96 protein-coding genes, 2 tRNA genes, 1 pseudogene, 1 riboswitch and 1 other annotated feature (1 of these 101 running past the window's edge) are annotated in these 115,343 nt (G+C 53.6%); of the genes and pseudogenes, 61 read left to right on the top strand and 38 right to left on the bottom strand.

Annotated elements, in window-relative coordinates:
* Positions 1-496: the 5' portion of an HTH-type transcriptional regulator MlrA gene (gene mlrA / locus AC0TN7_RS03690; RefSeq protein WP_024908146.1), read on the bottom strand. It extends 245 nt beyond the left edge of the window; 496 of the gene's 741 nt are visible here — the first part of the coding sequence; its start codon is at positions 494-496; its stop codon lies beyond the left edge, outside the window.
* A gap of 217 nt (positions 497-713) precedes the next feature.
* Between mlrA and AC0TN7_RS03685 the strand changes: the two genes are divergently transcribed.
* From AC0TN7_RS03685 to AC0TN7_RS03675, 3 genes are read left to right on the top strand one after another with little or no spacing between them, the layout of a single operon-like run.
* Complete coding sequence (locus tag AC0TN7_RS03685) at positions 714-2,399, top strand: sensor histidine kinase (RefSeq protein WP_048992500.1); 1,686 nt, start codon at positions 714-716, stop codon at positions 2,397-2,399.
* Positions 2,393-3,112, top strand: a complete 720-nt coding sequence (gene btsR / locus AC0TN7_RS03680; RefSeq protein WP_024908144.1) for a two-component system response regulator BtsR — start codon at positions 2,393-2,395, stop codon at positions 3,110-3,112. Before AC0TN7_RS03685 ends, btsR begins: the two co-directional genes overlap by 7 nt.
* A gap of 46 nt (positions 3,113-3,158) precedes the next feature.
* Positions 3,159-3,629 carry a YehS family protein gene (locus AC0TN7_RS03675; RefSeq protein WP_008500891.1) on the top strand — a complete coding sequence of 157 codons (471 nt, stop codon included), beginning with the start codon at positions 3,159-3,161 and terminating at the stop codon, positions 3,627-3,629.
* Positions 3,630-3,736: 107 nt separating this feature from the next.
* On the opposite strand, the gene metG is transcribed toward AC0TN7_RS03675, so the two are convergent.
* The gene (metG, locus tag AC0TN7_RS03670; protein WP_032663202.1) at positions 3,737-5,770 is read right to left on the bottom strand and encodes a methionine--tRNA ligase; all 2,034 of its coding nucleotides are present in this window, start codon (positions 5,768-5,770) and stop codon (positions 3,737-3,739) included.
* 137 nt (positions 5,771-5,907) lie between these two features.
* On the opposite strand from metG, the gene apbC reads away from it, so the two are divergent.
* Entirely contained in the window at positions 5,908-7,017 is a 1,110-nt protein-coding gene (apbC, locus tag AC0TN7_RS03665; protein WP_045908656.1) for an iron-sulfur cluster carrier protein ApbC, read from the top strand.
* Between the two features lie 92 nt (positions 7,018-7,109).
* On the opposite strand, the gene AC0TN7_RS03660 is transcribed toward apbC, so the two are convergent.
* Both AC0TN7_RS03660 and AC0TN7_RS03655 read right to left on the bottom strand, forming a co-directional pair.
* Positions 7,110-7,589 (bottom strand): GNAT family N-acetyltransferase, encoded by a 480-nt coding sequence (locus AC0TN7_RS03660; protein ID WP_473701840.1) that lies wholly within the window; start codon positions 7,587-7,589, stop codon positions 7,110-7,112.
* Positions 7,540-7,863 carry an RcnB family protein gene (locus tag AC0TN7_RS03655; protein WP_048992494.1) on the bottom strand — a complete coding sequence of 108 codons (324 nt, stop codon included), beginning with the start codon at positions 7,861-7,863 and terminating at the stop codon, positions 7,540-7,542. Before AC0TN7_RS03655 ends, AC0TN7_RS03660 begins: the two co-directional genes overlap by 50 nt.
* A gap of 251 nt (positions 7,864-8,114) precedes the next feature.
* Here AC0TN7_RS03655 and AC0TN7_RS03650 point away from each other — a divergent pair, with 251 nt between their 5' ends.
* Positions 8,115-8,630 (top strand): protein disulfide oxidoreductase, encoded by a 516-nt coding sequence (locus tag AC0TN7_RS03650; protein WP_048992491.1) that lies wholly within the window; start codon positions 8,115-8,117, stop codon positions 8,628-8,630.
* Between the two features lie 36 nt (positions 8,631-8,666).
* On the opposite strand, the gene AC0TN7_RS03645 is transcribed toward AC0TN7_RS03650, so the two are convergent.
* The 3 genes from AC0TN7_RS03645 to AC0TN7_RS03635 form a co-directional block, all read right to left on the bottom strand.
* Positions 8,667-10,133, bottom strand: a complete 1,467-nt coding sequence (locus AC0TN7_RS03645; protein ID WP_024908138.1) for a pyridoxal phosphate-dependent decarboxylase family protein — start codon at positions 10,131-10,133, stop codon at positions 8,667-8,669.
* Between the two features lie 18 nt (positions 10,134-10,151).
* Positions 10,152-11,528 carry a diaminobutyrate--2-oxoglutarate transaminase gene (locus tag AC0TN7_RS03640; protein ID WP_024908137.1) on the bottom strand — a complete coding sequence of 459 codons (1,377 nt, stop codon included), beginning with the start codon at positions 11,526-11,528 and terminating at the stop codon, positions 10,152-10,154.
* A 333-nt stretch (positions 11,529-11,861) separates the two neighbouring features.
* Positions 11,862-12,869 carry a LacI family DNA-binding transcriptional regulator gene (locus tag AC0TN7_RS03635; protein WP_024908136.1) on the bottom strand — a complete coding sequence of 336 codons (1,008 nt, stop codon included), beginning with the start codon at positions 12,867-12,869 and terminating at the stop codon, positions 11,862-11,864.
* A gap of 238 nt (positions 12,870-13,107) precedes the next feature.
* Between AC0TN7_RS03635 and AC0TN7_RS03630 the strand changes: the two genes are divergently transcribed.
* Both AC0TN7_RS03630 and AC0TN7_RS03625 read left to right on the top strand, forming a co-directional pair.
* The gene (locus AC0TN7_RS03630; protein ID WP_290095170.1) at positions 13,108-14,349 is read left to right on the top strand and encodes an MFS transporter; all 1,242 of its coding nucleotides are present in this window, start codon (positions 13,108-13,110) and stop codon (positions 14,347-14,349) included.
* Positions 14,350-14,364: 15 nt separating this feature from the next.
* Complete coding sequence (locus AC0TN7_RS03625; protein ID WP_473701839.1) at positions 14,365-15,798, top strand: glycoside hydrolase family 32 protein; 1,434 nt, start codon at positions 14,365-14,367, stop codon at positions 15,796-15,798.
* A gap of 551 nt (positions 15,799-16,349) precedes the next feature.
* Here AC0TN7_RS03625 and AC0TN7_RS03620 read toward each other — a convergent pair.
* Positions 16,350-16,508, bottom strand: a pseudogene (locus AC0TN7_RS03620) (hypothetical protein); the annotation flags it as partial.
* Between the two features lie 635 nt (positions 16,509-17,143).
* Positions 17,144-18,172 carry a YadA C-terminal domain-containing protein gene (locus tag AC0TN7_RS03615; RefSeq protein WP_230581857.1) on the bottom strand — a complete coding sequence of 343 codons (1,029 nt, stop codon included), beginning with the start codon at positions 18,170-18,172 and terminating at the stop codon, positions 17,144-17,146.
* Between the two features lie 698 nt (positions 18,173-18,870).
* Positions 18,871-18,967: riboswitch (TPP riboswitch) on the top strand.
* A gap of 35 nt (positions 18,968-19,002) precedes the next feature.
* On the opposite strand from AC0TN7_RS03615, the gene thiM reads away from it, so the two are divergent.
* Genes thiM through AC0TN7_RS03600 form a run of 3 tightly spaced genes read left to right on the top strand, consistent with a single transcriptional unit; the run spans position 19,003 to position 21,359 of the window.
* Positions 19,003-19,773: a hydroxyethylthiazole kinase gene (thiM, locus tag AC0TN7_RS03610; RefSeq protein WP_024908131.1), complete on the top strand. Its 771-nt coding sequence runs from the start codon at positions 19,003-19,005 to the stop codon at positions 19,771-19,773.
* On the top strand, positions 19,770-20,570 hold the full coding sequence (gene thiD / locus AC0TN7_RS03605) for a bifunctional hydroxymethylpyrimidine kinase/phosphomethylpyrimidine kinase (RefSeq protein ID WP_024908130.1): 801 nt from the start codon (positions 19,770-19,772) through the stop codon (positions 20,568-20,570). Before thiM ends, thiD begins: the two co-directional genes overlap by 4 nt.
* Positions 20,571-20,612: 42 nt before the next feature.
* Entirely contained in the window at positions 20,613-21,359 is a 747-nt protein-coding gene (locus tag AC0TN7_RS03600) for a GntR family transcriptional regulator (RefSeq protein WP_024908129.1), read from the top strand.
* Here the strand turns inward: AC0TN7_RS03600 and AC0TN7_RS03595 are convergent.
* The 3 genes from AC0TN7_RS03595 to AC0TN7_RS03585 are packed head-to-tail and all read right to left on the bottom strand — an operon-like array spanning position 21,333 to position 24,561.
* Positions 21,333-22,286, bottom strand: coding sequence for a PfkB family carbohydrate kinase (locus AC0TN7_RS03595; RefSeq protein ID WP_024908128.1), 954 nt, complete (start codon positions 22,284-22,286; stop codon positions 21,333-21,335). The genes AC0TN7_RS03600 and AC0TN7_RS03595 overlap by 27 nt on opposite strands.
* Positions 22,283-23,287 carry an ADP-ribosylglycohydrolase family protein gene (locus AC0TN7_RS03590; protein ID WP_473701838.1) on the bottom strand — a complete coding sequence of 335 codons (1,005 nt, stop codon included), beginning with the start codon at positions 23,285-23,287 and terminating at the stop codon, positions 22,283-22,285. The genes AC0TN7_RS03595 and AC0TN7_RS03590 overlap by 4 nt, the downstream gene beginning before the upstream one ends.
* On the bottom strand, positions 23,284-24,561 hold the full coding sequence (locus AC0TN7_RS03585) for a nucleoside permease (RefSeq protein WP_024908126.1): 1,278 nt from the start codon (positions 24,559-24,561) through the stop codon (positions 23,284-23,286). Before AC0TN7_RS03585 ends, AC0TN7_RS03590 begins: the two co-directional genes overlap by 4 nt.
* A gap of 250 nt (positions 24,562-24,811) precedes the next feature.
* On the opposite strand from AC0TN7_RS03585, the gene fbaB reads away from it, so the two are divergent.
* A complete protein-coding gene (gene fbaB / locus AC0TN7_RS03580) occupies positions 24,812-25,864 on the top strand; it encodes a class I fructose-bisphosphate aldolase (protein WP_023312424.1) in 1,053 nt (350 codons plus the stop codon).
* Positions 25,865-25,934: 70 nt separating this feature from the next.
* On the opposite strand, the gene yegS is transcribed toward fbaB, so the two are convergent.
* The 11 genes from yegS to yegD all read right to left on the bottom strand — a co-directional run bounded on the left by yegS (position 25,935) and on the right by yegD (position 43,026).
* Complete coding sequence (gene yegS, locus AC0TN7_RS03575; RefSeq protein WP_473701837.1) at positions 25,935-26,834, bottom strand: lipid kinase YegS; 900 nt, start codon at positions 26,832-26,834, stop codon at positions 25,935-25,937.
* A 162-nt stretch (positions 26,835-26,996) separates the two neighbouring features.
* Positions 26,997-27,602 (bottom strand): hypothetical protein, encoded by a 606-nt coding sequence (locus AC0TN7_RS03570; protein ID WP_267216970.1) that lies wholly within the window; start codon positions 27,600-27,602, stop codon positions 26,997-26,999.
* A gap of 7 nt (positions 27,603-27,609) precedes the next feature.
* Complete coding sequence (locus AC0TN7_RS03565; protein ID WP_024908122.1) at positions 27,610-28,575, bottom strand: hypothetical protein; 966 nt, start codon at positions 28,573-28,575, stop codon at positions 27,610-27,612.
* Between the two features lie 419 nt (positions 28,576-28,994).
* Positions 28,995-30,356, bottom strand: a complete 1,362-nt coding sequence (gene trhP, locus AC0TN7_RS03560) for a prephenate-dependent tRNA uridine(34) hydroxylase TrhP (RefSeq protein ID WP_024908121.1) — start codon at positions 30,354-30,356, stop codon at positions 28,995-28,997.
* A gap of 167 nt (positions 30,357-30,523) precedes the next feature.
* Positions 30,524-31,246, bottom strand: a complete 723-nt coding sequence (gene baeR, locus AC0TN7_RS03555) for an envelope stress response regulator BaeR (RefSeq protein WP_024908120.1) — start codon at positions 31,244-31,246, stop codon at positions 30,524-30,526.
* Positions 31,243-32,646: an envelope stress sensor histidine kinase BaeS gene (baeS, locus tag AC0TN7_RS03550; RefSeq protein WP_048991164.1), complete on the bottom strand. Its 1,404-nt coding sequence runs from the start codon at positions 32,644-32,646 to the stop codon at positions 31,243-31,245. The genes baeR and baeS overlap by 4 nt, the downstream gene beginning before the upstream one ends.
* Complete coding sequence (mdtD, locus tag AC0TN7_RS03545; protein ID WP_024908118.1) at positions 32,643-34,058, bottom strand: MFS transporter; 1,416 nt, start codon at positions 34,056-34,058, stop codon at positions 32,643-32,645. Before mdtD ends, baeS begins: the two co-directional genes overlap by 4 nt.
* Positions 34,059-37,136, bottom strand: coding sequence for a multidrug efflux RND transporter permease subunit MdtC (gene mdtC / locus AC0TN7_RS03540; RefSeq protein ID WP_473701836.1), 3,078 nt, complete (start codon positions 37,134-37,136; stop codon positions 34,059-34,061).
* Positions 37,137-40,259, bottom strand: coding sequence for an MdtB/MuxB family multidrug efflux RND transporter permease subunit (locus tag AC0TN7_RS03535; protein ID WP_090419602.1), 3,123 nt, complete (start codon positions 40,257-40,259; stop codon positions 37,137-37,139).
* Positions 40,259-41,461, bottom strand: a complete 1,203-nt coding sequence (locus AC0TN7_RS03530; protein ID WP_473701835.1) for an MdtA/MuxA family multidrug efflux RND transporter periplasmic adaptor subunit — start codon at positions 41,459-41,461, stop codon at positions 40,259-40,261. Before AC0TN7_RS03530 ends, AC0TN7_RS03535 begins: the two co-directional genes overlap by 1 nt.
* Positions 41,462-41,673: 212 nt before the next feature.
* Positions 41,674-43,026, bottom strand: a complete 1,353-nt coding sequence (yegD, locus tag AC0TN7_RS03525) for a molecular chaperone (protein ID WP_061714789.1) — start codon at positions 43,024-43,026, stop codon at positions 41,674-41,676.
* Between the two features lie 130 nt (positions 43,027-43,156).
* Here yegD and alkA point away from each other — a divergent pair, with 130 nt between their 5' ends.
* Positions 43,157-44,029 (top strand): DNA-3-methyladenine glycosylase 2, encoded by an 873-nt coding sequence (gene alkA / locus AC0TN7_RS03520; RefSeq protein WP_473701834.1) that lies wholly within the window; start codon positions 43,157-43,159, stop codon positions 44,027-44,029.
* Here alkA and AC0TN7_RS03515 read toward each other — a convergent pair.
* A complete protein-coding gene (locus AC0TN7_RS03515; RefSeq protein ID WP_061714791.1) occupies positions 43,994-47,323 on the bottom strand; it encodes a diguanylate cyclase in 3,330 nt (1,109 codons plus the stop codon). The two genes, alkA and AC0TN7_RS03515, sit on opposite strands and share 36 nt — an antisense overlap.
* 343 nt (positions 47,324-47,666) lie before the next feature.
* On the opposite strand from AC0TN7_RS03515, the gene udk reads away from it, so the two are divergent.
* The 3 genes from udk (at position 47,667) to asmA (ending at position 50,854) form a co-directional block, all read left to right on the top strand.
* A complete protein-coding gene (gene udk / locus AC0TN7_RS03510) occupies positions 47,667-48,308 on the top strand; it encodes a uridine kinase (RefSeq protein ID WP_008500855.1) in 642 nt (213 codons plus the stop codon).
* A 91-nt stretch (positions 48,309-48,399) separates the two neighbouring features.
* Positions 48,400-48,981: a dCTP deaminase gene (dcd, locus tag AC0TN7_RS03505; protein WP_023312408.1), complete on the top strand. Its 582-nt coding sequence runs from the start codon at positions 48,400-48,402 to the stop codon at positions 48,979-48,981.
* A 22-nt stretch (positions 48,982-49,003) separates the two neighbouring features.
* A complete protein-coding gene (gene asmA, locus AC0TN7_RS03500; RefSeq protein WP_267215058.1) occupies positions 49,004-50,854 on the top strand; it encodes an outer membrane assembly protein AsmA in 1,851 nt (616 codons plus the stop codon).
* 90 nt (positions 50,855-50,944) lie between these two features.
* Here asmA and AC0TN7_RS03495 read toward each other — a convergent pair whose 3' ends face one another.
* A complete protein-coding gene (locus AC0TN7_RS03495) occupies positions 50,945-52,528 on the bottom strand; it encodes a TerC family protein (RefSeq protein WP_061714793.1) in 1,584 nt (527 codons plus the stop codon).
* A 692-nt stretch (positions 52,529-53,220) separates the two neighbouring features.
* Between AC0TN7_RS03495 and AC0TN7_RS03490 the strand changes: the two genes are divergently transcribed.
* From AC0TN7_RS03490 to ugd, 35 genes are all read left to right on the top strand, one after another.
* On the top strand, positions 53,221-54,360 hold the full coding sequence (locus AC0TN7_RS03490; RefSeq protein WP_014170829.1) for a polysaccharide export protein: 1,140 nt from the start codon (positions 53,221-53,223) through the stop codon (positions 54,358-54,360).
* Positions 54,361-54,366: 6 nt separating this feature from the next.
* Entirely contained in the window at positions 54,367-54,810 is a 444-nt protein-coding gene (wzb, locus tag AC0TN7_RS03485) for a low molecular weight protein-tyrosine-phosphatase Wzb (protein ID WP_024908109.1), read from the top strand.
* A 2-nt stretch (positions 54,811-54,812) separates the two neighbouring features.
* Positions 54,813-56,975, top strand: a complete 2,163-nt coding sequence (gene wzc, locus AC0TN7_RS03480; RefSeq protein WP_024908108.1) for a tyrosine-protein kinase Wzc — start codon at positions 54,813-54,815, stop codon at positions 56,973-56,975.
* A 151-nt stretch (positions 56,976-57,126) separates the two neighbouring features.
* Positions 57,127-57,969, top strand: coding sequence for a colanic acid biosynthesis glycosyltransferase WcaA (gene wcaA / locus AC0TN7_RS03475; protein WP_023312403.1), 843 nt, complete (start codon positions 57,127-57,129; stop codon positions 57,967-57,969).
* Positions 57,969-58,460 (top strand): colanic acid biosynthesis acetyltransferase WcaB, encoded by a 492-nt coding sequence (wcaB, locus tag AC0TN7_RS03470; protein ID WP_032642828.1) that lies wholly within the window; start codon positions 57,969-57,971, stop codon positions 58,458-58,460. The genes wcaA and wcaB overlap by 1 nt, the downstream gene beginning before the upstream one ends.
* On the top strand, positions 58,457-59,674 hold the full coding sequence (gene wcaC / locus AC0TN7_RS03465; RefSeq protein ID WP_048992951.1) for a colanic acid biosynthesis glycosyltransferase WcaC: 1,218 nt from the start codon (positions 58,457-58,459) through the stop codon (positions 59,672-59,674). The genes wcaB and wcaC overlap by 4 nt, the downstream gene beginning before the upstream one ends.
* On the top strand, positions 59,649-60,869 hold the full coding sequence (wcaD, locus tag AC0TN7_RS03460; protein ID WP_048992950.1) for a colanic acid polymerase WcaD: 1,221 nt from the start codon (positions 59,649-59,651) through the stop codon (positions 60,867-60,869). The genes wcaC and wcaD overlap by 26 nt, the downstream gene beginning before the upstream one ends.
* Before the next feature lie 16 nt (positions 60,870-60,885).
* Positions 60,886-61,632: a colanic acid biosynthesis glycosyltransferase WcaE gene (gene wcaE / locus AC0TN7_RS03455; protein WP_024908104.1), complete on the top strand. Its 747-nt coding sequence runs from the start codon at positions 60,886-60,888 to the stop codon at positions 61,630-61,632.
* Between the two features lie 15 nt (positions 61,633-61,647).
* The gene (wcaF, locus tag AC0TN7_RS03450) at positions 61,648-62,196 is read left to right on the top strand and encodes a colanic acid biosynthesis acetyltransferase WcaF (RefSeq protein ID WP_048224018.1); all 549 of its coding nucleotides are present in this window, start codon (positions 61,648-61,650) and stop codon (positions 62,194-62,196) included.
* A gap of 24 nt (positions 62,197-62,220) precedes the next feature.
* Positions 62,221-63,342, top strand: coding sequence for a GDP-mannose 4,6-dehydratase (gmd, locus tag AC0TN7_RS03445; protein WP_014884502.1), 1,122 nt, complete (start codon positions 62,221-62,223; stop codon positions 63,340-63,342).
* Between the two features lie 2 nt (positions 63,343-63,344).
* The gene (fcl, locus tag AC0TN7_RS03440; RefSeq protein ID WP_473701833.1) at positions 63,345-64,310 is read left to right on the top strand and encodes a GDP-L-fucose synthase; all 966 of its coding nucleotides are present in this window, start codon (positions 63,345-63,347) and stop codon (positions 64,308-64,310) included.
* Positions 64,311-64,312: 2 nt separating this feature from the next.
* Positions 64,313-64,792 (top strand): GDP-mannose mannosyl hydrolase, encoded by a 480-nt coding sequence (locus tag AC0TN7_RS03435; protein WP_473701832.1) that lies wholly within the window; start codon positions 64,313-64,315, stop codon positions 64,790-64,792.
* On the top strand, positions 64,789-66,012 hold the full coding sequence (wcaI, locus tag AC0TN7_RS03430) for a colanic acid biosynthesis fucosyltransferase WcaI (protein ID WP_024908100.1): 1,224 nt from the start codon (positions 64,789-64,791) through the stop codon (positions 66,010-66,012). Before AC0TN7_RS03435 ends, wcaI begins: the two co-directional genes overlap by 4 nt.
* A gap of 3 nt (positions 66,013-66,015) precedes the next feature.
* Positions 66,016-67,452 (top strand): mannose-1-phosphate guanyltransferase, encoded by a 1,437-nt coding sequence (gene cpsB / locus AC0TN7_RS03425; RefSeq protein WP_024908099.1) that lies wholly within the window; start codon positions 66,016-66,018, stop codon positions 67,450-67,452.
* Positions 67,453-67,563: 111 nt separating this feature from the next.
* A complete protein-coding gene (cpsG, locus tag AC0TN7_RS03420; protein ID WP_370883470.1) occupies positions 67,564-68,934 on the top strand; it encodes a colanic acid biosynthesis phosphomannomutase CpsG in 1,371 nt (456 codons plus the stop codon).
* 46 nt (positions 68,935-68,980) lie between these two features.
* A complete protein-coding gene (wcaJ, locus tag AC0TN7_RS03415; protein ID WP_463727145.1) occupies positions 68,981-70,375 on the top strand; it encodes an undecaprenyl-phosphate glucose phosphotransferase in 1,395 nt (464 codons plus the stop codon).
* A gap of 1 nt (position 70,376) precedes the next feature.
* Positions 70,377-71,855, top strand: coding sequence for a colanic acid undecaprenyl disphosphate flippase WzxC (wzxC, locus tag AC0TN7_RS03410; protein WP_024908096.1), 1,479 nt, complete (start codon positions 70,377-70,379; stop codon positions 71,853-71,855).
* Positions 71,856-71,872: 17 nt separating this feature from the next.
* On the top strand, positions 71,873-73,153 hold the full coding sequence (wcaK, locus tag AC0TN7_RS03405; RefSeq protein ID WP_473701831.1) for a colanic acid biosynthesis pyruvyl transferase WcaK: 1,281 nt from the start codon (positions 71,873-71,875) through the stop codon (positions 73,151-73,153).
* Entirely contained in the window at positions 73,150-74,370 is a 1,221-nt protein-coding gene (gene wcaL, locus AC0TN7_RS03400) for a colanic acid biosynthesis glycosyltransferase WcaL (protein ID WP_463727146.1), read from the top strand. Before wcaK ends, wcaL begins: the two co-directional genes overlap by 4 nt.
* A gap of 12 nt (positions 74,371-74,382) precedes the next feature.
* Positions 74,383-75,777 carry a colanic acid biosynthesis protein WcaM gene (gene wcaM, locus AC0TN7_RS03395; protein WP_048992943.1) on the top strand — a complete coding sequence of 465 codons (1,395 nt, stop codon included), beginning with the start codon at positions 74,383-74,385 and terminating at the stop codon, positions 75,775-75,777.
* Positions 75,778-75,950: 173 nt separating this feature from the next.
* Positions 75,951-76,847, top strand: coding sequence for a GalU regulator GalF (gene galF, locus AC0TN7_RS03390; RefSeq protein ID WP_032646468.1), 897 nt, complete (start codon positions 75,951-75,953; stop codon positions 76,845-76,847).
* 379 nt (positions 76,848-77,226) lie between these two features.
* Positions 77,227-78,180: an NAD-dependent epimerase/dehydratase family protein gene (locus AC0TN7_RS03385; RefSeq protein ID WP_248165180.1), complete on the top strand. Its 954-nt coding sequence runs from the start codon at positions 77,227-77,229 to the stop codon at positions 78,178-78,180.
* Positions 78,177-79,220: an MraY family glycosyltransferase gene (locus tag AC0TN7_RS03380; RefSeq protein ID WP_248165178.1), complete on the top strand. Its 1,044-nt coding sequence runs from the start codon at positions 78,177-78,179 to the stop codon at positions 79,218-79,220. Before AC0TN7_RS03385 ends, AC0TN7_RS03380 begins: the two co-directional genes overlap by 4 nt.
* Entirely contained in the window at positions 79,213-79,773 is a 561-nt protein-coding gene (locus tag AC0TN7_RS03375; protein ID WP_282439323.1) for a PglD-related sugar-binding protein, read from the top strand. The genes AC0TN7_RS03380 and AC0TN7_RS03375 overlap by 8 nt, the downstream gene beginning before the upstream one ends.
* A gap of 155 nt (positions 79,774-79,928) precedes the next feature.
* Positions 79,929-81,698, top strand: coding sequence for a polysaccharide biosynthesis protein (locus tag AC0TN7_RS03370; RefSeq protein WP_463727147.1), 1,770 nt, complete (start codon positions 79,929-79,931; stop codon positions 81,696-81,698).
* A gap of 104 nt (positions 81,699-81,802) precedes the next feature.
* Positions 81,803-82,888: a dTDP-glucose 4,6-dehydratase gene (gene rfbB / locus AC0TN7_RS03365; protein WP_248165172.1), complete on the top strand. Its 1,086-nt coding sequence runs from the start codon at positions 81,803-81,805 to the stop codon at positions 82,886-82,888.
* Positions 82,888-83,754 (top strand): glucose-1-phosphate thymidylyltransferase RfbA, encoded by an 867-nt coding sequence (gene rfbA, locus AC0TN7_RS03360; protein WP_267216985.1) that lies wholly within the window; start codon positions 82,888-82,890, stop codon positions 83,752-83,754. Before rfbB ends, rfbA begins: the two co-directional genes overlap by 1 nt.
* Before the next feature lie 79 nt (positions 83,755-83,833).
* Positions 83,834-84,994, top strand: a complete 1,161-nt coding sequence (locus tag AC0TN7_RS03355; RefSeq protein WP_473701830.1) for a glycosyltransferase — start codon at positions 83,834-83,836, stop codon at positions 84,992-84,994.
* Positions 84,991-86,010 carry a glycosyltransferase gene (locus AC0TN7_RS03350; protein ID WP_075201573.1) on the top strand — a complete coding sequence of 340 codons (1,020 nt, stop codon included), beginning with the start codon at positions 84,991-84,993 and terminating at the stop codon, positions 86,008-86,010. Before AC0TN7_RS03355 ends, AC0TN7_RS03350 begins: the two co-directional genes overlap by 4 nt.
* Positions 85,992-87,428 carry a mannose-1-phosphate guanyltransferase gene (cpsB, locus tag AC0TN7_RS03345; RefSeq protein ID WP_248165168.1) on the top strand — a complete coding sequence of 479 codons (1,437 nt, stop codon included), beginning with the start codon at positions 85,992-85,994 and terminating at the stop codon, positions 87,426-87,428. The genes AC0TN7_RS03350 and cpsB (AC0TN7_RS03345) overlap by 19 nt, the downstream gene beginning before the upstream one ends.
* Positions 87,429-87,497: 69 nt before the next feature.
* On the top strand, positions 87,498-88,868 hold the full coding sequence (cpsG, locus tag AC0TN7_RS03340) for a phosphomannomutase CpsG (RefSeq protein WP_048992936.1): 1,371 nt from the start codon (positions 87,498-87,500) through the stop codon (positions 88,866-88,868).
* A gap of 118 nt (positions 88,869-88,986) precedes the next feature.
* Positions 88,987-90,315 carry an oligosaccharide repeat unit polymerase gene (locus tag AC0TN7_RS03335; protein WP_248165166.1) on the top strand — a complete coding sequence of 443 codons (1,329 nt, stop codon included), beginning with the start codon at positions 88,987-88,989 and terminating at the stop codon, positions 90,313-90,315.
* Between the two features lie 2 nt (positions 90,316-90,317).
* Positions 90,318-91,535, top strand: coding sequence for a lipopolysaccharide biosynthesis protein (locus AC0TN7_RS03330; protein WP_248165164.1), 1,218 nt, complete (start codon positions 90,318-90,320; stop codon positions 91,533-91,535).
* A 413-nt stretch (positions 91,536-91,948) separates the two neighbouring features.
* Positions 91,949-93,355 (top strand): NADP-dependent phosphogluconate dehydrogenase, encoded by a 1,407-nt coding sequence (gndA, locus tag AC0TN7_RS03325; protein WP_024908082.1) that lies wholly within the window; start codon positions 91,949-91,951, stop codon positions 93,353-93,355.
* A gap of 226 nt (positions 93,356-93,581) precedes the next feature.
* Positions 93,582-94,748 carry a UDP-glucose 6-dehydrogenase gene (ugd, locus tag AC0TN7_RS03320; RefSeq protein WP_104950569.1) on the top strand — a complete coding sequence of 389 codons (1,167 nt, stop codon included), beginning with the start codon at positions 93,582-93,584 and terminating at the stop codon, positions 94,746-94,748.
* Between the two features lie 52 nt (positions 94,749-94,800).
* On the opposite strand, the gene AC0TN7_RS03315 is transcribed toward ugd, so the two are convergent.
* Positions 94,801-95,805 carry an NAD-dependent epimerase gene (locus tag AC0TN7_RS03315; protein ID WP_267216989.1) on the bottom strand — a complete coding sequence of 335 codons (1,005 nt, stop codon included), beginning with the start codon at positions 95,803-95,805 and terminating at the stop codon, positions 94,801-94,803.
* Between the two features lie 193 nt (positions 95,806-95,998).
* Here AC0TN7_RS03315 and wzzB point away from each other — a divergent pair, with 193 nt between their 5' ends.
* Complete coding sequence (gene wzzB / locus AC0TN7_RS03310) at positions 95,999-96,979, top strand: LPS O-antigen chain length determinant protein WzzB (RefSeq protein WP_463727148.1); 981 nt, start codon at positions 95,999-96,001, stop codon at positions 96,977-96,979.
* A gap of 40 nt (positions 96,980-97,019) precedes the next feature.
* Here the strand turns inward: wzzB and hisIE are convergent, their stop codons facing one another.
* The 9 genes from hisIE to hisL form a co-directional block, all read right to left on the bottom strand.
* Entirely contained in the window at positions 97,020-97,631 is a 612-nt protein-coding gene (hisIE, locus tag AC0TN7_RS03305; RefSeq protein WP_032646448.1) for a bifunctional phosphoribosyl-AMP cyclohydrolase/phosphoribosyl-ATP diphosphatase HisIE, read from the bottom strand.
* Positions 97,625-98,401 carry an imidazole glycerol phosphate synthase subunit HisF gene (gene hisF / locus AC0TN7_RS03300; RefSeq protein WP_023330862.1) on the bottom strand — a complete coding sequence of 259 codons (777 nt, stop codon included), beginning with the start codon at positions 98,399-98,401 and terminating at the stop codon, positions 97,625-97,627. Before hisF ends, hisIE begins: the two co-directional genes overlap by 7 nt.
* Positions 98,383-99,120 (bottom strand): 1-(5-phosphoribosyl)-5-[(5-phosphoribosylamino)methylideneamino]imidazole-4-carboxamide isomerase, encoded by a 738-nt coding sequence (hisA, locus tag AC0TN7_RS03295; protein ID WP_024908077.1) that lies wholly within the window; start codon positions 99,118-99,120, stop codon positions 98,383-98,385. Before hisA ends, hisF begins: the two co-directional genes overlap by 19 nt.
* Entirely contained in the window at positions 99,120-99,710 is a 591-nt protein-coding gene (gene hisH / locus AC0TN7_RS03290; protein ID WP_024908076.1) for an imidazole glycerol phosphate synthase subunit HisH, read from the bottom strand. The genes hisA and hisH overlap by 1 nt, the downstream gene beginning before the upstream one ends.
* On the bottom strand, positions 99,710-100,777 hold the full coding sequence (gene hisB / locus AC0TN7_RS03285) for a bifunctional histidinol-phosphatase/imidazoleglycerol-phosphate dehydratase HisB (RefSeq protein WP_024908075.1): 1,068 nt from the start codon (positions 100,775-100,777) through the stop codon (positions 99,710-99,712). The genes hisH and hisB overlap by 1 nt, the downstream gene beginning before the upstream one ends.
* Positions 100,774-101,835, bottom strand: coding sequence for a histidinol-phosphate transaminase (gene hisC / locus AC0TN7_RS03280; RefSeq protein ID WP_024908074.1), 1,062 nt, complete (start codon positions 101,833-101,835; stop codon positions 100,774-100,776). Before hisC ends, hisB begins: the two co-directional genes overlap by 4 nt.
* Positions 101,832-103,136, bottom strand: coding sequence for a histidinol dehydrogenase (hisD, locus tag AC0TN7_RS03275; RefSeq protein WP_473701829.1), 1,305 nt, complete (start codon positions 103,134-103,136; stop codon positions 101,832-101,834). Before hisD ends, hisC begins: the two co-directional genes overlap by 4 nt.
* A gap of 5 nt (positions 103,137-103,141) precedes the next feature.
* A complete protein-coding gene (hisG, locus tag AC0TN7_RS03270; RefSeq protein ID WP_028018500.1) occupies positions 103,142-104,041 on the bottom strand; it encodes an ATP phosphoribosyltransferase in 900 nt (299 codons plus the stop codon).
* Positions 104,042-104,086: 45 nt separating this feature from the next.
* Positions 104,087-104,210, bottom strand: a sequence feature (His leader region).
* Positions 104,186-104,236 (bottom strand): his operon leader peptide, encoded by a 51-nt coding sequence (hisL, locus tag AC0TN7_RS03265; protein ID WP_001364200.1) that lies wholly within the window; start codon positions 104,234-104,236, stop codon positions 104,186-104,188. (Overlaps the previous feature by 25 nt.)
* Before the next feature lie 175 nt (positions 104,237-104,411).
* Between hisL and AC0TN7_RS03260 the strand changes: the two genes are divergently transcribed.
* The 4 genes from AC0TN7_RS03260 (at position 104,412) to plaP (ending at position 107,837) form a co-directional block, all read left to right on the top strand.
* Positions 104,412-105,236: an SDR family oxidoreductase gene (locus AC0TN7_RS03260; RefSeq protein WP_024908072.1), complete on the top strand. Its 825-nt coding sequence runs from the start codon at positions 104,412-104,414 to the stop codon at positions 105,234-105,236.
* Positions 105,237-105,277: 41 nt separating this feature from the next.
* On the top strand, positions 105,278-106,207 hold the full coding sequence (locus tag AC0TN7_RS03255) for a LysR substrate-binding domain-containing protein (RefSeq protein ID WP_370883483.1): 930 nt from the start codon (positions 105,278-105,280) through the stop codon (positions 106,205-106,207).
* A gap of 219 nt (positions 106,208-106,426) precedes the next feature.
* A complete protein-coding gene (gene yoeI, locus AC0TN7_RS03250; protein ID WP_100245854.1) occupies positions 106,427-106,489 on the top strand; it encodes a membrane protein YoeI in 63 nt (20 codons plus the stop codon).
* Entirely contained in the window at positions 106,479-107,837 is a 1,359-nt protein-coding gene (gene plaP, locus AC0TN7_RS03245) for a putrescine/proton symporter PlaP (protein WP_008499462.1), read from the top strand. Before yoeI ends, plaP begins: the two co-directional genes overlap by 11 nt.
* Positions 107,838-107,959: 122 nt before the next feature.
* On the opposite strand, the gene sbcB is transcribed toward plaP, so the two are convergent.
* Positions 107,960-109,396 (bottom strand): exodeoxyribonuclease I, encoded by a 1,437-nt coding sequence (gene sbcB, locus AC0TN7_RS03240; RefSeq protein ID WP_473701844.1) that lies wholly within the window; start codon positions 109,394-109,396, stop codon positions 107,960-107,962.
* 198 nt (positions 109,397-109,594) lie between these two features.
* On the opposite strand from sbcB, the gene dacD reads away from it, so the two are divergent.
* From dacD to AC0TN7_RS03220, 4 genes are all read left to right on the top strand, one after another.
* Entirely contained in the window at positions 109,595-110,761 is a 1,167-nt protein-coding gene (dacD, locus tag AC0TN7_RS03235) for a serine-type D-Ala-D-Ala carboxypeptidase DacD (RefSeq protein ID WP_024908069.1), read from the top strand.
* A gap of 119 nt (positions 110,762-110,880) precedes the next feature.
* Positions 110,881-111,354 (top strand): DNA gyrase inhibitor SbmC, encoded by a 474-nt coding sequence (sbmC, locus tag AC0TN7_RS03230; protein ID WP_458727855.1) that lies wholly within the window; start codon positions 110,881-110,883, stop codon positions 111,352-111,354.
* A gap of 92 nt (positions 111,355-111,446) precedes the next feature.
* The gene (locus AC0TN7_RS03225) at positions 111,447-112,505 is read left to right on the top strand and encodes an FUSC family protein (protein ID WP_024908067.1); all 1,059 of its coding nucleotides are present in this window, start codon (positions 111,447-111,449) and stop codon (positions 112,503-112,505) included.
* 158 nt (positions 112,506-112,663) lie between these two features.
* A complete protein-coding gene (locus AC0TN7_RS03220; protein WP_008499467.1) occupies positions 112,664-112,999 on the top strand; it encodes a DUF496 family protein in 336 nt (111 codons plus the stop codon).
* 47 nt (positions 113,000-113,046) lie between these two features.
* Here the strand turns inward: AC0TN7_RS03220 and AC0TN7_RS03215 are convergent, their stop codons facing one another.
* On the bottom strand, positions 113,047-113,382 hold the full coding sequence (locus AC0TN7_RS03215) for a gamma-glutamylcyclotransferase family protein (RefSeq protein ID WP_024908066.1): 336 nt from the start codon (positions 113,380-113,382) through the stop codon (positions 113,047-113,049).
* 53 nt (positions 113,383-113,435) lie between these two features.
* A tRNA-Asn gene (locus AC0TN7_RS03210) sits at positions 113,436-113,511 on the bottom strand.
* A 161-nt stretch (positions 113,512-113,672) separates the two neighbouring features.
* On the opposite strand from AC0TN7_RS03210, the gene emmdR reads away from it, so the two are divergent.
* Positions 113,673-115,127 (top strand): multidrug efflux MATE transporter EmmdR, encoded by a 1,455-nt coding sequence (gene emmdR, locus AC0TN7_RS03205; RefSeq protein WP_139210916.1) that lies wholly within the window; start codon positions 113,673-113,675, stop codon positions 115,125-115,127.
* A 103-nt stretch (positions 115,128-115,230) separates the two neighbouring features.
* Positions 115,231-115,306, top strand: a tRNA-Asn gene (locus AC0TN7_RS03200).
* The last annotated feature ends 37 nt before the right edge of the window (positions 115,307-115,343 follow it).

Below are 115,343 nucleotides of genomic sequence, written 5' to 3'. Positions count from 1 at the left end.
GCGCATCTTTTCCGGCTTTGTTCTTCGCCGAGGCAAGGCAGACGGCGATGTAGTTGATCAGCACCCCGTCGAGCATGCTGAGCAGCGCCTGCAGGGTGGACTGCTGACACTGCAGGCGTCGACGGAGCGGAATGAAAAGATGGTTGATCAGCGTCTGTGCCGGATAATCGCGGCCTTGCTCTTTTATCCATGCGCGCAGGCGCTGCAGGTTGCCCGCCTGCAGGAGTCGCAGCAGGGTTTCCTGCTGTTCGCGCCAGAGGTGCTGCGTGTCCGGGTCGTCGTGGCTCAGCAGGGACTTCACCTTGCCGACCTGCACCCCGTTGTCGATCCAGCTTTTAATTTCGCGAATGCGGTCGATATCGGCTTCATTGAAAAGGCGATGCCCACCGTCGGTCCTCTGCGGTTTGAGTAATCCATACCGTCGCTGCCACGCCCGTAGGGTAACGGGATTGATATCACAAAGGAGTGCCACTTCACCTATTGTGTAAAGCGCCATATTCGCCCCCTGGCTTACGCGTCCCCAGCTTAACTGTAGACTCACTTTGGCGAACCAGGAAAGATTGATTGATTTTTGAACAAACAATGCGAAGCATGCGCGATATTCAGAAAAAGGTGTGATAACGGACACGATTTTGCGCTTTTTTGGGATGCTTCAAAGAAAGTAAACCCGCATCAGTGTATGTTACGCGTTTTTAGCGTGTGCGGTTTTGAGTATGTACGAGTTTAATCTGGTGCTGCTGTTGCTTCAGCAGATGTGCGTGTTTCTTGTCATTGCCTGGCTGATGAGCAAAACGCGCCTGTTTATCCCGCTGATGCAGGTCACCGTACGTCTGCCGCATAAGCTGCTCTGCTACGTCACCTTCTCTATTTTCTGCATCATGGGGACTTATTTTGGTCTCCATATCGAAGACTCTATTGCCAATACGCGCGCGATCGGCGCGGTGATGGGCGGGCTGCTGGGCGGTCCCGTCGTCGGTGGCCTTGTCGGTTTAACCGGGGGGCTGCATCGCTATTCCATGGGCGGGATGACGGCGCTCAGCTGCATGATCTCCACGATCGTGGAAGGTCTGCTCGGCGGGCTGGTGCATAGTTACATGATCAAACGCGGCCGCCCGGATAAAGTCTTCAGCCCGCTCACCGCCGGTGCCATTACCTTTGTAGCCGAAATGGCGCAGATGGCGATCATTCTGCTCATTGCCCGTCCGTTTGAGGATGCGCTGCACCTGGTCGGCAGCATTGCCGCTCCGATGATGGTAACCAACACCGTGGGTGCGGCGCTGTTTATGCGCATTCTACTCGACAAGCGCGCCATGTTTGAGAAGTACACCTCGGCCTTTTCCGCGACGGCGCTGAAGGTCGCCGCCTCGACCGAAGGGATCCTGCGCCAGGGGTTCAACGAAGAGAACAGCATGAAGGTCGCGCAGGTGCTCTACAAGGAGCTGGATATCGGCGCGGTGGCTATCACCGACCGCGAGCGGCTGCTGGCCTTTACCGGCACCGGGGACGATCACCATCTGCCGGGTAAACCCATCTCCTCAGCCTACACGCTGCGCGCCATTGAAACCGGTGAGGTGGTGTACGCCGACGGTAACGAGGTGCCTTATCGCTGTTCGCTGCATCCGCAGTGCAAGCTGGGCTCCACGCTGGTGATTCCGCTGCGCGGCGAGAATCAGCGGGTGATGGGCACCATCAAGCTGTATGAGGCGAAAAACCGTCTGTTCAGCTCGATCAACCGCACGCTGGGGGAGGGGATCGCCCAGCTGCTGTCCGCGCAAATTCTGGCCGGGCAGTATGAACGGCAGAAAGCGCTGCTGACGCAGTCCGAAATTAAGCTGCTGCATGCCCAGGTCAATCCGCATTTCCTGTTCAACGCCCTCAACACGCTCAAAGCGGTGATCCGCCGCGACAGCGATCAGGCCGCGCAGCTGGTGCAGTTTCTGTCGACCTTCTTTCGCAAAAACCTGAAGCGACCGTCTGAGATCGTCACCCTCGCCGATGAGATTGAGCACGTGAATGCCTATCTGCAGATTGAGCAGGCGCGTTTCCAGTCGCGCCTGCAGGTGTCGCTCTCCGTGCCGGATGAGCTGGCGTATCAGCATCTTCCGGCCTTTACCCTGCAGCCGATTGTGGAAAACGCCATTAAGCACGGCACGTCGCAGCTGCTGGGAACGGGGGAGATAACCATTGCCGCCAGCCGTTTTAATCACCATCTGGTGCTGGATATTGAAGACAATGCCGGGCTTTACCAGCCTTCCGCCTCCGGCGGTCTGGGGATGAGCCTGGTGGATAAACGCCTGCGCGCCCATTTTGGCGACGACTGTGGCATTACCGTCGCCTGTGAGCCAGACCGATTTACCCGTATTACCGTACGACTGCCGCTGGAGGAAAACGCATGTTAAGAGTGCTGATTGTGGATGACGAGCCGCTGGCACGGGAAAACCTGCGCGTTCTGCTGCAGGAGCAACCGGATATTGAGATTGTGGGAGAGTGCGCGAACGCCATTGAGGCCATCGGCGCGGTGCACAAACTGCGCCCGGACGTGCTGTTCCTCGATATTCAGATGCCCCGCATCAGCGGACTGGAGATGGTCGGCATGCTCGACCCGGAACATCGTCCCTACATCGTGTTTCTGACGGCGTTTGATGAATATGCCGTTAAGGCCTTTGAGGAGCACGCGTTTGACTACTTACTCAAGCCGATTGAGGAGAAGCGGCTGGAAAAAACGCTCACCCGTTTACGTCAGGAGCGCACCGTACAGGACGTCACGCTGCTGCCGGAAAACCAGCAGCCGCTGAAGTTTATCCCCTGCACCGGGCACAGCCGGATCTATCTTCTTCAGATGGATGATGTGGCCTTTGTCAGCAGCCGCCTGAGCGGGGTGTTTGTCACCAGCGCGGAAGGGAATGAAGGGTTTACCGAGCTGACCCTGCGCACGCTGGAGAGCCGCACGCCGCTGATTCGCTGCCACCGCCAGTATCTGGTGAACATGGCGCACCTTAAGGAGATCCGCCTGGAAGATAACGGCCAGGCCGAGCTGGTGCTGCGTGCCGGGCAAACGGTGCCCGTCAGCCGTCGCTACCTGAAGAGTTTGAAAGAGGCGATTGGGCTGTAAAGCTGGTACACTGCGCGCCATTGCATCATCGACATTCGAAGGCTCTATGCTAAGTAACGATATTCTTCGTAGCCTGCGCTACACCCTGAAAGCGAACAATAACGACATGGTGCGCATTCTTGCGCTGTCCGACATGGAATCCACGTCTGCGAGTTTTGACACGTGGATGACCAAAGAAGACGAAGAGGGATTTGTCCGCTGTCCTGACATCATTCTGTCGGGTTTCCTGAACGGCCTGATTTACGATAAGCGTGGCAAAGATCCGGCCGCGCCAGAGCTGGCGCTGGAGCGTCGGGTGAACAACAACACGGTGCTGAAAAAGCTGCGCATCGCCTTCTCGCTGAAAACGGACGATATCGTGGCGATCATGACTGAGCAAAAATTCCGCGTATCCGTGCCGGAAGTGACCGCCATGATGCGCGCGCCGGATCATAAAAACTACCGCGAGTGCGGCGACCAGTTTCTGCGTAATTTCCTGCGCGGGTTAACTCACCGGGTGCATCACCCGAAGGCGTGATTGCAGAATGGGTGTGGCCTGATGCCCTCACCCCGACCCTCTCCCACAGGGAGAGGGAGAAAACAAAATGCCATAAAAAAAGCCGGAGATAATCTCCGGCTTTTTTGTTATTTCACCTGCTGACCCGGCTTCGCGCCTTCGTCTGGGCTTAACAGGAAGATATCTTTCCCGCCAGGGCCTGCGGCCATCACCATCCCCTCAGAGATGCCGAAGCGCATTTTGCGCGGCGCCAGGTTCGCCACCATCACGGTCTGACGACCGATCAGCACCTGCGGGTCCGGATAGGCAGAACGGATGCCGGAGAAGACGTTGCGCTTCTCGCCGCCGAGATCCAGCGTCAGGCGCAGCAGCTTGTCAGAGCCGTCCACGAATTCCGCGTTCTCGATCAGCGCCACGCGCAGGTCGACTTTGGCGAAATCATCAAAGGTAATGGTTTCCTGAATCGGATCGTCCGCCAGCGGGCCGGTAACCGGTGCCGCAGCCGCCTTCACCTCTTCTTTAGACGCTTCTACCAGGGCTTCAACCTGCTTCATCTCGATGCGGTTGTACAGCGCCTTGAAGGTGTTGACCTTGTGGCCGAGCAGCGGCTGCTGGATTGCATCCCAGGTCAGTTCGGTGTTCAGGAACGCTTCAGCACGGGCTGCCAGCTGTGGCAGAACCGGCTTCAGCCAGGTCATCAGCACGCGGAACATGTTCAGACCCATGGTGCAGATCGCCTGCAGGTCAGCGTCGCGGCCTTCCTGTTTCGCGACCACCCACGGGGCCTGCTCGTCCACATATCGGTTGGCAACATCGGCCAGCGCCATGATTTCACGAATCGCTTTACCGAATTCACGGCTTTCCCAGGCTTCACCAACCGCAGCGGCGGCATCGGTGAAGGTTTTATACAGCTCAGGATCGGCCAGTTCAGCAGAAAGCACGCCGTCAAAACGCTTCGCGATAAAGCCCGCGTTACGGGACGCCAGGTTGACGACCTTGTTGACGATGTCCGCGTTCACGCGCTGCACGAAATCTTCCAGGTTCAGGTCGATATCGTCGATGCGGGAAGAGAGCTTCGCGGTGTAGTAGTAGCGCAGGCTGTCCGCGTCGAAGTGGTTCAGCCAGGTGCTGGCCTTGATGAACGTCCCGCGGGACTTGGACATCTTGGCGCCGTTCACCGTTACGTAGCCGTGTACGAACAGGTTGGTTGGCTTGCGGAAGTTGCTGCCTTCCAGCATCGCCGGCCAGAACAGGCTGTGGAAGTAAACGATGTCTTTACCGATGAAGTGGTACAGCTCGGCAGTGGAATCTTTCTTCCAGTATTCGTCGAAGCTGACGGTATCGCCACGCTTGTCGCACAGGTTCTTGAAGGAGCCCATGTAGCCGATTGGCGCGTCCAGCCAGACGTAGAAGTATTTGCCCGGCGCGTTCGGGATTTCAAAGCCGAAGTACGGCGCATCGCGGGAGATATCCCACTGCTGCAGGCCGGATTCGAACCACTCCTGCATTTTATTCGCCACCTGTTCCTGCAGCGCGCCGCTGCGGGTCCACGCCTGCAGCATTTCGCTGAAGGACGGCAGGTCGAAGAAGAAGTGCTCGGAGTCACGCATCACCGGCGTGGCGCCGGATACCACGGATTTCGGTTCGATAAGCTCGGTCGGGCTGTAGGTCGCGCCGCACACTTCGCAGTTATCGCCGTACTGGTCCGGGGATTTACATTTCGGACAGGTGCCTTTGACGAAACGGTCCGGCAGGAACATGCCTTTTTCCGGATCGTACAGCTGAGAGATGGTGCGGTTTTTGATAAAACCGTTCTCTTTCAGACGGGTGTAGATCAGCTCCGACAGCTCGCGGTTTTCGTCGCTGTGCGTAGAGTGATAGTTGTCATAGCTGATGTCAAAGCCAGCAAAATCGGTCTGATGCTCCTGACTCATTTCGGCAATCATCTGCTCCGGGGAAATCCCCAGCTGCTGCGCTTTCAGCATGATCGGCGTGCCGTGGGCATCGTCCGCACAGATGAAGTTAACCTCGTGGCCGCGCATTCGCTGGTAACGGACCCAGACATCAGCCTGGATATGCTCCAGCATGTGGCCGAGGTGGATTGAGCCGTTGGCGTACGGCAGTGCGCACGTTACCAGAATTTTCTTCGCGACTTGAGTCATAGTAGGCATTACTTCTTTTAACTGTGAAAAGGGTTTTTGATATTACCAAAAGGGGCATTATTAAGTAAGCACAAACCACGGCCTTTCAGGTAAACTTGTTCATCTAAGGTCTTATTCACAAGAACAAAGGAGTCGGGATGAGTTCTCAATCCCAGGCCAAATCACCGGAAGCCTTACGAGCAATGGTCGCCGGGACGCTGGCTAACTTTCAGCATCCAACCCTGAAGCACAATCTCACTACGCTGAAAGCGTTACACCACGTCGCCTGGCTGGACGACACGCTGCACATTGAGCTGCAGATGCCGTTCGTCTGGACCAGCGCCTTTGATGCGCTGAAAGAGCAGACCAGCTCTGAGCTGCTGCGCATGACCGGCGCGAAGGCGATCGACTGGAAGCTGAGCCACAGCATCGCCACGCTGAAGCGCGTGAAAAACCAGCCTGGCGTGAACGGCGTGAAAAACATCATTGCCGTCAGCTCGGGCAAGGGCGGGGTGGGGAAATCCTCTACCGCCGTTAACCTGGCGCTCGCGCTGGCAGCGGAAGGGGCAAAGGTCGGTATTCTGGACGCCGACATCTACGGTCCGTCTATTCCGAACATGCTGGGCGCGGAAAACCAGCGCCCAACCTCGCCGGACGGCACCCACATGGCGCCAATCATGGCCCACGGTCTGGCGACCAACTCCATCGGTTACCTGGTGACTGACGATAACGCCATGGTCTGGCGCGGCCCGATGGCCAGCAAGGCGCTGCTGCAGATGCTGCAGGAGACGATGTGGCCGGATCTGGATTATCTGGTGCTGGACATGCCGCCGGGTACCGGTGACATCCAGCTGACGCTGGCGCAGAACATTCCGGTGACGGGAGCCGTTGTGGTGACCACGCCGCAGGATATTGCGCTGATCGACGCCAAAAAAGGCATCGTGATGTTCGAGAAGGTGGAAGTGCCGGTGCTCGGTATCGTCGAGAACATGAGCATGCACATCTGCAGCAACTGCGGCCACCACGAACCTATCTTCGGCACGGGTGGCGCAGAAAAACTGGCCGCGAAGTATCACACCCAACTGCTGGGACAGATGCCGCTTCACATTACCCTGCGCGAAGATCTGGATAGCGGCAAGCCGACGGTGGTCAGCCGTCCGGACAGCGAATTTGCAGAAATGTATCGCCAGCTGGCGGGACGCGTTGCGGCGCAGCTTTACTGGCAGGGCGAAGTCATCCCAGGGGAAATCGCGTTCCGCGCGGTGTAATTCCTCTTCGCTTAGTGCCGGGTGGCGGCTTCGCCTTACCCGGCCTACGAAATACGGTTTTGTAGGTCAGGTAAGCGAAGCGCCACCTGACTTTACCCAAGCCGATAATGCATCAGATAGTATTCTCCCTCCGGAGAATCCCCCGTCGCCTCAATGTGCCAGCCGTGCCGCTGGTAAAACGCGACAGCCCGCGCATTCTTCACCAGACACTTAAGCGAACCCGTACTGGTAAACGTCTTCTGAACCTGTTCCAGGAGCATACGCCCGACCCCATGGCTTTGATACTGCGGGTCGACAAACAGGTTGTGCAGGAAATTATCGTTCGTCCAGACGGAGGCAAAACCCAGGCGATGGCCGTTCTGCGTGGCAACCCAAATCATTTCGTCACGGGTGGCCGCGTCAAAGTCTTCAAGCTGCCAGTCTGAACTGTCCAGCCATGGCCAGGCCTCACGCCGGGCGTGGAGGAAGAGCGTGCGCAGGAAAGGGCGATCGCTTTCCTGCCAGGGGCGGATCAGGATGGTATTAGCGGTGATAGAAAATATCTCCGTTATAGGCTTTGTAGATTTTGCCATCCGCATCGCCAATCAGCACGTAGTTCTCGCCCATGTAGGTCCAGTGGGTTCCGGCATCCGGAGCCGGCAGGTTACGCAACTGGTACTGTTTGATGGTGTACTCCGGCGTTTGATACTGCGCCGGCGCCGTGTCGCCAATCTTGAATTTCGTGAAGTCAGCGATGAACTCTTGTTCTTCATAGGCCTTGATGCCGGATGCCGCTTGTGGTGCTGCATTCGCCGCGCTTGCCAGAGACATCACGACCCCGAGAAGCAGCCATTTACACTTAGCCATTTTTTCTCCAGTTGAACGGTTTTTAAGTTTGATTTTGCCTGCCAACAATACGGCAACCTGCCTATTTTAAATATCAGACTATGGCTTGTTCGAAAAAAAATGTAACAAAAATGAACCTACCTGATAATCGTTTTCCTTTTGGTATACCTCATCGATGACGCGATCTTTACCAGCTTACAGGCCCGACACTTCTTTACAGCGTGATGGCGTATTGCCCGTTAAGATGACCTTCGTTAAAACATGAGGTCACAATGGATAACCGCAAAATCAGTCGACTGCGCCGCTGGGCGCGGGAAGGGATCATACTCGTTCTGCTGACGCTGGCCGTAGTATGGGGTGTTGATCAGTACCGAAAACCGACGCTCCCCGCCAGTTTTAGTGCAACGCCGATGCAGAGCATCGACGGCAACATCCACGATATTGCGGCGCTCAGCCAGGATCGTCCGCTGCTGATCTACGTCTGGGCGACCTGGTGCAGCATTTGCCGCTACACGACGCCTGCGGTTAATCAACTGGCAGAAGAGGGCGGGAACGTGGTGAGTATCGCCATGCGTTCTGGTGACAACGCAAAGCTTGAGCGCTGGGTTGATAAGAAACAGCTGAAAATGCCGGTGATTAACGATGCAAACGGTGCTTTGTCGCAGCAGTGGCAGGTGAGCGTCACGCCAACTCTGGTGGTCGTGTCGAAGGGGAACGTGGTCAGTACCACAACGGGCTGGACGAGCTATTGGGGATTAAAATTAAGGATGTGGTGGGCAGGCGTATAAAAATAACCCCTCTCCCGGCGGAAGAGGGGTGTTGTATTACTTAGCCAGAACTTCCTGCGCGGTGCGCTCAACCAGAGACAGCAGGATTTTAATATCTTCCAGCGTCACGGTTGGGTTCAGCAGCGTCAGCTTCAGGCAGGTCACGCCGTTATGCTCGGTCACACCGACGTTCGCACGGCCGGATTCCAGCAGCGCGTCACCAATTTTCTGGTTCAGCAGGGCGATACCCGCTTCATCCGTCTGCACCTGTCCGCGGAAACGGAACAGAACGCTTGCCAGCTGCGGCTGCATAACCAGCTCCAGCGCAGGCTGCGCTTTCACATAGGCCGCAACCTGCTGTGCCAGGGTCACGCCGTGATCGATGATCGCCGCGTATTGCTCCTGACCCAGCGCTTCCAGGCTCATCCACAGCTTCAGCGCGTCAAAACGACGGGTGGTCTGCAGAGATTTGGAAACCAGGTTAGGCACGCCGGCCTCTTCGTCGAACTCAGAGTTCAGGTAAGCCGCCTGATAGCGCATCAGCTCATAGTGGCGCGCTTCTTTCAGCAGGAACGCGCCGCAGCTGATGGTCTGGAAGAACTGCTTGTGGAAGTCCAGGGTGACGGAATCCACCAGCTCGATGCCGTCCAGGTAGTGACGATACTGCTCAGACATCAGCAGCGCGCCGCCCCAGGCCGCATCAACGTGTACCCAGATGTTCTGCTTCGCCGCCAGCTCTGCAATCGCACGCAGCGGGTCGATAGCACCGGCATCGGTGGTACCTGCCGTCGCGACGATGGCCAGAATCTGCTCGCCGTTCGCATTGCACTGTTCGATTTTCGCCGCCAGATCGGTCAGATCCATGCGGGAGAATTCGTCCGTTTTCACCTGCACCACGGACTGGTAGCCCAGGCCCATCAGCGCCATGTTTTTCTGCACGGAGAAGTGCGCGTTTTCGGAGCACAGCACGCGAATTTTGCGCAGATCGCCAACCAGACCGTCCTGCTGAACGGAATGACCCTGACGCGCGAAGAACGCATCGCGCGCCAGCATCAGGCCCATCAGGTTGCTCTGAGTCCCGCCGCTGGTGAAAACACCTGCGTCGCCGGCCTGATAACCCACGCGGGTACGCAGCCACTCGATCAGTTTGATCTCAATGATGGTTGCGGACGGGCTTTGATCCCAGGAGTCCATACTCTGGTTAGTGGCGTTGATCAGCACTTCCGCCGCCTGGCTTACGACCAGGCTTGGGCAGTGCAGGTGCGCCACACACTGCGGGTGATGAACGGACAGGCTGTCTTTCAGGAAGAACTCGACGGCGCGTTCAATCGCCGCTTCGTTGCCCAGCCCTTTCGGGTTGAAATCCAGCTTAATACGGTCGCGCAGTTCTGCGACCGTTTTGCCCTGGTACATCTCAGGCTGTTTCAGCCACTGCATCACAGCCTGAGTGCTTTGTTCAATCGCCTGCTGGTAAGCTTCAATGCTCTGCGCAGAGGAGAACAAAATTGGGTTTGAATCAGACATCGTAATCAACAACTCCGGTTACGCCGGGCGAACGCCCGCAGCAAGCAGTGCCTGCTCAAATTTATCCAGGAAGATCTTCAGCTCTTCATCGCTGATCAGCAGAGAAGGCAGCAGACGCAGAACGATACCGTTACGACCACCGCGCTCCAGAATCAGACCGGCTTCGAAGCACTTCTTCTGAATCAGTGCAGACAGCTCGCCGTCGCCCGGGAAGCAGCCCATGTGGTCAGCGGCTTCGTTAGGCTTAACGATCTCAATACCGATCATCATACCCAGACCGCGAACGTGGCCGATGACCGGATAGCGTTTCGCCATCTCTTTCAGCTGGCCTTTCAGCCATTCGCCCTGTGCAGCCACTTTGCCTGCGATGTTCTGGTCTTTCAGGATTTTCAGCGTCGTCAGACCGGTTGCCATCGCCAGCTGGTTGCCGCGGAAGGTACCGGTGTGGTGACCTGGTGCCCATGCATCGAACTGCTTTTTGATACCGAGCACGGCCAGCGGCAGACCGCCACCGACGGCTTTAGACATCACGATGATGTCTGGCTCAATGCCAGCGTGTTCGAAGGCGAAGAATTTACCGGTACGGGCAAAGCCAGCCTGAACTTCGTCGAGGATCAGCAGAATGCCGTGTTCCTGAGTCACTTTACGGATGCGCTGCAGCCACTCAGCCGGAGCCGGGTTCACGCCGCCTTCGCCCTGAACCGCTTCCAGGATCACCGCAGCAGGCTTACGCACGCCGCTTTCAACGTCGTTGATCAGGTTATCGAAGTAGTACGTCAGCGCTTTCACGCCCGCTTCACCACCGATACCCAGCGGGCAACGGTATTCGTGCGGGTAAGGCATGAACTGGACTTCTGGCATCATACCGTCAACCGCTTCTTTCGGAGACAGGTTGCCGGTCACGGACAGCGCGCCGTGGGTCATACCGTGGTAACCACCAGAGAAGCTGATGATACCGCTACGACCGGTCACTTTTTTCGCCAGCTTCAGCGCCGCTTCAACGGCGTCAGCACCGGATGGACCGGTGAACTGCAGGCAGTACTCTTTGCCCTGACCAGGCAGCAGAGAGAGCAGGTATTCAGAAAACGCGTCTTTCAGAGGCGTCGTCAGATCCAGAGTATGTAACGGCAAGCCGCTGGTAATGACATTTTGGATGCTTTTCAGCACATCAGGATGGTTATGGCCAAGCGCAAGGGTCCCTGCGCCTGCTAAACAGTCAAGGTATTCTTTATTATCTGCATCGGTGATCCACACGCCTTCTGCTTTAGTGATGGCTAAAGGCAGTTTGCGCGGATAACTCCTGACGTTAGATTCAAACTCGGCCTGACGGGCCAGATAGGTTTCGTTGCTTTTGTGGGCATCTACGGTGTCAATACGGACTTTATCCGTCATCATATCACTCCTACAACCGCCGCTTCGTTATGAGCCACGATTGAATAAAAAGTTAAAAAACAGATGGGGGCCTGAAAAAAACGCCGCCAATATAGAGCCTTTTGCCACGGGGCTCAATGGTTAATTTGTTTACTGTTTTGTGACACGGGGCTGTGGGGAGAAAATATCCCCATTTTTAAAATGAAAATTGCATTTTATGCCAAATAAAAACAGCCTGTTACAGGCTGTTTGTCTGGCGTGTACAGTCGCAGAAAAGAGTGTGACAAAACGTGCCATCGAATGGCAAAAAAGGAGGCTGGCTGTCTCTATTCCTGCGTCATGTGCAAAAAGCGGTGCTCATGATGCATGCACAACGGAATCACGCATCAAAAAAGGACTTTCAACGCGCGTGATGTTCTGATGCTCTTCACCGTTAATAATATGCAAGGCGCTCAGGCGACCAATTTCATAGTGTGGCAGTTGAACCGTCGTGAGAGGAGGCAGAAACAGCTCCCCAATACCCACCATATTGTCATAGCCGATTACCGCGACATCTTCCGGTATGCGAAGTCCTTGCGCCAGCAGCGTCTGATAGACCATAAACGCGATACGGTCGTTGCCGCAGATAACGGAGTCGAACCGGGGAATGCCATTCTGCATGTGCGCCAGCAATACTGACGGAATGTCACGATAGTGCTCATCGCCGAGCGCCATATAGCTGTGCGCCAGGCTGTGCGGGTCGAGTCCCGCTTCACGGCATGCACGTTCCAGCCCCTGACGACGTCGGGTTGTGGCCAGATGCCCCTCAGGCAAATGCAGGCAGAGAGGGCGTCGATAACCCTCCGCGAGTAACGCCCGTACGGCGGTATACTGCCCCTGTTCATCATCAGGAATATAGCTGGCGACCTTTTCGCCGTCACTTTCGCAGTTGGCCAGCACGCAGGGAAGGGTGAGGAGTTTGGCCGGGAGAGGAACCTGACGTAACCCCATGGTGGTGTAGATAATTCCGTCAGGCCGATGAGAGAGGAGAAGGTCGACAATGGCGTCCGGGTTGTCATCGGTAAACATATTCATCACGAAGCTGTTCCAGCCGTGCATTCTGGCCGTCTCTTCAATCGACAGCGTGATTTCCACCGAGAAAGGCGTCGTCACCGTATCGAGCGCCAGTACGCCTATGGTTTTCGGCGAGGCATGCGCGCCGCGAATTTTCTTGGCGGACAGGTCTGGCACGTAGCTGGTCTGCTCGATAGCCAGCTGAACGCGCGCCAGCGTTTCCGGCTTAAGGCGTTCCGGGGTGTTCAGCGCACGTGAGACCGTCATCAGCGATACGTTAGCCAGCTTTGCGACGTCCTTCAGGGAAGCCATTTTCTTACTCCGTTAATGCTCTGTGTGAAAGGGTATACAACTAAGTCGCTGATGTAAAAGGAAGGCTGATGCACATGCCAGGTCAGGCTTACCTCCGTGATGAATGTTTGATCGCGATCTCATTCTCTAAATGTTAACGTTAACTTTCGTGATTAACATCTTAAATCTTCACCAAACAGCATGAGAAAGAAATTATGTTAACGTTACCATTGCGTCATTACTCCAACATGAGAATGTCATGATGAAAACGCATCACTCTCACAGCTACCCTTTATTAAGCGCACTACTCTTTTTCTTTTTTGTCACCTGGTCATCTTCCGGCTCGCTACTCTCCATCTGGCTTCATCAGGAAGTGGGCCTAAAAGCGGGGGATACCGGCGTTATCTATGCCGTGCTTTCCGTCTCCGCGCTTTTTGCTCAAATCTGCTATGGATTCATTCAGGACAAGCTCGGTCTGCGCAAAAACCTGCTCTGGTTTCTGACCAGCCTGCTCATTCTTTCCGGTCCGGCCTTCCTGCTGTTTGGTTATCTGCTGCAAATTAACGTATTACTCGGCAGTATTTTCGGCGGGGTTTATATCGGGCTGACGTTTAACGGCGGAATAGGGGTTCTGGAGTCCTACACCGAGCGCGTGGCCCGCCAGAGCCAGTTCGAGTTCGGCAAGGCGAGGATGTGGGGATCGCTGGGCTGGGCGGCGGCAACCTTTTTTGCAGGGCTCCTGTTCAACATTAATCCGAAGCTGAACTTCGCGGTGGCGAGCTGCGCCGGGCTGGCGTTTTTTGTGTTGCTGGCGCGCCTCAGGGTCTCTTCCGCTCCGCACGCCATGCAGGAGGCGGTGTCCGGCGGTAAGGTTACGCTGGAGGATGCCTTGCGCCTGCTGACGCTGCCGCGCTTCTGGGCGCTGGTGTTTTTCGTTATCGGCACCTGTATTTATGGCGTTTATGACCAGCAGTTCCCTGTCTATTTCTCCTCACAGTTTCCGACGTTACAGGAAGGGAACGCCATGTACGGCTATCTCAACTCCTTCCAGGTTTTCCTGGAGGCGGCGGGCATGTTTTGCGCCCCGTGGCTGGTGAATCGCCTCGGTGCGAAAAACGGCCTGATTTTCGCCGGAATGGTGATGGCGATGCGTATGGTGGCATCGGGTCTGGTTGAGGGGCCGGTATTGATCTCCATTACCAAGCTATTGCACGCGGTTGAACTGCCCGTTTTGCTGGTCTCCATCTTTAAATACAACAGCCTGCATTTTGATAAGCGGCTCTCTTCCACCCTCTATCTGGTGGGCTTTGCCTGTACAAGCTCGGTGATTGCCTCGGTGCTGTCGCCGCTGGCCGGCTACAGCTACGAGAAATACGGCTTTGCCCAGTCCTATCTCATCATGGGGTTATTAGTTTTCAGCACCACGTTTATCTCCATCTTCCTGTTGCGCTCGGGTAAGTCCTCTTCTGACCCACTCATGCCGCAACCTTCCACCATCTGATCAAAGAGTAGAGAAATGACGTATTCCATTACGAAAGCAGAACAGGAAATTCAGTCCAGACGCGAAGGGCTCAACCTGCGCTGGTATCCCCGTTACCACCTCGCCGCGCGTGCCGGCTGGATGAACGACCCGAATGGCCTGGTCTGGTTTGACGGCTGGTATCACGCCTTTTATCAACATCATCCGTATTCGACCCAGTGGGGGCCGATGCACTGGGGCCATGCGCGCAGCAAAGATTTAGTTCACTGGGAACACCTCCCGGTTGCGCTGGCACCGGAAGGACCAGACGACAAGGACGGCTGTTTTTCTGGCTCAGCGGTGGTGGATGGTGACACGCTGGCGCTGATCTACACCGGCCACAAATTCCACGGCGATCCCGGCGATGAGGCTAATCTCTACCAGGTTCAGTGCCTGGCAACCAGCCGTGACGGCATCCACTTTGTGCGGCACGGGACCGTCATTGACACACCGCCTGGACTGCATCACTTCCGCGATCCGAAAGTATGGCGTGAAGGGGAGTGGTGGTACATGGTCGTTGGCGCGCGAGAGGGTGATACGGGCCAGGTGCGTGCGTACCGTTCTGCCGATCTGCGAGAGTGGCAGGACAGGGGCGTGCTCGCGGTGGCTGAAAAAGAGATGGGCTACATGTGGGAATGTCCGGACTTTTTCACCCTTAATGGTAAACGCGTGCTGATGTTCTCTCCTCAGGGGCTGGCGGCGGACGGATTCAAAAACCGTAATCTTTTCCAGAGCGGGTATCTGGTAGGTGAATGGCAGCCCGGCCAGCCCTTTGTGCGTGAAGGTGAATTTGTAGAGATGGATTACGGGCATGATTTCTATGCGCCGCAAAGTTTCCTGACGCCCGACGGCCGCCGCATTGTTATCGGCTGGCTGGACATGTGGGAATCACCTCTGCCGGAACAGGAGGATGGCTGGGCAGGCATGCTCTCCTTACCTCGCGAGCTGACGCTGAGTGCGGATAATCATCTGCAAATGCATCCAGCCAGAGAAGTTGAAACCCTGCGCGGGGCTTGGTTCCCCTGGCCGATAACTACGCTTAATAACCAGCAGATGACGCTGGTGGAACACTGCGATGCGATGGAGGTCACTCTGCAATGGGATTGCGCGAACAGCAGCGCGGAGCAATACGGCATTCGTCTCGGCGACGGGCTACGCATCTATGTTGATGTCCAGATGCAGCGCCTGGTGCTGGAGCGTCACTATCCGCAGTATGGCTTGTGCGGTACCCGAAGCGTCGCGCTTAACCTGAACGACATGCTGAACCTGCGCCTGTTCTTTGACTGCTCTTCCGTTGAAGTGTTTGTTAACGAGGGTGAGGCGTGCCTCAGCAGCCGTATTTATCCTGATGCAGACGGCCGCGAGCTGGCGTTGTTTGCCTGGGCGGGGAGAGCGTCGCTTATTCATGGCGGGGCCTGGCAATTAGAATAAAAGGGCTTATGACATTTCTGACCCTTTGCATGGAGTGAGACCGGCAAATAAAAAAGGCGACCGCAGTCGCCTGATTTATTTTAGCGAACCCTTCTTTTACTGCTTCATTTGCATCAATCATCATATAATCCTCAAGAATAATTGAAAAAAACGCCCATCTGTTAAGGGCGGCTTTAGCAATACACTAAAGACTGACAACACGGATCTCACTTACACTTTATGTTAACCGTGTAACTACACGGCTTGCATCAAGCTATTTTTAATTGACTTTGCTGTATAACCCCTAATGAAAGTGGCTTGTTTTAGATTAATGCACTGTACCAAAAATAGGGCAGACGTAAGGCGTCATCTTAACCTCAATGAGTTAGAACAAAATCAACAATACTCTCACCTTTCAATTTCAGTTTGAGAGTGTAGCCTTGTTTCTTCCACACACCGTTATTAGGCTTCCAGCCTTTCGAAAGGAGGGTTTCAGCAGCATCAGAGATAGGTTTATCGACCACACTGTAAGCATCAGCTTCAAAAGCTATCCGATCTCGTTGGCTCGAAATTGCTTTCTTGTTTTGTGCTTTGGTTTTGTGAATATCACAACCATGACCATCAGTTACTTGAGTACATCCAGAACGCTCTAATTGCTCCCGATAGTGCGCATTAATAGCATGAGCAGGAAGAGATGCAATAACCAGAACAGCTAATAACATTTTTTTCATAATCCTAAATTCTGCCTTTCGTATATCACAACAACAAAAAATAATATAAGCAGCATTGTATTAGCAATGCGCCGTCAAAGTGATAGATCTATCCCTGTCTCCTGTTTAAGAAAAACATCTGAAGGAACAAAAGTCTATATAAATACACTCCGTAGACAGGAACTTGCATAACCCATAGTAACGTCTGTCTAGCTGTTATCACAGCTATAAGCTATGTTTAATATGGTACGGCTGTAAGTAATACCTATAAATACGCCAGTAGCTACTAAAGCTAACGATACTAAAGCAGAGCATATAATTAGTTTAATCATGGCTATCATCACTATTTCACCCTAAGGAACCATTCTGATTGTTCTTTCTCAGGAAATTAAACGCCTTCACTATAAAAAGTATCAATGCATCATGGTATATACTAGCACTTCTGTATTGTTGGTTTGATCTCAGATTTGATAAACAAACGAGACCATTTTAAAGCTGTTAAATGTTTAGTTTGTCAGGCTAACGATAAACCATAACTTGTATCACCTGTAAAGAATTTATAAACATCAACAATACAAAAATCGGCGGTTATGCTTCTCGAAACCCCTTTATGGGGTATATGTATATTGAGTTCACTTGGGGGCTTTATCGTTTACTTAAAAACCGATACCTACACCAACAGAAGCACCCATGTTATTAGCGGTATCATCAGAGAAACTCACTTTAGCGATAACGTGAGAATTAAAGTTAACTGAGCCACCAACCGCTAAAGCGCTTTCACCGTTGTAAGTAGCACCACCAGCAGAGAACATTACACGCTGATTAGTTTGCACTTGAGGCAAGCCAGCCATAGCCATAGCTCCAGAGATACCTGCGTTAGCTTGCTTCTTATTATTATCTACTTCATCGCGCAATGATTTAAATTGCTGGTTAGTATTGTTATTCATAGCTTGCATAGTCTGCTTTGCAGCTTGCAGATCTTGAGCTACGCTAGCAGCCTGGCTAGAGGTGGAAGCGATAGCTGCAGAGTTAGCAGCTACTTTAGTTTGTGTAGCCGTGTCTACTTGCACTTTGTTAATGGTGGTGGTAACACCATCTTTACCATTGCTACCATCTTTCCCATCAACGCCATTCTTACCATCAACACCATCGCGCCCATCTTTACCATCAGCACCGTTAGCACCTGCTACACCTTGCACACCCTGTAAGCCTTGCGCCCCTGTAGCACCATCTTTACCATCTACCCCATCTTTACCATTAAATGCACCGCTTGCGGCTTGAGTCTGGATAGCTGTAATAGCATTGCTATTTGTCTGGATTTGAGCGCCTAAAGCAGCATCAGCAGAACTACGGGCGCTTGATTCATCTACTACAGATTGTGTTAATTGAACATTCAAGCCATTAACTTGACCTTGCAAACCGCTAATGTCTGATCGGTTTTGCATGATTTCGCCTTGCTGCGTATTGTTGAAATCATGTTGTGTCTGAATTGCATCATCTTGAAGGCGGTTAGCTTGCTTGAGATCGTCAACATCAAGATTAAGCGTATCAATGTTATTTTGCGCACCTTGCGCCCATTGAGTAGAGCCGGAGTTATCACTTGCAAAATCTACAGCGTGAGAAGCATTGATAGAACCAGCGAATACAGCACCAAACACGAAAACAGCCAGAATAGAACGTTTCATTTTATATCTCACTAATAAATAAGGATTAAATTCATTGTCAAAAGCTTTTGCAAGCGCTTAGCTTTCTAACCGATATGGAGATTAACCCTGCTATTAGTCTGTACTAAATTAGGTTAATTCTCGCGCAATTCTTTTTTTATAAGATGAATTAACTATCCAGGATTGCACATAAGTCAATGTTGATCTGGATCACGTAAAGCACTAAATGCAACAGTGTCCAGGGGTGGTGTAAGAAGACTTTCTTCAATATATACATTGCCTTATAGTTTGAATTGTTAACTATGACTCAGTGTTTAAACTATTGAAATAGATGCAAATGTCTAAATTAAGTGTATGACTTAATGAACACTTTGTGTTTCGAGTGAAATAGGGTTTATTGTCTTCTAAAAGTCACATTGAAGGGATTAAAAATTCTTATACTCAAGCCAGATTTTTAGTGATAAATGAAATGTTAATCATTTGATAATAATCGGCACTAAATATGGCTGTTTTGTAATATTCATTAATATAGAGCCTAAAAACTCTTGCAGAATTCTGACGACAATATGACCTCCTCCCAGTTGATGAATACGCCGCGATGTTAGGAGTGCCTTAATAAGTCACATGAGGACATCCCAATGAAGAAGCGACAACCGCAAGGGCACGCTTGCGTCAGCGAGCAACTTCCCCTAATCTGGAAAAAAGTATAGAGATTTAATCTTCATGACTCGGGGTGCCCCATCACTGATGGGCTGAGAAATACCCGCAACACCTGATCTGGATAATGCCAGCGTAGGGAAGTCAGATGCCTTCCCGGTCATCGCTTCTTCACGCAAGGCAGGAGCGAACCCATGCAGCCTGACCTGCTCGATTTACACGTTTTACACCACTTCCGAACCCGTTCTCCACTGACCCATTGTATGACCAACGATGTTGTACAGACCTTTACGGCCAACGTTTTGCTGGCGCTTGGCGCATCACCGGCGATGGTGATCGAGGCCGAAGAGGCCGAGCAGTTTGCCGCGATAGCCGATGCGCTGCTGGTTAACGTTGGCACGCTGACCGCGCCGCGCGCCCAGTCGATGCGTCGGGCAATAGAAAGCGCGGTGGCGGCAGGCAAACCCTGGACGCTGGACCCGGTTGCCGTTGGCGCGATCGCGTTCCGTACCCGTTTTTGCCATCAAATTCTTGCCCTGAAACCGGCTGCCATTCGCGGCAATGCCTCAGAAATCCTTGCTCTTGCCGGAATGAGCGCAGGCGGGCGCGGCGTCGATACGACCGATACCGCCGCCAGCGCGGTGCCCGCTGCTCAGGCGCTGGCCCGCCAGACCAATGCCGTTGTGGTCGTCACCGGTGAGGTGGATTACATCACTGACGGACAACGCACCCGAACGGTAACCGGCGGTGACCCGCTGATGACACGCGTGGTGGGCACCGGGTGCGCGCTCTCCGCCGTCGTCGCGGCGAGCTGCTCGCTGCCGGGCGACCGGCTGGATAATATCGCTGCTGCCTGCGGATGGATGAAGCGAGCTGGCTCATTCGCTATTGCGCAGTCTCGTGGCCCGGGCAGTTTTGCCAGCGTGTTCCTGGATGCGCTCTACACGCTGGAGGAGCAGGCATGAAGCGGATTAACGCTCTGACCATTGCCGGTACCGATCCCAGCGGCGGCGCGGGTATCCAGGCTGACCTGAAAACCTTCTCCGCGCTTGGCGCATACGGCTGTTCCGTCATCACCGCGCTGGTGGCGCAAAACACGCGCGGTGTGCAGTCGGTCTACCGTATCGAGCCGGATTTTGTTGCCGCACAGTTGGATTCGGTGTTCAGCGACGTGCGCATTGATAGCACTAAAATCGGCATGCTGGCCGAGACGGACATTGTTGAAGCGGTGGCCGAGCGGCTTAAGCGTTATGCGGTGCAAAACGTGGTGCTGGATACCGTCATGCTGGCAAAAAGCGGCGACCCGCTGCTCTCCGCCTCTGCCGTGGAAACCCTGCGTAAAAAGCTGCTGCCGCAGGTGGCGCTCATCACGCCCAATCTGCCAGAAGCCGCCGCGCTGTTAGGCACATCGCACGCGCAAACTGAACGCGAGATGAAAGCGCAGGGGAACGCGCTGTTGGCAATGGGCTGCGGTGCGGTGCTGATGAAGGGCGGGCATCTGGATGACGCGGAAAGCCCGGACTGGCTTTTCACCCGCGACGGCGAAGTGCGCTTTACCGCGCCGCGCGTGCAGACCAAAAATACCCACGGCACGGGCTGTACGCTTTCGGCCGCGCTGGCGGCGCTGCGTCCACGGCATGACGGCTGGGCCGATACGGTGCGCGAAGCGAAAGCCTGGCTCTCGGCGGCGCTGGCGAAAGCCGATACTCTGGAAGTGGGTCACGGTATTGGGCCGGTTCATCATTTTCATGCATGGTGGTAAGCCAGTATACTGGCAGAATACATCACGCCTGAGAAAACAGAGATGGAACAAGCGCATACCCGGTTAATCGCTCAACTGAATGAACGGATCGCCGCGCCCGATAACACGCCGCTGTACCTGAAGTTTGCCGAAACGGTAAAAAATGCGGTGCGCAGCGGGGTGCTGGAGCACGGGAATATTTTGCCCGGCGAGCGCGATCTGAGCCAGTTGACCGGGGTGTCACGCATCACCGTGCGTAAAGCGATGCAGGCGCTGGAGGAAGAGGGCGTGGTGACGCGCGCCCGTGGCTACGGGACGCAAATCAACAATATCTTCGAATATTCGCTTAAAGAGGCGCGCGGCTTTTCCCAGCAGGTGGTGCTTCGCGGTCAAAAGCCCAATACGCTATGGGTCAACAAGCGGGTGGTGAAGTGCCCGGAAGAGGTGGCGAACCACCTGTCGATTCTTCCGGACAGCGAGGTCTTTTTGCTCAAGCGCATTCGCTATGTGGATGACGATGCGGTGTCGATAGAAGAGTCCTGGGTGCCGGTTGGGCTCATTCCCGATCCGGATGCGATTGGCATTTCGCTATACGACTACTTCCGCAGTCAGAATATTTTCCCGCAGCGCACCCGTTCACGGGTCAGCGCCCGTATGCCGGACAGCGAGTTTCAGGCGCACATTAAGATGGACGAAAAAATACCGGTGCTGGTGATCAAGCAGGTCGCGCTTGACCAGCAGCACCGGCCGATTGAGTACAGCATCAGCTACTGTCGCAGCGATCTATACGTCTTTGTGTGCGAGGAGTAATTCGTCGCGAGTCGGGGCGCAATCTCCGCCTCGGTGGCTGACTACCCAGGACGCCACGGCATTCCCCAGCAGAACGGCGTCTGCCAGTGACCATCCCGCCGCCAGCCCGGCAAGCGTGCCGCCCGCGTGGCTGTCGCCAGCGCCAATGGTGTCCACGACCGTCGCCGGGAACGCCGGAACAACGCCCGAGCTCCCGGCGTCATACCAGGCCGCACCGTCTTTATCGTGGCGCACAATCAGTGCGGCCCGGAAACGCTGCTGCCACTCTGCACCCAGGTTTTCAGCCACGACACCCAGCTGCCCGGCTGCGATCTCCGCTTCCTGACGATTAAGGGACACGATTGGCCTGCAGGCCATAATTCGCGCCATCAGCGCGTCGGGGATATCCGCAATACGGGGGCCGAAATCGATGAAGGCCGTCACGTCCTGTAATCCCTCCAGCCAGCCTGTCAGCAGTTCACCGCACGGTGAGGCCAACTGATAGCCGGACAAATACACCAGGCTGTTTTGCGGGACGTGAAGCGCATCCAGCCAGCGCTGCTGCCATTGGTTCTCCACGCCGCTAAAGGACATAAAGGTGCGCTCGCCGTCTGGCTCCACCAGCGCGAGGCACCAGCCGTTATCGCCGGTTTCAGCCTCAATGGCGCTGTGCAGATCCTGCTTCGCCATGGCGTTGCGAATAATGTCCGCCCACACGCCGTGGCCGACGGGCAGGGCGTTTTGCGCCGTAATGCCGAGCCGTTTCAGGGCGATGGCAATGTTCAGCGCGCAGCCGCCGATATTCACCCCCTGCTGTTTGAGCTCGATATCGCACCCGCGCCAGGGCAGGGCGTAGGCGTCGGCGATGACGTCAATCACCGCTGCGCCCAGCACCGTCACCGGGCGCGTGGCGTGCAGATTGTCGAGACGTTGGGCAAATGCATTCATAGGCCCTCCCTTTGCTCCCTGAAGTGCAGCAGTTTCTCGCAATAGTGGCCGAAATCGAGCCGGTTGACGGCGTCGAGTTCAGCTTTGAGCGCCGGGTCAATCGCCTGCACGCCGTGGAGCGCACCGCAGATGGCCGTCGCCATCGCGCCAATGGTGTCGGTATCGCCGCCCAGATTGGCGCATAAAATGGCGCAGCGGTTCGGGTCGGTTCCCGCCAGTTCGACCATCGCAATAGCTGCCGGAACGGACTCAATGGTGCTGGTTCCGGCCCCCACGAGCTGGTACACCTGCTCGCTGGCGGACTCAATCCCGTTGGCTTCCCGCACGGTCTTAAGGGCCAGCTCAATACGCGCCGCCAGCGACGCGCTGAAGGTGGTGGTTTTCGCCTCCTGCGCATAGCGGGCAATACCCGGCAGGGCATCGACGATGTTCTGCCAGCTTTCGCCGTCGATGGCACGGGAAACCGCCCAGGCAATCACCACCGCGCCGGCAATGGCGAGATCGGATTTATGGGTCGGGCTGGAGGCCTGCGCCACCTGCTCAACAAAGTGTTCCAGACGCGTGGCCGGGAGCAGGCAGCCCAGCGGGGAGGCGCGCATCGCCGCCCCGTTGGTCACGCCGTTGTTTTCCAGTTCGCTGACCGGCTTCCCGTCGCGAATCGCGTTAAGCGCGATTTTGGAGGTCGGGCCGAGCACGTTCTTATTGAACGCGTCGAAGTCGAGCGCCCAGCGCAGAATATGCTTGCCGATAATGTCCGGGTTAATCTCCCCGTCGCACTCGACGATCGCGTCCGCCAGGCACAGCGCCATTGAGGTATCGTCGGTGAACTCTGCCTGTTTGAAATAGCAGGCCGCATTATTCTCTGCCGGGCCGGGTAAAAAGCGGTCGATCCAGCCGAAGTGCGCTTTGACGCGCTTTCTCGGCCACAGCTCCGACGGCATGCCCATCGCATCCCCTAACGCCTGCCCGTAAAGGGCCCCGAGAACACGTTCTTGTTTCATTTAACTTCCCCTTGTGTCAGCGCGGCATCGCCATCAACCACCTCAATTGCGGTGATCTCTTTATCCGATTCGCGGAAAAACAGCATAAACAGCACGGCAATCACGGCAATCATGATTGCACCAAACGCCCACATTCCGGCCCAGTTGAAGGTCAGCCCATTCACCGGCTCTTTGTATGCGAACATTTTTTCCATCATCACGCCGCCCAGGCGATAACCCAGCAGGCTACCAAAGCCCTGGCAGCACAGCGTAATCAGGCCCTGCGCGGCGGTGCGCATGTGCACCGGCGCTTTTTTATCCACGTAGATATACGCGGTAACGTAGTAGAAGTCGTAGCTCACGCCGTGCAGCAGAATGCCGAGGAACAGCAGGGCGTAGGTAAAGTACTGTTCTGCACCGCCGTAAACGAAGAATCCGTAGCGGATAGCGGCCGTGATCAGACCCAGCAGTAAGACCTTCTTAATACCAAAGCGTTTGGTAAAGAACGGCAGCGCCAGCATAAAGAAGATTTCGGAGAACTGGCCGAGCGTCATCCAGCCGGTGGCGTTTTTCATTCCCACTTCGGTGAGATAGCCGTTGGCGAAGATGTAGTAGAAGGCCAGCGGCATGGCGAACAGGAACGAGCAGAAGAAGAACACCAGGAAGTTTTTGTCGCGCAGCAGGATCAGCGCGTCCAGCCCCAGCATCACCTTGAAGTCCAGCTTGCCGGTGCTCTTCGGCGGGGTGTTCGGCAGGAACAGGGCAAACACGCCGAGCAGGGCTGAGCTGGCTGCGGTCATCAGCAGCGGAATATTGGTATCGGAAATATCGCTGTAGCCCAGCATCTGCGGCAGGAATCCGCACGCCAGCCCGGAGGCGATCCAGCCGATGGTGCCCATCACGCGGATACGCGGGAAATCGGCCTCTACGTCATCCACGTTGGCGAAGGCAATGCTGTTGGTCAGCGCGATGGTCGGCATATAGGTCAGGGAGTAAACCAGCAGCAGCGGGAAGAAGGTGCTGAACTGGGTTTGCTGTGCGGCGAAGTACATCAGAATGGCGCCGGCGAACATCAGTACCGCCAGCACTTTCTGTGCGGCGAAGAAGCGGTCCGTCAGCGAGCCGACCAGAATCGGTGAGAGGATAGCGGCAATGGCGGTACAGGCGTAAGACCAGCCAATTTCCCCGGCGGTAAAACCGCTTTTGCTCAGCCACAGCCACAGCGGCACAAACCACGCGCCCCAGATAAACCATTCAACAAACATCATGAATGACAGTTGGACTTTCGTTTTCATTTTTTAATCCTGCATGTCAGAGAGGGTACGCCTTTAACATACCACTTAATAATACCTTTTAAATACCTTTGCGGCGATTGTTTGATCAATGTAACAGTTTTGTTGAACACGAATCGAGCCAGCAGATTGTGCTGAAAAAAAATGCAAAGGGTGGAAAATCTGTTAAGTCGGTACCAGGCTTAGTCTGCCCATAAAAGATGGGACTGGATAAACACACACCGACACGACGTCGGACTTACGGGAGTATCACATGACTGATATTGCGCAGTTGCTTGGCAAAGACGCCGACAGCCTTTTACAGCATCGTTGTATGACCATTCCAGCCGACCAGCTGTATCTGCCTGGTCATGACTACGTTGATCGCGTGATGATCGATAACAACCGTCCGCCTGCGGTCCTGCGAAATATGCAGACGCTCTACAACACCGGACGGCTCGGCGGCACCGGGTATCTCTCCATTCTGCCGGTAGACCAGGGCGTTGAGCACTCGGCGGGCGCCTCTTTCGCGGCGAATCCGCTGTACTTCGATCCGAAGAACATTGTTGAGCTGGCGATTGAAGCGGGCTGTAACTGCGTGGCGTCCACCTACGGCGTGCTGGCTTCGGTTTCGCGTCGCTATGCCCACCGCATTCCGTTCCTTGTGAAGCTCAACCACAACGAAACTCTGAGCTACCCTACCGAATATGACCAGACCCTCTACGCCAGCGTCGAGCAGGCGTTTAATATGGGGGCGGTGGCGGTAGGGGCGACCATCTATTTCGGTTCTGAGCAGTCTCGTCGTCAGATTGAAGAGATCTCCGCGGCGTTTGAACGCGCGCACGAGCTGGGCATGGTCACCGTACTGTGGGCGTATCTGCGCAACAATGCGTTCAAGAAAGACGGCGTGGATTACCACGTGTCGGCCGACCTGACCGGGCAGGCGAACCACCTGGCGGCGACCATCGGCGCAGATATTGTGAAGCAGAAAATGGCCGAGAATAACGGCGGATACAAAGCGGTGAACTTTGGCTATACCGATGACCGCGTTTACAGCAAGCTGACCAGCGATAACCCGATCGACCTGGTGCGCTACCAGCTGGCGAACTGCTACATGGGCCGTGCGGGGCTGATTAACTCCGGCGGCGCGGCGGGCGGCGATACTGACCTGTCAGACGCGGTACGTACGGCGGTTATTAACAAACGCGCGGGCGGCATGGGGCTGATCCTTGGCCGTAAGGCGTTTAAGAAATCGATGGCCGACGGCGTGAAGCTGATCAATGCGGTACAGGACGTCTATCTGGACAGTAAAGTCACGATTGCCTGACGCCTCCATCTCCCTCTCCCTGTGGGAGAGGGGGGTGGGGTGAGGGCATCATCGCGCACCGTGTGAAACATCAGCGCAAAAGCACACAGTCCGGCGGCAGCCGACACTGCAGCGCGCCGGGCAACACCTCAATGCGGAACTGTGTTCCGCTTAGCGGCTCTCCGTCGAGGTTAAACGTCATCCCGTGCGGGGCATTGACCTCAAACCATGCGGATTTCCCGTCAATGATATTCGGACTCTCTTCCGGCTGCGTCAGCGTGGTAAACAGCGCGGGCAGCAGGCCGTCGCCCGTGAAAATCCGCAGCTGTAGCTGACCGTCATTGATCAGCGCCTCCGGGCACAGCTGCTGCCCGCCGCCTGCCTGTCGACCATTTCCAATGCCAATGACCAGCGCGTCACCCTGCCACTGAAAATCCTCGCCGCGAATTTCGCAGCGGTCAGGCTTGAGGGTGTCCATGCGCATCAGGCCGTGGATGAGATACGACACGCCGCCCAGCGCCGCCTTCAGCTTTTCCGGCGTTTCGCTGGTGATGCGCGTGCCAAACCCGCCCGTCGCCATATTGATAAAACAGGTTTTATCATTCACCTGCGCAATATCCACCGCGGTGGCTTTGCCGAGGATCGCCAGCTGGAGCGCCTTCTCTAACTCCTCCGGGATCCCGGCGCTGGTGGCAAAATCATTGGCGGTGCCGAGCGGTAAAATGCCCATCACCGGCCGCTTTCCTGCGGGCAGGTCGATCAGCGCTGACGCGATCTCATTGATGGTGCCATCGCCGCCGCCGGAAATGATGGTGTTGACGCCAAGCCCGAGGGCTTCATTGATATAGCGTGCCGCGTCGCCTTTTTCCCATGTTACCCTTACGTGGATGCGCGCGCCGTCGTCACGCAAACCCTGAATTGCCTGACGCAGCAGATCGTTGCCCGCACTTTTGCCATTGAGAATCAATAAACTGTCTTGATAGGTTGCCATCCGCGCTGCTCCCTTTTTTAGCGTTAGTAAGAGTGTATAGCAGAGAGGAAAAAAGCGGGTAAGAACAGGATGAAAGGAAAAAAATAAGGCTGCGGAAAGGGGATTTATCCCCCTTCGTGGCGTTTACCTTTTATACGCTGGTCCCTCAATTGACGCTTGCTGTCAACGTTTGAGCCCTGCCATTTGCCTGTTCTCAATTTTCAACTGTTTACGCCACACCCGATTATGTAGCGTTAGCGCAATTGAACGGTAAAAGACTGACGTATTCATCCACACGATATTCAGGCCGAAAAATCCCAGTCCTAATAGTGAGGTTATTTGCGGTGTGTAATTCTCTACAGAGCCGAATAAAAGTGAAATCCATGTCCAGATAAAATACACGATGCTCATCAAGCCGGTCAGTGTAATGACAGAAATATGCAGTTTATATCCCGTTAAGGAACCTCTGGCCGTTAAAAACATCGTGCTCATTACAATCATGCAATACACCACTGCTGCAAGGAATACTCCCATCATTACCTTAAATTCAGGTAAGCCGAGCAGGCGAAAGAGCAACATCCAGACAGAAACTTGTAGCATAGCGTAGCAAAAAATAGTGAGTAAGGTACTTATCGCTAAGGGAATACCTGTCATATGTACACCCACAGGAACACCGAACTGACCTTTTAAGCGATCTTTCAATGATTCAAGCCGTTGGCAATCGTCAGTCGCCATTTCACCTGTTATCACAGCACTTAATGAAAGGCTCTTTTTGATGTAATTTATCATGTCCGGGTCAATAACTTCCTGTAAACGAAAAAGACTGAATCAAACCAAAAACGTATTTACCAGATTGTGTAATATTCTGAGGATTACGGATTGTACCCGAGACAGCACTGCCAACAAATGCTGAGGAGTTTGAAATAGCATTCAACAGCTCTCGCTGTAAGAGCAGCTGCAGCGCTTCCGAGGGGTAACGTTTAGGGTAAACGCCAGCTTTCATCGCTGCTTTAACCCCTGAATTAGAGATCCCGGGATTTCGGATACGAATGATTTCCTCAGTTAACCGCGTGCGGTCTGCCCGGCTCATTTTTTGTAATAACGAGAGTAAACTTTCAGACGTTGAGCGATTAAGTAGGCGGTAGGTTAATACAGCGCTTTTTAGACCCGCAGCAGCCCCGGCAAGTGAAATCGCATCAAGAGCAGTATTGGTTGCGGTATACCACTCCTGGGAATCCATCCACGCAACATAGTCATTATGATTCATGGCAATAAGTGACAAGCGGCCAAGCCCGTTTGCACACTGAATTCCTGTTGCTACACCACCAGCGACAATCACAGCGGCAACAGCGCCGGAAGAACCTGCGGTGAGAGGAATGGCCATACCTGCACCTGCAGCAAGTACGACAGTGAGAATGGCAGCTCCGCAAGAAATCGCCGTAGAACCTATTTCAGTCGCTAATGAAGGTGACTGAATCGTCGTCGTCGTTGCCTGGAGAGGATTACTTGATGAGGCGTTTACTTTAGTGATGACGACATGACTCACCGAGCTTTCGTTTGGCGTCGCAATCCGTCTTGAGGGTCTCACTAACCACTGACGCGCACCGTCTGAGTAGATGATCCCAACCTGGCTAAAGTTACGGCTACAGTCCAGCTGATTGGCAAGGGCGGTGAAATCAATATCGCCCCCGGAGGCTAGACCCAGACTGCGGGCGAGTTCGTAATCCGGAATATCCTTTGAAATCTGACCAGGAAACGTCATGTTGTCTCTCCGTCCATGTGAAATCGTATAACGCTGAGAAATAAAGAGTAAAGGGCATGTAATGGAGGGGAGTTAGGAATGATCCGAATAACACGCCATCCTGCCAGAACCAATGAAAATTGTGATGGATATCTTATACCCGCCCGATTTTCGTAAAAGATATTCCAGCAGACGCTGGCGCGAATCAACACCCTTCATTTGGTGGGGCGGTGCAATTTCATTCTGACTAAGTGGACTGAAAATTGTACAAAAAAATAAGCCCGCGTAAGGGAGATTACGCAGGCTAAGGAGGTGGTTCCTGGTACAGCTAGCATTTATGGGTTATGTTTTTCAGCGGGGGGATAATACCCGTATTGAACGAAGCGGTATGTGATCCGATTCTAAGAATTATCCCAGCGCGAAAAAATTTCCCTGATTGACTATTTGCCGTGTGGGTTTCGGGTGCTTTCACCGTTGAAGTTACGCATCAGCAGGGCGAACTTCAGCTCCACCTCTTCAGGAACCGGCAGCCAGACGGTATGACCGTCACCCGGTGCCACCTCAATCATTTCACCTTTACCGTTTTCCAGATGTTCCAGCGTGAAGTTCATGTTGCCCTGCGGGGTCATCAGCTCCAGGCTGTCGCCTTTGGTGAACTTGTTTTTCACCGCGACGGCCGCCAGCGCGCCTTTGCGCTCGCCGGTGAAGTCACCGACAAACTGCTGGCGCTCGGAAACGGAGTAGCCGTGCTCGTAGTTCTGGTAGTCGTCGTGGGTATGACGGCGCAGGAAGCCTTCGGTATAGCCGCGATGCGCCAGGCCTTCCAGAGTTTCCAGCAGGCTGGTATCGAACGGTTTACCGGCGGCCGCATCGTCGATGGCTTTGCGGTACACCTGCGCGGTACGCGCGCAGTAGTAATAGGATTTGGTGCGGCCTTCAATCTTCAGGGAGTGCACGCCCATCTGTGTCAGGCGCTCGACGTGGGCGATGGCGCGCAGATCTTTCGAGTTCATGATGTAGGTGCCGTGCTCGTCTTCAAAGGCGGTCATGTACTCGCCCGGACGTTTGGCTTCTTCAATCATAAACACGCTGTCGGTTGGCGCGCCGATGCCCAGCGTTGGCTCGACGTTAGTCACCGGGATCGGCTCGTGCTTGTGAACGATGTTGCCGATGTCATCCTCTTTGCCTTCCTGGACGTTGTATTCCCAGCGGCAGGCGTTGGTGCAGGTGCCCTGGTTCGGGTCGCGCTTGTTGATATAGCCGGAGAGCAGGCAGCGGCCAGAGTAGGCCATGCACAGCGCGCCGTGAACGAAGATTTCGATTTCCATATCCGGCACCTGGGTGCGGATCTCTTCGATCTCTTCAAGGGACAATTCGCGAGACAGAATGACGCGGGTCAGCCCCATCTGCTTCCAGAACTTCACCGTCGCCCAGTTGACGGCGTTAGCCTGTACGGAGAGGTGAATATCCATCTCCGGGAAATTCTCCCGAACCAGCATGATTAAGCCCGGGTCCGACATGATCAGCGCGTCCGGCCCCATATCCACCACCGGCTTCAGGTCGCGAATGAACGTTTTCAGCTTGGCGTTGTGCGGCGCGATGTTGACCACCACGTAGAATTTCTTGCCCAGGGCATGCGCTTCGTTGATGCCGAGCTGCAGGTTCTCGTGGTTGAATTCGTTGTTACGTACGCGCAGCGAATAGCGAGGCTGGCCCGCGTAGACAGCATCGGCACCATAGGCGAAAGCGTAACGCATATTTTGCAGCGTTCCCGCCGGGGAAAGGAGTTCCGGTTTAAACATGTTTGTTCTCGTTCTGATGACAGGTCAGATCCGCGGCACCAGGTGCAGCGGTAAGGGGAGATCCCCCACTTTAAGGGCGGGCATTGTAGCGCTGCGGGGCAGGGAGGTAAAGTTATTGTGCCGGGCGGCGGCTTCGCCTTACCCGGCCTGGATTGACCCTCTGCTGGCTAGGCTATCCTGCACGCATCCGCTTCCCAGCGATACCCCACGCCATACACCGCGCGGATAAAAGACTGCTCGGCGTCCAGCGCCTCCAGCTTACGGCGCAGGTTTTTGATATGGCTGTCGATGGTGCGGTCGGTCACCACGCGATAATCGTCATACAGGTGGTTCAGCAGCTGTTCGCGGGAGAAGACTTTGCCCGGCTCGTGGGAGAGGGTTTTCAGCAGGCGGAACTCCGCAGGCGTCAGGTCCAGCAGCTTGCTGCGCCAGCTCGCCTGGAAGCGGCTTTCGTCGACAATCAGCGGGCTTTCGGCGTCCAGCACCTGAAGCTCGCGCTGCGGCCTGCAGCGGCGCAGAATGGTTTTTACGCGGGCGACCACCTCGCGCGGACTGTAGGGCTTGCAGATGTAGTCGTCCGCGCCGATTTCGAGCCCCAGCAGGCGGTCAATCTCTTCAATTTTTGCAGTGACCATGACGATCGGTACGTCGGAGAAGCGGCGAATTTCCCGGCACAGGGTCAGGCCATCGGTCCCGGGAAGCATCAGATCCAGCAGGATCAGGTCAGGGGGGGTCTGGCGCACGTAAGGCAGCACCTGGTCGCCGTGGCTTATCAGTGACGGGGCATAGCTGGCCGCGCGTAAATAGTCGATCAGCAGCTGTCCCAGCTTGGGTTCGTCTTCCACAATCAAAATGCGCGGCGTGTTTTCGTCAATCGGTAACTCGGTCATACTTCTCTCGATAAATCCCGTTCCAGAGGTAACTCTACTGTAATGCTAACCCCGCCAAAAGGCGAATGGGCGGCGCGGATCGTGCCATTATGCGCCTCGACGATGTTAACGCAAATCGCCAGCCCCAGACCGGATCCGCCGCTGGCGCGGTTGCGGGAACCTTCGGTACGGTAGAAACGTTCAAACAGTTTTTCCAGCTGCGCGTCCTGCACGCCCGGGGCGGAATCGGCGAAGGTGAGGGCAAAACGCCCGTTTTCCTGCCTGCCGGAGATATGCAGCCCGCCGCCGCTGTCGGTGTAGCGCAGGCTGTTTTCCAGCAGATTGTTGAACAGCTGCATCAGCCGGTCCTTGTCGCCAAACACCACCGCGCTGTCCGGCAGGGAGAGGTCAATCTTCAGGTCGCGGCTGGCAAACCGCTCGCGGAAGGCGCCGCTGATCACTTCCAGAATGTTAATCACATCCACCGGCGCTTTCTGGTAGGCCAGCGCGCCTTCGTCGGACATGGAGAGCTGGTGGAGGTCATCCACCAGCTTGGTGAGCGTGCCCACTTCTGCCTGCAGAGAGGCCACCGATTCGGGCGTAAACTGGCGCACACCGTCCTGAATGGCCTCCAGCTCGCCGCGAAGCACCGCCAGCGGCGTGCGCAGCTCGTGGGAAATATCGGCCATAAAGTCGCGGCGCATCTGCTGGTTCTTCTCCAGCGTGCTGGCGAGCTGGTTAAAGTCCTGCGCCAGCTTGCCCAGTTCGTCCTGGCTGCGGGTATCGACGCGGGTGGTGAAATCCCCAGCGGCCAGCTTGTGCGTGCCTTCCACCAGGCGTTTCACCGGGGCGAGCAGACCGCGCGCCAGCGGGAAGGTGGCGAGCGCGGCGAGCAGCGTGGAGAGGGCGACAATCAGCCAGCTTGTGCGACGCTGCTGACGGTCAAAGTTGATGTCGGTGTTGCGCGTCAGGCGCTCCACCGGGGAGGCGATCACCCAGCCAACGGTGGCGTTATTCACTTTGATCGCACGACGGGTGCCGTCCGGCGGTATCGGCGCGCGCGGCCCAACCAGGGGGCGCATATCCTGGTCGATTACCCAGAACTGGGTGCGCCAGCCGTGCGGCGGCATGCCCGGGCCCGGACGATCGTCGCCGGTATCGTGCTCCAGCGAGCGCAGGATCTGGAAAATAAAGCGGTCGTTATTGCGCAGAAAACGCCAGTTGCCGTGCTGGGCGTACTGTTCACTCAGCGCATCGCTTAAGCCCTGCAAACGCTGCTCATTGCCATGCTTGATGTAATCAATAAAACCGCGCTCGAAGCTGACCCGCACCGCCCAGTGCATGGTGATCAGCAGGACGATACAGGTGGCAAATATCGCCACAAAGAGTTTGCCGGTAATGCCCGGACGCCAGAATTTCATGAGCCACTCCTTTTGCCGCGCCTGATGACGACGTTCTTGCTGGTATCATCCGGCACGCGGGCGAAGATGAAAGCGGGCAGGGCGATGATGACCGCCATGCTGAGATAGGTATACAAAAAGACCTGATGCGCCACCGGCGTGTCGACGCTGAGGTGGTGCTGGCCGTACATGCCGAGCAGTAACCCCGCGATAGTCACGCCCACGCTCATGGAGAGTTGCATGATCATCGACAGCAGGCTGTTGCCGCTGCTCGCCAGATCGTCCGGCAGGTCCTTCAGCGTCAGGGTATTCATCGATGAGAAGCGCATGGAGTTGACGATCCCCTGGCAGAACAGCACCAGCGGCAGAACGTAGTACCAGCCCATCAGCGCCACGGCCATAAACAGCAGACTCACCAGCGACAGCCCCAGCGTGGCGGTGACCAGCACGTGACGGTAGCCAAAGCGGTTCACCACCTGCACCACGATGCGCTTCATTCCCATGCTGCCGAGCACCATCGGGATCATCATCAGGCCCGCGTGGAACGGCGAAAATCCCATGCCGATTTGCAGGAAAACGGGCGTCATAAACGGCAGCATGCCGCTGCCGACGCGCCCGGCGAAGCTGCCGAACAGGCCAAGGCGGTAGGTAGGGTTTTTAAACAGGTTCAGGCTGAACAGCGCCTTATCGTTACCTCTGGCATGCCACAGGTACCAGAGTATGGCGGTAACGCCGAGCGCGATCAGGAGCCCGAGCGTCAGGGGCGAAATCCCCAGACCTTTTTGCCCGTCGAGCGCCAGGGTAAGCGTGGCCATGCCCGCAGCCAGCAGAATAAAGCCAAAGAAATCAAAGCGCCGCGTCTGCATTTTGTAGTTCGGCATCAGCGTCAGGGTGGCGATGGCGCCGATGATGCCAACAGGAAGATTGATTAAGAAAATCCAGTGCCAGGAGGCGTATTCCACCAGAATGCCGCCGAGCGCCGGGCCCAGCAGCGGCCCCACCTGACCGGGCAGGGTGACAAAGGTCATCGCCGCCATGTACTGCTCGCGCGGCACAATCTTCATCACCGTTAGCCGCCCGACGGGGACCATCATCGCCCCGCCAACGCCCTGCAGCACGCGCGCCATCACCAGCTGGTCGAGAGTATTGGCCTGGGCGCAAAACAGCGAGCCGGTGGTAAACAGCACGATGGCGGTAAAGAAGATATTCCGCACGCCGACCTTATCGGCCAGCCAGCCGCTGGCGGGCAGCATCACGGCAACCGTCAGCACGTAGGAGACAATCACCATGTGCATATGCAGCGGGCTCTCCCCCAGGCTTTTCGCCATGGAGGGGAGGGCGGTGTTGACGATGGTCGTATCCAGCGACTGCATAAAGAAGCCGAAGGCGACTATCCATAACTGCCAGCGAACGTTAGCGGGGAGATCGGTCATCTACTCAGTCACCGTGGTTCTGTTTTTACGCGAAAAGCGCAGCCGCAGGCGGTCGAAGAACAGATAGACCACCGGCGTGGTGTAAAGCGTCAGCAGCTGGCTCATGACCAGGCCGCCGACAATGGTGATCCCCAGCGGCTGGCGCAGCTCCGAGCCGTCGCCTCCCGAGAGCACCAGCGGCAGCGCGCCAAACAGCGCCGCCAGGGTGGTCATCATAATCGGACGGAAGCGCAGCAGGCAGGCCTGGAAGATGGCCTCTTCCGGCGAGAGGTTGCCGTTGCGCTGGGCATCCAGCGCGAAGTCCACCATCATGATGGCGTTTTTCTTCACGATGCCGATTAATAGCATGATCCCGATGAGCGCGATAAGGCTGAACGGCGCGCCGAACAGCTCCAGCGCCAGCAGCGCCCCAACGCCCGCCGACGGCAGCGTCGAAAGAATGGTTAGCGGGTGCACGTAGCTTTCATACAGCACGCCCAGCACAATATAAACCGTGGCGATGGCGGCCAGAATCAAAATCACCTGCGAGTTCATCGTCTCCTGGAACACCTGCGCGGTCCCGGCAAAGCTGCCGCGCACGGTGGATGGCACGCCAAGCTGGGTCATCGCGCGGTTGATCGCGTCGCTGGCCTCCGAAAGTGATGAGCCAACTGGCAGGTTAAACGAGATGGTCGACGCCGCCGACAGCCCCTGATGGTTCACCGACAGCGGCGCGTTGGCAGGCTGCCAGCTGGCGAAATAGGAGAGCGGAATCGCCTTGCCGTCGCTGTTAATCACAAACATCTTGTCCAGGGCGCTGATGTCCTGGGTATAGCGCGGGTCAACTTCCATCACCACCTTGTACTGGTTCATCGGCTGGTAGATGGTGGAGATCTCGCGCTGGCCGAAGGCGTTGTTCAGCAGGCTGTTGGCGGCTTCAACGTTGATGCCCAGCCGCGACATGGTTTCACGGTCGTAGGTCAGGGCCATCTCGGCGCCGTTGTCCTGCTGATCGGAGTTGACGTCCGCCAGTTGGGGAAGGGCGGCCAGCGCCTTGCGGATCTTCGGCTCCCACTCGCGCAGGGCGGCTAAATCGTCCGAGAGCAACGTATACTGATAGCTGGCGTTCGCCTGTCGCCCGCCGACGCGGATATCCTGAACGGCCATCAAAAACAGGTTTGCCCCCGGCTCTTTGGCGAGCTTCACCCGCAGGCGGTCAATCACCTGCTGGGCGGTTTCGTTACGCTCGCCGCGCGGTTTCAGGGTAATAAACATCATCCCGCTGTTAACGCGTGACCCGCCGGTAAAGCCGGTCACGTTATCCACGGCTTTGTCTTCACGAATGATCTTCATAAAGTCCTGCAGCTTGCCGCGCATGGCCTGGAACGAAATGCTCTGGTCCGCCTGAATTCCGCCCATCAGCACGCCGGTGTCCTGCTCCGGGAAGAAGGTTTTCGGGATGGTGATGTACATCCAGACGTTGAGCACGATGGTGCCAATCAGCACCAGGCCAACCAGTCGGGTATGGTTCAGCACCCACTTCAGCGATTTGCCGTAGCCTTCCTGCATCGCCATCAGGAAACGTCCAAAGCCTTTGCGGCGCGGCTGCGAGTGCGGTTTGCTGCGCTTGAGCATCCAGCCGCACATCATTGGCGTCAGCGTTAAGGAGATAACCAGCGAAATGCCGATGGCGACGGAGAGGGTGACGGCAAACTCGCGCAGCAGCCGGCCCGGCAGACCGCCCATCAGCAGCAGCGGCAGGAATACCGCCACCAGCGACAGGCTCATGGAGAGCACCGTAAAGCCCACCTCGCGCGTGCCCTGCAGGGCAGCCTGCAGCGGCTTCACGCCCGCTTCCAGATGGCGGGAAATGTTCTCCAGCACCACGATGGCGTCATCCACTACGAAGCCCGTCGCAATCGTCAGGGCCATCAGCGACAGGTTGTTAAGGCTAAAGCCGCACAGGTACATGGCGGCAAAGGTACCGATCAGCGAGACCGGCACGGCCACCGCCGGGATAAGCGTCGCGCGGCCGGAGCGCAGGAACAGGAAGACCACCAGGATCACCAGCGCGACGGAGATCACCAGTGTTTGTTCCACCTCTTCCAGCGAGGCGCGAATGGTCGGGGAGCGATCCTGGGCAATTTGCAGATCGATTGCTGCCGGGATGGTCTGCTGCAGGTCCGGAAGACGGGCGCGAATGCTGTTCACCGTCTCAATAATATTCGCTTCCGGGAGCTTGCGGATCATCAGCAGAATGGCCGGTTTGGCGTTGGTCATCCCGGCGTTGCGCACGTCCTGCACCGAGTCGGTGACGCTGGCTACGTCGCTTAAGCGCACCGCGGCGCCGTTGTTATAGTGGATGATGAGCGGCTGGTATTCCGCGGCGGTTTTCAGCTCGTCGTTAGTGTGGATCTGCCAGCGGTGGCTGTTGTCCTCAATCGCCCCCTGCGGTTTACGCACGTTGGCGTTGCTGATGGCGGAGCGCACGTTGTCCAGCGACACGCCCTGGTTGAATAACGCCTGCGGGTTTAACCCTACGCGCACGGCGGGCAGGGAGCTCCCGCCGACGCTCACGTCACCGACGCCGTTAATTTGTGAGATGGTCTGCGCCAGCTGGGTAGACGCAAAGTCATACAGCTGCCCCTGCGAGTACGTATCCGAGGTCAGCGTCAGGATCATGATCGGCGCGTCGGACGGGTTGGCCTTGCGGTAGGTTGGGCGGCTCGGCATCCCGCTCGGCAGCAGGCTTTGTGCGGCGTTGATGGCCGCCTGCACGTCGCGCGCCGCACCGTTAATATCCCGGTCGAAGCTGAACTCCAGAATAATGCGCGTGCTGCCCAGCGAGCTGCTGGAGGTCATCTCGTTGATCCCCGCAATCCGCCCGAGCGAGCGCTCCAGCGGCGTGGCAACGGACGAGGCCATGGTTTCCGGCGAGGCACCCGGCAGCGAGGCGCTGACCATGATCACCGGGAAATCCACCTGCGGCAGCGGCGCCACCGGCAGCAGCCGGAAGCCCAGCACGCCGCAGAGGGTAATGGCGAGCGAGATGAGAATCGTCGCCACCGGGCGATAAATGAAGAGGGCGAAAAACTTCACTTATGCCTCCTCTTCACGTTTCGGGAAGCGGCTTTTGGTCCACAGCGCCAGGCGGTCAAACAGCAGGTAGATCACCGGCGTAGTAAAGAGCGTAAGCACCTGGCTCACCAGCAGACCGCCGACCATGCCGATACCCAGCGGACGGCGCAGCTCCGCGCCGACGCCCGTGCTGAGCATCAGCGGCAGCGCGCCCAGCAGGGCGGCCAGCGTGGTCATCAGGATAGGGCGAAAACGCAGCAGGCAGGCCTGGAAAATCGCATCACGCGGCGACATGCCCTGCTCGCGCTCGGCGGCCAGGGCAAAGTCGATCATCATGATGGCGTTTTTCTTCACGATACCGATAAGCAGGATGATGCCGATGATGGCAATCACGTCCAGCTCGCTGCCCGCCAGCATTAATGCCAGCAGCGCCCCCACGCCCGCCGTCGGCAGGGTAGAGAGGATGGTGATCGGGTGGATAAAGCTTTCGTACAGCACGCCGAGCACGATGTACATCGCCACGACCGCCGCCACGATCAGCCAGATGGTGTTGCCCAGCGCAGCCTGGAACGCCAGGGTGCTGCCCTGGAACTGGGTCTGAATGTCGGACGGGAAGCTGAGCTCTTTTTCAGCCGCCTGAATGGCCTCCACCGCTTCGCCGAGAGAGTAATTGTCCGGCACGTTGAAGGAGATGGTGGTGGACGGGAACTGATCCAGATGGTTGATCGACAGCGGGGTATAGCGCTCTTCCACCGTGGCGATAGCGCTCAGCGGCACAATGCCGCCGTCTTTGCTGGTCAGGCGCACCGAGTCCAGCCCCGCCAGGCCGGGCGTGTTTTCCGTGTTGTGCTCCAGCACCACGCGATACTGGTTGGCCTGGGTGTAGATGGTTGAAATCAGGCGCTGACCGAAGGCGTTATACAGGGCGTTGTCCACGTCTGCCATGGTAATACCGAGGCGGCTGGCGGTGTCGCGGTTGACGTTCACGTACGCCGCCAGCCCTTTGTCCTGCCAGTCGCTGCTGACGTCGGAGAGCTGCGGCAGGGTGTTAAGCTTGTTCACCAGCTGCGGTACCCAGGTGCTGAGGGCATCCAGCGTGGTGGCCTGCAGCGTGAACTGGTACTGCGTGCGGCTGACCTGGGTATCGATGGTCAAATCCTGAATCGGCTGCAGGTAAAGCTCAACGCCCGGCACGCGGGCCACGGCGTTTTGCAGCCGCTCAATGACGGCGTTGACGCGATCGTCGCGCTCATCCAGCGGCTTAAGGTTGATCTGCAGACGCGCGCTGTTGAGCGACGGGTTGGTGCCGTCGACGCCGACGTAGGAGGTCAGGCTCTCTACCGCCGGATCTTTCATAACAATCTCAGACACCTGCTGCTGGCGCTGCGCCATATTGGCGAAGGAGACCGACTGCGGGGCCTGAAGCGTGCCCTGAATAATGCCGTTGTCCTGGATCGGGAAGAAGCCTTTCGGGATAAAAATCCACAGCATCACGCTGAGCGCCAGCGTGCCGAGCGCCACGCCGAGCGTCGCCCACGGATGGTTAAGGACTTTCGCCAGCACGCGACCGTAGGCGGCAATAATGCGCTCGAACATGCGCTCGGAGGCGCGAGAGAAGCGGTTTTGCTTGCGCAGGGACTCGTGGCTCAGCATGCGGGCGCACATCATCGGCGTCAGGGTCAGCGACACCACGGCGGAGATCAAAATGGCGACCGCCAGCGTCACGGCAAATTCGCGGAACAGCCGCCCGACGATATCGCCCATAAACAGCAGCGGGATCAGCACCGCAATCAGCGAGAAGGTCAGCGAGATAATGGTAAAGCCGATTTCGCCCGCGCCCTTCAGCGCGGCGGCCAGCGGTTTTTCGCCTTTCTCGATATAGCGCGAGATGTTCTCGATGACCACGATAGCGTCATCCACGACGAACCCGGTGGCGATGGTGAGCGCCATCAGCGTCAGGTTGTTGATCGAAAAATCGAGGAACACCATCACCGCAAAGGTGCCGACCAGCGAGAGCGGCACGGCGACGGCGGGAATAATGGTTGCCGGAACGTTGCGCAGGAACAGATAAATGATCATCACCACCAGCGCAATCGCCAGCATCAGCTCAAACTGGGTGTCGGTGACCGACGCACGAATGTTGGTGGTGCGGTCGGAAAGCACCTTCACGCTGACCGATTTCGGCAGGCTTTCGATCAGCTGCGGCAGCATGGTGCGGATGCTGTCGGCGGTTTCGATAATGTTCGCCCCCGGCTGGCGCTGCACGTTCATCACGATCGCCTGCTGTTTGTTGGCCCAGGCCCCCAGCCAGCTGTTTTCCGCGCCTTGTTCTACAGTGGCGATGTCGCCCAGACGCACCGGGGCACCGTTCTGGTACGCGATAATCAGCTGACGGTATTCATCGGCGGACTGCATCTGGTCGTTGGCGGAAAGTGTGACCGCGCGGGTCGGGCCGTCCAGCGAGCCCTTCGCAGAGTTGACGTTGGCGTTGCTGATGGCGCTGCGGATGGTTTCGCTGGTGAGCCCCAGCGCGGCGATGGCCTGCGCGTTCAGCTTGACGCGCACTGCCGGGCGCTGGCCGCCCGCCAGGGTGACGAGGCCAACGCCGGAGACCTGTGAAATTTTCTGCGCCACGCGCGTTTCGACCATGTCTTCGACCTGGGTCATCGGCATGGCGGAGGAGGTGACGGCAAGCGTCATGATCGGCGGATCCGCCGGGTTCACCTTGCTGTAGACCGGCGGGTTAGGCAGGTCCGACGGCAGCAGGTTGGTGGCGGCGTTGATAGCGGCCTGTACCTCCTGCTCGGCGACGTCCAGCGACAGCGACAGCTGGAACTGCAGCGTCACGACGGACGCCCCGCCTGAACTCTGGGAGGACATCTGTTTTAGCCCCGACATCTGGCCGAACTGGCGCTCCAGCGGGGCGGTAATGGCGGACGTCACCACGTCCGGGCTGGCGCCGGGATACAGCGTCACCACCTGAATGGTGGGGTAATCCACCTCCGGCAGCGCCGACACGGGCAGGAAGCGATAGCCGATAATCCCGGCGAGCAGGATCGCCACCATCAGCAGCGTGGTGGCGACTGGACGGAGGATAAACAGGCGTGACGGCCCACCTGTAGAGCCTGGGGGCATAACCTGCATCAGGATTTCTCTCCCTGTTTCGCAGGTTCAACCACTTCCACCTTGGCCCCTTCGGTCAGACGGTCAATGCCGTCGGTAACCACGCGGTCGCCTGCGGAAAGGCCAGCGCTGATAACCACCGTCTGGCTGTCCTGAATACCGGTTTTCACCAGGTGTTTGCTGACCTTATTGTCGCTGTTAAGCACCCAGACGAAGTTGCCTTCGTTACCCATCTGCAGCGCAGCGGTGGGGATCACCACCGCGTTTTCTTCGGTGGCGACCAGCATGCGCGCGTTGACAAACTGGTTCGGGAAGAGGGCATCGTCCTGGTTATTAAAGCGCGCCTTCAGCTTGATGGTGCCGGTGGTGGTGTCGATCTGGTTATCCAGACTGAGCAGAGAGCCTTCGCTCAGCTTCTGCTTGTTGGTGCGGTCCCAGGCTGCCACCACCAGGCCTTTACCGGCTTTTTGCGCCTGCACCACCGTCGCAATGTCGCTTTCCGGCAGGGTAAAGACTAAATCAATCGGGTGGGTCTGGGTGATCACCACGATGCCCGTGGTGTCGCCGCTGGAGATTTGGTTGCCGATATCGACCTGTTTCAGGCCCACGCGTCCGTCAATCGGCGCGGTGATGCGGCTCCAGTCCAGTTGCAGTTGGGCGCTGGCTACCGCGGCTTCGTCGGCTTTGATGGTGCCCTGCGTTTCGCTGACCAGCGACTGCTGGGTATCCAGCTCCTGACGAGACACGAGGTTGGTTTTCACCAGCTGCTGGTAGCGGGCCAGATCGCGACGGGCGTTGGCGAGGGTCGCGTTGTCTTTCGCGAGCTGCCCCTGCGCCTGGGCGAGGGCGACCTTAAACTGGCTCGGGTCGATTTCGGCCAGCAGATCGCCCGCTTTAACCTGCTGTCCTTCCTGGAAGTGAATAGCCATCAGCTGGCCGTCGACGCGGCTGCGCACCGTGGCGGTGTTGGCGGCGGTAATGGTCCCGAGACCTGTGAGATAGCGAGGAACGGCTTTATTCACCGCCGTCGCCGCCTGGACCGGCGCCAGCGCGCCGCCGCGCATGCCGTGGCGCCCTCCGCCTGTTGGGCGCTGAGCCTGGCTGGTGGCACCAGCGGGTGCGGCGGAATTCGCGGATTGACTGTGCCAGTACCAGGCGGCGGCAAGGACCACCACAATGATGCCAGCGGCGATTGCCCAGCGGGATTTGTTACTGCCTTTCATCGTTATACGTTCTCATCCTGAAGACTTCGGGGAATGATACTAGTTTAGTCAGCTAACACAGCGGAAAAATGGAGGAAATATGGAAGACTGTCAGGAATGGTCTGAATGGAGGTAAACGCAAAACGGCAACATCCGTTGCCGTTTTGGGTGTTTTCTCCCTCTCCCTGTGGGAGAGGGCCGGGGTGAGGGCACCAGACCGCACCGCAACAACGCTAGCTAAACATCACCTGCGCCCAGCGCGCCAGCCCTGCGGTAACGGAGCCAAAGTCATCTCCACCCGCAATCGGAATACCCGGCAGCTGTTCCGCCAGCGCTTTTTTAATCAGCGGCGAACGGGCGCTACCTCCGGTCAGGTAGATAACGTCCGGCTTCTCTTTGCCGTTCTCCAGCGCCAGCTGCACCTGTTCCAGAATGCGCTGCAGCGGCTGCGCGAGCGCCGCCTCCAGCCCGTCCTGCGAAATGGCGGTGGCCAGTTCGTCGCTGATAAACGGCAGGGAGACCGCATGCTCAGCGCGGTCGGACAGGGCGATTTTGCTCTCTTCCGCGGTACGCACCACGCGGTAGCTCAGACGCTGGCGCCACACTTTATAGAGCAGGGCGACTTTTTCACCGTCCTGCGCATCACGCACCAGATCGTTCAGGAAGCGGCCGTTGGCGGTGCTGTAAAAATCACTTTGCGCAGGCACATCGTTGATGGCAATCGCGTTCCACCACGGCAGGATCGGCAGAGCAATGCCTTTTTCCGTCTGACCCCCCATGCCGAGCAGCGGCATCAGGCTCTTGAATGCCAGCGCGATATCAAGATCGTTACCGCCTACGCGGCAGCCGCTGTGCCCGAGCAGGCTGTTTTCACGATCGCGACGGTTATGCCACTGCGGGCCCATCAGCAGCAGCGAGCAGTCCGTCGTGCCCCCGCCGATGTCCACGACTAATACGCGCGTCTCTTCCGTCAGCGTGGCTTCAAAGTCCAGCCCCGCGGCAACCGGCTCATACTGGAACACCACGTCGCGGAAGCCCGCGCGGTGCGCCGCACGCTCAAGGATCCCCTGCGCCTGCTGGTTGGCCTCGTCGCCGCCCAGCCCCTGGAAGTTGATCGGACGGCCAATCACCGCCTGGGTAATCGCATCGGAGACCTGCGTCTGCGCCTGATGACGAATATGCAGCATCATCGCGCACACCAGGTCTTCGAACAGCGCGACCTGCTGCGGCTTCAGGCCGCTGGCACCGAGGAAGGATTTTGGTGACTTAACGAAGTAGACCTCTTCCGGGTCTTCAATGTAATGCCCGAGCGAAGAGAGACCGAACTGCACGCTGGACGGCGTAACGTCGATGTCTTCCTCGCGGTTAAAGCTGACCGCCCGGCGCAGCAGCGCCTGGGTCTCCGTCGCCGTGGCCGGAACCTGATGGTGACGAAACAGCCATTCGCTCACCGCTTCACGCGTCGGTGCGCAGAGCATAGACGGCAGCAGCGTGCTCTCTTTTTCCATTTTCAGGAGCCGTGGCTGCCCGTTTTGCATAATCGCAACCGAGCAGTTTGCCGTACCGTAGTCAAATCCAATAAACACGATGAATCCCCATGCCGGTGAGAAGGGGCGAGACTTTAACGAAATGTCTGCATGGCGACAACAGGAATATGAAAGCAAGGCAATACAGGGTCTTTCCGTTTATGCTGATAACACTAAAAAAGGAGTAACGATGTATACCCTCACCTGGCTTCCCCCTTATGACTGGCAGTGGATGTTTGGCTTTCTTGGCGCGCGTGCGGTAACGGGCATTGAAACCGTCACGCACGACTACTACGAGCGCAGTTTTGCCTGCGAAGGACATCAGGGGATCTTCCGCGTGACTCCGGATATCGCCACCCATACGCTGACCGTGATCCTCAGCCCGGGGTTAATTCCGGTTGCGCAGACGTGCCTTGAACGCATCGAACGCCTGTTCGATCTTGCCTGCAATCCGCAGCGCATCGCGGAGACGCTGGGCGATCTCGGTGCTGCCCGGCCAGGCTTACGTTTGCCGGGAGCGATGGATGCGTACGAGCAGGGCGTTCGGGCAATTCTCGGACAGCTGGTGAGCGTGGCGATGGCGGCGAAGCTGGCGTCGAGCGTGGTGGCGTTATGCGGCGAACCCGTGGCGGATTGCCCGGGCTATCTCTGCTTCCCCACGCCGCAGGCGCTGGCGGCAGCGGATCCTCTGGCGCTGAAAGCGTTAGGTATGCCGGTAAAGCGTGCGGAGTCGCTGATTCATCTGGCGCAGTCGGTCATCGACGGGACGTTTCCGCTTTTCCCACCCGCGAACATAGAGGAGGGGATGAAGGCGCTACAGCAGCGGCCGGGTATAGGGCGCTGGACGGCAAATTATCTGGCCCTGCGCGGCTGGCAGGCGAAAGATGTATTTCTTCCGGATGATTACCTGATTAAACAACGGTTTGCCGGGATGACGCCCGCGCAAATTCGTCGTTATGCCGAGCGCTGGCAGCCGTGGCGCTCTTACGCGCTGCTGCACATCTGGTACACCGACGGCTGGTCGCCGTCAGTTGATGGCGAAATAGCTGGTGTTGAGCAGTAGATCCAGCGGCTGCGGCTCGGCGATGGTGTCACCAAAGATAAAATCAATGCCGATGCCGGAGAGCGTATCCATCATGATGGGCTGGTTGCAGGGGCCCGCGATGGTTTTCATTCCCAGACGCTGGGCGTGGCCCTGCACAATGGTCACCATCATCTCATCCATCAGATTGCCATACACGTTGCTTACCACCTCAGCGTCCAGCATCAGATAGTCGGCCATATTCGCTGTCAGGTGGGTAAAGACGTTCATGTCGCGTCCCACCTGGCTGAAGATCACGCGGCAGCCCGCCTGGCGAAGCTTTTGCAGACTCCGCTGCAGGTTCTTATCCGGGCTGCACACCACATCGGCAGAGATAACCAGATGTAGCAGACGACCCGGCATGGGGCTTTTATCCAGCAGGTCTAGAAGCTCATCGACCAACGTCACGCTGGCTAAACCGGCCTCAGAAAGCGGCAGTGCCACACCCATGCCTTTACTGGCGATCTGGGCGGCATAGGTGCGGAAAAACTCGCTAAAAATACGTCTGTCGAGGGCGTGCAAAAGCTCAGGTTCCGCCAGGCCCGAGCGGAAAGCATGCTCTTCCTGGACTTCGCCCTGACTGGTCCACAGGCGTAACGACAGCAGCCAGAAATTACTGCTTTCCGGGATGCGCGGGGAGGCGACGCTGCGGGCAATTATCATCAGGTGATTGTCTTTAATCATGTGCCACTGTTCATCAAGCGACATCATGTTGCGCGTGTGGTGATCCCGCTCCTGCTGGGGTTCGTAAACCGTCACCATGCCGCGCCCGCTGTTTTTTGAGGCATAACAGGCAATATCCGCCTGCGACATGATCTCCGACGCCTGATGGTTATTTTCATCAATCAGCGTGATGCCGGCGCTGGCGCCGATCCGGTGCAGGCGGCCTTCCCACATAAAGTGATAGTCATTGATCGTGTGGATCAGGCGACCGGCAATATAGCGCGCGCTTTCAATATTGCAGTCCGGTAACAGTAAGCCGAACTCGTCCCCGCCCAGACGCGCCAGCACGTCGCTGGAGCGGAGCATGGTCAACATCAGGGAAGAGAGTTCCCGCAGCAGGGCATCGCCCGCCGCGTGGCCTGCCGTATCGTTGACGGCTTTGAAGCGATCGAGATCGATAAAGACCAGAGCATGACGCTGGCGCGTTTCGCGAACGGTCTGCAGGAGGCGTTTGAGATGATTTTCGAAGCTGACCCGGTTTGCCAGATGGGTCAGGGCGTCGTGGGAGGCGCTATAGCTGAGCTGGCGCAGCATTTTGCGCGACTCGGTCACGTCCTGAATCACGATAACCGAGCCAATATTCTGCCCATCCAGCGTGCTGAGCGGCGTAATGCTGTAATGAATATCGAAATTTCCACCGGTACGGCAGTTCAGCACCACGTCCTGATCGATATCGGAACGGGACATATCGCCGCTGTGAATATTCTCCATCAGCGGCCCTTTTTCACCAAAGGTGATGTGCAACACCTTCAGGATCGGCTGGCCGATAGCCTCGGTCTGCAGCCAGCCGCTCATTTTCTCGGCCACCGGGTTCATAAAGGTGACGTTCATGTTGATATCGGTACACAGTACCGCTTCACCGATGGAATCGAGGGTGATGTGCAGACGCTCTTTTTCCTGGAAGAGGGCTTCGTTGAGCTGCTTAACCTCGGTCATGTCCATGTTGATGCCGAGCAGCCGTTCGACCTCACCCTGCTTATTAAGCACCCGGTTCGCCAGGGAGCGAATATGGCGCACGCCTTCCTTCACGCGGATGCGAAATTCCAGCTTAAACGGCAGACGGGAAATCAGAGAGTCCCGCAGCACCTTCTCTGCGTGGGCGCGATCTTCCGGCAGCATCGTGTCATGCCAGAGCTGCCAGGTGGGCTTGATGTGCGGCGGGATTTCATACAGCTCAAACATCCGCTTGTCCCAGCTGATAATGTCTGGCTCCAGATCCCACTCCCAGATGCCGATGCCGCCCGCTTCGTTAGCAAGCGTAATGCGCTCCATCAGGCGCTTATTGACCCATTCGGTCTGCTTCAGGTCGTTAATGTCTTCAATCTGGGCGATAAAATAGAGCGGCGAGCCGTCGGCATGACGCACGACGGAGACGGCCAGCAGCGCCCAGACCACTTCCCCGTCGCGGGTGTAATAGCGCTTCTCGAGGGTATAGGTATTGATATCGCCATTGACCAGCTGTTCAAGCTGTTCCAGGTCGGTGTGCAGATCTTCCGGCCAGGTGAGCTGCTGGAAGGTCAGCGACTGGAGCTCCGTCTGGCTGTAACCGAGGAAATTGCACAGCGCCTTGTTAGCCTGAAGCCATTTGCCCTCAATGCTGACCAGCGCCATACCGATGGCCGAATACTCCATCGCATTGCGGAAGCGCTCCTCGCTTTCGGTGATGTGTTTGCGCTCGGCGCGGAAGGCGTACATCACCATGGTCATCACGTTAGCGGGCAGGAGCAGCATCAGGAACGGCAGCCAGGGGGCGTTCAGCATCGGCCCGGCGTGCTGGGTGGTCAGCGCCAGAGGGTTACGGGCAATCATCAGCGACACAACCATCACGGTGACCAGAAACACCATGAACGCTTCCATCCGTGGCAGGCGCACGGCGCTCCACATCAGCAGAACAATCACGCAGGTGAAAGGCCACGGCAGCCAGGTGATGGCTGCCCAACTGAGGGCTAACGTTACGGCCAGCGTGGTCAGCGTTTCCAGCAGCAATCTCGGGTCACGGTGGCGCAGCAGATAATGGGGTTTAAACAGCAGGCCCAGCGGCACCAGCGCCAGCGCGCCAATGGCTTCTGACAACACCCAGACGAAGAAATTACGCAGGGGTTCAGGGCCGGGTGCCAGCAGAGACACCAGAATACCGCCCACCAGCGGCGGTACCAGCGCGCTGCCGATGGCCACGCGGATCCAGTCGTTCAGATTCTGCAGCGGGTTGTACCACGGGAGCCATTTGCGCAGAAACAGCGCGCCGATAGCGGCTTCAATGACGTTGATAGAAGGGTAGATGAAGCTGACCGACCCCCATGAAAACAGCATCCACGAGGCCAGAACATTGCCGAACGAACAGGCCAGGGCGATTCCCGGCCACATTTTTCCCGCATGGCGGTAAAACGCCACCATCATAATGGCGGTGGGGAACCAGAGCGGGGCCAGCAGGGTACCGAAGCGGGTGAGCTCCAGCGAAAATAAGGTAAAGATAAAGGTGACCAGGCCCAGACAGACAAGTCGTATTAGAGGATGTGGGGTGGTAACCAAAACCCGCTGGTATTGTTTATTCATTACCGCTTTATCCAGAGACGCCATGCCGTCAGGGAAGATGTCCGAACGCGTGAATTTGATAATTTGGTTTATGCTAGTACAAACAATTTACAATTCATATGGTGACCGCTCAGAATTTGACACCATAGACTTATTAAATACTTACTCCGTTAAAAAAAACGATTAAACGCTGAAAAAACGTTCATTTAAATTTCACTCAGGGAATAAAACGTCACTTTTCGGCCAGTCTCGCAGAACCTGTGCATTCGACTGGTATCACGCCCGCGAAATCCCTATAATTGCCGCGTTTGACGCTCCGGCGTCGTCCTTCCTTAACATCCAGGTTAATCAGGTCGCTAAATTTATGACTGATAAGTCTCATCAGTGCGTCATTATAGGCATCGCCGGCGCATCGGCTTCAGGTAAAAGTCTAATTGCCAGTACGCTTTATCGCGAACTGCGTGAACAAGTAGGTGATGAGCATATCGGCGTCATTCCCGAAGACAGCTATTACAAAGATCAATCCCATCTGTCGATGGAAGAACGCGTCAAAACCAACTATGACCACCCCAATGCGATGGATCACAGCCTGCTGTTCCAGCATTTAGAAGCGCTTAAGAGCGGCCAGGCGATTGAGTTGCCCGTTTACAGCTACGTAGAACACACCCGCACCCAGGAAACGATCCGCATCGAGCCGAAAAAGGTCATTATCCTTGAAGGCATCCTGCTGCTGACCGACGCCCGCCTGCGTGAATCCATGAACTTCTCGATTTTCGTTGATACCCCGCTGGATATCTGCCTGATGCGCCGCATCAAGCGCGACGTGAATGAACGTGGACGTTCGATGGACTCCGTTATGGCGCAATACCAGAAAACGGTCCGCCCGATGTTCCTGCAGTTTATTGAGCCATCCAAACAATACGCCGATATCATCGTGCCGCGCGGGGGTAAAAACCGCATTGCTATTGATATCTTAAAAGCGAAAATCAGCCAGTTTTTTGAATAAGCCGCGTGAATTGTGTACCGTTCAGAGATAACCTGGTTTTACCCTGAGCGCTTACCGCTTCAGGGTACGATGCATGAAAGGAGAAAGTGCCATGCGTCTTTGTGATCGCGATATAGAAGCCTGGCTGGATGAAGGCCGTTTGTCTATTACCCCACGTCCACCTGTTGAGCGTATCAATGGCGTGACCGTTGATGTACGGTTAGGTAATAAATTCCGCACCTTTAGCGGCCATACCGCACCGTTCATTGACCTTAGCGGGCCGAAGGACGAAGTCAGCGCCGCGCTCGATCGCGTGATGAGTGACGAAATCGTTATCGACGAGGGCGAAGCCTTTTATCTTCACCCAGGTGAACTGGCCCTGGCGGTGACCTTTGAATCCGTCACCCTGCCTCCTGACCTGGTCGGCTGGCTTGATGGCCGTTCTTCGCTGGCACGACTGGGACTGATGGTCCACGTGACCGCGCACCGTATCGATCCAGGCTGGTCGGGGCGTATCGTACTGGAGTTCTTCAACGCCGGTAAATTGCCGCTGGCGCTGCGCCCGGGGATGATGATCGGCGCGTTGAGTTTTGAACCGCTGTCAGGCCCGGCAGATCGTCCTTATAACCGTCGGCAGGACGCAAAATATCGCGACCAGCAGGGCGCGGTTGCCAGCCGTATTGATAAAGACTGATCGTTAGCCCATTGAGGATGCCATGAGAAGAGTTCTGACAACGCTGATGATTTTGCTGGTGGTGCTGGTGGCCGGCCTTTCGGCGTTGGTTCTGCTGGTTAACCCCAACGATTTCCGCGCTTACATGGTGCGGCAGGTCGAGGCACGCAGTGGTTATCAACTGAAGCTTGACGGGCCGCTGCGCTGGCACGTCTGGCCGCAGCTCAGCATTCTCTCTGGCCGCATGTCGCTTACGGCACCGGGGGCGTCCCAGCCGCTGGTCTCTGCAGACAACATGCGCCTTGATGTGGCGCTGTTCCCGCTCATTTCCCATCAGCTGCAGGTTAAACAGGTGATGCTGAAAGGCGCGGTGATTCAGCTCACCCCGCAATCGGAAGCCGTGCGCGATGCAAATGCGCCGGTTGCGCCGCGCGAAAATACCCTGCCTGATGAGCCGTCTGATACAGGCTGGTCCTTTGATATCGGCAAGCTGAAAGTGGCCGATAGCGTGTTGGTTTTCCAGCATGAGCACCAGGAGCAGGTGACCGTTCGCAACATTAACCTGCAGATGGAACAGGACGATCACCATCTTGCGTCGGTGGCGTTTAGCGGGCGCGTGAATCGCGATCAGCGTGATTTGACCCTGTCGCTGAATGCCAGCGTCAATGCCTCAGACTATCCGCACCAGCTCACCGCTGACATTCAGCAACTGGACTGGCAGCTGACGGGGGCCGATCTTCCCACTCAGGGGATCACCGGGCAGGGAACGCTGCAGGCCGTCTGGCGCGAAGAACAAAAGCAGCTGGAGCTGGATAATCTCAACCTGCAGGCAAATGACAGTAGCCTGAAGGGGCAGGCGAGCGTTACGCTCGAAGAGAAGCCGAAGTGGGTGCTGAATCTGCAGTTTGACAAGCTCAATCTGGAAAACCTGCTGCCGCCGCTGCCAGCCAGCGCCACCGACAGCGATGCCACGCAGACGGGGCAAAGCCAGGCACCGGTATCGCGTCCGGTTATCTCGTCTAATCTTGATCAACCTGACTATAACGCCCTGCGCGGATTCACGGCGGATATTCTGCTGAAAGCCAATAGCCTGCGCTGGCGCGGTATTGATTTTACCGACGTGAGCAGCCAGATGTTTAACCATAACGGTTTGCTGGTGATCTCCGAACTGAGCGGTAAGATGGGCGCAGGGAACCTCTCGCTGCCCGGCACGCTGGATGTCCGTAAAGACGTTGCCAGCGCCGAATTCCAGCCGCGTCTCGACAACGTTGAGATAGGTACCATCCTGAAAGCGTTTAACTACCCGATATCCCTGACGGGGCAGTTGACGCTAGCGGGTGACTTCTCAGGCACGAAAATTGATGCCGATGCTTTCCGCCGCGAGTGGCAGGGGCAGGCGCATCTTGATCTGAAAAACTCCCGTATGGAAGGGCTTAACTTCCAGCAGCTGGTGCAGCAGGCGGTTGAGCGCAGCAGCGATGTGAAAGCGCAGGATAACTATGACAGCGCCACGCGCCTCGACAGCTTCACCGCGGACCTGACGCTGGACAACGGACAACTTTCTCTCGACGGAATGCAGGGCACCTCTTCACTGTTATCAATGACGGGTGACGGTAAGCTGGATCTGGTGAAAGAGACGGCGGACACGCGCTTTAACGTGCGGGTACTTTCCGGCTGGCAGGGTGAGAGCAAGCTCATCGACTTCCTGAAAGAGACGCCGGTTCCGCTGACCGTATATGGTAAATGGCAGGCCCTGAATTACAGCCTGCAGGTGGATCAGATCCTGCGTAAGCATCTGCAGGATGAAGCGAAACGTCGGCTTAGCGGCTGGGCGGATCGTAATAAAGATTCACAGGACGGCAAGGATGTGAAAAAGCTGCTGGATAAGCTGTGATGCCTGTTGCGCCGGGGGGCGGCTCCGCCTTACCCGGCCTACAAAAACCGAACATCGTAGGCCGGGTAAGCGAAGCGCCACCCGGCTTTTTTATACCTCAAAATCCAGTTCTTCCTCATCCCGCAGCGGAATGAGCTGAACCTTCTGCACGCGATGGTTTTCAATCTGCAGGGTTTTCAGCAGATAGTCGCCCACCTGAACCTCTTCCCCCGGCTGCGGGATACGCTGCAAATACTCCATCAGCAGACCGGCAATGGTGTGATATTCCCGCTTTTCATCCAGCGGCAGCGGGACATATTGCACCAGATCTTCCAGCGGCATATGGCCGTTAGCCGTCCACGAACCGTCTGCGTTTTTCTGAATGTCGTGGCGGGCATCAATCTCATCCACCTCGTTTGGCAGATTACCGGCGATGGTTTCCATTACGTCGCTGAGCGTGACCAGTCCTTCCACCGAACCAAACTCATCCACCACAAAGGCAAAGTGCGTGCGCGCGTTACGGAATTGCTCAAGGGCGGAGAGCAGCGGTAGCCCCTCCGGGAAGACCAGCGGCTGGCGTACCAGGATGCGGAGATTGAGCGGCTCGCCGTGCAGCTGCTGCTGGAGCAGGTCAATAACGTGCACCACGCCCAGCAGCTCCTCTTCCTCTTCACCGCCGGTCACCACCACGCGGGTGTGCTGGTTTTTATCCAGCAGGGCGCGAATGTGCTCTTCCGGTGCCGTCAGGTCGATATGTTCAATGTCATGTCGTGAGGTCATGATGCTGCTGACCGTCCGCTGGTTCAGATTGAGCACCCGCTCGATCATCCGCCGTTCCTGCGGATCAAAGATCAGCCCGTCGCTGTGGTCGGCCAGCATGGCTGAGGATTCGGCGTCCAGCTCCGCATCCTCTTTCTTACCGCTTAACAGGCGCATAACCGTGTCGGCCGTACGCTGACGCAGGGTCTGATTCGCGGACAGGAAGCGGCGGCGGTTAAATATCGCCAGCTGGTTAAGCGCTTCAATCATGACGGAGAACCCGATGGCGGCATACAGGTAGCCTTTCGGAATATGGAAGCCAAAACCGTCGGCCACCAGGCTAAAGCCAATCATCAGCAGGAAGCTCAGACAGAGGATGACGATTGTCGGGTGACTGTTCACAAACCGTGTGAGCGCCTTGCTGGCCATCACCATCAGGGTGATGGCGATAATCACCGCGGCCATCATCACCGCAAGGTGGTCCACCATCCCGACGGCGGTGATCACCGAGTCCAGGGAGAAGACCGCATCCAGCACCACGATCTGCGCTACCACCGGCCAGAATTTCGCCCCGCGGCGCTGGGTTGGGTTCTCGCTGTCTTTGCCTTCCAGCCGCTCGTTGAGTTCCACGGTGGCTTTGAACAGCAGGAACAACCCGCCGAAGAGCATGATGAGATCGCGGGCGCTAAAACTCAGACCGTGAATGGAGAACAGTGGCTGAGTGAGCGTGACCAGCCAGGAGATAGAGGCCAGCAGCAGTAACCGCATCACCATCGCCAGCAGCAGACCCGTCACGCGCGCGCGGTCGCGCTGGGAAGGGGGCAGTTTTTCAGCGAGGATGGCGATAAAGACCAGATTATCAATCCCGAGCACTAACTCGATGACGACCAGCGTAACCAGCCCGGCCCAGATTGAGGGATCGGCAATCCATTCCATAGTAATAGTAATACCTTCTGTTATATGACGAATGTCACACTTCGATCATGGATAAAGCTGGGGGAAATTGCAATGCCGGGCTGAGATTTCTCTTAATACGAGGGGTAAAAAAGAGAGCATTCTCAACAGGGTGTAAATAAGCGAAATACGTATATTTAATTACAAAGAAAGCATTTTAGGATATATCGCAGATAATGGTTTTTAGTCTCTTTTTGTCAATATAAAGAAATTCCTAAAAGGTCAAAAATTTGCTCTTAATATTAATCTTAAAAACTGATATTAGGACAGTTGTCTCCTTGCCTGCTATTAGGTTAGCTGCAACAATTCTCCCAGCATCAAATGTTAAATCTCGGTGTTGCTATTAATGTTCGGTCTTCAGGGATGGTTATTCATTATCCGTCTGGTTTCTCAAGCGGCTGATATATTTCCAGAAGACCTTGCTCAAGAGGGTGTCTATCCATAACACATTGTTTAGTCAGTGGATTGGTAACTGAAAGCCAAGGGCGGTAGCGTGCCTGAAAGCGTGTGAATCAGCCCCGATTATTCTGTCAATAGCCAATGGATGAATAAGCTTTTTTTAGGACTGATGCCAGTTATATTTCTATTTGATTAACTGCATGCTGAAACCCAATACGACTCGAGCTTATTTAAATTGCACAGGGTAATTACTCTGCCAAAGTGATAAATAATCAATGATGAAATCCAAAATGAAATTGATGCCATTATTGGTGTCTGTGACCTTGATGAGTGGTTGCACGGTCTTTCCCGGCAGCAATATGTCAACAATGGGTAAGGATGTGATCAAGCAACAGGATGCCGATTTTGATCTCGACAAAATGGTGAATGTTTATCCACTTACGCCTCGTCTGGTCGAACAATTACGTCCACGTCCGAATGTTGCCCAGCCGAATATGTCGCTGGACCAGGAAATTGCGTCCTACCAGTACCGCGTGGGGCCGGGTGACGTGATCAACGTGACCGTCTGGGACCACCCGGAACTGACCACGCCAGCGGGCCAGTACCGCAGCTCAAGCGACACCGGTAACTGGGTGCAGTCAGATGGCACCATGTTCTATCCCTACATTGGTAAAGTCCATGTTGCAGGGAAAACGCTTGCCGAGATCCGTAGTGATATTACCGGCCGCTTAGCGCAGTACATCGCCGATCCGCAGGTGGACGTTAATATCGCCGCATTCCGCTCGCAAAAAGCCTATATCTCAGGCCAGGTGAACAAATCCGGCCAGCAGGCCATCACCAACGTTCCTCTGACCGTACTGGATGCCATTAACGCCGCGGGCGGGTTAACCGACGGCGCCGACTGGCGCAACGTGGTACTCACCCACAATGGGAAGGAGCAGCGCATTTCGCTGCAGGCGCTGATGCAAAACGGCGATCTGACCCAGAACCGTCTTCTCTATCCGGGCGACATTCTCTACGTACCGCGCAATGACGATCTGAAAGTCTTCGTGATGGGTGAAGTGAAGAAACAGAGCACCCTCAAAATGGACTTCAGCGGTATGACCCTGACCGAAGCGCTGGGCAATGCTGAAGGTATCGATCTGACGACCTCTAACGCGACCGGTATCTTCGTGATCCGTCCGCTTAAAGGTGAGGGCAGTGCGAAAGGCAAGATTGCCAACATCTACCAGCTGGATATGTCCGATGCGACCTCTCTGGTGATGGCGACGGAGTTCCGTCTTCAGCCATACGATGTGGTGTACGTCACCACCGCGCCGGTTGCCCGCTGGAACCGTCTGATCAACCAGTTGCTGCCAACCATCAGTGGCGTTCGCTACATGACGGATACGGCGCGCGACATTCATACCTGGTAATCCGCGATGTTTAACAAAATTCTGGTGGTATGCGTGGGGAACATTTGCCGTTCCCCCACGGCTGAACGGTTGTTGAAACACTACCAGCCCGAACTGACCGTTGATTCGGCAGGGCTGGGTGCACTGGTCGGTAAAGGTGCCGATGAGCGCGCTACGAGCGTGGCGCGGGATCATCACCTCTCTCTCGACGGCCACGTGGCCCGCCAGGTCACTGGCCGCATGTGCCGGGAGTATGATCTGATCCTGACGATGGAAAAACGCCATATTCATGCGCTGTGCGAGATCGCTCCGGAGATGCGCGGCAAGGTGATGCTGTTTGGTCACTGGGACAATGAACGTGAAATCCCCGATCCGTATCGCAAAAGCCATGAGGCCTTTGAGGCGGTATACACCTTACTTGACCAGTCTGCCCAACAGTGGGCGCAGGCACTGAAAGTTCAGCAGGGATAACAATGACAGAAAAAACAAGACCTTCTGCCGCCCCGATTTCGGGCAGTGATGAAATTGATATTGGGCGCCTGGTCGGCACTGTTGTAGAGGCAAAGTGGTGGGTGCTTGGCATTACCGCCGTATTTGCCGCGGCGGCCGTCGTCTACACGCTGTTCGCCACCCCTATCTACAGCGCCGACGCGCTGGTGCAGATCGAGCAGAATACCGGCAACTCGCTGGTGCAGGACATCGGTTCCGCGCTGGCGAACAAGCCGCCGGCATCCGACGCCGAAATTCAGCTCATCCAGTCACGTCTGGTGCTGGGTAAAACGGTTCACGACCTCGGGCTCGATATCTCCGTCACCAAAAATACCTTCCCGGTCTTTGGTGCCGGCTGGGATCGTCTGATGGGGCGAAGCAACGACACGGTGAAAGTGACTGACTTCGTGCTGCCGAAAGGGGCTGCCGATCAGACGTTTACCCTGACGGTGCTTGGTCCGAAACAGTACCAGCTAACCAGCGACGCAGGTTTTAGCGCGCGCGGTGAAGTAGGGCAGATGCTGACCAAAGACGGCGTCAGCATGATGGTCAGCGCGATCAACGCCCAGGAGGGCGGTGAATTCACCGTCACCAAATTCTCCACGCTGGGGATGATCAACAATCTGCAGAACAACCTGACCGTCACCGAAAACGGTAAGGACACCGGCGTGCTGAGCATGACCTTTACCGGTGAAGATAAGGATCAGATCCGCGACATCCTGAACAGCATTACCCGCAACTATCTTGAGCAGAACGTTGAGCGTAAATCGGCGGAAGCGGCGAAAAGCCTGGCCTTTCTTGCGAAACAGCTCCCGGAAGTACGCGGCCGTCTGGATGATGCCGAGAACAAGCTGAACGCCTACCGTCAGGATAAAGACTCCGTTGACCTGCCGCTGGAAGCGAAATCGGTCCTCGATTCGATGGTTAACATTGATGCGCAGCTCAACGAGCTGACCTTCAAAGAGGCGGAGATTTCCAAGCTTTATACCAAACGTCACCCGGCCTACCGCACGCTGCTGGAGAAACGCCGTACGCTGGAAGAAGAGAAAGCGAAGCTCAATGACCGCGTGACCGCGATGCCGAAAACGCAGCAGGAGATCGTGCGTCTGACCCGCGACGTGGAGTCCGGACAGCAGGTTTACATGCAGCTGCTGAACAAGCAGCAGGAGCTGAAAATCACCGAAGCCAGTACCGTGGGTGACGTGCGCATCGTCGACCCGGCTATTACCCAGCCTGGCGTACTGAAGCCGAAGAAAGCGCTGATCATTCTCGGCAGCATTATTCTCGGCCTGATGCTCTCCATCGTGGGCGTGCTGTTGCGTTCCCTGTTCAACCGCGGTATCGAAAGCCCGCAGGTGCTGGAAGAGAGCGGTATCAACGTCTATGCCAGCATTCCGCTGTCTGAGTGGCAAAAATCCCGTGACAGTGTCAAAACCATCAAGGGCGTTAAGCGTTACAAACAGAGCCAGCTGCTGGCGGTGGGTAACCCGACCGACCTCGCTATCGAAGCGATCCGTAGCCTGCGTACCAGTCTGCACTTCGCCATGATGCAGGCCAAAAACAACGTCCTGATGTTAACCGGCGTTAGCCCGTCAATCGGTAAAACCTTCGTCTGCGCCAACCTGGCGGCGGTGGTCAGCCAGACCAACAAGCGCGTGCTGCTGATCGACTGCGATATGCGCAAGGGCTATACCCACGAACTGCTGGGCACCAACAACGTTAACGGCCTGTCGGAAATCCTGCTCGGCAAAGGCGACATTAGCCAGAGCGCGAAACCAACAACGGTGCCGAAATTTGACCTGATCCCACGCGGTCAGGTGCCGCCTAACCCGTCCGAGCTGCTGATGAGCGAACGCTTCACCGAGCTGGTGGAGTGGGCGAGCAAAAATTACGACCTGGTGCTGATCGATACGCCGCCAATTCTGGCCGTGACCGACGCGGCCGTTGTTGGCCGCCATGCGGGTACCACGCTGATGGTAGCGCGTTACGCGGTGAACACACTGAAAGAGGTGGAAACCAGCCTGAGCCGCTTCGAGCAGAACGGCATTGAGGTGAAAGGGGTGATCCTGAACTCCATCTTCCGCCGCGCGACCGGGTACCAGGATTACGGGTATTACGAGTACGAATATAAGTCTGACAGTAAATAAAAAAACACACCCCACACCCCTCACCCTAACCCTCTTCCTAAAGGGGAGAGGGGACTGTTCGGTGCTGGATTTGGGGGACGAACGTAATGATAACCACTGGCTGCCTTTCACCCTCTCCCCTTTGGGGAGAGGGCCGGGGTGAGGGGAAAAAATGACCACACAACGCCCTTTAGTTTCAATCTATATGCCGACATGGAATCGTCAGCAGCTGGCGATCCGCGCAATCAAGTCGGTGTTACGTCAGGATTACGATAACTGGGAGCTGATCATCGTTGATGACTGCTCTTCCTCGTATGAACAGCTGCAAAAGTTTGTGACTGACCTCAACGACCCGCGGGTGGTCTATACGCATAACGCCATTAACTCCGGCGCATGTGCGGTGCGTAATCAGGCGATTATGCAGGCCAAAGGGCAGTATCTGACCGGTATCGACGACGATGACGAATGGACGCCGAACCGCCTGTCTATCTTCCTGTCGCATAAAGAACAGCTGGTTACACACGCTTTCCTGTATGCCAACGACTATGTCTGCCAGGGCGAAGTTTACTCGCAGCCCGCCAGTCTGCCGCTGTATCCGAAATCACCTTATTCTCGCCGCCTGTTCTACAAGCGCAACATTATTGGTAACCAGGTCTTCACCTGGGCGTGGCGTTTCAAAGAGTGCCTGTTCGATACCGAACTCAAGGCCGCGCAGGATTACGATATCTTCCTGCGCATGGTGGTGGAATACGGTGAACCGTGGAAAGTGGAAGAGGCCACGCAGATCCTGCACATCAACCACGGGGAGATGCAAATCACCTCCTCGCCGAAAAAGTTCTCCGGCTACTTCCATTTTTACCGCAAGCACAAGGACAAGTTTGACCGTGCCAGCCGTAAATATCAGCTCTTTACCCTCTATCAGATCCGCAATAAGCGCATGAACTGGCGCACGCTGCTGACGCTGCTTTCCGTGCGTAACGGCAAGCGCCTGGCTGACGGGCTTCGGGGGAAATAATGTTTCTGGAAGATTGCCGCGCTAACAGCTGGAGCCTGCGTCCGTGCTGCATGGTTCTGGCGTACCGCATCGCGCACTTTTGCTCGGTGTGGCGTAAGAAAAACGTCCTGAACAACATCTGGGCGGCACCCGTGCTGGTGCTGTATCGCATCATCACCGAATGCTTTTTTGGCTATGAAATCCAGGCCGCTGCCACCATTGGCCGCCGCTTTACCATCCACCACGGCTATGCGGTGGTGATCAACAAGTTCGTGGTCGCTGGGGATGATTTCACCATTCGTCATGCGGTCACCATTGGCAACCGTGGGCCTGACAGCCTGGCCTGCCCGGTCATCGGCAATAACGTCGAGCTGGGGGCGAACGTGGTGATCGTTGGTGACATCACGATTGGTAATAACGTCACGATTGGTGCTGGCAGCGTGGTGTTGGACAGCATTCCGGATAACGCGCTGGTGGTGGGAGAAAAAGCCCGCGTGAAGGTGATTAAATGAACATTCTGCAATTTAACGTACGCCTCGCAGAAGGCGGAGCGGCAGGCGTGGCCCTGGATCTGCACCAGCGCGCGCTGCAAAAAGGACTTCAGTCGCGTTTTATTTATGGCTACGGCAAAGGCGGCAAGAAAAGCGTCAGCCACGATAACTTCCCGCAGGTGCACAAGCACACGCCGCGTCTGACCTCGATTGCCAACATCGCGCTGTTCCGCCTGTTTAACCGCGATCTGTTTGGCAACCTGAACAATCTTTACCGCACGGTGACCCGCACCACGGGCCCGGTTGTGCTGCATTTTCACGTGCTGCACAGCTACTGGCTGAATCTGGAAGAGGTGGTGGCGTTTTGTCAGAAGGTGCAGGCCCACAAGCCCGACACCCGTTTTGTCTGGACGCTGCACGATCACTGGAGCGTAACCGGGCGCTGCGCGTTTACCGACGGTTGCGAAGGCTGGAAAGATAACTGCCAGAAGTGCCCGACGTTAAGCAACTATCCGCCGGTGAAGGTGGATCGCGCGCATCAGCTGGTGGCCGGAAAGCGTCAGCTGTTCCGCGACATGCTCTCGCTCGGCTGTACGTTTATCTCTCCAAGCCAGCACGTGGCCGATGCCTTCAACAGTCTGTACGGGGCAGGGCGCTGTCAGATTATCAACAACGGCATCGACGTGGCGACGGAAGCCATTCTTGCGGAGCTGACCCCGGTGGCGGAAACCGCAGGCAAACCGAAAATCGCTATCGTTGCGCATGACCTGCGCTACGACGGTAAAACCAACCAGCAGCTGGTGCGCGACATGATGGCGCTGGGGGACAAGATAGAGCTTCATACCTTCGGCAAATTTTCACCGTTCGAAGGGGCTAACGTGGTGAACCACGGGTTTGAAACCGACAAGCGCAAGCTGATGAGCGCGCTGAATGAAATGGACGCGCTGGTGTTCAGCTCCCGCGTGGATAACTACCCGCTGATCCTCTGCGAAGCGCTCTCAATCGGCGTGCCGGTGATTGCCACCCACAGCGATGCGGCGCGTGAAGTGCTGGAAAAATCCGGCGGGAAAACCTTCACGGAGCAGGAGGTCCTGCCCCTGGTACAGCTGCCGAAGGCGCAGATTGCTGAGATCGTTTTTGGCACTGACCTGGAATCGTTCCGCAACCGCAGCCGCAAGGCCTACAGTGGACAACAGATGCTGGAGGAATATGTCTCGTTCTATCAGAGTCTGTAGTTATCTGCTGCTGCCGCTGATCTACCTGCTGGTCAACGTCAAAATTGCCCAGCTCGGCGAAAGCTTCCCGATAACCATCGTGACCTTCTTGCCCGTTCTGCTTCTGCTGTATGTCGATAAAATCAACCTGAAGAAGCTGATGATTGCCTTAGGGCTGGGCACGGGCCTGACGCTGTTTAACTACATCTTTGGCCAGTCGCTGGATGCCAGTAAATACGTCACGTCAACCATGCTGTTTGTTTATATCGTCATTATTATCGGTATGGTCTGGAGTATTCGGTTTAAAACTATTTCTCCACACAATTATCGGAAAATCCTTAGGTTCTTTTATATTGCCGTTGCGTTAATTGTTATGCTTGCTGCCATGGAGATGGCGCAAATTATTCTAACCGGTGGCAGCAGCCTGATGGAGATAATTTCGAAATATCTCATTTACAGTAACAGCTATGTATTGAACTTCATCAAGTTTGGCGGGAAGCGTACTACAGCCCTCTATTTTGAACCGGCGTTTTTCGCTCTGGCGTTAATCTCAATTTGGCTCAGCATCAAACAGTTTGGTATCAAAACGCCTAAGACCGATGCTATGATTCTTGCAGGAATTGTTCTGTCTGGATCGTTCTCAGGGGTAATGACATTTATCCTGTTTTACCTGCTGGAGTGGGCGTTCCAGTACCTGAACAAAGATGCGATTAAGAAAAAACTGCCGCTGGCGATTATCTCTCTGACGGTATTTATGGTAGGCGTGATATTTGCCTTCCCGTACATCTCAGAACGTCTGGGTGATTTGGGAACGGAAGGATCTTCGTCCTATTATCGCATCATTGGGCCACTGGTGATGGTGGGTTATTCCTTAACCCATATTGATGGGGTAGTAAGATTCGGCTCACTTTACGAATATGTTGCATCATTCGGAATCTTTAACGGTGCGGATGTCGGTAAAACCATAGACAATGGTCTGTATCTGTTAATTATTTATTTTTCGTGGTTCGCCGTACTGTTGACCCTGTGGTATCTGTTTAAAGTTTTCAAAATGATGATTAACGCGTTTGGTGATAACCAGAACTTTCGCGTTCAGCTTTATCTTTTTACTCCGGTGTCGCTGTTTTTTACCGGGTCAATATTTAGCCCGGAATATGCTTTCTTGATTGTCTGTCCGTTTATTCTGCGCAAGGCGCTTAATATTACGAACGTATGACGAAATGAGGTGATTTATGTTTCTTAGCGTCATTACTGTCGCTTTTCGTAATTACGAAGGGGTGGTAAAAACCTGGCGCTCGCTGCGCAACCTGGCGCGCGATCCAAGCCTCACCTTTGAGTGGATTGTGGTCGACGGCGGCTCGAACGATGGCACGGCGGAGTTTCTGGAAAAACTCAACGGTGAGTTCAACTTACGCTACATCAGCGAGAAAGATAAAGGCATCTACGATGCGATGAATAAAGGCATCAACATGGCACAAGGCCGTTATGCCATCTTCCTGAATTCGGGCGACATTTTCCATGATGACGTGGCGCTGTTTGCCCGTCAGCTGGCGCGCCAGAAAGAGGATGCCATGTATATTGGCGATGCACTGCTCGATTTTGGCGACGGACATAAAGTGTGCCGCAGCGCGAAGCCTGGCTGGTATATCTATCACAGCTTACCGGCCAGCCATCAGGCTATTTTCTTCCCGGTAAAAGGTCTGAAAAAACAGCCTTACGATTTGCAGTATAAAGTGTCTTCCGATTATGCACTGGCTGCCAGCCTGTACAAATCAGGTTACCCGTTCCGTCGAATTAAAGGGCTGGTATCTGAATTCTCAATGGGCGGCGTGTCAACGTCTAATAACCTGGAATTGTGCCAGGATGCCAAAAACGTACAGCGTAAAATATTACGCGTGCCGGCATTCTGGGCGGAATTGTCTTATTTATTACGCGTGCGCACCACGGGTAAAACGAAAGCCTTATATAACAAAGCCTGAATATAAGGAAACGTAATGCAGGATCTGAAAGGTTTCTCGGTACCGAAAGGTTTTCGGGGCGCGGGCGGTATTAAAGTGCAGCTGTGGTGGGCCGTTCAGGCCACCTTATTTGCCTGGTCTCCACAAATACTGTACCGCTGGCGAGCATTTTTATTGCGCCTGTTTGGCGCAAAAATAGGAAAAAACGTAGTCATCAGACCTTCGGTAAAAATTACCTATCCGTGGAAATTAACGCTTGGGGATTACGCCTGGGTAGGGGATGACGCGGTGTTATATACCCTGGGCGAGATTACGATTGGCGCAAATTCGGTGGTTTCACAGAAATGTTATTTGTGCACCGGCAGCCACGATTTTATGAGTCAGCATTTTGATATTACCGCTTCGCCTATTGTGATTGGCGAAAAATGCTGGCTGGCAACGGATGTTTTTGTTGCACCGGGTGTTTCTGTTGGCGATGGCACGGTAGTCGGTGCCCGCAGCAGCGTTTTTAAATCGCTACCGGCAAATAAAGTTTGCCGTGGCAACCCCGCAGTGGTGATACGCGAACGCGTTGAAACTGATTAAATTCATAAGTAGAGGAATATAAACATGTCTAAAGTCGCTCTCATCACCGGCGTTACCGGGCAGGATGGTTCTTACCTGGCAGAGTTCCTGCTGGAAAAAGGTTATGAAGTGCACGGTATTAAACGTCGTGCGTCTTCTTTCAACACCGAACGTGTGGATCATATCTATCAGGATCCTCACGCGGCGAACCCGAAATTCCACCTGCACTACGGCGACCTGACCGATACCTCCAACCTGACCCGTATCCTGCAGGAAGTGCAGCCGGATGAAGTGTACAACCTGGGCGCGATGAGCCACGTCGCGGTCTCCTTCGAGTCCCCGGAATACACCGCTGACGTTGATGCCATGGGTACGCTGCGTCTGCTGGAAGCGATCCGCTTCCTCGGCCTTGAGAAGAAAACTCGCTTCTACCAGGCATCCACCTCTGAGCTGTACGGTCTGGTGCAGGAAATCCCACAGAAAGAGACCACGCCGTTCTACCCGCGCTCTCCGTATGCGGTAGCAAAACTGTACGCCTACTGGATCACCGTGAACTACCGTGAATCCTACGGCATGTACGCCTGTAACGGCATCCTGTTCAACCACGAATCTCCGCGTCGCGGCGAAACCTTCGTGACCCGCAAAATCACCCGCGCTATCGCCAACATCGCGCAGGGTCTGGAGTCTTGCCTGCACCTCGGCAACATGGATTCCCTGCGTGACTGGGGCCATGCCAAAGACTACGTGAAAATGCAGTGGATGATGCTGCAGCAGGAACAGCCAGAAGACTTCGTGATTGCGACCGGCGTGCAGTACTCCGTACGTCAGTTCGTTGAAATGGCCGCGGCACAGCTGGGCATCAAACTGCGCTTTGAAGGTACCGGCGTGGAAGAGAAAGGTATCGTTGTGTCCGTGACCGGCCACGATGCACCGGGCGTGAAGCCAGGCGACGTGATTGTGCAGGTTGACCCGCGCTACTTCCGTCCTGCTGAAGTAGAAACCCTGCTGGGTGACCCAACCAAAGCGCACGAGAAGCTGGGCTGGAAACCAGAAATCACTCTGCAGGAGATGGTTTCCGAGATGGTTGCCAAAGATCTTGAAGCAGCGAAAAAACACTCCCTGCTCAAGTCTCATGGCTACGAGGTTGCCATCGCGCTGGAGTCCTGAGAATGACAAAACAACGTATTTTTGTCGCCGGTCATCGCGGAATGGTGGGTTCCGCGATTGTGCGCCAGCTCGAGCAGCGCGGTGACGTAGAAGTGATTGTCCGCACCCGCGACGAGCTGAACCTGCTCGACAGCCGTGCGGTACAGGACTTCTTTGCTAACGAACGCATTGACCAGGTGTATCTGGCGGCGGCGAAAGTGGGCGGCATTGTTGCCAACAACACTTACCCGGCGGATTTCATCTACGAGAACATGATGATCGAGAGCAACATCATTCACGCGGCGCATCTGCACAACGTGAACAAGCTGCTGTTCCTCGGCTCGTCCTGTATCTACCCGAAAATGGCGAAGCAGCCAATCGCCGAAAGCGAGCTGCTGCAGGGCACGCTTGAAGCAACCAACGAGCCGTATGCGATTGCCAAGATTGCCGGGATCAAGCTGTGCGAGTCCTACAACCGTCAGTACAACCGCGACTATCGTTCGGTGATGCCGACCAACCTGTACGGACCGCACGACAACTTCCACCCGAGCAACTCGCACGTGATCCCGGCGCTGCTGCGCCGCTTCCACGAGGCGACCGTCGAGAACGCACCGGACGTGGTGGTGTGGGGCAGCGGTACGCCGATGCGTGAATTCCTGCACGTGGACGACATGGCTGCCGCCAGCATTCACGTGATGGAGCTGGATCGCGAAGTGTGGCAGGAGAATACCGAGCCGATGCTGTCGCATATCAACGTCGGTACCGGCGTGGACTGCACCATTCGCGAGCTGGCGCAAACCATCGCGCAGGTGGTGGGTTACAAAGGTCGCGTGGTGTTTGACGCCACCAAGCCGGACGGTACGCCGCGCAAGCTGCTGGACGTGACCCGTCTGCATCAGCTGGGCTGGTATCACGAGGTGTCACTGGAGCAGGGACTGGCCAGTACCTACCAGTGGTTCCTGGAAAACCAGCACCGCTTCCGGGGGTAACGATGTTTTTAAGTCAGGAAGATTTTGCCACGGTAGTGCGTTCCACTCCGCTCATCTCAATTGATTTTATCGTGGAGAACGAACGCGGCGAGTTCTTGCTGGGGAAACGAACCAACCGTCCTGCACAGGGCTTCTGGTTCGTGCCCGGCGGGCGCGTGCAGAAGGATGAGACGTTGAGCGATGCGTTTGAGCGTCTCACTCTGGCGGAACTGGGCCTGCAGCTGCCGATGGCGGCGGGCCAGTTTTACGGGGTCTGGCAGCACTTCTATGACGATAACTTTTCGGGCACGGGGTTCACCACGCACTACATCGTGCTGGGGTTCCGCCTGAAGGTGAGTGAGGCAGACCTGCGTCTGCCTGATTCTCAGCATGACGACTACCGCTGGCTGACGCCAGAGGCGCTGCTGGCCAGCGACAATGTGCACGACAACAGCCGTGCCTATTTCCTGGCCGATCGTCAGTCCGGAGTGCCGGGCTTATGAAAATTTTAGTGTACGGAATCAACTACTCGCCGGAGCTAACCGGCATCGGGAAATACACCGGCGAGATGGTCGAGTGGATGGCGAGCCAGGGACATGACGTGCGGGTCATTACCGCGCCGCCGTACTACCCGGAATGGAAAGTCGGGGAGCGCTACTCAAGCTGGCGCTACCGTCGCGAAGAGGGTGCAGCGACCGTCTGGCGCTGCCCGCTGTATGTGCCTAAGCAGCCCTCGACGCTGAAACGGTTGATTCATCTCGGCAGCTTTGCCCTGAGCAGTTTCTTCCCGCTGATGGCGCAGCGCCGCTGGAAGCCGGATCGCATCATCGGCGTGGTGCCAACGCTGTTTTGCACGCCGGGCATGCGCCTGCTGGGCAAACTCTCCGGCGCGCGCACCCTGCTGCACATTCAGGATTATGAAGTTGACGCCATGCTGGGCCTGGGGATGGCAGGCAAAAGCAAGGGCGGCAAGGTGGCTAAGCTCGCCAGCGCGTTTGAGCGCAGTGGCTTACACAACGTGGATTACGTCTCAACGATTTCGCGCTCGATGATGAACAAGGCGCAGGAGAAGGGCGTCCCGGCGGAGAAGGTGATCTTCTTCCCGAACTGGTCCGAAGTGGCGCGTTTTCGCGACGTGACTGAGCAAGACGCTCAGGCGCTGCGCGCGCAGCTTGGTTTGCCTGAAGATCAAAAAATCATTCTTTACTCAGGCAACATCGGCGAAAAGCAGGGGCTGGAGAGCGTGATTGAAGCGGCCCAACTGCTGAACCAACATCCGTGGACGTTTGTGATTGTCGGGCAGGGTGGTGGAAAAGCGCGGCTGGAAAAAATGGTCGGCGAACGCGGCCTGACCAACGTGAAATTTTTCCCGCTTCAGTCTTACGAGGCACTGCCTGCGCTGCTGAAGATGGGCGACTGCCATCTGGTGGTGCAAAAACGCGGTGCCGCGGATGCGGTGCTGCCGTCCAAGCTGACCAACATTCTGGCAGTGGGCGGCAACGCGGTGATTACGGCAGAAGCCGAAACAGAATTAGGCCAGCTGTGTGACAGCTATCCGGGCATTGCCGTGTGCGTGGAGCCGGAATCGGTCCCGGCGCTGGTCACCGGAATTGAGCAGGCACTTGCCATGCCAAAAGTGAACACGGTGGCACGTGAATATGCCGAACGCACGCTCGAGAAAGAGAACGTGCTGAGCCAATTTATTGCAGATATACGGGGATAAATCATGAGTCAAACCACTTTGTATCCGGTTGTGATGGCTGGTGGCTCTGGTAGCCGGTTGTGGCCGCTGTCCCGCGTGCTCTATCCAAAACAGTTCCTCTGTCTGAAAGGGGATCTCACCATGCTGCAGACGACGGTCAACCGTCTGCACGGCGTGGAGTGTGAAAGCCCGGTGGTAATTTGTAACGAACAGCACCGCTTTATTGTTGCCGAGCAGCTGCGCCAGCTGAACAAACTTACTGAAAACATCATTCTGGAGCCTGCCGGTCGTAACACCGCGCCTGCGATCGCCCTTGCGGCGCTGGCGGCAAAACGCAGCAGCCCGGACTGTGACCCGCTGATGCTGGTTCTGGCGGCAGACCACGTTATCCAGCAGGAAGACGCATTCCGCGACGCGGTGCGTGCGGCTATTCCTTACGCCGAAAGCGGCAAGCTGGTGACCTTCGGCATCGTGCCGGACCTGCCGGAGACCGGCTACGGCTACATCCGACGCGGCAGCGTGGCGCCGGGTGAAGGCGACAGCGTGGCGTTTGACGTGGCGCAGTTTGTCGAAAAACCGAATCTGGAAACCGCGCAGGCCTACGTTGCCAGCGGTGAGTATTACTGGAACAGCGGGATGTTCCTGTTCCGCGCCGGACGCTATCTGGAAGAGCTGCGCAAATACCGCCCGGATATTCTGAACGCCTGCGAGAAAGCGATGGCGGTGGTGGACCCGGATCTCGACTTCATCCGCGTGGATGAAGAGGCGTTCCTCGCCTGCCCGGAAGAGTCCATTGACTACGCGGTGATGGAGCGCACGGCAGATGCCGTTGTGGTGCCGATGGATGCGGGCTGGAGCGATGTGGGCTCCTGGTCCTCCCTGTGGGAGATCAGCGCCCATACCCCGGAGGGTAACGTCCATCACGGCGATGTCATTAGCCACAAAACGGAAAATAGCTACGTCTACGCCGAGTCCGGCCTGGTCACCACGGTCGGGGTGAAAGATCTGGTGGTTGTCCAGACCAAAGACGCCGTGCTGATTGCCGACCGTAACGCCGTGCAGGACGTTAAAAAAGTGGTGGAGAAAATTAAGGCGGATGGTCGCCACGAGCACCATATTCACCGCGAAGTGTACCGTCCGTGGGGGAAATATGACTCCATTGACTCCGGTGACCGCTATCAGGTGAAACGCATCACCGTGAAGCCGGGCGAGGGGCTGTCGGTACAGATGCACCATCACCGCGCCGAGCACTGGGTGGTGGTGGCGGGTACCGCCAAAGTCACTATCGACGGTGAAGTCAAACTGCTGGGTGAAAACGAGTCCATTTATATTCCGCTGGGGGCGACGCACTGTCTGGAGAACCCGGGGAAAATTCCTCTCGACTTAATTGAGGTGCGTTCCGGCTCGTATCTGGAAGAGGACGATATCGTGCGCTTCCAGGACCGCTACGGGCGGGTGTAGCACTCTGCATTATGCCCGGTGGCGCTGCGCTTACCGGGCCTACGAATGACAAAAAAATTAATTTGGCCATTTAGTGGTCAGGGCCGACTGTTGCCTGAAAAAGGGGTCATCATGGAAAAATTAACCTGTTTTAAAGCCTACGATATTCGCGGCAAGCTGGGCGAAGAGCTGAATGAAGACATTGCGTGGCGCATTGGCCGCGCGTACGGCGAATACTTAAAACCGCAGACCATCGTGCTGGGCGGCGACGTGCGTCTGACCAGCGAATCCCTGAAGCTGGCCCTGGCGAAAGGGCTGCAGGACGCGGGCGTGGACGTGCTGGACATCGGTCTTTCCGGCACCGAAGAGATTTACTTTGCCACCTTCCACCTGGGCGTGGACGGCGGTATCGAAGTGACGGCCAGCCACAACCCGATGGACTACAACGGCATGAAGCTGGTGCGCAAGGGCGCCCGCCCTATCAGCGGCGACACCGGCCTGCGCGACGTGCAGCGCCTGGCGGAAGCCAACGATTTCCCGCCGGTGAATGAGGCTAAGCGCGGCAGCTACAAAAAAATCAACCTGCAAAAAGAGTACATCGACCACCTGCTGGGCTACATCAACGTGGCGAACCTCAAGCCGCTGAAGCTGGTGATTAACTCCGGTAACGGCGCGGCCGGTCCGGTGGTGGACGCGCTGGAAGCCCACTTTAAGGCGCTGAACGTGCCAGTGACCTTCGTGAAAGTGCACAACACCCCGGACGGCAACTTCCCGAACGGTATTCCTAACCCGCTGCTGCCGGAGTGTCGCGACGACACCCGCAACGCGGTGATTGAGCACGGCGCGGATATGGGTATCGCCTTTGACGGCGACTTCGACCGCTGCTTCCTGTTCGACGAGAAAGGGCAGTTCATCGAGGGCTACTACATTGTCGGCCTGCTGGCGGAAGCGTTCCTGGAGAAAAACCCGGGCGCGAAAATCATTCATGACCCGCGCCTTTCCTGGAACACCGTCGACGTGGTGTCCGCGGCGGGCGGTACGCCGGTGATGTCCAAAACCGGCCACGCCTTCATCAAAGAGCGCATGCGCGAAGAAGACGCCATCTACGGCGGCGAGATGAGCGCCCACCACTACTTCCGTGATTTTGCCTACTGCGACAGCGGGATGATCCCGTGGCTGCTGGTCACCGAGCTGCTGTGCCTGAAGGGGCAGACGCTGGGCGAGCTGGTGCGCGACCGCATGGCGGCGTTCCCGGCGAGCGGGGAGATCAACAGCAAGCTGGCGCAGCCGGCCGAGGCCATTGCCCGCGTGGAGCAGCACTTTGCGATTCACGCGCTGGAAATTGACCGTACGGACGGCATCAGCATGGCGTTCCCGCAGTGGCGCTTTAACCTGCGCTCGTCCAACACCGAGCCGGTGGTGCGCCTGAACGTGGAGTCCCGTGCTGACACCGCGCTGATGGAAGCCCGAACGAAGGACATTCTGGCGCTGTTGAATCAGTAATAATTGCCCCTCCCGGTGGGAGGGGGAACCGAATACAGGAACAACGATGACGAATCTAAAAAAACGCGAACGAGCGAGAACGAATGCATCGTTAATCTCTATGGTGCAGCGTTTTTCTGATATCACCATCATGGTCGGTGGATTGTGGGCGGTGTGTCGGATCAGCGGGCTGCCGTTCTTATATATGCATCTGCTGATGGCCCTGATTGCGCTGGTCGTGTTTCAAATGATCGGCGGAATGACCGATTTCTACCGCTCGTGGCGCGGCGTCAAAATGACTACCGAACTGATGATGCTGCTGCAGAACTGGACCCTTAGCCTGATCTTCAGCGCAGGCCTGGTGGCGTTCAGCCATGATTTTGACAATCGCCTCGTCACCTATCTCTGCTGGTATCTGTTAACCAGTGTCGGCATGGTGGTGTGCCGTTCCCTGATCCGCTTTGGTGCGGGCTGGCTGCGTAACCGGGGTTATAACCGTCGCTTCGTTGCCGTGGCGGGCGATCTGCCGGTCGGGAAGGTACTGCTCGACAGCTTCCGCAAAGAGCCGTGGTTAGGTTTTGAAGTGGTGGGGATCTATCACGACGCGAAGCCGGGCGGCGTCCCTGCGGACTGGGCGGGTAATTACGACCAGCTTATTGAAGACGCGAAAGCCGGCAAAATTCACAACGTCTACATTGCCATGCAGATGAGAGACGAATCCCGCATTAAGCAACTGATGCGCGAGCTGGCGGACACCACCTGCTCCGTGATCCTGATCCCGGACGTGTTTACCTTCAACATTCTTCACTCCCGTATTGAAGAGGTGAACGGCGTGCCGGTGGTACCGCTATACGACACGCCGCTGTCGGGCATTAACCGCGTGCTGAAGCGCGTGGAAGATATCGTGCTCTCTTCACTGATCCTGCTGCTGATTTCGCCTGTTCTGTGCTGCATTGCCCTGGCGGTGAAGCTGAGCTCTCCCGGCCCAGTTATCTTCCGCCAGACTCGCTACGGTATGGATGGTAAGCCGATTATGGTGTGGAAATTCCGCTCCATGAAGGTGATGGAAAACGACAAGGTGGTGACCCAGGCAACGCAGAACGATCCGCGCGTCACCCGCGTGGGGAACTTCCTGCGCCGCACCTCGCTGGATGAACTGCCGCAGTTTATCAACGTCTTTACCGGCGGCATGTCGATTGTTGGCCCGCGTCCGCACGCGGTGGCGCACAACGAGCAGTATCGCTCGCTGATTGAGGGCTACATGCTGCGCCATAAGGTGAAGCCGGGCATCACCGGTTGGGCGCAGATCAACGGCTGGCGCGGCGAAACCGACACGCTGGAAAAAATGGAAAAACGTATCGAATTCGATCTGGAGTACATCCGCGAATGGAGCATCTGGTTCGATATCAAGATTGTTTTTCTGACCATCTTCAAAGGTTTCGTGAACAAAGCGGCGTACTAAGATGAGCTTACGTGAAAAAACCATCAGCGGGGCGAAGTGGTCAGCGATGGCGACCATCGTCATCATTGGCCTCGGTCTGGTGCAGATGACCGTGCTGGCGCGCATTATTGATAATCACCAGTTCGGCCTGCTGACCGTCTCGCTGGTGATTATCGCGCTGGCCGATACGCTGTCTGATTTTGGTATCGCCAACTCGATTATCCAGCGCAAAGAGATTAGCCATCTGGAGCTGACCACGCTCTACTGGCTGAACGTGGGGCTGGGGATTTTCGTGTTTGTGCTGGTGTTTCTGCTGAGCGATACCATCGCCAGCGTGCTGCACAACCCGGATCTCGCTCCGCTGATGCGCACGCTGTCGTTTGCTTTCGTGGTGATCCCGCACGGACAGCAGTTCCGCGCGCTGATGCAGAAAGAGCTGGAGTTCAACAAGATCGGCATGATTGAGACCAGCGCCGTTCTGGCGGGCTTTACCTTCACCGTGGTGAGCGCCCATTTCTGGCCGCTGGCGATGACCGCTATTCTGGGATACCTGGTTAACTCGGCCGTGCGTACGCTGCTGTTCGGCTACTTTGGCCGCAAGATCTACCGTCCGGGGCTGCATTTCTCGCTGGCGTCCGTCTCGTCCAACCTGCGCTTTGGCGCGTGGCTGACGGCGGACAGCATCATCAACTATGTGAATACCAACCTGTCGACGCTGGTGCTGGCGCGTATTCTTGGCGCGAGCGTGGCGGGGGGCTACAACCTGGCCTACAACGTCGCGGTGGTGCCGCCGATGAAGCTGAACCCGATTATCACCCGCGTCCTGTTCCCGGCGTTTGCCAAGATTCAGGACGACACCGAGAAGCTGCGCGTCAACTTCTACAAGCTGCTTTCCGTGGTGGGGATTATTAACTTCCCGGTGCTGCTGGGGCTGATGGTGGTGTCCAGCAATTTCGTGCCGCTGGTGTTTGGTGAAAAGTGGAACGGCATCATTCCGATCCTGCAGCTGCTGTGCGTGGTAGGGCTGCTGCGCTCCGTGGGGAATCCAATTGGGTCTCTGCTGATGGCAAAAGCGCGCGTGGACATCAGCTTTAAGTTCAACGTGTTCAAAACCTTCCTGTTTATTCCGGCGATTATCGTCGGCGGGCATATGGCGGGCGCCATCGGCGTGACGCTGGGCTTCCTGCTGGTGCAGATCGTCAATACCGTTCTGAGCTACTTCATCATGATCAAGCCGGTGCTGGGTTCCAGCTACCGTCAGTACATCCTGAGCCTGTGGCTGCCGTTCTATCTCTCATTGCCGACCCTGGCGGTGAGCTACGGCCTTGGCATCATCCTCAGCGGCCACTTGCCGCTGGCCGCGCTGCTGGCGGTGCAGGTTGCCGCGGGGGCGCTGGCCTTCGTCGTGATGATCGTACTTTCTCGCAATGCGCTGGTGGTAGAGATGAAGCGCCAGTTTTGCCGTAACGAAAAAATGAAAACGCTGCTTCGCGCAGGCTAGTTATTTAAGAGGCCATTATGAAATTATTAATTCTTGGCAACCACACCTGCGGCAACCGTGGCGACAGCGCCATCCTGCGCGGTTTACTGGATGCAATTAACACCCTTAAGCCTGAGACCGAAGTGGACGTGATGAGCCGTTATCCGGTCAGCTCATCCTGGTTACTGAACCGCCCGGTGATGGGCGACCCGCTCTACAGCCAGATGAAACAGCATAACAACGCCGCGGGCGTGATGGGCCGCGTGAAGAAAGTGCTGCGTCGTCGCTATCAGCACCAGGTGCTGCTTTCCCGTGTGACCGATACCGGCAAGCTGCGCAACATCGCTATCGCGCAGGGCTTTACCGACTTTGTTCGCCTGCTGTCCGGCTATGACGCGATTATCCAGGTCGGCGGCTCATTCTTCGTCGATCTCTACGGCGTGCCGCAGTTTGAGCATGCGCTGTGCACGTTCATGGCGAAAAAGCCGCTGTTTATGATCGGCCACAGCGTCGGGCCATTCCAGGATCCGCAGTTTAACCAGTTGGCGAACTATGTGTTTGGCCACTGCGATGCGCTGATCCTGCGCGAGTCGGTCAGCCTCGACATGATGAAGCGCAGCGAAATTGACACCTCAAAAGTTGAGCACGGCGTGGACACCGCCTGGCTGGTGGATCACCAGGACGACAGCTTCCAGCCGAGCTACGCGGTGCAGCACTGGCTCGACGTGGCGGCGAAACAGAAAACCGTCGCAATAACCCTGCGCGAGCTGGCGCCTTTTGATAAACGTTTAGGCACGACGCAGGCGGCGTATGAGAAAGCCTTCGCCGACGTGGTGAACCGCGTACTGGACAGCGGTTACCAGGTGCTGGCGCTCTCAACCTGCACCGGTATCGACAGTTACAACAAAGACGACCGTATGGTGGCGCTGAACCTGCGCAATCTGGTGAACGACCCGTCCCGCTATCACGTGGTGATGGATGAACTGAACGACCTGGAGATGGGCAAGCTGCTCTCCGCCTGCGACCTGACGGTGGGCACCCGTCTGCACTCCGCCATTATCTCCATGAACTTCGGCACGCCGGCCATTGCCATTAACTATGAGCACAAGTCCGCCGGGATTATGCAGCAGCTCGGTATGCCGGAAATGGCGGTGGAAATTCGTCATCTGCTGGACGGATCGCTCGGGGCGATGGTGGGGGACACGCTCGGCCAACTGCCTGCTATCAATGAACGTCTGGCGGTGGCGGTGAAAGCCGAGCGCGAGAAGGGCATTGGGATGGTGAAATCGGTACTCGATCGCGTACGGGAGGGGAAATGAAGGTTGGTTTCTTCTTACTGAAATTTCCGCTGTCGTCCGAAACGTTTGTTCTGAACCAAATCACCGCGTTTATCGATATGGGATATGACGTGGAGATTATCGCCCTGCAAAAGGGCGATACCCAAAACACCCATGCGGCGTATATCCAGTATGGGCTGGAGGCGAAAACCCGCTGGCTGCAGGATGAGCCGTCCGGGAAGCTGAGCAAGCTGCGCCGCCGTGCCAGCCAGACCTTACGCGGGATCCACCGCGCGTCGACGTGGCGGGCGCTGAATGTTTCCCGCTATGGGGCTGAGTCACGCAATCTGATCCTGTCGGCCATCTGCGGGCAAACGGCGCAGCCGTATCGTGCCGACGTGTTTATTGCCCACTTTGGCCCGGCGGGCGTCACCGCCGCGAAGCTGCGTGAACTGGGGGTGATTGACGGTAAAATTGCGACCATCTTCCACGGTATCGACATCTCCAGCCGTGAAGTGCTTAACCACTACACCCCGGAGTATCAGCAGCTTTTCCGACGCGGTGACATGATGCTGCCTATCAGCGACCTGTGGGCCGGACGGCTGAAAAACATGGGCTGTCCGGGAGAGAAAATTGCCGTTTCGCGTATGGGCGTGGATTTAACGCGCTTCACGCGTCGTCCTGTAAAGGTGCCGGGAACACCGCTGCAGATCATCTCCGTCGCGCGTCTGACCGAGAAGAAAGGGCTGCATGTGGCGATTGAAGCCTGCCGCCAGCTGAAAGCGCGCGGGGTGGATTTCCACTACCGCATTCTCGGCATTGGGCCGTGGGAGCGTCGTCTGCGCACGCTTATCGAACAGTATCAGCTGGAAGATGTCGTAGATATGCCCGGCTTCAAGCCGAGCCACGAGGTCAAGGCCATGCTCGACGAGGCGGATGTGTTTCTGCTGCCCTCGGTGACGGGCGCCGATGGCGATATGGAAGGCATTCCGGTGGCGCTGATGGAGGCGATGGCCGTAGGTATTCCTGTTGTATCGACCCTGCACAGCGGGATCCCGGAGCTGATTAAGTCTGACCATTCCGGCTGGCTGGTGCCGGAGAATAACGCGATAGCCCTTGCGGACCGATTAGCTGCCTTCAGCGACATCGACCAGCAGGCGCTGGAGCCCGTGCTTCATAATGCACGGCAAAAAGTTGAAACCGATTTTAACCAGCAGGTGATTAATCGCCAGTTAGCGAGCCTGCTGCAAACGTTGTAACGCCGAGGATGTATGCTGAAAAAGATTACCCGACGCACATTTGTCTCTTCTCTGTCCGTTCTGGCGGCCACGCCGCTGCTGTCGTCACGCATTGCGCGGGCGGCTGCTGGAAAAACGGTCTCTGTTAATCAGTACAATAACAACGACTGGATCGCCGCCTTTAAGCAGGCGTTTACTGATGGCGACACGGTTGTGGTCCCTGCCGGGCTCACCTGCGAAAACATCAATACGGGCATTTTCATTCCTGACGGTAAAACGCTGCTGATCCGCGGGGCGTTAACCGGTAACGGGCGCGGCCGCTTTGTGCTGCAGGAAGGCAGCAAAGTGATAGGTGAGGGAGCGGGCCGCACGGAGAACATTACGCTCGACGTTCGCGGCTCTGACTGCGTTATCAAAGGGCTGGCCATGAGCGGGTTTGGCCCGGTGACGCAGATCTACATCGGCGGCAAGAAACCCAGCGTGATGCGCAATTTGCTGATTGATAACATCAGCGTGAGTCAGGCCAACTACGCCATCCTGCGTCAGGGTTTCCATAACCAGGTGGACGGAGCGCGCATCACCAACAGCAAATTTAGTCACCTGCAGGGCGATGCGATCGAGTGGAACGTCGCCATCAACGATCGCAATATCCTGATCTCCGATCATGTCATCGACAACATCAACTGCACCAACGGCAAGATCAACTGGGGCATCGGCATTGGCCTCGCCGGCAGCACCTACGATAATGACTATCCGGAGAAGCAAACCGTCAAGAACTTCGTGGTGGCCAACATTACCGGCAGCAACTGTCGCCAGCTGGTGCACGTGGAAAACGGCAAACATTTTGTTATCCGCAATATTAAAGCCAAAAATATTACTCCCGACTTCAGTAAAAAGGCGGGAATAGACAACGCCACGGTGGCCATTTATGGCTGTGATAATTTCATTATTGATAATGTCGATATGGTGAACAGTGCCGGAATGTTAATTGGCTATGGGGTGATAAAAGGCGATTATTTGTCCATCCCGCAGAACTTCAAGCTCAACAATATTCACCTCGATAACCGCCAGCTTGCCTATAAATTGCGAGGAATACAGATTTCATCCGGTAACGCGACCTCGTTTGTGGCGATAACCAACGTGGATATGCAGCGTGCTACGCTTGAATTACACAACAAGCCGCAACATCTTTTTTTACGCAACATCAATGTGATGCAGGAAGCTGCTGTGGGGCCCGCCCTGAAGATCAACTTCGACCTGCGCAAGGATGTGCGGGGTAAATTTATGGCGAAAGACGAGACGCTGCTGTCGCTGGCGAACATAAAAGCCGTTAATGAGAAGGGGCAAAGCTCGGTGGATATTGACCGGGTCGACCAGCAGGTGGTGAATGTGGAAAGGCTGAACTTTGCGCTTCCGCACAGATATTAGACAATCGTCAGTTTTGAGACTATTCCTGGCATAAAAACGTGATCGAATCAGAGTACAACTACAGAAATTGGTGATGTGAAGGCGTAACATTGCCTCTGGATTACGGCAAATCATGCTGGCGAAAACAGGTTTAAGAGCTATAATTCGTCAACCATTTTAAGGTGGAAGAAATAATGATTAATTTGAAAGCAGTCATTCCGGTAGCAGGCCTGGGCATGCATATGCTGCCAGCCACAAAAGCCATTCCTAAAGAGATGCTGCCGATCGTCGACAAGCCAATGATTCAATACATTGTTGACGAGATTGTTGCTGCAGGGATCAAAGAAATCGTACTGGTTACGCACTCCTCTAAGAATGCGGTAGAAAACCACTTCGACACCTCTTACGAACTCGAAGCGTTGCTGGAGCAGCGCGTCAAACGTCAGCTGCTGGCGGAAGTACAGTCTATTTGTCCGCCTGGCGTGACCATCATGAACGTGCGTCAGGCGCAGCCGCTGGGCCTGGGTCACTCTATTCTGTGTGCCCGTCCGGTTGTGGGTGACAATCCGTTTATCGTTGTTCTTCCGGACATTATTATCGATACCGCTTCTGCCGATCCGCTGCGTTACAACCTGGCGGCAATGGTGGCTCGTTTCAATGAAACTGGTCGTAGCCAGGTGCTGGCAAAACGTATGAAGGGCGACCTCTCCGAGTACTCCGTTATTCAGACGAAAGAGCCGCTGGAGACGGAAGGGCAGGTAAGCCGCATCGTTGAGTTTATCGAAAAACCGGATCAGCCGCAGACGCTGGACTCGGACCTGATGGCGGTTGGTCGCTATGTTCTGAACGCCGACATCTGGGCGGAACTGGAAAAAACCGAGCCAGGCGCCTGGGACCGTATTCAGTTGACCGACGCGATTGCCGAACTGGCGAAAAAACAGTCTGTTGACGCGATGCTGATGACCGGCGACAGCTATGACTGCGGTAAGAAAATGGGCTATATGCAGGCGTTCGTGAACTATGGGCTGCGCAACCTGAAGGAAGGGGCGAAGTTCAGAAACCGGATTGAGAAATTGCTGGCTAACGACTGATATTTTCTTAGACGATTTGTATAAGCGGTAGTCATCATTAGGGTATGTGGAAACATAACCAAAATGGTGACTGCCGTTTTTTGTTATTAATCATAATGATAACATAGAGTTATCTGATTCAAATCTCGACAGATTTGTAACGATTTGTGCTTGTTTCTATGGTCATTTAGGACGACAATTAACGCCAGTTTTTTGTCTGTATTCAGACCAGATAATGCTTTTCTGCAAATTCAATCAGTGCACTGGTAGCTGTTAAGCCTGGGGCGGTAGCGTGCCATGCATTCGCAATTGAATATTGAATGAACAGTCGTGGCCTATACAGTTTCTCGCGATTCTGCACTCCTCGCGGGCAAAAAAAATCAGATTGAGCAGATAGGGGATGGCAATGAAAGTATTGGTGACGGGCGGAACCGGATTTCTTGGTACTGCTTTAGTCCGGACGTTGAAATCATCAGGACACGAGGTGATATTAACAACGCGCAAGCAGGAGAACCCTGAACAGGGAATTTACAACCTGGGTGATATCTCAGCCGATACCAACTGGATAAATCTTCTTCAGGGATGCGACACGGTCATTCATACTGCGGGAAGAGCACATATCCTTAATGATGATGCACAAGATGCTTTGGCAGAATTTCGTCGCGTTAATCACGACGCGACCATGAAATTAGCGGCAGATGCCGCGACAAGCGGGGTAAAGCATTTTATTTTCGTAAGCTCTATCGGTGTTAACGGTAATTCCACTTCGGGAATCCCTTTTTCTGAAGCGTCGGAGCCCCGACCAATCTCTGATTACGCCATTTCCAAGCTAGAAGCCGAGCAGAGTCTGCTTAAAAACTTCACAGATACTGATATGGCGATCACCATAGTCCGTCCTGCACTAATTTGTGGTGAAAATGCGCCGGGTAATATACAGCGTCTTTTAAAACTGGTGTCTAAGAATCTGCCGTTACCATTTAAAAATGTCAGGAACAAGCGGGCACTCGTGTCACTAGATAATGTTGTCAGCTTTATCAATGAATGCGTCATTAATGAAAAATCAAAAAATCAACTCTATTTACTCGCAGATGCGGAACGACCTTCTACAGAAGATATGATTAATGCCTTTGCTTCAGGTATGGGCATTAAAGCGAAAGCTATCTATTTCCCTACGGTAATCCTGAAGTTAATGCTTTCTGCTGTTGGTAAAGGTGGAATTTACGACCAATTATTTGGCAATCTTGAAGTCGATGCCACCAAATCGCGGGAACATTTGCACTGGTCCCCCCCGATAACGCTTCAAGAAACTATGAAAAAAACGGCGAAGTATTATATCGAAGGTAATAAAGAATGATGAATTTTGGAATTGTGATATTCGCTTTTTTAGTATCGTGTATGCTGACCTGGGGGTTACGCGGTTATGCCATCAAGCATAATGTCATAGACCGTCCAAACCAGCGAAGCTCGCATTCTGTGCCGACGCCGCGAGGTGGTGGGGTGGCTATCGTCCTGACACTCCTGGTAGCGTTAGTATGGTTTTATTTCAGCCGCGCGCTGACATTGGATAGCTTCTTAGGTTTATTTATACCAGGGTTAATTGTTGCCATCATTGGTTTCCTTGACGATCATGGTCATATCGCGGCTCGCTGGCGCCTTTTGATGCATTTTCTGGCTGCGGCAATTGGCATCTATTTCTTAGACTCTTTCCCGGTAATTACGCTATTTGGTTACGATCTTTCCTTATCCTGGATTGGTATGATTCTCGGCTGTGTGTATCTGGTCTGGATGCTAAATTTATATAATTTTATGGATGGGATTAATGGCTTAGCCAGCGCAGAGGCGATTACATTTGCTGCATGTAGTGCAGTGTTGATTGTTGTAAGCCAGTACACTGACGTGCCTGGAGGTATTTATCCGTTGACGCTTGCTCTTATCGGTGCCGCGGCCGGCTTTATTGTCTGGAACTTCCCGGTAGCGAAAATCTTCATGGGCGATGCCGGGAGTGGTTTCCTTGGGATAACTATTGGGTTGATGATCCTCCATATTGCGAAAGTAGATACGCATTTCTTTATTGCAGAGTTATGTTTGCTGGGCATATTTATCGTCGATGCCACGACAACTTTGATGAGAAGGCTTGTGGCGGGTAAAAAGGTTTATGAAGCACATGCCAGTCATGGCTACCAAATTCTCGCCAGGAAATATGGAAGTCACGTTCCGGTGACAATGATGGCGATCGTCGTCAACCTGCTGTGGCTCTTTCCTATCGCTTTCCTTATTGCCTCAGCCAAAATTGATGGTGTTGCTGGGTTGATTATCGCCTGGCTTCCGCTGTTGGCTGTTGCACTCAAATGCGGTGCAGGCGTTAAGGATAAAGAGAGCAACGTGAATGCATGATCTAATGATTTTAGGTGCAGGTGGCCACGGACGGACCCTGTACGAAATGGCGAGACTGCTGGGATATCAGAATATTGTTTTCCTTGATGATAATGCATCACCCATCATCGAAACTAATAAACACATCATCGGGAAAATCTCCGAGCTAAAGTTACATGTCAACAATGCGAGCCACATAGCTATTGGCATAGGTAACAATAAAGTCAGAGAACAACTCTATCAGCAGCTTATCAGCTTAGGCATTGACCCCGTAACGCTCATACATCCCATTGCTTTTGTCAGTCCATCGGCGACGATTGCTGAAGGCTCAGTCGTATTAGCAGGAGCAGTGGTTGGTGCCAACGCGAAATTAGGTGTGGGTACGATTGTAAATAGCCATTCGACAGTAGATCATGATTCTACTCTAAGCGATTTTGCTCACTTAGGAGTTGGTGTTCATCTCGCTGGCGGCGCTGTTATTGGGAAATCAGCGTTTCTGCAGGCGGGTACAGTGGGTGGTTATAATGCAATAGTAGATGATTACTCAGTGTGTCCTGCTGGTACTATTTTATAAACTGAATGCAAGCTTTAACGAGGCGACCAGTTTTTAGTATGCTAAATTATTTAATATCTTTACCCAGACCAATCAAAAGAATCATAACACTTTCGATAGATGTTGTACTGCTCTTATGTGCATTTTGGTTTGCATTTTGGGTACGCATTGATTCTATGACTCCAATATATAGCACGGAACATTGGCTATTTATATTTTCAATCATTTTCGTTACCTTAGCTATATTTGTTAAATTAGGTCTTTATCGAGCCGTAATCCGCTATATTACTGCAAAAATATTACTGGTTGTTACAGTAGGGATGGTTATATCATCCATTTTACTTATTATTGCCGCGTTTTATACCAATCTCTATTTGCCGAGAACGATTCCATTCATTTATTTTTCGTTCGGTTTACTGCTCATTGCCGGATCGCGGCTTGGTATGAGGATGTTGGTAAATCGTGGAATGAATCTGGGCACTCGGGTGGTGATTTATGGTGCTGGTGCATCTGGCCGTCAGCTACTGCCAGCGCTGAGCCAAATGGACGAATATTATCCTGTTGCTTTTGTCGATGACAACCGTGCTCTGCAAGGTCAGGTAATTCACGGCGTCAGCGTTTTCGCACCGGAAAAACTGCCATGGTTGGTTGAGAAATACGAAGCGAAGAAAATTTTGCTTGCCATGCCAAGCGCCAGCCGAGCCAGAAAGAACGAAGTCATTAAAACGCTGGAAGGCTTACCATGCGAGGTGCTCTCCATTCCCGGAATGGTCGACCTGGTAGAAGGCAAGGCTCGAATTGATTCATTACGCAAAGTGGTTATCACAGATCTGCTGGGTCGCGATCCTGTTTCACCCATTCCGGAATTAATATCCCGTAATATCAACGGCAAAACGGTTATGGTTACTGGAGCTGGGGGGTCTATTGGGTCTGAACTATGCCGACAGATAATTAAAAATAAGCCGAGCCAGCTTATTCTCTTCGAATTGTCTGAGTTTTCACTGTATTCGATCGATTCAGAACTGCGTAATCTGAGTCTTAGTCAGGATTTTAAGGTTAAAATTTATCCAATCCTTGGCAACGTACAGGATAAAGAACATCTCGAAAGATTAATAAAAGCATTCAACGTCGATACAATTTATCACGCTGCAGCGTACAAGCATGTCCCACTGGTTGAATTCAACGTTCTCGATGGCGTACGGAATAACATTTTCGGTACGCTGAGCTGTGCTCAGGCCGCAGCGAGCTGCGGCGTAGAAAGCTTTGTTTTAATATCGACCGATAAAGCAGTTCGCCCTACAAATACGATGGGGGCAACTAAACGCATGGCCGAACTCGTGTTGCAGGCGCTGGCGAAAGAATCTGATAAAACCTGCTTCAGTATGGTTCGCTTTGGCAACGTGTTAGGTTCGTCAGGTTCTGTCGTACCGTTGTTTGAAAAACAGATAGCAGCAGGCGGTCCTGTGACGCTGACACATGAGAACATCACGCGCTACTTTATGACTATCCCTGAAGCGGCGCAATTGGTGATTCAGGCAGGCGCAATGGGAACGGGCGGTGATGTTTTTGTTTTGGACATGGGAGAACCCGTCAAGATAATCGATCTTGCACACCGCATGATTATGTTGCAAGGCCTTACTGTTCGTGATGATAAAAACCCCTATGGTGATATTGCGATAGAAACGACGGGTCTGCGTCCAGGTGAGAAACTGTATGAAGAGTTGCTTATCGGCGACAACGTATCTGCGACACAGCACCCGCGCATCAGGACTGCTAACGAAGTGATGCTGCCGTGGAGTGAGATGAACATGATTCTTCACGATCTCGACAAAGCCTGCTGCGAGTTCGACTACGAAAGCGTGCGCGAGATACTCTTGCAGGCACCTGCCGCGTTCAATCCAACTGATGGTATTTGCGATTTACTTTGGAATAAAAAAGTGAGTTGAAAGAGCATATCGTCGTCTTTTTCCACCCTGTTTACTGGTCGTGAGTAAACAGGGAATTAGGATCTCCATCTTTTGTTTCAGAATACTTTAAGAGCGAAATAAACGTGAAAATACTGGTCACAGGTGGGGCTGGCTTTATTGGGTCTGCAGTTGTACGACATATTATTAATCATACGCAGGACAGTGTTATAAATGTCGATAAACTGACCTACGCCGGTAATCTTGAAACGGTTGCCAGCGTAGCACAGAGCGATCGTTATTATTTTGAATATGCTGATATTTGCGATAACGCAGCAATGGAACGTATTATGTCTTATCACCATCCTGATGCTGTGATGCATCTGGCGGCTGAGAGTCATGTCGATCGTTCAATAAATGGTCCTGCAGCCTTTATCGAGACTAATATTATCGGTACTTATGTGCTATTAGAAGCCAGCCGCAAATACTGGTCCGAGTTGAGCGCAGAGAAAAAAAAGGCATTCCGTTTCCATCATATTTCTACAGATGAAGTGTATGGAGATCTTCCACATCCGGATGAAGAAGAAACGAACACTGAACTACCGCTGTTTACTGAAAAAACCGCATATGCTCCGAGTAGCCCGTATTCTGCTTCAAAAGCTTCCAGTGACCATCTAGTCCGCGCATGGCTGCGAACCTACGACTTACCTACTATCGTAACCAACTGTTCAAACAACTACGGCCCGTATCATTTCCCGGAAAAATTAATCCCGTTGGTAATTCTCAATGCACTTGAAGGTAAAACTCTGCCGGTGTATGGCAAAGGAGATCAAATTCGTGACTGGCTGTATGTTGAGGATCACGCACGCGCTTTATATACAGTTGTGACACAAGGTAAAATCGGTGAGACATATAATATAGGAGGCCATAATGAACAGAGAAACCTTGATGTTGTTCATAGCATTTGTGATCTGTTAGATGAAATTGTCCCAAAAAAAGATTCCTATCGAAGACAAATAACATTCATAAAAGACCGACCTGGTCATGACCGTCGTTATGCAATTGATGCTAAAAAGATTAGCAAGGAACTGGGATGGAAACCACTGGAGACTTTCGAAAGCGGGATTCGTAAAACGGTTGAGTGGTTTCTCGCCAATAAACAGTGGTTAGAAAATGTTAATAACGGAAATTACCACTCCTGGATAAAACAGAATTACGGGGGGGACAACTAATGAAGGGTATTATTTTAGCAGGAGGTTCAGGCACACGATTATATCCAATTACGATGGGCGTGTCGAAACAATTACTGCCTGTTTATGATAAACCAATGATCTATTATCCCATTTCAGTATTAATGTTGGCTGGAGTAAATGACATTTTAATTATTACTACACCAGAAGATCAGCCAGGATTTATACGCCTGCTCGGTGATGGTAATCAGTTTGGCATAAATATAAAATATGCAATCCAACCCAGCCCTGATGGTTTAGCTCATGCATTTATCATTGGCGACAAATTTATTGGTAATGATACTGTTTGTTTGGTCCTTGGGGATAATATTTTCTTCGGTCAAGGCTTTACACCAAAACTAAAAACTGCAGCAAGTAGAAATAAGGGCGCTACTGTATTTGGTTATCAGGTTATGAATCCTGAGAGTTTTGGTGTCGTCGAGTTTGACAAAAATTACGCGGCCTTGAGTATTGAAGAAAAACCGGAAACGCCTAGATCCAATTGGGCAGTAACAGGTCTGTATTTCTACGATAATAAAGTTATTGATATAGCGAAAAATATAAAGCCGTCATCCCGTGGTGAGCTTGAAATTACAACTGTAAATCAAGTTTATCTAGAAAATAATATGTTGACAGTAGAGTTGTTAGGTCGAGGATTTGCTTGGCTTGATACGGGTACTCATGACAGTTTGATCGAGGCAGGAAGCTTTGTTGAGACAGTTCAGAAGCGTCAAGGTATGATGATAGCGTGCCTGGAGGAAATAGCCTGGAGAAATGGCTGGTTAAGTGATGAGGATTTGTATACAAGAGCGAAGGTATTACGGAAAACTAACTATGGTGCATATTTGCTAAAATTGATTAATAAATAAAAATAATTTATCAATTTGATGTTGCATGGCATCTTTTTCATTTATGTGCTTTATATGATATAAGAATCAGATAGGTTGGATGATGAAGAGAATTTTATTTGTAACTGCACGTTTTCCTTGGCCAATCATTACAGGGGATGCTCTGCGTGCCTATAATCAAATAAAAGAGCTTTCGAAAGACAATTTAGTTGATGTTTTTTCTGTAGAAAAAGCAAACACTTCAAATGATAGTATTAATAGTTTTATTAATTTTTGCGATTCTGGTAATTTAACTAAGATTGGAAAACTAAAAAATATAATTACAAATTTTGGACAAACTGCGTTGCAGTGTGCGATGTATAATGATAAAAAATCTTGGGGTAAATTAAAGAAGCTTTTGATTGCTAATAATTATGACATTATAATTTTTCAGTTAGTTAGATTAGAATATCTTATATATAAAACTATTTCTTTAAGACAAGAACAAGGTATTAAGTCATTAATTTATTGTGATTTTGTTGATGCTCTTTCATTAAATATGCAAAATAGAGCTGCAACAGAAAAATTTCTTATGAAGAAAATATGCGATTTCGAAAGTAAAAAACTATCTGTAGCTGAGAGAAAAGTATACGAACTAATCGATGCAGGACTTATAATTTCAGAAAGAGATGCTAATTATATTGGTAAAAAATATTTTAAAATTATACCCAATGGCGTTAGCATTCCAACAATAAACAGAACTAAAAGAAATGACGATGACATTATAAATTTAGCCTTTTGGGGTAATATGAGCTATTATCCTAATGTTAAAGCTGCAATCTTTTTAGCTAATTTGTTCAGCGATCTACCTAAAGGGAAATTTAAACTCCATATTGTCGGTGCTCAACCATGTAAACAAGTTTTGGCTTTGAATAAACCAAATGAAATTATCATTCATGGGTATGTCGATGATTTGAAAAACTTGCTGGCGAGTATGGATATGGCTGTATTTCCTATTTTCGACGGTTCCGGGCTTCAGAATAAAGTATTAGAAGCATTTGCATTGGGCCTGCCAGTAATAACTACTAATATAGTCCTGGATTCAATGCCAAAACTCAGTGAATACGCTATAGTTGCCAATAGCAAATCTGAATTTATCCGTTCTATCGAATTTTTTGAGTGTAAAGATGCAGGGATTAATAAAAATTCTCTTTGTGCGATAGATGTATTGAAGAAAGATTATAACTGGAATCTTATAAACTGTGTGACAGGAATGAAATGAAAAAAGTATTGTTGTTCAATTTTTATAAGGGAATATTATACAGAGGTATTCCAATCTATTCATCAAACTTAATTACAGCATTAGAAAAGAAAGGATGCATAGTTAATGAGTGGAGTTGTCCAAAGTTTGCACATAAATTACCTCGAGCCATTATAGACTTACTCTTCGTTTTCTGTGAACAAGTTATTATTCCTATTTTAACTATTTTGGGACAGTATGAAAAAGTCATATATCCTTATAACTCATGCTCTTTAATATCAGCTTTTTCAAAAAAATCTCTATTAATAATTCATGATTTTATCCCTAATAAAAGAATTAAGACAAGACTTAGTGTTTCTGCATTATACATTGTACTGACTCAACGATTTCATGCTTTCTTGAAGAGAGATGTTGCATTTGTCTCAGCAACAACAAAAAGAATTGGAATGAATGTCAATTGGTTAAAAGGGTGTAATGTTTATCTTTTCCCTAATTCCTTTTATCAATTGGAAGCTAAATTAACACAGAATAGTGATCAAAAATGCAATACTGAATCCTATGCAGTGTTGATTTCAGGAAATGGTTCTAATAAAGAATTTGACCATGCAATGCATTTATGGAAAACATGCACATATGCTACTTCACACAAGCTTAAAGTTATAGGATTAGGTTCTTATAGAGAATGGGCATTAAATATTCTCAAAGAATTAGAAATTGAAAATGTTCAGGTGCTGCCAATTCTTACAGATGACGAATTATTATCGCAACTAAAGAATGCTTCAATGGTTTGGGCTCATTCGACTCATGAAGGATTTGGAAGGCCAGTTATTGAAGGAAGAATATGCGGGAAAAGTGTTTTAGCTTCAAACATTTCTGCATTTAGAGAACATAGAGACGAAAGTGTTTATTTGTATGACGATTATTCTTTTTGCGAGAAATATCAGTTTGCATATGTAAAAAGTGACACTACAGGTTATAAGATTAAGTATCATATTATTTTAGAGGAAGAGATTGAAAAATGGCTACTAGCAAATTGATACCTATTATAATGGCTGGCGGCACAGGTAGTCGTTTATGGCCACTATCCCGTGAACTTTACCCAAAACAGTTCATACCGGTAAAGGGGGATTACACGATGTTGCAATCAACCATCAAACGCCTGGATGGGCTTGACTGTAGTAATCCTATTGTTATTTGTAATGAAAAACACCGTTTTATCGTCGCAGAACAATTACTACAATTAAATAAATTAACTAAAAATATTATTCTTGAACCTGTAGGGCGAAATACAGCACCAGCAGTCGCACTTGCTGCGCTAGCAGCGAAAAAAAATAATGCTGAAAGTAATCCATTATTACTGGTACTTGCTGCCGATCATATTTTCGAGAAAGAAGACGTTTTCAGAGATGCGATTAAACAAGCAATTCCTTGTGCAAAACAAGGCAAACTTGTAACTTTTGGGATTGTTCCTGACAGAGCTGAGACTGGATATGGTTATATTCTCCGCGGTGATAGTATTAGTCAGAAAGGATGTCATGAAGCATATAAGGTCTCAAAATTTGTTGAAAAACCCGATCTGGACACAGCAAAATCTTATGTGAAGAGCGGACAATATTATTGGAATAGCGGTATGTTTCTTTTCCAGGTAGATAGCTATCTGGCAGAATTAAGAAAATTCAGGCCTGATATTCTTGATGCATGCGAAAACGCAATGAGTGCTATCAATCCCGATCTTGATTTCATCCGAGTTGATGAGAAGTCATTTTTAGCTTGTCCGGATGAGTCGATTGACTATGCTGTGATGGAGAAAACAGGGGACGCCATTGTGGTTCCAATGGATGCCGGGTGGAGCGACGTTGGATCATGGTCATCATTGTGGGATATTAGCCCACATGACATCGATGGGAATGTCCATCGTGGTGATGTAATGAGTTTCCGAACTAAAAATAGTTACATACATTCAGAATCCGGTCTTGTTGCCACTGTGGGAGTGAAAGACCTTATTGTTGTACAGACCAAAGATGCAGTTCTGATTGCTGATAGACATGCTGTACAGGATGTAAAAAAGATAGTCGAGAAAATAAAGGCTGAGGGGCGTTTAGAACACCATAAACACCGCGAAGTTTTTCGTCCCTGGGGGAAATATGATTCAATTGATACCGGAGAACGCTATCAGGTTAAGCGAATTAGCGTAAAACCGGGGGAGGGGCTATCAGAACAAATGCATCATCACCGTTCTGAACACTGGGTTATTGTGTCTGGGACTGCGAAAGTAAAAATAAACGGTGAAGAAAAAATTCTGACTGAAAATCAATCCGTTTATATCCCACTTGGGATTGTTCACTCTCTTGAGAACCCCGGGAAAATTATGCTTGAGCTGATTGAAGTGCGTTCTGGTTCCTATTTGGAAGAAGATGACATTATTCGTCTTTCAGATCGCTATGGACGAGTTTAGAAATTTTCACAGCAAATAAGTTATATTAAAGTTTATGGTAATAATTTACCAAAGATAGATGAGGAAAAAATGGGTAAATTGACTTGTTTCAAGGCATATGATATACGTGGCCGATTAGGTGATGAACTTAATAATAATATTGCAAAGCGAATCGGTCGTGCCTACGGTGAATATTTGAAACCTAAGACCATCGTATTAGGAGGTGATGTTCGCCTTACAAGTGAATCTCTAAAAATGTCCCTGGCCGAAGGTTTGCAGGACGCCGGAGTTGACGTACTTGATATTGGAATGACAGGAACCGAAGAAATCTATTTCTCTACATTCCATCTCGGTGTTGACGGTGGAATTGAAGTAACAGCAAGTCATAATCCCATGGATTACAATGGAATGAAGTTAGTTCGCGAAGGAGCCCGACCTATCAGTGGTGATACTGGGCTGCGAGATATACAACGTCTAGCTGAAGATAATCATTTTTCGCCAGTAGATACCACGAGGCGTGGAAGTTATAAAAAAATAGATACCAAAAAAGAATATATTGATCATATCCTCAGCTACATCAATCCTGAAAATATTAAACCATTGAAACTTGTTATCAACTCAGGTAACGGAGCTGCAGGCCCGGTTATTGATGAGATTGAAAAACGTTTCAAGGAAATGCAGATTCCAGTTGAATTTGTGAAAATTCACAATAAGCCTGATGGGAATTTCCCGAATGGTATTCCAAACCCTCTTCTTCAAGAATGCCGTGCCGATACAAGAGAAGCCGTTATTCTTCATAAGGCAGATATGGGAATTGCATTCGATGGTGATTTTGACAGATGTTTCCTGTTCGATAATGAAGGTAATTTTATTGAGGGTTATTACATTGTCGGGTTGCTTGCAGAGTCTTTCCTCGAAAAGCAACCTGGCGCGCGCATCATACATGATCCCCGCCTTTCATGGAATACTATAGATGTGGTTCTGCATGCAAAGGGTACTCCTGTTATGTCCAAAACCGGTCATGCTTTTATAAAAGAACGCATGCGTTTGGAGGATGCAGTTTATGGTGGTGAAATGAGTGCCCATCATTATTTTCGTGACTTTGCTTACTGTGATAGTGGAATGATTCCTTGGCTACTTGTAGCCGAGTTGGTGAGTATTAAAAATAAAACGTTGGCAGAACTTGTCCATGATCGAATGAAATCTTTCCCGGCCAGCGGAGAGATTAACAGTATCGTTCAAGATCAAGAAAAAGTGATTTCTGAAATACTTGAGAGCTATAAAAGTGATGCCTTGAAAGTAGACTATACTGATGGAATCAGTATAGAATTTTCTGACTGGCGTTTTAATCTCCGAAGTTCAAACACTGAGCCTGTTATCCGCTTGAATGTGGAGTCGCGAGGTAATACTGCTTTAATGGAGCTTAAAACAGAAGAGTTACTGAATAAAATTCGAGCATAGCTTGCGTTCTTTATAAGGGGCACATGTATTTGTGCCCCTTTGATATAATGTATATATATTATCATTTATAATATCTGATACTTTAATAATCGTGTATGTTGAGAAGTATACAATTCCTATGAATGAGAATAGTTTAACAAATAATCACTTCAAAATAACTGCGCGTTCAGCGTTTATATATTTCTTGCTTACTTTTTCTTTATTGTTGATTTTTTTATCAGTATCGGCAAGTACCAGATTTAATGAAACTATAGAGGATATTTTTGCCATTTTTTGTGCTATTTTTTTATTTGGCGAGATGATCTATTTTTATATGCATAGAGTTAAGTATATCTCTTTGCAATTGATGTTTGCTTTTGTATTCTCTTTGATTATAGGTATTCCTTCTTTTTATTTGTATTTTTTTAAGAAAGCCTCAGATGGTTTTGAATTGACTTGTATATGGGGTATGTTAATAAATATCATACTCTATCTTACAGCTATTAAAAGTGTTCACAGGCAACAAACAAAGACTATAAATAGTTTATTTAAAGTTATATTTCTCATTGTAGGTGCCTGTCAGTTAATTAAAATTATTTTTTATTTAAAGTTTATATTATCTTCAGGCTTAGGTCATTTAGCTATTTATACAGAAAGTGAAGAATTACTTGCAAGCATACCTTTTCTTATACGCGCTATCAGTGGTTTTTCATCTATAATGGCTTTAGCAGTCTTTTATTATAAGTCATCGAGGAAATATAAGGTATTTGCATTTATTTTGCTTGCATCTGATCTTCTTATCGGGATAAGAAATAAATTCTTTTTTGCTTTTATCTGTATTATAATTCTCTCATTGTATTCAAACAGGGGAAAAATAACAGCAATATTCGCTAGAATATCCAAACTGCAATATTTACTGATTGGTTTCATCGGGTTTTCAATAATTTCATACCTTCGTGAAGGATATGAAATTAATTTTATTAGTTATCTTGGGATTGTACTTGACTCTCTATCATCTACACTCGCAGGTTTACAAAATATATACTCTTTGCCCGATGAAAACGGTTGGGCATTACTAAATCCGATTACAATAATATCTCAAGTGTTTCCTCTTAGTGGTTTTGGCTTCATAAGTGATGCTCAAATTGCTCATGAATATTCAACAATAGTGCTTGGGAATGTTACTAACGGGATAGCTTTGTCATCTTCTGGGCTTCTTGAAGCAAGTATCATTAGTTTACATTTCAGTTTGTTTGTTTATCTTTCCTATCTATTGATTATGATTTCGATAATCCAAAAAGGTTTGAATAGTAATTATGTTATTTTTAACTTTTTTGCTCTGGCTATGATGACTGGCTTCTTCTACTCTGTACGTGGAGAACTAATTTTGCCATTTGCATATGTTTTAAAATCACTACCAGTAATATTAATTGCAAAACTGTTGATTCAACTAAAAAGTAGAAATTGAAAATGTTAAAAGATATTCTTAGTGATGGTATCTTTGCGCTCTTTAATAAAATAGGTTATTTTGGGGCAAAAACACTCGCTATTGTGTTGATCACTCGAGAGCTTGGTGTTGATACAGGAGGTTCATTTATATTTTTAATTGGTACGCTCGAGATATTAAGAGTTGTATCTGATTTTGGTGTGGATATTTTTGTAATCAAGAAATACTCGGATGTAGAAAATCCTGTTAAATTACTAAAAAAAGTATTCTTTCAAAAAATATCCATCGGGATATTTGTCTCAATATTGTTTTTTGTAATCTCTTATGCATTTGGATACGATAGGGATATATATATTCCTATTTGTTTATCATTGTTTTTCGCGCTTCTCTTTAACCTATCTAATAGCTACTTCCAATCACAAAATTTGAATAAGGCTTTATCTCCTTCTATAGCGTTAGCACTGGTTCTAACTTTTTTAAGTTACGGTATTCAGTTTATTTTAAAAATCCCTTTTACTGCTTGGGATTATTTGCTTGCTGAAAGTTTTTTTGTATCGGCAGTTACAATTCATCTATTTAGAAAAGTTGGATGGAAAAGTATCCGAGCTGTAGGAAAAATCACCCCGAAAGATGTATTTGTCTTGTATCGGCATACTGTGAGTATAGGCCTTAATGCCATGGTGGTGATTATTTACAGTAGATTGGATAATATATATATAAAAAATATGGTCCCTGAAGGTTTAGCTGCGTATGGACAGATTTTTCGTCTCGTAGATCCTTTAGTAATGGTTTCATCATTGTTTTCTACTGTGGCTTATGCGAAGTTTAGTCGCCTGGATTTAAGAAGTCACGGAAACATCACTAAAGTATATCCTTTTATCTACATGATTCTTGGATATATAACGTTGAGTACAGTATGTTACTATGCAGTTCTATCTTTCTTTGGTAGGTACTTAATACTTGATAATGAAAATAATAACATAATGATACTCGGGTTTCTATTAATTGCCGGGATCAAATGTATGAATGGTGCATTAACATCAATCATCCAATCTCAGGGATTGTATCGTTTTGGTCTATACATCGCAATAATCTGTATGTGTATAGCTATTCCACTAATGTATATGCTAGTTCATCAATATGGTACAATTGGTGCAATTTTTACAATAGCTTCGGTGGAATTTACAAGTATGATTTTATTAGCTGTTAGTATTGGGTTGTTAACGAAGAAAAAAATCTGACTTCTCATTTTCGAACTCTTAATTGCAAATGATATGGCTTTTATTTTGCATTGTAATGAGATAATGATATATTTCCTTTAGTTGGTGCCTGGTTGAATATAATTGTATGATTTATATTTCCGTTGATATCTTTGTTGGTTTTGAAGTGTAGGGTGTTAACCAATTAAATTGAGTACTATAACGAGCCGAAATGTAAGTAATTGTTAGGTGCTCTATTGTACTGGAATATATCATTGATTATTTGAGATTTATTTTCAACTAAACCCCAAAGACCAGAACATCAATTTCTTAATATGCATTTTGTGTCATTATTGTAAAAATGATATTGCAAATACTTTCTCTTCGCAAAAATATAAGATAGAATTTGTAGATTGTGCTTGCTCAATAATAATGTTACCTGACAGGAGTATGTAATGTCCAAGCAACAGATCGGCGTTGTCGGTATGGCAGTGATGGGGCGCAACCTGGCGCTCAACATCGAAAGCCGTGGTTATACCGTCTCCGTTTTCAACCGCTCCCGTGATAAGACCGAAGAAGTGATTGCCGAGAATCCAGGCAAGAAACTGGTTCCTTTCTATACGGTGAAAGAGTTCGTTGAGTCTCTGGAAACGCCTCGTCGTATCCTGTTAATGGTGAAAGCGGGCGCAGGCACCGATGCCGCTATCGACTCCCTGAAGCCTTACCTCGAAAAAGGTGACATCATCATTGATGGCGGTAACACCTTCTTCCAGGATACCATTCGTCGTAACCGTGAGCTGTCCGCAGAAGGCTTCAACTTCATCGGTACCGGTGTTTCCGGTGGTGAAGAGGGTGCGCTGAAAGGCCCATCCATCATGCCTGGCGGCCAGAAAGATGCATATGAACTGGTTGCACCTATCCTGACCAAAATCGCAGCCGTGGCTGAAGATGGTGAGCCTTGCGTAACCTATATCGGTGCAGACGGTGCAGGTCACTATGTGAAAATGGTGCACAACGGTATCGAATACGGCGACATGCAGCTGATCGCTGAAGCTTATTCCCTGCTGAAGGGCGGTCTGAACCTCTCTAACGAAGAGCTGGCTGAAACCTTTACCGAGTGGAACAAAGGCGAGCTTAACAGCTACCTGATTGACATCACCAAAGATATCTTCACGAAAAAAGATGAAGAGGGTAAATACCTGGTTGATGTGATTCTGGATGAAGCAGCGAACAAAGGTACCGGTAAATGGACCAGCCAGAGCTCTCTGGATCTGGGCGAACCGCTGTCTCTGATCACTGAGTCTGTTTTCGCGCGTTACATTTCTTCCCTGAAAGAGCAGCGCGTCGCGGCGTCTAAAGTGCTGTCTGGCCCACAGGCTAAACCAGCAGGTGATAAAGCCGAATTCGTTGAAAAAGTGCGTCGTGCACTTTACCTGGGTAAAATCGTTTCTTACGCGCAGGGCTTCTCTCAGCTGCGTGCGGCGTCAGACGAGAACAACTGGGATCTGAACTACGGTGAAATCGCGAAGATCTTCCGCGCTGGCTGTATTATTCGTGCACAGTTCCTGCAGAAAATCACCGATGCCTATGCTGAAAATGCCGGTATCGCCAACCTGCTTCTGGCACCGTACTTCAAGAAGATTGCGGACGAATACCAGCAGGCGCTGCGTGATGTAGTTGCCTATGCTGTTCAGAATGGTATTCCGGTTCCAACCTTCTCTGCTGCAGTAGCCTACTACGACAGCTACCGTGCGGCCGTTCTGCCTGCAAACCTGATTCAGGCACAGCGTGACTACTTCGGTGCGCATACCTACAAGCGCACTGATAAAGAAGGCGTATTCCATACCGAATGGATGGAATGAGTTAACGCACTCGCTGTCATCGCAACCCGGAGCTCGTCTCCGGGTTTTTTTATGCAAAAACTGCTGCCTTATATTCGAAGTAGTCTGAATCTCATCCCACTCGAAGTGATTACTCCTGGTTTGCCTTGACAGTTCTGTTTGCCAGGAGGTACAAAGCCCAACAGTTATGTTTATCGCGATGGTCAGGTGACCATCAGTACAGTTAACTCACAGAAGTCATTAGCGAATGAAAATAACAATTTCCGGAACAGGGTATGTCGGTCTCTCTAACGGCATTCTGATTGCTCAAAACCACGAAGTGGTTGCACTGGATATCGTGCAGGCCAAAGTGGACATGCTCAATCAGAAAAAATCGCCGATTGTCGATAAAGAAATCCAGGACTATCTCAGCAATAAGCCGCTGAATTTCCGCGCCACGACTGACAAAGAAGATGCATATCGCGATGCGGATTACGTCATCATTGCGACGCCTACTGACTACGATCCAAAAACCAACTACTTCAACACCTCAACCGTCGAAGCGGTGATCAAAGACGTTATCGCGATCAACCCTCGTGCGGTGATGGTCATTAAGTCAACGATTCCTGTTGGTTTCACTAAATCCATCAAAGAGAAGTTTGGGATTGATAACATCTTCTTCTCGCCGGAGTTCCTGCGCGAGGGGAGAGCACTTTACGATAACCTGCATCCTTCGCGTATTGTTATTGGCGAACGCTCTGAGCGTGCTGAGCGCTTTGCCGCGCTGCTTCAGGAAGGGGCCCTGAAGAAAGATATTCAGGTGTTGTTTACCGACTCCACTGAAGCTGAGGCGATTAAGCTCTTTGCGAATACCTATCTGGCAATGCGAGTGGCTTATTTCAATGAGCTCGACAGCTATGCAGAGAGTCTTGGGCTGAACACCCGTCAGATTATTGAAGGGGTATGTCTCGATCCGCGCATTGGTAATCACTACAACAACCCTTCATTTGGCTACGGTGGTTACTGTCTGCCAAAAGACACCAAGCAACTGCTGGCAAACTATCAGGCTGTGCCGAACAATCTGATATCGGCGATTGTTGATGCTAACCGCACACGTAAAGATTTCATCTCCGATTCCATCCTTGCGCGTCAACCGAAAGTCGTCGGCGTATACCGTCTGATCATGAAGAGTGGCTCCGATAACTTCCGCGCTTCTTCTATTCAGGGGATCATGAAGCGCATTAAGGCGAAAGGGGTTGAGGTTGTCATCTATGAGCCTGCCATGCCGGACGATCAGTTCTTCAATTCACGGGTGATCCGCGATCTGGACGCCTTTAAGAAAGAAGCCGATGTCATCATTTCAAACCGCATGGCGGAAGAGCTGGCTGACGTGGCGGATAAGGTTTATACCCGCGATCTGTTTGGTAGCGACTGATTCTCTGCTTTATCCTATAAAAAACCCGGCTGAGTTGCCGGGTTTTTTATTTTCAGACTTTGTAGAAATCGCGGTACCAGTCAACGAAGTTCTTCACCCCATCTTTAACCGAGGTTTGCGGTTTAAATCCGATCGCATCATAAAGTGGCCGGGTATCGGCGCTGGTTTCCAGAACATCGCCTGGCTGAAGAGGCAGCATATTTTTCTCGGCTTTTTTACCAAGAGCATCTTCCAACGCGGTGATGTAATCCATCAGTTCTACCGGTGAACTGTTACCGATGTTGTAAACCCGGTAAGGCGCTGAGCTGCTTGCAGGTGACCCGGTCTCAACGGTCCAGTTTGAGTCAGGCTGGGGAATAACATCCTGCAGGCGAATAATCGCTTCAGCAATATCATCGATGTAAGTGAAGTCGCGCTTCATTTTACCGTAGTTATAGACATCGATGCTTTTGCCTTCGATCATCGCCTTCGTAAACTTGAATAGCGCCATGTCCGGGCGTCCCCATGGGCCGTACACGGTGAAGAAACGCAGGCCGGTGGTCGGCAGATTGTAGAGATGCGAATAGGTATGCGACATCAGCTCATTGGCTTTTTTGGTCGCAGCATACAGTGAGACAGGGTGGTCCACGGAATCTTCAGTGGAGAATGGCATCTTGCGGTTGAGGCCATATATGGAGCTGGAAGACGCATAGAGTAGATGCTGAACGTGGTTATGCCGGCAGCCTTCCAGCACGTTGAGGTGGCCAATAAGGTTGGCTTCCGCGTACACGTGAGGGTTTTCTAAAGAGTAGCGTACGCCCGCCTGTGCGGCCAGATGAATCACACGATCAAACTTCTCACCGTCGAAAAGCGTGGCCATACCTTCCCGGTCAGCTAATTCCAGCTTGTGGAAGGTGAAACCCTCAGAGTTTAACAGTTCCAGGCGTGCCAGCTTCAGGTTGACATCGTAGTATTCATTAAGGTTATCAATACCGACAACCTGATGACCGGCCTCCAGGAGGCGTTTACTGACATTTGCACCGATAAAACCAGCTGCACCCGTTACCAGAAATTTCATCTCTTCCCTCATAGCCTATATTCTTACAGATGCCATAGCGCATCACATGGCCTCTATGATAGCGCGAAGGGAGGTAAGTTACATAACCGATCTTTCCGATATTACTCATCGGATTCTTATAGAAAAATTGCCAGCAATAGATAAACTATGCAAACAACATTATGTTTGCCCGTTTTCATCTGTTAGGGATTGTATGACACAAAATAACAATAGCCAGGTCAGTCGAAGCAATGATCCTGAGCAAATCGATTTACTTGATTTAATGCTGCAGCTGTGGCGTGGGAAGTGGATGATAGCAACTTTTGTTGTTGCTTTTATCGTCCTGGCAATTGGGTATCTCTCTGTCGCGAAGGAGAAATGGACCTCCAGTGCGATCATTGCGCAGCCTGACGCTGCCCAGATAGCGACCTATTCAAATGCATTGAACATTCTCTACGGTAGTGCTGCACCCTCGATGCTCGACATTCAAACGCGCGCGATTGGCCGTTTTAATTCTTCGTTCTCGGCATTATCTCAGGCGCTCGAGAATCAGGAGGATCCTGAAAAACTGACTATAGCTCCGACCTCGACTGGACAGCCGCTCCCGCTAAGTGTTTCCTACACCAGTACATCTGCAGAAGCGGCTCAAAAGCAGCTGGCGCAGTACATTCAGCAAGTCGATGAGCAGACCGCAAAAGAACTGGCCCTGGATCTTAAGGACAATATTAAGGAGCAGATCAAGACTCTGAATGATTCTCTGCAAAACCAGGAGAAGGTCGCGCAGGAACAAAAAGATCTTCGTATCAAACAGATTGCTGAGGCGCTGAAGAACGCTGAGGCCGCGAAAATTACCTCTCCACAGCTCCAGCAAACCCAGGATGTCACGCAGGAAACATTGTTCCTGCTGGGAAGCGAAGGTCTGAAGTCGATGATTGACAATGAGGCTTCTCGTCCGTTGGTCTTCTCAACGGCCTATTACCAGACCAAGCGAAATCTGTTGGACATCCAGAACCTGAACGTAAACCCGGACACAATCCACGTTTACCGTTACGTCATGAAGCCGGATCTTCCTGTTCGCCGTGACAGCCCGAAAAAAGCCGTGATTTTGGTTCTTGCCGTTCTGCTGGGCGGAATGATTGGTTCCGGTGTGGTACTTGGCCGTAACGCCTTACGCAACTACAAACCAAAAGCCTGATTTGCAGATTAAAAAAAACCGGGGTATATCCCCGGTTTTTTTATTTGTGACGTTTGCGGAGATTTTCAATCACCGCCGTCAAATCCAGCTTCTGATCCTGCAGCAGCACCAGCAGGTGATACATCAAATCAGACGCTTCATTCGTTAGTTCCTCGCGGTCATGCACCGTCGCGGCCAGCGCGGTCTCAACGCCTTCTTCTCCTACTTTTTGTGCGATGCGCTTGGTTCCGCTGGCGTACAGCTTCGCGGTGTAGGAGCTTTCAGGATCCGCCGTTTTACGCTCTGCCAGCAGCTGTTCCAGTTGATACAGGAACAACCACTGATGGCTCGTCTCACCGAAGCAGCTGCTGGTGCCCTTGTGGCAGGTCGGTCCGATCGGATTGGCCAGCACCAGCAGGGTGTCGTTATCGCAGTCCGGCGTAATGCTGACCACATTCAGGAAATGACCCGAGGTTTCCCCTTTGGTCCACAAACGCTGTTTCGTGCGCGAGAAAAACGTGACTTTGCCGCTGTCGATCGTTTTTGCCAGCGCGTCCTGGTTCATATACCCCAGCATCAGCACTTCGCCTGAGACGGCATGCTGGACAACTACCGGCAGTAATCCGTCCGTTTTTTTCCAGTCCAGCTGCGCCTGTTGTTGCTCTGTTAACATACCCTGATCTCCACGCCCTGGTCGGCCAGGTACGTTTTTAACTCACCAATATTAATAATCTGTTTGTGGAAAACGGACGCGGCCAGCGCACCGTCCACGTTGGCATCGCGGAAGGCTTCGAGGAAGTGTTCCATGGTGCCCGCGCCGCCTGAGGCGATCAGCGGAACGTGGCAGACCGCACGGACTTTTTTCAGCTGCTCGAGGTCATATCCGTTACGCACGCCATCCTGGTTCATCATGTTGAGGACAATCTCGCCCGCGCCACGCTTCTGCACTTCCTGCACCCAGTCGAGCGTTTCCCACTGCGTCACGCGCGTACGGCTTTCATCTCCGGTGTACTGGTTGACGTGATATTTGCCCGTTGCGGCGTCATACCAGGTGTCGATCCCAACCACAATACACTGCACGCCAAAACGATCGGCAAGACGGGTGATCAGCTCCGGATCGGCCAGGGCAGGGGAATTGATGGAAATCTTGTCGGCACCAAACGAGAGAATTTTGGCGGCGTCGTCTGCGGATTTAATCCCGCCCGCCACGCAGAACGGAATATCGATCACTTCCGCCACGCGCGCCACCCAGCTTTTGTCGACCACGCGTCCATCGCTGGAGGCGGTGATATCATAAAAGACCAGCTCGTCTGCCCCTTCATCGGCATAGCGTTTTGCCAGCGGGACGATGTCGCCAATGATCTCGTGGTTGCGGAACTGCACGCCTTTCACGACCTGACCATCGCGTACGTCCAGGCAAGGGATTATCCGTTTTGCCAGCATTGAATCGCCTCCGTCACAGTAAATTTACCTTCCAGCAGGGCTCGGCCCACAATCACACCCTGTACACCGGTACCGCGCAGCGCGGCAATATCGTTTAAATCACCAATTCCGCCAGAAGACTGGAAGGCTACCTGCGGATAACGCGTACAGACCTCTTCATACAGCGAGACGTTGGAGCCCGCCAGCGTACCGTCGCGAGAGATGTCCGTGCACAGCACGTGCTTCAGGCCAACGGGGAGATACATCTCGACCAGCGCTTCCAGCGTAACGCCGGAGTTTTCCTGCCAGCCGCTGACCGCCACCTGCTTATTACCCTGTTCATCAATGCGCACGTCCAGCGCCAGCACCAGAGCGTCGGCGCCAAAGCGGCGGAACCAGCCTTTTACAATCTCAGGTTCTTTCACCGCGGTTGAACCGACCACCACGCGCGCTACGCCCGCGTCCAGCAGCGCCGCAACGTCATCTTCCGTACGCACGCCGCCGCCGACCTGTACCGGCACATCAACACCGGCGACCAGATTTTTCAGCAGGGGGATCTGGCGCTTCGCCGGGTCTTTCGCGCCCGTCAAATCCACCAGATGCAGCACCTGCGCACCCTGGGCGGCATAATCCTGCAGACGCGGCAGCGGGTCGTTTCCGTAGTCTCGCTGCTGGCCGTAATCGCCCTGGTGGAGACGGACAACCGTGCCGTCAATTAAATCTAAAGCGGGAATAATCATCACATCTCCAGGAAGTTTTTCAGCAGCTGTGCGCCTGCGGCGCCAGAGCGCTCCGGGTGAAACTGCACGCCGAAGAAATTGTCTTTCTGTACGGCCGCGGTAAACGCCTCGCCGTAGGTGCACTGGGCGATCGTATTCACGTTCACCGGCATGGCGTAGCTGTGCACGAAGTAAAAATACGCGCCGTCGTCGATGCCGCGAAACAGCCTGTCGCCCGCTTTGGCGTACACGCGGTTCCAGCCCATATGCGGCAGAGGCAGACCGTGGTCGGTCATCTTCGGCACGTCTTCGTCGATAATGCCCAGCAGGTCAACGCCGTTGCTCTCTTCGCTGCGGCGGCCCAGGATCTGCATACCCAGGCAAATGCCCAGCACCGGTTGGGTACAGGCTTTGATCAGATCGACCAGCTCGCGCTCGCGAATCTGATCCATCGCGGCCTGCGCAGTGCCTACGCCCGGCAGAAATAATTTGTCGGCACGCAGCACCACGTCCGGGTCACGACTGACCACCGGCTCGTAGCCGTGGCGGGTGATGGCCGACTTTACGGAGTTGAGGTTGGCGCATCCGGTATCCAGAATCACCACGTTCATTACAGCACTCCTTTTGATGAGGGCAGGGCGTCACCTTCCACGCGAATTGCCTGACGCAGCGTGCGGCCGAAGGCCTTGAAGAGACTCTCTACGCGGTGGTGGTCGTTCTTGCCTTTGGTCTTCAGGTGTAGCGTCAGGCCCATGGTGTAGGACAATGAACGGAAGAAGTGCTCCACCATTTCGGTGCTCAGATCGCCCACGCGCTGGTAATTAAAGTCTGCTTTATATTCCAGGTGCGGACGACCAGAGATATCCATTGCACAGCGCGCCAGACACTCGTCCATCGGCAGGACAAAGCCAAAACGGTTGATGCCGCGTTTATCACCAAGCGCCAGCTTGAGAGCTTCGCCCAGCGCCAGGCCGGTATCTTCCACGGTGTGGTGATCGTCAATATAAAGGTCGCCTTTTACCGTGATCTCCATGCGGAAACCGCCGTGGGTGGCAATCTGGTCCAGCATGTGGTCGAAGAAACCGACGCCGGTGTGGATCTTGCTGCCGCCTTCGCGGTCCAGCCAGACCTTCACATCAATCTGCGTCTCTTTGGTGTTGCGTTCAACGTGCGAGAAGCGGTCACGTTTTGTCAGCTGTTCGCCAATCATCGCCCAGTTAAGGTTGTTGCGGTCGTAGCGAAGCCCCGCGATGCCCATGTTTTCCGCGAGCGTAATATCGGTAATACGATCGCCGATGACATAGCTGTTGGCCTTATCCAGCACATCCGCCGCCAGGTATCGCTCGACCAGCTTCACCTTTGGCTTACGGCAGTCGCACTCGTCGGCCGGCATGTGAGGGCAAATCAGTACCTCATCAAAAACCACACCCTGAGAGGTCAGAACCTGCATCATCAGATTATGCGGGCCGTCAAAGTCTGCCTGCGGGAAGCTGTCGGTACCCAGACCGTCCTGGTTGGTGATCATCACCAGCTTGTATCCGGCTTTTTGCAGCTTAAGCAGCACCGGGATTACGTCAGGTTCGAACGCCAGCTTGTCGAATCGGTCGACCTGAAAATCAGCTGGTGGCTCCGAAATAAGGGTGCCGTCACGATCGATGAAAAGGATCTTCTGGGTCATACTTTCTCCGCTTTCAGGGCGTCAATCACGCGCTGGCTCTCTGCACGGGTGCCGATGGTAATGCGCAGGCATCCGCTCAGAGAAGGTTGTTTATTCTGGTCTCGTAAGATAATGCCCTGATCCCATAAAGATTTAAATACGGCGCTGGAAGCGGTAAAGCGCACCAGGATGTAGTTGGTTTCCGAGTCGAACACCTGCTCCACGCACGGGATATCTTTCAGGGCCGTCACCAGGTACTGACGCTCTTCCAGAATTTGCGCCACGCGCTCGCGCATGGCGTTGATGCCCTGCGGCGCCAGCGCCTGTGCGGCAATGTCGGCAACCGGCGTGGAGAGCGGGTAAGGGGCAATGACTTTCAGCAGCAGGTCGATGACCTCTTTATTGGCCAGCGTAAAGCCGCAGCGCAGGCCCGCGAGAGCGAAAGCCTTCGACAGTGTACGCAGCACCACCAGGTGCGGATACTCTTCCAGCCAGCCTGCCAGCGTCGCCTGCGGGCAGAACTCGATGTAGGCTTCGTCGGCCACCACCAGGGCTTTACCGCGCGTCATCTCCAGCAGGGTGCGGATATCCTGCGGGTTGATAATCTGTCCGGTGGGGTTGTTCGGGCTACAGACAAACACGACCTTTACGCCGTCAAGATTGTCGGCAATGCCCTGCAGATCCAGCTGCCAGTTCTCCAGTGAGAGCACGTTGCGGCACGCCACCCCGAAGGTTTCCGCGCTGACGCTGTACATGCCGTAGGTCGGCTGGCAGTACATCACCGCATCTTTGCCCGGCTCGCAGAAGGCGCGGATCAGCAGTTCAATGCCTTCATCCGCGCCGCGGCTGACCAGCACCTGCTCTGGCTTCACGCCAGCATACTGCGCGTAGTTTTCGATTACCGCCTTCGGCTGACACTCCGGATAGCGGTTCAGCGTTTGCTGCGACAGCTCAAACTGTACCGCCGTTGGGTATTCGTTGGCGTTCAGCCAGACATCCCCTTTACCGCCCAGACGACGCGCAGACTGATAGGGCGTCAGGTGACGGACATTTTCGCGGGCTAATTCTTCAATGTTCATGCTTGCTCCTTCAGGGCCGCAACGCGCAGCGTAACGGCATTTTTGTGGGCGGTCAGGCGCTCGGCGGCGGCCAGGGTTTCAATAGTAGACGCCAGTGACGCAAACCCTTCGCGGGAGAGTTCCTGCACGGTCATGCGTTTCTGGAAATCCGCCAGGCCCAGGCTGGAACAGGTTGAGGTATAGCCATACGTTGGCAGCACGTGGTTGGTGCCGGAGGCGTAATCGCCTGCGGACTCCGGTGACCAGTCGCCGAGGAACACCGAGCCCGCGCTGGTAATACTGTCGACCAGATCACGCGCATTGCGGGTCTGAATAATCAGGTGCTCCGGGCCGTACTGGTTAGAAATGGCAATGCACTGGTCCAGGTCACGCGCCACAATTAGGCGGCTGGCCGCTAACGCCTGGCGTGCCGTGTCGGCGCGGGGCAGGTCGGCAAGCTGACGCTCCACGGCTTCGCCTACGCATTTTGCCATATCGGCATCCGGCGTCAGCAGGATGACCTGCGAGTCCGGGCCGTGTTCCGCCTGGGAAAGCAGGTCGGACGCCACGAAGTCCGGCGTGGCGCCGCTGTCGGCAATCACCAGCACCTCAGACGGGCCGGCAGGCATATCGATGGCCGCGCCGTCCAGACGCTGGCTGACCTGGCGCTTAGCTTCGGTCACATACGCATTGCCAGGGCCAAAGATTTTGTCGACCTTGGGAATGGATTCTGTGCCGAACGCCAGGGCGGAAATCGCCTGCGCGCCGCCCACTTTATAGACCGCCTGCACGCCGCACAGCTTCGCCGCGTACAGGATCTCGTCGGCAATCGGTGGCGGTGAGCAAAGCACCACTTTCTGACACCCGGCAATGCGCGCGGGTGTCGCCAGCATCAGTACGGTGGAGAAAAGCGGGGCAGAGCCGCCGGGAATATAGAGACCGACGGAGGCAACCGGGCGGGTTACCTGCTGGCAACGTACGCCGGGCAGGGTTTCCACATCTACGGTCTGCAGCTTTTGCGCGGTGTGGAAGGTATCAATATTTTTCACCGCAACGGCCATCGCCTGCTTGATGTCGTCGCCCAGACGATCGCTGGCATCAATGATTTCCTGCTCGGTTACCTGTAATGCGTCAACTTCCGTCTTATCAAACTTTGCGCTGTATTCCCGCAGTGCGTCATCGCCACGGGCTTTGACGTTATCCAGGATCTCCGCCACGGTGCGTGAGATGCTCTCTGAGGCGGAAATCGCCGGACGCATCAGCAGCTCGTGCTGCTGTGCGTCGCTACAGGTATTCCAGTCGATGATTGTGTTAAAGCTCATGGCCATTACTCCATCATCTTCTCAATCGGCAGCACCAGGATGGAGCTTGCGCCCAGCGCCTTCAGTTTCTCCATGGTTTCCCAGAACAGGGTTTCGCTGCTCACCATGTGCATAGCCACGCGCTGCTGATCGCCCGCCAGCGGCAGGATGGTTGGGCGCTCGGCGCCAGGCAGCAGGGCAATCACTTCATCCAGACGTTCGGTCGGGGCGTGCATCATGATGTACTTGGATTCACGCGCCTGAATCACGCCCTGAATACGGGTCAGCAGTTTGTCGATCAACTGCTGCTTAGCGTCGGCCATGTCGCCGTCTCGCTGAATCAGGCACGCTTTGGAGCGGTAGATCACCTCCACTTCGCGCAGACCATTCGCTTCCAGCGTCGCGCCGGTAGAGACCAGGTCACAGATAGCGTCCGCCAGACCCGCTCGCGGGGCCACTTCAACAGAGCCGTTCAGCAGACAGGATTTAAACTGCACGCCTTTCTGATCCAGATAACGCTTTAACAGGTGAGGGTAGGAGGTGGCGATACGTTTGCCGTTCAGCGCGGCCGGACCGTCCCAGGCTTCATCAACCGGCGTCGCCAGCGACAGGCGGCAGCCGCCGAAGTCCAGACGACGCAGGGTGAAGTAACGTGGGTCTTCGCCCTGCGCGCGGCGGGTCAGCAGCTCTTCTTCCAGCACGTTTTCCCCGATGATGCCGAGGTCAACGACGCCATCCATGACCAGGCCGGGAATATCGTCATCACGCACGCGCAGAATGTCGATGGGCATGTTTTCAGCCAGAGCAATCAGGCGCTGGGTGTGCAGGTTAATTTTAATCCCGCAGCGGGCCAGCAGTTCGCGTGAATCGTCACTTAAACGGCCTGATTTTTGAATAGCTATGCGTAAACGTGAGTTATCTAACATTCTTTATTCCTCGTTAACCTGTTTTAACCTGTCTGAATTCGGTCCAAAAAAAAGCCCCCGGAAGAAGATCTTCCGGGGGCTTTCTCATGCGTTCATGCACCACTGGAAGATCCAAACGTCTTCCAGCACACATCGCCTGAAAGACTAGTCAGGATGATGGTGATGATGGTGGTGTTTAAATTGAACGCGTGTCATATAAATTCTCGATGAATGCTTATTCATTTGATGTCTTTTAACGTAAACCAGTTGTACGACATATTGCAAGGGCTTTTTTTGATCATTAATTCATTTCATATTGATGCTATGAATTGTGTGTTCTGCCGGGCTGGCGTAGCCTTATAAAAGACGAGTGAGAGTCAGGAGAATTCGCATGAAAAAGGTCGCGATTGTCGGTTTAGGATGGCTGGGAATGCCGCTGGCGATGTCATTAGCCGCGAAAGGCTGGCAGGTGACCGGGAGCAAAACCACGGCGGATGGGGTAGAGGCAGCGCGCATGTGCGGTATTGATGGCGTTGAACTGCGTCTTGAACCGGAACTGGTGTGTGACGCTGACGACCTGGACACGCTGATGAACGTCGATGCGCTGGTGATCACTCTCCCCGCACGGCGCAGTGGCCCGGGCGAGTCGTTTTATCTGCAGGCGATGCAGGAGATTGTCGACAGCGCGCTGGCGCACCATGTTCCCCGCATCATTTTTACCAGCTCGACCTCGGTCTATGGTGAGGTTGAGGGCGTGGTGAAAGAAAGTTCCGAGCGCCGTCCCGTTACGGCCAGCGGTCAGGTTCTGAAAGAGCTGGAAGATTGGCTGCATAATCTTCCCGGCACGCAGGTTGATATCGTACGTCTGGCGGGGCTGGTGGGCCCTGGCCGTCATCCGGGACGCTTTTTCGCCGGGAAGTCTGCGCCAGATGGCCAGCATGTTGTCAATCTTGTGCATCTTGACGATGTTGTTGCCGCGATTGAGCTACTCTTACAGGCTCCGAAAGGTGGACACATCTATAATATATGTGCACCGTCTCATCCGGCGCGCAGCACGTTTTACCCGCTGATGGCACGTCAGCTGGGCCTGGCGCCACCGGTCTTTGGTGAGGCAAAGGATGACAGTAAAGGCAAAATTGTTGATGGCAATCGCATTTGTCATGAGCTGGGGTTTGAGTATCAGTATCCCGATCCGCTGGTGATGCCCATGGAATAAGTCCCGCAGCGGAGACGATCGCACACCAGAAGGGGGCGAGCATGAAACCGCTGCTGGATGTTCTTATTATTCTGGATGCACTGGAAAAAGAGGGGAGCTTTGCCGCTGCGTCGGCAAAACTCTACAAAACCCCTTCGGCCCTGAGCTATACCGTTCAAAAACTGGAAAGCGATCTCAATATCCAGATCCTCGATCGCTCCGGGCATCGAGCCCGTTTTACCCGTACCGGGCAAATGCTGCTGGAAAAGGGACGCGAAGTCCTCCACACCGTTCGTGAACTCGAAAAACAGGCCGTCAAACTCCATCAGGGCTGGGAAAACGAGCTGGTGATTGGCGTGGATGATACCTTTCCCTTTTCTCTCCTGACGCCGCTGATTGAAGCCTTTTATCAACACCACAGCGTGACCCGACTCATTTTTATAAACGGCGTGCTGGGAGGTTCCTGGGATGCCTTAACCCAGGGCAGGGCGGATATTTTTGTCGGTGCACTCCACGAGCCTCCCCAGTTGAGCGAGTTTGGTTTTGCGCGTCTGGGCGTGCTGGAGCAGGTGTTCGCCGTGGCGCCCCATCATCCGCTGGCTCAGGAGCCTGAGCCGCTTAACCGCCGCGTGATTAAAGGCTACCGCGCCATCGTGGTCGGGGACAGCTCTCGCCCGGAATGTGCGGTTTCCTCGCAGCTGCTTGACGAGCAGGAGGCCATCACCGTTTTCGACTTTAAAACCAAGCTGGAGCTGCAAATCAGCGGTCTGGGCTGCGGCTATTTACCCCGCTATCTGGCACAGCGGTACATTGACAGCGGTGCGCTTGTTGAAAAACAGGTACTTGCTCAAAACAGCCATGAATCGGTATGGGTGGGCTGGAATGAGCAAACCGCCGGGCTCGCCAGCGCCTGGTGGCGGGACGAAATTTTAGCAAATAGTGCTATCGCCGCTGTATATGCTCAGGGCAGTGCCGAGAAATCAGCCAGTTAGAAAAAAGAAAATTACCCGCTGCGTTGCAAAGTATTGCCTTTTGTATCCGATGTGGGGCAAAATGCGGCCGCTGCAACCAAATGAATAATCGACGATATAAAAGGCGTCGGTTATTTTTTTTTGCATGTACGAAACGAAACTAAAAACCAAGAGGCCGGGCTTCGTACCGGATAGATATTTACTAAAATCCGACAGTTGTTGTCGCTGAGGAAGAAAGAAATGGGGCAATTTTTCGCTTACGTGGCGGTTATCACCGTAAAGGAGATTAACTATGTCGCATAACGCAACTCCAAACACCTCTCGCGTGGAATTACGTAAAACGCTTACGTTGATTCCGGTTGTTATGATGGGCCTGGCCTATATGCAACCGATGACGCTGTTCGATACATTCGGTATCGTATCGGGCCTCACCGACGGTCATGTGCCGACGGCTTACGGCTTCGCGCTGATTGCGATCCTCTTTACCGCGCTGAGCTACGGTAAGCTGGTGCGTCGCTATCCGTCTGCGGGTTCCGCCTACACCTATGCCCAGAAATCCATCAGCCCGACGGTTGGCTTTATGGTGGGCTGGTCTTCGCTGCTCGACTATCTGTTCGCGCCGATGATCAACATTCTGCTGGCAAAAATCTATTTTGAAGCGCTGGTGCCGTCGATTCCATCCTGGATGTTTGTCGTGGCGCTGGTGGCCTTTATGACGGCCTTTAACCTGCGCAGCATCAAGTCCGTTGCCAACTTTAACTCCGTTATCGTTGTGCTTCAGGTTGTCCTGATTGCCGTTATTCTTGGCATGGTGATCTATGGCGTGTTCCACGGTGAAGGCGCTGGCACCCTGGCGAGCAGCAAACCGTTCTGGTCTGGTGATGCGCATGTGATCCCGATGATTACCGGGGCAACCATTCTGTGCTTCTCCTTTACCGGTTTTGACGGGATCAGCAACCTGTCTGAAGAAACGAAAGATGCAGAGCGCGTGATCCCGCGCGCCATCTTCCTGACGGCGCTGATTGGCGGTCTGATCTTTATTTTCTCGACCTATTTCCTGCAGCTGTACTTCCCGGATATCTCTCGCTTCAAGGATCCGGATGCATCTCAGCCGGAAATCATGCTCTATGTGGCGGGTAAAGCGTTCCAGGTCGGCGCGCTGATCTTCTCCACCATCACCGTACTGGCGTCCGGTATGGCCGCGCATGCAGGCGTTGCGCGTCTGATGTACGTAATGGGCCGCGATGGCGTATTCCCGAAAAGCTTCTTCGGCTACGTGCATCCAACCTGGCGTACCCCGGCGATGAACATTATCCTGGTCGGTGCGATCGCGCTTCTGGCAATTAACTTTGACCTGGTGATGGCAACGGCGCTGATTAACTTCGGTGCGCTGGTGGCGTTTACCTTTGTTAACCTGTCGGTTATCTCTCAGTTCTGGATCCGTGAAAAGCGTAACAAGACGCTGAAAGATCACTTCCAGTATCTGTTCCTGCCGATGTGTGGTGCCCTGACCGTGGGCGCGCTGTGGGTTAACCTGGAAGAGAGCTCGATGGTGCTTGGCCTTATTTGGGCGGGTATCGGCCTGGTTTACCTGGCCTGCGTCACGAAGAGCTTCCGTAACCCGGTTCCTCAGTACGAAGACGTCGCGTAAGACTGTGTCGGGTGGCGGCTACGCCTTACCCGACCTACATACCCCGTAGGCCCGCGTAAGCGAAGCGCCACCGGGCAAAAAAAAGCCGGAGACATCGCCTCCGGCTTTTTTATACCCATCGATCAAACTATCTCTTGCGCGTACTGGAACAGGGATTTCAGCAGTGCCAGTTTCTCAGCATTCCCTTCATACTGGCCATAAAGCATTTCCAGCTCCTGGGCGTAGCTGTGCAGATATTCTGGCGTAAACACGTTACGACGGTGCTGCAGCCAGCGTTCCTGCTCTGCTTCATCCAGGGTTCCCGGGTAATTACGCGCGCGGTAATTAAACATCAGCTTTTCGATGCGCTTATCAGCGAAGGTGATATCCAGCGCAGGTAAGTTGCGCGGCTCGGTTTGCAGAACGATATTCATGGCCGCGCGATCGGCATCACTGAAGAAACCGTTATAGAGCTGGGCGTCCACGTTTTCAGACGGCACGAACGGCTCGGCTTCGGCAAAGATGGCGACCACTTTCTCGCGCACCTGCGGATTTTCACGCAGCACTTTGAGATTATCGAGGCAGTGCTGGCGGTTAATGCCGAGTCTGTCCGCATCTTCCGGGCGCAGCGTATTCGCCTGCGCCAGGACCGGACATTTATTGATATGCACCAGTTTGACCGGCACCGCAGGCAGATCGCCGAGTTCATTCTTCGGCGTGTACAGCCGTTCACGCAGGGTATCGCTGTCGAGCTCCAACAGCGGTGAAATATCGCCCGCCAAATCCACCATGATGACCGCATTACGGTTGTCCGGATGCCACGCCAGCGGGGCGACCCAGCTGGTATTGCCGCGCCATGCGCCAAACATGCCGGAAATATGCACCAGCGGCTTCATCTGCGGCACATCAATCAGCGTGGTCAACTTCTGTTTACTGCGGTGGCTCAGCAGATACTCGAACAGTCGTGGCTGCGCGCTTTTCACCAGCTTCGCCATGGCAATGGTGGCATAGACGTCCGCCATCGCGTCGTGGGCATTGCTGTGCTCAATGCCGTTGGCGCGCGTCAGGTGTTCCAGCCGGAAGCTGGTCAGCCCTTCCTCATTTTCCGGCCAGTGAATGCCCTCAGGACGCAGGGCGTAGCAGGCGCGCATGATGTCGAGCAAATCCCAGCGCGAATTGCGGTTCTGCCAGCTCCAGGCATAGGGATCGTAGAAGTTACGATAGAAGATGTTGCGCGTCACTTCGTCATCGAAGCGGATGTTGTTGTAACCGACCACGCAGGTGTTGGGGACGGTAAACAGGTCGTGGATGCGTCGGGCGAATTCTGCCTCGTTAACGCCTTTTTCCCGCGCTTCCTGAGGGGTGATCCCGGTGACCATGACCGCGCCGGGCTGCGGCAGATAGTCATCCGCAGGCTTGCAGTAAAAGACCTCGGGCTCGCCAATGATGTTGAATTCGTCGTCGGTACGGATGGCGGCAAACTGCGCCGGTCGGTCCAGCGCCGGGTGAGTGCCAAAGGTTTCATAGTCATGAAATAAAAAAGTCGGGCGAGCGGCAGAGTCAGACACCAGTAATACCATCCTGTTAAAAAATGACGTCACTATGGTAAACGATCGTGCGGTCGAGACCGAATAAAAAGCACCTCCGCATCGCAGATTTGCGCGCCAGCTTCAGAGAAAAATCTGCGTTCTGTCACATTTTTTTGCAATTAAGCCAGGTAACGACATCAGAACTCCCGTAAAAAGGTCATCGATTTTTAATGACCTGAGGATATACCGTTGAAACGCCGTCTGTTTATTGCTGTTTCTTTACTCGCTTCGAGTGTCTCATCTGCTTTTGCGGCCGAACCACTGGATTTTTCGCCGCAGCCTCCGGCCATTCAGGCTGGCTCCTGGGTGCTGATGGATTACACGACTGGTCAGATCTTAACGGCGGGCAACGAACATCAACAACGCAATCCGGCGAGCCTGACCAAGCTGATGACGGGGTATGTGGTGGATCGGGCCATTGATAGCCACCGCATTACCCCGGACGACATCGTCACCGTAGGGCGCGATGCCTGGGCAAAAGGGAACCCGGTGTTTGACGGTTCATCGCTGATGTTCCTGAAAGAAGGCGATCGCGTCTCCGTGCGCGACTTAAGCCGCGGCCTGATTGTCGACTCTGGCAACGACGCCTGCGTGGCGCTGGCCGATCACGTGGCGGGCGGTCAGCCGCAGTTTGTGAAGATGATGAACGACTACGTGCAGAAGCTGAACCTGCGCGATACGCATTTTGAAACCGTCCACGGGCTGGATGCGCCGGGCCAGCACAGCTCGGCCTATGACCTGGCCGTACTCTCCCGCGCCATCATCCACGGTGAGCCCGAGTTTTATCATATGTACAGCGAAAAGAGCCTGACCTGGAACGGGATCACCCAGCAAAACCGTAACGGCCTGCTGTGGGATAAAACCATGAACGTGGACGGGCTGAAAACAGGGCATACCTCAGGGGCCGGTTTTAACCTGATTGCGTCTGCCGTAGACGGCCAGCGCCGTTTAATCGCGGTGGTGATGGGGGCGGATAGCCCGAAAGGGCGCGAAGACCAGGCCCGGAAACTGCTGCACTGGGGGCAGCAGAATTTCGATACGGTGCAGATCCTGCATAGCGGTAAAAAAGTAGGGACAGAGCGCATCTGGTACGGCGATAAGGAGCAGGTGAAACTGGGTACCGACCAGGACTTCTGGCTGGCCCTGCCGAAAGCGGAAGTACCCAACATCAAAGCCAAATACGTACTGGATAAAAAAGAGCTGGAAGCGCCGATTGCCGCGCACCAGCGGGTCGGGGAGATCCAGCTCTACGACCGCGACAAGGTGGTAGCCCACTGGCCGCTGGTCACGCTGGAAGCCGTTGATAAAGGCGACCTGTTCTCTCGGCTGAGCGATTATCTGCACCACACGCTCTAACGGCAGATGAGCAGACTGGCAGGGTTGCGAGTCTGCTCACATAATAAACACTCCTCGTTTGCTGATAATAGTAATCCGGTTTTATAGTGTATAAATATACAGTAATGAGCGGAGGCAGCATGGACTACAGTATTAAGCAGCAACAGAAACGTAAGATTGCCGGTTTTCATTTGGTCGGACCGTGGGAACACACGGTAAAACAAGGCTTTGAACAGCTGGTGATGTGGGTCGACGGGCGTCACATTGAGCCGCTGGAGTGGGTTGCAGTTTACTACGATAATCCGGATGAAGTCCCGCCAGAAAAACTGCGCTGTGATACGGCCGTTACGGTACCGGATGATTTCGTTATCCCGGAAAACAGCGAAGGCGTCATGATGACGGAAATCGCGGCCGGGGATTATGCCGTGGCGACGGCGCGCGTGGAAAACTACGACTTCGCCACGCCGTGGTATCAGTTCTTCAATTCCCTGCTGCAGGACAATAAGTACCAGATGGCGCTCAAACCCTGCTTCGAACGCTATCTCAATGACGGCAATGCGGACGGTTACTGGGATATCGAAATGTATATCGCGGTAGAGCATAAAACGGTTTAAGCCTGCTAAGTGAAGGGTTTTTCAGCCGGGAGCGATCCGCCCGGCCGAAAACACAGTACAATTGTGATTTGCCGTGTAGCTGGAGAGCGGGTGTGCGTCCCGACAAATCATTAACCCCTTTTGAAATTCGGTTGTACAAACACTACCGCGTGGTGCATGGGTGCCGCATCGCGCTGGCTTTCGTGCTGACGTTTGTACTGGTGCGTTTATTGGATGTTCCGGAAGGGACGTGGCCGCTGATCACGCTGGTGGTGGTGATGGGGCCCATCTCGTTTTGGGGGAACGTTGTTCCGCGCGCCCTGGAGCGCATTGGCGGGACCGTGTTAGGTTCGGCTCTGGGGCTTATCGCCCTCAAGCTGGAGCTTATCTCGTTTCCGGTGATGCTGGCATGGTGCGGTGCCGCCATGTTCCTGTGCGGCTGGCTGGCGTTGGGTAAAAAGCCGTATCAGGCGCTGCTGATCGGTATTACGCTCGCGGTGGTGGTCGGTGCGCCCGCCGGGGATATGACCACGGCGCTGTGGCGAAGCGGGGATGTCATCCTGGGTTCACTGTTGGCGATGCTCTTCACCGGTATCTGGCCGCAGCGTGCTTTTCTGCACTGGCGTATTCAGATGGCCAGCTACGTCACCGCGTTTAACCGCGTCTATCAGGCCGGTTTTTCCCCGAATCTGGTTGAACGCCCGCGCCTGGAAAAGCACCTGCAGACCATCCTTAACGACGTGGTCAAAATGCGCGGCCTGATCACGCCCGCCAGCAAAGAAACCCATATTCAGAAATCAATTTTCGAAGCTATCCAGACGGTAAGCCGCAATCTGGTCTGCATGCTTGAGCTGCAAATCAACGCCCACTGGGCCACGCGCCCCAGCCATCTGTTGATGCTTAACGCGCAGACCCTCAAAGAGACCCAGCAGATGACGCAGCAAACGCTGTTGACCATCGCCCATGCGCTCTATGAAGGGAACCCGCAGCCGATACTGGCCAACAGCGAGCGACTGAACGAGATCGTCGCGGAGCTGAAGCAGTTAATCAATGAACGCCAGAGCGATAACGTGGCGGAAACGCCTATTCATGGCTACGTCTGGCTGAGCATGGAACTGGCGCGGCAGCTTGAGCTGTTATCGCACCTGATTTGCCGGGCGCTGCGCAAATAAAAGGCGTATGTGACGGCTGCTGCTTCGATTCAGCAGCAATTGGGGTTATGATAGCTTTAAACGATATACTCATTGTCATTCGCAGCCGCTGTCAGTAAGGTTATTGTTACAACGGTTGCCTTAACGAATCCGAATCTCACATTATCAGGGGTGTAAAAATGGAAACTACCAAGCCTTCGTTCCAGGATGTTCTGGAATTCGTCCGCCTGTTCCGCCGCAAAAACAAACTGCAGCGTGAAATCCAGGACGTTGAGAAGAAGATCCGTGACAACCAGAAACGTGTTCTGCTGCTCGACAACCTGAGCGACTACATCAAGCCAGGCATGAGCGTTGAAGCTATTCAGGGCATCATCGCCAGCATGAAGAGCGACTATGAAGACCGTGTTGATGACTACATCATCAAAAACGCTGAGCTGTCCAAAGAGCGTCGCGACATCTCCAAGAAGCTGAAAGTGATGGGCGAAATCAAAAACGGCGAAGCAAAAAGCGAGTAATCGCAGCGAATAGTGAAAAAGGCTCTCTGGTGACAGAGAGCCTTTTTTTATGACGCAGAATGGGGCTGTAGCTGATAAATCCAGGCCTGGACCTGCTTGCCTTCAGCAGTGGTCACCGTGACCTCAACCCGATCGTAGCCGTCTTCAAACTCATCCAGCATTGGCCAGTGTGCGGCAAGGCTATCAGAGATAAACAGATAGCCTTCGACGCGGGGTCCGTTAGGGTGGAGCACGATCCCCGGAAAGTCCGCCGCAGCGCCCCAGCCGCGTTCGTAAAACGTACCGGATACGGAACCGGCCAGCCATTCGCCGCCAATCTTTTCAAGAATATGCGCATTAGAGTGGCCCGGTCGCAGCGTGCCGTAGACAAACAGAGCGTTCATTTTCCCTCATCCGCAAAGCAAAAAGCCTGCTTTAAAAGCAGGCTTTTTAAATTTGGCTCCTCTGACTGGACTCGAACCAGTGACATACGGATTAACAGTCCGCCGTTCTACCGACTGAACTACAGAGGAATCGTTGTGGAGGCTTATCTTAGCGGCGAAAAAAGTTTTGTCAAACCTGATCTTAGGGAAAATCGACTGATTGCTGATTCTGTCGTCAGTTTGTTGTAATTCCACACATCTTTTTCCGGAAAATACTTTGCAGGATGAGCATTTCTCCCCCATCATTTGAAATGGAGTTTCAACTTTTCTCGCTAAGGTCCATTTTGAACGTTACTGCCTCCTTACGCCAGGCGATCGTGCGCACGCCATGGTATGCAAAACGTAAAAGCTATCGGGTTCTCTTCTGGCGTGAAATCACCCCTCTTGCCGTGCCTATCTTCCTGGAAAATACCTGCGTTTTGCTGATGGGAGTCCTGAGCACCTTCCTGGTGAGCTGGCTGGGGAAAGAGGCGATGGCCGGGGTGGGGCTGGCGGACAGCTTTAACATGGTGGTGATTTCGTTCTTTGCCGCCATAGACCTCGGGACGACGGTGGTGGTGGCCTTTAGCCTCGGCAAGCTGGACCCCAAACGTGCACGCGAGGCGGCCCGCCAGTCGCTGATGATCATGACCATTTTTTCAATTGTTCTGGCGGCGGTGATCCACTATTTCGGCAAAGAGATTATCGACTTTGTCGCCGGGGAGGCCACGAATGAGGTTAAAGACCTGGCGCTGACCTACCTGGAAATGACCGTCATCAGCTATCCGGCGGCGGCCATTGCGCTGATTGGTAGCGGTGCGCTGCGCGGGGCGGGCAACACCAAAATTCCGCTGCTGATCAACGGCGGAATGAATATCCTGAATATCATTATCAGCAGCGTGCTGATTTACGGTGTGTTCTCGTGGGACGGGCTGGGGTTCGTCGGCGCCGGACTGGGGCTGACCATTTCACGCTATATCGGTGCGGCTGCCATCATCGGGGTGCTGATGGCGGGGATCACCCCCTCGCTACGTCTGACGCTGAAAAGTTATTTCCGCCCCTTTAATTTCGCCATTATCTGGGAAGTGATGGGGATCGGCATTCCTGCAAGCATTGAGTCGGTGTTGTTTAACGGCGGGAAATTGCTGACGCAGATGTTTGTCGCCGGCATGGGCACCGACGTGATCGCCGGTAACTTCATCGCCTTCTCCATCGCCTCGCTAATTAACCTGCCGGGTAACGCGCTGGGCTCTGCATCAACCATCATCACCGGGAAACGGCTCGGGAAAGGGCAGATAGGCCAGGCGGAGCGACAGCTGCGGCACGTCTTCTGGCTGTCGACCATTGGACTGACCGTGATTGCCTGGGGAACCGCCCCGTTTGCCGGGTTAATGGCTTCGTTCTATACCCACGAAGACGACGTTAAAGAGGTCGTTAAGATCCTCATCTGGCTCAATGCGGCTTTTATGCCCATCTGGGCGGCCTCATGGGTACTGCCCGCCGGGCTAAAGGGCGCGCGCGATGCCCGCTTTGCGATGTGGGTGTCGATGCTAGGCATGTGGGGATGTCGCGTCGTGGCGGGGTATACGCTCGGGGTGATGCTCGGATGGGGAGTGGTCGGCGTATGGCTGGGGATGTTCCTCGACTGGGCCGTGCGGGGCGCGCTGTTCTACTGGCGGATGGTCAGCGGGCGCTGGCTGTGGAAATATCCGCGAAAAAATGCCTGACAATTGCGCGAAGTGGAGAATAATTCGGCAAACGATCGGAAATATGCATTCTGCCTTTGACATCCCGGGGAGGCATCGATAATATGCGCCCCGTTCACACGATTCCTCTGTAGTTCAGTCGGTAGAACGGCGGACTGTTAATCCGTATGTCACTGGTTCGAGTCCAGTCAGAGGAGCCAAATTTGAAAAGCCTGCTTTTAAAGCAGGCTTTTTGCT

It is taken from the genome of Enterobacter sp. PL_is511, assembly GCF_055816065.1.
Note: the sequence above shows the minus strand (reverse complement) of the source record. Positions and strands in the feature narration are given on the sequence as shown.

Bases quoted from the DNA above. Each gene is read 5' to 3' on its own strand.
- AC0TN7_RS03685 (WP_048992500.1), top strand. From the start codon at position 714: ATGTACGAGTTTAATCTGGTGCTGCTGTTGCTTCAGCAGATGTGCGTG.
- btsR (WP_024908144.1), top strand. From the start codon at position 2,393: ATGTTAAGAGTGCTGATTGTGGATGACGAGCCGCTGGCACGGGAAAAC.
- AC0TN7_RS03675 (WP_008500891.1), top strand. From the start codon at position 3,159: ATGCTAAGTAACGATATTCTTCGTAGCCTGCGCTACACCCTGAAAGCG.
- metG (WP_032663202.1), bottom strand. From the start codon at position 5,770: ATGACTCAAGTCGCGAAGAAAATTCTGGTAACGTGCGCACTGCCGTAC.
- apbC (WP_045908656.1), top strand. From the start codon at position 5,908: ATGAGTTCTCAATCCCAGGCCAAATCACCGGAAGCCTTACGAGCAATG.
- AC0TN7_RS03660 (WP_473701840.1), bottom strand. From the start codon at position 7,589: ATGGCAAAATCTACAAAGCCTATAACGGAGATATTTTCTATCACCGCT.
- AC0TN7_RS03655 (WP_048992494.1), bottom strand. From the start codon at position 7,863: ATGGCTAAGTGTAAATGGCTGCTTCTCGGGGTCGTGATGTCTCTGGCA.
- AC0TN7_RS03650 (WP_048992491.1), top strand. From the start codon at position 8,115: ATGGATAACCGCAAAATCAGTCGACTGCGCCGCTGGGCGCGGGAAGGG.
- AC0TN7_RS03645 (WP_024908138.1), bottom strand. From the start codon at position 10,133: ATGTCTGATTCAAACCCAATTTTGTTCTCCTCTGCGCAGAGCATTGAA.
- AC0TN7_RS03640 (WP_024908137.1), bottom strand. From the start codon at position 11,528: ATGATGACGGATAAAGTCCGTATTGACACCGTAGATGCCCACAAAAGC.
- AC0TN7_RS03635 (WP_024908136.1), bottom strand. From the start codon at position 12,869: ATGGCTTCCCTGAAGGACGTCGCAAAGCTGGCTAACGTATCGCTGATG.
- AC0TN7_RS03630 (WP_290095170.1), top strand. From the start codon at position 13,108: ATGATGAAAACGCATCACTCTCACAGCTACCCTTTATTAAGCGCACTA.
- AC0TN7_RS03625 (WP_473701839.1), top strand. From the start codon at position 14,365: ATGACGTATTCCATTACGAAAGCAGAACAGGAAATTCAGTCCAGACGC.
- AC0TN7_RS03615 (WP_230581857.1), bottom strand. From the start codon at position 18,172: ATGAAACGTTCTATTCTGGCTGTTTTCGTGTTTGGTGCTGTATTCGCT.
- thiM (WP_024908131.1), top strand. From the start codon at position 19,003: ATGCAGCCTGACCTGCTCGATTTACACGTTTTACACCACTTCCGAACC.
- thiD (WP_024908130.1), top strand. From the start codon at position 19,770: ATGAAGCGGATTAACGCTCTGACCATTGCCGGTACCGATCCCAGCGGC.
- AC0TN7_RS03600 (WP_024908129.1), top strand. From the start codon at position 20,613: ATGGAACAAGCGCATACCCGGTTAATCGCTCAACTGAATGAACGGATC.
- AC0TN7_RS03595 (WP_024908128.1), bottom strand. From the start codon at position 22,286: ATGAATGCATTTGCCCAACGTCTCGACAATCTGCACGCCACGCGCCCG.
- AC0TN7_RS03590 (WP_473701838.1), bottom strand. From the start codon at position 23,287: ATGAAACAAGAACGTGTTCTCGGGGCCCTTTACGGGCAGGCGTTAGGG.
- AC0TN7_RS03585 (WP_024908126.1), bottom strand. From the start codon at position 24,561: ATGAAAACGAAAGTCCAACTGTCATTCATGATGTTTGTTGAATGGTTT.
- fbaB (WP_023312424.1), top strand. From the start codon at position 24,812: ATGACTGATATTGCGCAGTTGCTTGGCAAAGACGCCGACAGCCTTTTA.
- yegS (WP_473701837.1), bottom strand. From the start codon at position 26,834: ATGGCAACCTATCAAGACAGTTTATTGATTCTCAATGGCAAAAGTGCG.
- AC0TN7_RS03570 (WP_267216970.1), bottom strand. From the start codon at position 27,602: ATGATAAATTACATCAAAAAGAGCCTTTCATTAAGTGCTGTGATAACA.
- AC0TN7_RS03565 (WP_024908122.1), bottom strand. From the start codon at position 28,575: ATGACGTTTCCTGGTCAGATTTCAAAGGATATTCCGGATTACGAACTC.
- trhP (WP_024908121.1), bottom strand. From the start codon at position 30,356: ATGTTTAAACCGGAACTCCTTTCCCCGGCGGGAACGCTGCAAAATATG.
- baeR (WP_024908120.1), bottom strand. From the start codon at position 31,246: ATGACCGAGTTACCGATTGACGAAAACACGCCGCGCATTTTGATTGTG.
- baeS (WP_048991164.1), bottom strand. From the start codon at position 32,646: ATGAAATTCTGGCGTCCGGGCATTACCGGCAAACTCTTTGTGGCGATA.
- mdtD (WP_024908118.1), bottom strand. From the start codon at position 34,058: ATGACCGATCTCCCCGCTAACGTTCGCTGGCAGTTATGGATAGTCGCC.
- AC0TN7_RS03535 (WP_090419602.1), bottom strand. From the start codon at position 40,259: ATGCAGGTTATGCCCCCAGGCTCTACAGGTGGGCCGTCACGCCTGTTT.
- AC0TN7_RS03530 (WP_473701835.1), bottom strand. From the start codon at position 41,461: ATGAAAGGCAGTAACAAATCCCGCTGGGCAATCGCCGCTGGCATCATT.
- alkA (WP_473701834.1), top strand. From the start codon at position 43,157: ATGTATACCCTCACCTGGCTTCCCCCTTATGACTGGCAGTGGATGTTT.
- AC0TN7_RS03515 (WP_061714791.1), bottom strand. From the start codon at position 47,323: ATGAATAAACAATACCAGCGGGTTTTGGTTACCACCCCACATCCTCTA.
- udk (WP_008500855.1), top strand. From the start codon at position 47,667: ATGACTGATAAGTCTCATCAGTGCGTCATTATAGGCATCGCCGGCGCA.
- dcd (WP_023312408.1), top strand. From the start codon at position 48,400: ATGCGTCTTTGTGATCGCGATATAGAAGCCTGGCTGGATGAAGGCCGT.
- asmA (WP_267215058.1), top strand. From the start codon at position 49,004: ATGAGAAGAGTTCTGACAACGCTGATGATTTTGCTGGTGGTGCTGGTG.
- AC0TN7_RS03495 (WP_061714793.1), bottom strand. From the start codon at position 52,528: ATGGAATGGATTGCCGATCCCTCAATCTGGGCCGGGCTGGTTACGCTG.
- AC0TN7_RS03490 (WP_014170829.1), top strand. From the start codon at position 53,221: ATGATGAAATCCAAAATGAAATTGATGCCATTATTGGTGTCTGTGACC.
- wzb (WP_024908109.1), top strand. From the start codon at position 54,367: ATGTTTAACAAAATTCTGGTGGTATGCGTGGGGAACATTTGCCGTTCC.
- wzc (WP_024908108.1), top strand. From the start codon at position 54,813: ATGACAGAAAAAACAAGACCTTCTGCCGCCCCGATTTCGGGCAGTGAT.
- wcaA (WP_023312403.1), top strand. From the start codon at position 57,127: ATGACCACACAACGCCCTTTAGTTTCAATCTATATGCCGACATGGAAT.
- wcaB (WP_032642828.1), top strand. From the start codon at position 57,969: ATGTTTCTGGAAGATTGCCGCGCTAACAGCTGGAGCCTGCGTCCGTGC.
- wcaC (WP_048992951.1), top strand. From the start codon at position 58,457: ATGAACATTCTGCAATTTAACGTACGCCTCGCAGAAGGCGGAGCGGCA.
- wcaD (WP_048992950.1), top strand. From the start codon at position 59,649: ATGTCTCGTTCTATCAGAGTCTGTAGTTATCTGCTGCTGCCGCTGATC.
- wcaE (WP_024908104.1), top strand. From the start codon at position 60,886: ATGTTTCTTAGCGTCATTACTGTCGCTTTTCGTAATTACGAAGGGGTG.
- wcaF (WP_048224018.1), top strand. From the start codon at position 61,648: ATGCAGGATCTGAAAGGTTTCTCGGTACCGAAAGGTTTTCGGGGCGCG.
- gmd (WP_014884502.1), top strand. From the start codon at position 62,221: ATGTCTAAAGTCGCTCTCATCACCGGCGTTACCGGGCAGGATGGTTCT.
- fcl (WP_473701833.1), top strand. From the start codon at position 63,345: ATGACAAAACAACGTATTTTTGTCGCCGGTCATCGCGGAATGGTGGGT.
- AC0TN7_RS03435 (WP_473701832.1), top strand. From the start codon at position 64,313: ATGTTTTTAAGTCAGGAAGATTTTGCCACGGTAGTGCGTTCCACTCCG.
- wcaI (WP_024908100.1), top strand. From the start codon at position 64,789: ATGAAAATTTTAGTGTACGGAATCAACTACTCGCCGGAGCTAACCGGC.
- cpsB (WP_024908099.1), top strand. From the start codon at position 66,016: ATGAGTCAAACCACTTTGTATCCGGTTGTGATGGCTGGTGGCTCTGGT.
- cpsG (WP_370883470.1), top strand. From the start codon at position 67,564: ATGGAAAAATTAACCTGTTTTAAAGCCTACGATATTCGCGGCAAGCTG.
- wcaJ (WP_463727145.1), top strand. From the start codon at position 68,981: ATGACGAATCTAAAAAAACGCGAACGAGCGAGAACGAATGCATCGTTA.
- wzxC (WP_024908096.1), top strand. From the start codon at position 70,377: ATGAGCTTACGTGAAAAAACCATCAGCGGGGCGAAGTGGTCAGCGATG.
- wcaK (WP_473701831.1), top strand. From the start codon at position 71,873: ATGAAATTATTAATTCTTGGCAACCACACCTGCGGCAACCGTGGCGAC.
- wcaL (WP_463727146.1), top strand. From the start codon at position 73,150: ATGAAGGTTGGTTTCTTCTTACTGAAATTTCCGCTGTCGTCCGAAACG.
- wcaM (WP_048992943.1), top strand. From the start codon at position 74,383: ATGCTGAAAAAGATTACCCGACGCACATTTGTCTCTTCTCTGTCCGTT.
- galF (WP_032646468.1), top strand. From the start codon at position 75,951: ATGATTAATTTGAAAGCAGTCATTCCGGTAGCAGGCCTGGGCATGCAT.
- AC0TN7_RS03385 (WP_248165180.1), top strand. From the start codon at position 77,227: ATGGCAATGAAAGTATTGGTGACGGGCGGAACCGGATTTCTTGGTACT.
- AC0TN7_RS03380 (WP_248165178.1), top strand. From the start codon at position 78,177: ATGATGAATTTTGGAATTGTGATATTCGCTTTTTTAGTATCGTGTATG.
- AC0TN7_RS03375 (WP_282439323.1), top strand. From the start codon at position 79,213: ATGCATGATCTAATGATTTTAGGTGCAGGTGGCCACGGACGGACCCTG.
- AC0TN7_RS03370 (WP_463727147.1), top strand. From the start codon at position 79,929: ATGACTCCAATATATAGCACGGAACATTGGCTATTTATATTTTCAATC.
- rfbA (WP_267216985.1), top strand. From the start codon at position 82,888: ATGAAGGGTATTATTTTAGCAGGAGGTTCAGGCACACGATTATATCCA.
- AC0TN7_RS03355 (WP_473701830.1), top strand. From the start codon at position 83,834: ATGATGAAGAGAATTTTATTTGTAACTGCACGTTTTCCTTGGCCAATC.
- AC0TN7_RS03350 (WP_075201573.1), top strand. From the start codon at position 84,991: ATGAAAAAAGTATTGTTGTTCAATTTTTATAAGGGAATATTATACAGA.
- cpsB (WP_248165168.1), top strand. From the start codon at position 85,992: ATGGCTACTAGCAAATTGATACCTATTATAATGGCTGGCGGCACAGGT.
- cpsG (WP_048992936.1), top strand. From the start codon at position 87,498: ATGGGTAAATTGACTTGTTTCAAGGCATATGATATACGTGGCCGATTA.
- AC0TN7_RS03335 (WP_248165166.1), top strand. From the start codon at position 88,987: ATGAATGAGAATAGTTTAACAAATAATCACTTCAAAATAACTGCGCGT.
- AC0TN7_RS03330 (WP_248165164.1), top strand. From the start codon at position 90,318: ATGTTAAAAGATATTCTTAGTGATGGTATCTTTGCGCTCTTTAATAAA.
- gndA (WP_024908082.1), top strand. From the start codon at position 91,949: ATGTCCAAGCAACAGATCGGCGTTGTCGGTATGGCAGTGATGGGGCGC.
- ugd (WP_104950569.1), top strand. From the start codon at position 93,582: ATGAAAATAACAATTTCCGGAACAGGGTATGTCGGTCTCTCTAACGGC.
- AC0TN7_RS03315 (WP_267216989.1), bottom strand. From the start codon at position 95,805: ATGAAATTTCTGGTAACGGGTGCAGCTGGTTTTATCGGTGCAAATGTC.
- wzzB (WP_463727148.1), top strand. From the start codon at position 95,999: ATGACACAAAATAACAATAGCCAGGTCAGTCGAAGCAATGATCCTGAG.
- hisIE (WP_032646448.1), bottom strand. From the start codon at position 97,631: ATGTTAACAGAGCAACAACAGGCGCAGCTGGACTGGAAAAAAACGGAC.
- hisF (WP_023330862.1), bottom strand. From the start codon at position 98,401: ATGCTGGCAAAACGGATAATCCCTTGCCTGGACGTACGCGATGGTCAG.
- hisA (WP_024908077.1), bottom strand. From the start codon at position 99,120: ATGATTATTCCCGCTTTAGATTTAATTGACGGCACGGTTGTCCGTCTC.
- hisH (WP_024908076.1), bottom strand. From the start codon at position 99,710: ATGAACGTGGTGATTCTGGATACCGGATGCGCCAACCTCAACTCCGTA.
- hisB (WP_024908075.1), bottom strand. From the start codon at position 100,777: ATGACCCAGAAGATCCTTTTCATCGATCGTGACGGCACCCTTATTTCG.
- hisC (WP_024908074.1), bottom strand. From the start codon at position 101,835: ATGAACATTGAAGAATTAGCCCGCGAAAATGTCCGTCACCTGACGCCC.
- hisD (WP_473701829.1), bottom strand. From the start codon at position 103,136: ATGAGCTTTAACACAATCATCGACTGGAATACCTGTAGCGACGCACAG.
- hisG (WP_028018500.1), bottom strand. From the start codon at position 104,041: ATGTTAGATAACTCACGTTTACGCATAGCTATTCAAAAATCAGGCCGT.
- AC0TN7_RS03260 (WP_024908072.1), top strand. From the start codon at position 104,412: ATGAAAAAGGTCGCGATTGTCGGTTTAGGATGGCTGGGAATGCCGCTG.
- AC0TN7_RS03255 (WP_370883483.1), top strand. From the start codon at position 105,278: ATGAAACCGCTGCTGGATGTTCTTATTATTCTGGATGCACTGGAAAAA.
- plaP (WP_008499462.1), top strand. From the start codon at position 106,479: ATGTCGCATAACGCAACTCCAAACACCTCTCGCGTGGAATTACGTAAA.
- sbcB (WP_473701844.1), bottom strand. From the start codon at position 109,396: ATGGTATTACTGGTGTCTGACTCTGCCGCTCGCCCGACTTTTTTATTT.
- sbmC (WP_458727855.1), top strand. From the start codon at position 110,881: ATGGACTACAGTATTAAGCAGCAACAGAAACGTAAGATTGCCGGTTTT.
- AC0TN7_RS03220 (WP_008499467.1), top strand. From the start codon at position 112,664: ATGGAAACTACCAAGCCTTCGTTCCAGGATGTTCTGGAATTCGTCCGC.
- AC0TN7_RS03215 (WP_024908066.1), bottom strand. From the start codon at position 113,382: ATGAACGCTCTGTTTGTCTACGGCACGCTGCGACCGGGCCACTCTAAT.
- emmdR (WP_139210916.1), top strand. From the start codon at position 113,673: ATGGAGTTTCAACTTTTCTCGCTAAGGTCCATTTTGAACGTTACTGCC.